Origin of the sequence: Kribbella alba (genome assembly GCF_039529635.1) — a bacterium.
Taxonomy (GTDB): domain Bacteria; phylum Actinomycetota; class Actinomycetes; order Propionibacteriales; family Kribbellaceae; genus Kribbella; species Kribbella alba.
This window is the reverse complement of sequence record NZ_BAAANE010000004.1, coordinates 192,764-302,142: the sequence shown is the minus strand read 5'-3', so window position 1 is coordinate 302,142 and position 109,379 is coordinate 192,764. Positions and strand designations below refer to the sequence as shown.

General features: G+C 67.7%; 121 protein-coding genes and 1 pseudogene (1 of these 122 cut by a window edge). 58 read left to right on the top strand and 64 right to left on the bottom strand.

The window, feature by feature from the left end; translation table 11 throughout:
• The 8 genes from ABD210_RS08200 to ABD210_RS08165 all read right to left on the bottom strand — a co-directional run.
• Positions 1 to 95, bottom strand: the 5' portion of a protein-coding gene (locus tag ABD210_RS08200; RefSeq protein ID WP_344110359.1) for a SigE family RNA polymerase sigma factor. Its footprint begins 433 nt before the window's first position; only the first 95 of its 528 coding nucleotides appear in the window; its start codon is at positions 93 to 95; its stop codon lies beyond the left edge, outside the window.
• A 107-nt stretch (positions 96 to 202) separates the two neighbouring features.
• Positions 203 to 1,318, bottom strand: a complete 1,116-nt coding sequence (locus ABD210_RS08195; protein WP_344110358.1) for an aromatic ring-hydroxylating oxygenase subunit alpha — start codon at positions 1,316 to 1,318, stop codon at positions 203 to 205.
• Between the two features lie 7 nt (positions 1,319 to 1,325).
• The gene (locus tag ABD210_RS08190; RefSeq protein ID WP_344110357.1) at positions 1,326 to 1,775 is read right to left on the bottom strand and encodes an SRPBCC domain-containing protein; all 450 of its coding nucleotides are present in this window, start codon (positions 1,773 to 1,775) and stop codon (positions 1,326 to 1,328) included.
• The gene (locus tag ABD210_RS08185) at positions 1,772 to 2,143 is read right to left on the bottom strand and encodes an ArsR/SmtB family transcription factor (protein ID WP_344110356.1); all 372 of its coding nucleotides are present in this window, start codon (positions 2,141 to 2,143) and stop codon (positions 1,772 to 1,774) included. The genes ABD210_RS08190 and ABD210_RS08185 overlap by 4 nt, the downstream gene beginning before the upstream one ends.
• A 184-nt stretch (positions 2,144 to 2,327) precedes the next feature.
• A complete protein-coding gene (locus ABD210_RS08180; RefSeq protein ID WP_344110355.1) occupies positions 2,328 to 3,518 on the bottom strand; it encodes a glycoside hydrolase family 64 protein in 1,191 nt (396 codons plus the stop codon).
• 321 nt (positions 3,519 to 3,839) lie between these two features.
• Positions 3,840 to 5,078 (bottom strand): DNA recombination protein RmuC, encoded by a 1,239-nt coding sequence (locus ABD210_RS08175; protein ID WP_344110354.1) that lies wholly within the window; start codon positions 5,076 to 5,078, stop codon positions 3,840 to 3,842.
• 100 nt (positions 5,079 to 5,178) lie between these two features.
• On the bottom strand, positions 5,179 to 5,949 hold the full coding sequence (locus ABD210_RS08170; protein ID WP_344110353.1) for a polysaccharide deacetylase family protein: 771 nt from the start codon (positions 5,947 to 5,949) through the stop codon (positions 5,179 to 5,181).
• Between the two features lie 72 nt (positions 5,950 to 6,021).
• Positions 6,022 to 6,888: a DUF817 domain-containing protein gene (locus ABD210_RS08165; protein ID WP_344110352.1), complete on the bottom strand. Its 867-nt coding sequence runs from the start codon at positions 6,886 to 6,888 to the stop codon at positions 6,022 to 6,024.
• Positions 6,889 to 6,991: 103 nt separating this feature from the next.
• On the opposite strand from ABD210_RS08165, the gene ABD210_RS08160 reads away from it, so the two are divergent.
• From ABD210_RS08160 to ABD210_RS08150, 3 genes are all read left to right on the top strand, one after another.
• Positions 6,992 to 7,522, top strand: a complete 531-nt coding sequence (locus ABD210_RS08160; RefSeq protein WP_344110351.1) for a GNAT family N-acetyltransferase — start codon at positions 6,992 to 6,994, stop codon at positions 7,520 to 7,522.
• A gap of 189 nt (positions 7,523 to 7,711) precedes the next feature.
• On the top strand, positions 7,712 to 8,788 hold the full coding sequence (ychF, locus tag ABD210_RS08155; RefSeq protein ID WP_344110350.1) for a redox-regulated ATPase YchF: 1,077 nt from the start codon (positions 7,712 to 7,714) through the stop codon (positions 8,786 to 8,788).
• Positions 8,789 to 8,856: 68 nt separating this feature from the next.
• Positions 8,857 to 9,228: a CPCC family cysteine-rich protein gene (locus ABD210_RS08150; protein ID WP_344110349.1), complete on the top strand. Its 372-nt coding sequence runs from the start codon at positions 8,857 to 8,859 to the stop codon at positions 9,226 to 9,228.
• Between the two features lie 151 nt (positions 9,229 to 9,379).
• On the opposite strand, the gene ABD210_RS08145 is transcribed toward ABD210_RS08150, so the two are convergent.
• The 4 genes from ABD210_RS08145 to ABD210_RS08130 form a co-directional block, all read right to left on the bottom strand.
• Entirely contained in the window at positions 9,380 to 9,529 is a 150-nt protein-coding gene (locus tag ABD210_RS08145; protein ID WP_344110348.1) for a PIN domain-containing protein, read from the bottom strand.
• Positions 9,530 to 9,576: 47 nt separating this feature from the next.
• Positions 9,577 to 9,771 carry a PIN domain-containing protein gene (locus tag ABD210_RS08140; protein WP_344110346.1) on the bottom strand — a complete coding sequence of 65 codons (195 nt, stop codon included), beginning with the start codon at positions 9,769 to 9,771 and terminating at the stop codon, positions 9,577 to 9,579.
• A complete protein-coding gene (locus ABD210_RS08135; RefSeq protein WP_344110344.1) occupies positions 9,771 to 9,941 on the bottom strand; it encodes a hypothetical protein in 171 nt (56 codons plus the stop codon). The genes ABD210_RS08140 and ABD210_RS08135 overlap by 1 nt, the downstream gene beginning before the upstream one ends.
• Before the next feature lie 147 nt (positions 9,942 to 10,088).
• On the bottom strand, positions 10,089 to 10,526 hold the full coding sequence (locus ABD210_RS08130; RefSeq protein WP_344110342.1) for a VOC family protein: 438 nt from the start codon (positions 10,524 to 10,526) through the stop codon (positions 10,089 to 10,091).
• A 687-nt stretch (positions 10,527 to 11,213) separates the two neighbouring features.
• Between ABD210_RS08130 and ABD210_RS08125 the strand changes: the two genes are divergently transcribed.
• Positions 11,214 to 11,909: a class I SAM-dependent methyltransferase gene (locus ABD210_RS08125; RefSeq protein ID WP_344110340.1), complete on the top strand. Its 696-nt coding sequence runs from the start codon at positions 11,214 to 11,216 to the stop codon at positions 11,907 to 11,909.
• 478 nt (positions 11,910 to 12,387) lie between these two features.
• Positions 12,388 to 12,567, top strand: coding sequence for a DUF5302 domain-containing protein (locus ABD210_RS08120; RefSeq protein WP_344110338.1), 180 nt, complete (start codon positions 12,388 to 12,390; stop codon positions 12,565 to 12,567).
• 95 nt (positions 12,568 to 12,662) lie between these two features.
• Here ABD210_RS08120 and ABD210_RS08115 read toward each other — a convergent pair whose 3' ends face one another.
• The 5 genes from ABD210_RS08115 to ABD210_RS08095 form a co-directional block, all read right to left on the bottom strand.
• On the bottom strand, positions 12,663 to 13,094 hold the full coding sequence (locus tag ABD210_RS08115; protein WP_344110336.1) for an SRPBCC family protein: 432 nt from the start codon (positions 13,092 to 13,094) through the stop codon (positions 12,663 to 12,665).
• A complete protein-coding gene (locus ABD210_RS08110; RefSeq protein ID WP_344110334.1) occupies positions 13,084 to 13,401 on the bottom strand; it encodes an ArsR/SmtB family transcription factor in 318 nt (105 codons plus the stop codon). Before ABD210_RS08110 ends, ABD210_RS08115 begins: the two co-directional genes overlap by 11 nt.
• Before the next feature lie 543 nt (positions 13,402 to 13,944).
• The gene (locus tag ABD210_RS08105) at positions 13,945 to 14,145 is read right to left on the bottom strand and encodes a hypothetical protein (RefSeq protein ID WP_344110333.1); all 201 of its coding nucleotides are present in this window, start codon (positions 14,143 to 14,145) and stop codon (positions 13,945 to 13,947) included.
• A gap of 49 nt (positions 14,146 to 14,194) precedes the next feature.
• Positions 14,195 to 15,247 (bottom strand): alpha/beta fold hydrolase, encoded by a 1,053-nt coding sequence (locus tag ABD210_RS08100; protein ID WP_344110332.1) that lies wholly within the window; start codon positions 15,245 to 15,247, stop codon positions 14,195 to 14,197.
• A gap of 28 nt (positions 15,248 to 15,275) precedes the next feature.
• Positions 15,276 to 16,334, bottom strand: a complete 1,059-nt coding sequence (locus ABD210_RS08095; RefSeq protein ID WP_344110331.1) for a class I SAM-dependent methyltransferase — start codon at positions 16,332 to 16,334, stop codon at positions 15,276 to 15,278.
• Positions 16,335 to 16,435: 101 nt separating this feature from the next.
• Here ABD210_RS08095 and ABD210_RS08090 point away from each other — a divergent pair, with 101 nt between their 5' ends.
• Both ABD210_RS08090 and ABD210_RS08085 read left to right on the top strand, forming a co-directional pair.
• A complete protein-coding gene (locus ABD210_RS08090; protein ID WP_344110329.1) occupies positions 16,436 to 19,147 on the top strand; it encodes a helix-turn-helix transcriptional regulator in 2,712 nt (903 codons plus the stop codon).
• A gap of 146 nt (positions 19,148 to 19,293) precedes the next feature.
• On the top strand, positions 19,294 to 19,938 hold the full coding sequence (locus ABD210_RS08085; protein WP_344110327.1) for a DedA family protein: 645 nt from the start codon (positions 19,294 to 19,296) through the stop codon (positions 19,936 to 19,938).
• Positions 19,939 to 19,980: 42 nt separating this feature from the next.
• On the opposite strand, the gene ABD210_RS08080 is transcribed toward ABD210_RS08085, so the two are convergent.
• Both ABD210_RS08080 and ABD210_RS08075 read right to left on the bottom strand, forming a co-directional pair.
• Complete coding sequence (locus tag ABD210_RS08080; protein ID WP_344110325.1) at positions 19,981 to 20,805, bottom strand: acyltransferase domain-containing protein; 825 nt, start codon at positions 20,803 to 20,805, stop codon at positions 19,981 to 19,983.
• Between the two features lie 59 nt (positions 20,806 to 20,864).
• A complete protein-coding gene (locus ABD210_RS08075; RefSeq protein WP_344110323.1) occupies positions 20,865 to 21,938 on the bottom strand; it encodes a WD40/YVTN/BNR-like repeat-containing protein in 1,074 nt (357 codons plus the stop codon).
• A 150-nt stretch (positions 21,939 to 22,088) separates the two neighbouring features.
• On the opposite strand from ABD210_RS08075, the gene ABD210_RS08070 reads away from it, so the two are divergent.
• On the top strand, positions 22,089 to 22,439 hold the full coding sequence (locus tag ABD210_RS08070; protein ID WP_344110322.1) for a VOC family protein: 351 nt from the start codon (positions 22,089 to 22,091) through the stop codon (positions 22,437 to 22,439).
• Positions 22,440 to 22,455: 16 nt separating this feature from the next.
• On the opposite strand, the gene ABD210_RS08065 is transcribed toward ABD210_RS08070, so the two are convergent.
• From ABD210_RS08065 to ABD210_RS08035, 7 genes are all read right to left on the bottom strand, one after another.
• The gene (locus tag ABD210_RS08065) at positions 22,456 to 22,743 is read right to left on the bottom strand and encodes a 4a-hydroxytetrahydrobiopterin dehydratase (RefSeq protein ID WP_344110320.1); all 288 of its coding nucleotides are present in this window, start codon (positions 22,741 to 22,743) and stop codon (positions 22,456 to 22,458) included.
• 16 nt (positions 22,744 to 22,759) lie between these two features.
• Positions 22,760 to 24,157, bottom strand: a complete 1,398-nt coding sequence (locus tag ABD210_RS08060; protein WP_344110319.1) for an MFS transporter — start codon at positions 24,155 to 24,157, stop codon at positions 22,760 to 22,762.
• Between the two features lie 134 nt (positions 24,158 to 24,291).
• Positions 24,292 to 25,041: a succinate dehydrogenase/fumarate reductase iron-sulfur subunit gene (locus ABD210_RS08055; protein ID WP_344110317.1), complete on the bottom strand. Its 750-nt coding sequence runs from the start codon at positions 25,039 to 25,041 to the stop codon at positions 24,292 to 24,294.
• On the bottom strand, positions 25,038 to 26,930 hold the full coding sequence (locus tag ABD210_RS08050; protein ID WP_344110316.1) for a fumarate reductase/succinate dehydrogenase flavoprotein subunit: 1,893 nt from the start codon (positions 26,928 to 26,930) through the stop codon (positions 25,038 to 25,040). The genes ABD210_RS08055 and ABD210_RS08050 overlap by 4 nt, the downstream gene beginning before the upstream one ends.
• Positions 26,931 to 26,960: 30 nt before the next feature.
• Positions 26,961 to 27,761: a hypothetical protein gene (locus ABD210_RS08045; RefSeq protein WP_344110314.1), complete on the bottom strand. Its 801-nt coding sequence runs from the start codon at positions 27,759 to 27,761 to the stop codon at positions 26,961 to 26,963.
• A gap of 79 nt (positions 27,762 to 27,840) precedes the next feature.
• Positions 27,841 to 28,134, bottom strand: a complete 294-nt coding sequence (locus tag ABD210_RS08040; protein ID WP_344110312.1) for a hypothetical protein — start codon at positions 28,132 to 28,134, stop codon at positions 27,841 to 27,843.
• A 107-nt stretch (positions 28,135 to 28,241) separates the two neighbouring features.
• Positions 28,242 to 28,868 carry a hypothetical protein gene (locus tag ABD210_RS08035; protein ID WP_344110311.1) on the bottom strand — a complete coding sequence of 209 codons (627 nt, stop codon included), beginning with the start codon at positions 28,866 to 28,868 and terminating at the stop codon, positions 28,242 to 28,244.
• 67 nt (positions 28,869 to 28,935) lie between these two features.
• Here ABD210_RS08035 and ABD210_RS08030 point away from each other — a divergent pair, with 67 nt between their 5' ends.
• The 5 genes from ABD210_RS08030 to ABD210_RS08010 all read left to right on the top strand — a co-directional run bounded on the left by ABD210_RS08030 (position 28,936) and on the right by ABD210_RS08010 (position 33,149).
• Complete coding sequence (locus tag ABD210_RS08030) at positions 28,936 to 29,322, top strand: (deoxy)nucleoside triphosphate pyrophosphohydrolase (RefSeq protein ID WP_344110310.1); 387 nt, start codon at positions 28,936 to 28,938, stop codon at positions 29,320 to 29,322.
• 165 nt (positions 29,323 to 29,487) lie between these two features.
• Complete coding sequence (locus ABD210_RS08025; protein WP_344110309.1) at positions 29,488 to 29,784, top strand: response regulator transcription factor; 297 nt, start codon at positions 29,488 to 29,490, stop codon at positions 29,782 to 29,784.
• Between the two features lie 47 nt (positions 29,785 to 29,831).
• A complete protein-coding gene (mshB, locus tag ABD210_RS08020; RefSeq protein ID WP_344110308.1) occupies positions 29,832 to 30,746 on the top strand; it encodes an N-acetyl-1-D-myo-inositol-2-amino-2-deoxy-alpha-D-glucopyranoside deacetylase in 915 nt (304 codons plus the stop codon).
• 56 nt (positions 30,747 to 30,802) lie between these two features.
• Positions 30,803 to 31,318, top strand: a complete 516-nt coding sequence (locus ABD210_RS08015; RefSeq protein ID WP_344110307.1) for a flavin reductase family protein — start codon at positions 30,803 to 30,805, stop codon at positions 31,316 to 31,318.
• Between the two features lie 64 nt (positions 31,319 to 31,382).
• Positions 31,383 to 33,149: a VanW family protein gene (locus tag ABD210_RS08010; RefSeq protein ID WP_344110306.1), complete on the top strand. Its 1,767-nt coding sequence runs from the start codon at positions 31,383 to 31,385 to the stop codon at positions 33,147 to 33,149.
• A gap of 2 nt (positions 33,150 to 33,151) precedes the next feature.
• Here ABD210_RS08010 and ABD210_RS08005 read toward each other — a convergent pair whose 3' ends face one another.
• Together ABD210_RS08005 and ABD210_RS08000 are read right to left on the bottom strand one after the other, a co-directional pair.
• The gene (locus ABD210_RS08005) at positions 33,152 to 33,583 is read right to left on the bottom strand and encodes a type II toxin-antitoxin system PemK/MazF family toxin (RefSeq protein ID WP_344110305.1); all 432 of its coding nucleotides are present in this window, start codon (positions 33,581 to 33,583) and stop codon (positions 33,152 to 33,154) included.
• Positions 33,584 to 33,611: 28 nt separating this feature from the next.
• Positions 33,612 to 34,541 (bottom strand): GNAT family N-acetyltransferase, encoded by a 930-nt coding sequence (locus ABD210_RS08000; RefSeq protein ID WP_344110303.1) that lies wholly within the window; start codon positions 34,539 to 34,541, stop codon positions 33,612 to 33,614.
• A 118-nt stretch (positions 34,542 to 34,659) separates the two neighbouring features.
• On the opposite strand from ABD210_RS08000, the gene fdxA reads away from it, so the two are divergent.
• Positions 34,660 to 34,986 (top strand): ferredoxin, encoded by a 327-nt coding sequence (gene fdxA / locus ABD210_RS07995; RefSeq protein ID WP_344110301.1) that lies wholly within the window; start codon positions 34,660 to 34,662, stop codon positions 34,984 to 34,986.
• Positions 34,987 to 35,297: 311 nt separating this feature from the next.
• On the opposite strand, the gene ABD210_RS07990 is transcribed toward fdxA, so the two are convergent.
• The 5 genes from ABD210_RS07990 to ABD210_RS07970 all read right to left on the bottom strand — a co-directional run bounded on the left by ABD210_RS07990 (position 35,298) and on the right by ABD210_RS07970 (position 40,172).
• On the bottom strand, positions 35,298 to 36,275 hold the full coding sequence (locus ABD210_RS07990) for a VldE C-terminal domain-containing protein (protein WP_344110300.1): 978 nt from the start codon (positions 36,273 to 36,275) through the stop codon (positions 35,298 to 35,300).
• Positions 36,276 to 36,375: 100 nt separating this feature from the next.
• Positions 36,376 to 37,314: a 2,3,4,5-tetrahydropyridine-2,6-dicarboxylate N-succinyltransferase gene (gene dapD / locus ABD210_RS07985; protein ID WP_344110299.1), complete on the bottom strand. Its 939-nt coding sequence runs from the start codon at positions 37,312 to 37,314 to the stop codon at positions 36,376 to 36,378.
• Positions 37,315 to 37,404: 90 nt separating this feature from the next.
• Complete coding sequence (locus ABD210_RS07980; RefSeq protein ID WP_344110298.1) at positions 37,405 to 38,406, bottom strand: LacI family DNA-binding transcriptional regulator; 1,002 nt, start codon at positions 38,404 to 38,406, stop codon at positions 37,405 to 37,407.
• 49 nt (positions 38,407 to 38,455) lie between these two features.
• Entirely contained in the window at positions 38,456 to 39,439 is a 984-nt protein-coding gene (locus ABD210_RS07975; protein ID WP_344110297.1) for a ribokinase, read from the bottom strand.
• Between the two features lie 67 nt (positions 39,440 to 39,506).
• Positions 39,507 to 40,172: a KpsF/GutQ family sugar-phosphate isomerase gene (locus tag ABD210_RS07970; protein ID WP_425552643.1), complete on the bottom strand. Its 666-nt coding sequence runs from the start codon at positions 40,170 to 40,172 to the stop codon at positions 39,507 to 39,509.
• Positions 40,173 to 40,473: 301 nt separating this feature from the next.
• Here ABD210_RS07970 and ABD210_RS07965 point away from each other — a divergent pair, with 301 nt between their 5' ends.
• The 10 genes from ABD210_RS07965 to ABD210_RS07920 all read left to right on the top strand — a co-directional run bounded on the left by ABD210_RS07965 (position 40,474) and on the right by ABD210_RS07920 (position 47,235).
• Positions 40,474 to 41,073, top strand: coding sequence for a CGNR zinc finger domain-containing protein (locus ABD210_RS07965; protein WP_344110294.1), 600 nt, complete (start codon positions 40,474 to 40,476; stop codon positions 41,071 to 41,073).
• A gap of 100 nt (positions 41,074 to 41,173) precedes the next feature.
• A complete protein-coding gene (locus tag ABD210_RS07960) occupies positions 41,174 to 41,638 on the top strand; it encodes an SRPBCC family protein (protein WP_344110293.1) in 465 nt (154 codons plus the stop codon).
• Positions 41,635 to 41,973 carry an ArsR/SmtB family transcription factor gene (locus tag ABD210_RS07955; protein WP_344110292.1) on the top strand — a complete coding sequence of 113 codons (339 nt, stop codon included), beginning with the start codon at positions 41,635 to 41,637 and terminating at the stop codon, positions 41,971 to 41,973. The genes ABD210_RS07960 and ABD210_RS07955 overlap by 4 nt, the downstream gene beginning before the upstream one ends.
• 42 nt (positions 41,974 to 42,015) lie before the next feature.
• Entirely contained in the window at positions 42,016 to 42,459 is a 444-nt protein-coding gene (locus ABD210_RS07950) for an SRPBCC family protein (RefSeq protein WP_344110291.1), read from the top strand.
• Between the two features lie 185 nt (positions 42,460 to 42,644).
• Positions 42,645 to 43,346 (top strand): VOC family protein, encoded by a 702-nt coding sequence (locus ABD210_RS07945; RefSeq protein ID WP_344110290.1) that lies wholly within the window; start codon positions 42,645 to 42,647, stop codon positions 43,344 to 43,346.
• Positions 43,333 to 44,397 (top strand): succinyl-diaminopimelate desuccinylase, encoded by a 1,065-nt coding sequence (gene dapE, locus ABD210_RS07940; RefSeq protein WP_344110289.1) that lies wholly within the window; start codon positions 43,333 to 43,335, stop codon positions 44,395 to 44,397. The genes ABD210_RS07945 and dapE overlap by 14 nt, the downstream gene beginning before the upstream one ends.
• Before the next feature lie 50 nt (positions 44,398 to 44,447).
• Positions 44,448 to 45,314: an LOG family protein gene (locus tag ABD210_RS07935; protein ID WP_344110287.1), complete on the top strand. Its 867-nt coding sequence runs from the start codon at positions 44,448 to 44,450 to the stop codon at positions 45,312 to 45,314.
• 54 nt (positions 45,315 to 45,368) lie between these two features.
• Positions 45,369 to 46,238 (top strand): DivIVA domain-containing protein, encoded by an 870-nt coding sequence (locus ABD210_RS07930; protein ID WP_344112018.1) that lies wholly within the window; start codon positions 45,369 to 45,371, stop codon positions 46,236 to 46,238.
• On the top strand, positions 46,238 to 46,678 hold the full coding sequence (locus ABD210_RS07925) for an SRPBCC family protein (RefSeq protein WP_344110286.1): 441 nt from the start codon (positions 46,238 to 46,240) through the stop codon (positions 46,676 to 46,678). The genes ABD210_RS07930 and ABD210_RS07925 overlap by 1 nt, the downstream gene beginning before the upstream one ends.
• The gene (locus ABD210_RS07920; RefSeq protein WP_344110285.1) at positions 46,675 to 47,235 is read left to right on the top strand and encodes a DNA-3-methyladenine glycosylase I; all 561 of its coding nucleotides are present in this window, start codon (positions 46,675 to 46,677) and stop codon (positions 47,233 to 47,235) included. The genes ABD210_RS07925 and ABD210_RS07920 overlap by 4 nt, the downstream gene beginning before the upstream one ends.
• Before the next feature lie 224 nt (positions 47,236 to 47,459).
• Here ABD210_RS07920 and ABD210_RS07915 read toward each other — a convergent pair whose 3' ends face one another.
• The gene (locus ABD210_RS07915) at positions 47,460 to 48,251 is read right to left on the bottom strand and encodes an enoyl-CoA hydratase/isomerase family protein (RefSeq protein WP_344110284.1); all 792 of its coding nucleotides are present in this window, start codon (positions 48,249 to 48,251) and stop codon (positions 47,460 to 47,462) included.
• 32 nt (positions 48,252 to 48,283) lie between these two features.
• Positions 48,284 to 49,081, bottom strand: a complete 798-nt coding sequence (locus ABD210_RS07910; RefSeq protein ID WP_344110283.1) for a PaaX family transcriptional regulator — start codon at positions 49,079 to 49,081, stop codon at positions 48,284 to 48,286.
• A gap of 178 nt (positions 49,082 to 49,259) precedes the next feature.
• Between ABD210_RS07910 and ABD210_RS07905 the strand changes: the two genes are divergently transcribed.
• Both ABD210_RS07905 and ABD210_RS07900 read left to right on the top strand, forming a co-directional pair.
• Positions 49,260 to 49,427, top strand: coding sequence for a DUF3117 domain-containing protein (locus ABD210_RS07905; RefSeq protein WP_012923066.1), 168 nt, complete (start codon positions 49,260 to 49,262; stop codon positions 49,425 to 49,427).
• A 147-nt stretch (positions 49,428 to 49,574) separates the two neighbouring features.
• On the top strand, positions 49,575 to 51,092 hold the full coding sequence (locus ABD210_RS07900) for a leucyl aminopeptidase family protein (protein ID WP_344110282.1): 1,518 nt from the start codon (positions 49,575 to 49,577) through the stop codon (positions 51,090 to 51,092).
• Here ABD210_RS07900 and glgA read toward each other — a convergent pair.
• Complete coding sequence (gene glgA, locus ABD210_RS07895) at positions 51,089 to 52,246, bottom strand: glycogen synthase (RefSeq protein ID WP_344110281.1); 1,158 nt, start codon at positions 52,244 to 52,246, stop codon at positions 51,089 to 51,091. The two genes, ABD210_RS07900 and glgA, sit on opposite strands and share 4 nt — an antisense overlap.
• Positions 52,247 to 52,263: 17 nt before the next feature.
• Complete coding sequence (locus ABD210_RS07890) at positions 52,264 to 52,800, bottom strand: GNAT family N-acetyltransferase (protein ID WP_344110280.1); 537 nt, start codon at positions 52,798 to 52,800, stop codon at positions 52,264 to 52,266.
• Between the two features lie 64 nt (positions 52,801 to 52,864).
• On the opposite strand from ABD210_RS07890, the gene glgC reads away from it, so the two are divergent.
• From glgC to ABD210_RS07870, 4 genes are read left to right on the top strand one after another with little or no spacing between them, the layout of a single operon-like run.
• Entirely contained in the window at positions 52,865 to 54,091 is a 1,227-nt protein-coding gene (gene glgC / locus ABD210_RS07885) for a glucose-1-phosphate adenylyltransferase (RefSeq protein ID WP_344110279.1), read from the top strand.
• The gene (gene kynU / locus ABD210_RS07880; RefSeq protein ID WP_344110278.1) at positions 54,088 to 55,365 is read left to right on the top strand and encodes a kynureninase; all 1,278 of its coding nucleotides are present in this window, start codon (positions 54,088 to 54,090) and stop codon (positions 55,363 to 55,365) included. Before glgC ends, kynU begins: the two co-directional genes overlap by 4 nt.
• Positions 55,366 to 55,375: 10 nt before the next feature.
• Positions 55,376 to 56,686, top strand: a complete 1,311-nt coding sequence (locus ABD210_RS07875) for an FAD-dependent oxidoreductase (RefSeq protein ID WP_344110277.1) — start codon at positions 55,376 to 55,378, stop codon at positions 56,684 to 56,686.
• Positions 56,687 to 56,696: 10 nt separating this feature from the next.
• On the top strand, positions 56,697 to 58,208 hold the full coding sequence (locus ABD210_RS07870) for a 2-hydroxymuconic semialdehyde dehydrogenase (protein WP_344110276.1): 1,512 nt from the start codon (positions 56,697 to 56,699) through the stop codon (positions 58,206 to 58,208).
• A 65-nt stretch (positions 58,209 to 58,273) separates the two neighbouring features.
• Here ABD210_RS07870 and ABD210_RS07865 read toward each other — a convergent pair whose 3' ends face one another.
• A complete protein-coding gene (locus tag ABD210_RS07865) occupies positions 58,274 to 59,008 on the bottom strand; it encodes an NYN domain-containing protein (RefSeq protein ID WP_344110275.1) in 735 nt (244 codons plus the stop codon).
• Positions 59,009 to 59,073: 65 nt separating this feature from the next.
• On the opposite strand from ABD210_RS07865, the gene ABD210_RS07860 reads away from it, so the two are divergent.
• The 7 genes from ABD210_RS07860 to ABD210_RS07830 all read left to right on the top strand — a co-directional run bounded on the left by ABD210_RS07860 (position 59,074) and on the right by ABD210_RS07830 (position 64,943).
• On the top strand, positions 59,074 to 59,520 hold the full coding sequence (locus ABD210_RS07860; protein WP_344110273.1) for a RidA family protein: 447 nt from the start codon (positions 59,074 to 59,076) through the stop codon (positions 59,518 to 59,520).
• 7 nt (positions 59,521 to 59,527) lie between these two features.
• Positions 59,528 to 60,052, top strand: a complete 525-nt coding sequence (locus ABD210_RS07855; RefSeq protein ID WP_344110272.1) for a 3-hydroxyanthranilate 3,4-dioxygenase — start codon at positions 59,528 to 59,530, stop codon at positions 60,050 to 60,052.
• 2 nt (positions 60,053 to 60,054) lie between these two features.
• Positions 60,055 to 61,059, top strand: a complete 1,005-nt coding sequence (locus tag ABD210_RS07850) for an amidohydrolase family protein (protein WP_344110271.1) — start codon at positions 60,055 to 60,057, stop codon at positions 61,057 to 61,059.
• Positions 61,052 to 61,774 carry an alpha/beta hydrolase family protein gene (locus tag ABD210_RS07845; RefSeq protein ID WP_344110270.1) on the top strand — a complete coding sequence of 241 codons (723 nt, stop codon included), beginning with the start codon at positions 61,052 to 61,054 and terminating at the stop codon, positions 61,772 to 61,774. Before ABD210_RS07850 ends, ABD210_RS07845 begins: the two co-directional genes overlap by 8 nt.
• A 73-nt stretch (positions 61,775 to 61,847) precedes the next feature.
• Complete coding sequence (locus tag ABD210_RS07840; protein WP_486326945.1) at positions 61,848 to 62,909, top strand: alpha/beta hydrolase; 1,062 nt, start codon at positions 61,848 to 61,850, stop codon at positions 62,907 to 62,909.
• Positions 62,909 to 63,994 (top strand): Gfo/Idh/MocA family oxidoreductase, encoded by a 1,086-nt coding sequence (locus tag ABD210_RS07835; protein WP_344110269.1) that lies wholly within the window; start codon positions 62,909 to 62,911, stop codon positions 63,992 to 63,994. The genes ABD210_RS07840 and ABD210_RS07835 overlap by 1 nt, the downstream gene beginning before the upstream one ends.
• Positions 63,981 to 64,943 carry a DMT family transporter gene (locus ABD210_RS07830; RefSeq protein ID WP_344110268.1) on the top strand — a complete coding sequence of 321 codons (963 nt, stop codon included), beginning with the start codon at positions 63,981 to 63,983 and terminating at the stop codon, positions 64,941 to 64,943. The genes ABD210_RS07835 and ABD210_RS07830 overlap by 14 nt, the downstream gene beginning before the upstream one ends.
• Positions 64,944 to 64,980: 37 nt before the next feature.
• Here ABD210_RS07830 and ABD210_RS07825 read toward each other — a convergent pair whose 3' ends face one another.
• The 3 genes from ABD210_RS07825 to ABD210_RS07815 form a co-directional block, all read right to left on the bottom strand.
• Positions 64,981 to 66,111 (bottom strand): Fic family protein, encoded by a 1,131-nt coding sequence (locus tag ABD210_RS07825; protein ID WP_344110266.1) that lies wholly within the window; start codon positions 66,109 to 66,111, stop codon positions 64,981 to 64,983.
• A gap of 72 nt (positions 66,112 to 66,183) precedes the next feature.
• Positions 66,184 to 66,828, bottom strand: a complete 645-nt coding sequence (locus tag ABD210_RS07820; protein ID WP_425552665.1) for an O-methyltransferase — start codon at positions 66,826 to 66,828, stop codon at positions 66,184 to 66,186.
• Between the two features lie 182 nt (positions 66,829 to 67,010).
• Entirely contained in the window at positions 67,011 to 67,793 is a 783-nt protein-coding gene (locus tag ABD210_RS07815) for a DeoR/GlpR family DNA-binding transcription regulator (RefSeq protein WP_344110264.1), read from the bottom strand.
• 101 nt (positions 67,794 to 67,894) lie between these two features.
• Here ABD210_RS07815 and ABD210_RS07810 point away from each other — a divergent pair, with 101 nt between their 5' ends.
• The 7 genes from ABD210_RS07810 (at position 67,895) to ABD210_RS07780 (ending at position 73,451) form a co-directional block, all read left to right on the top strand.
• Positions 67,895 to 68,779 carry an SIS domain-containing protein gene (locus tag ABD210_RS07810; protein WP_344110263.1) on the top strand — a complete coding sequence of 295 codons (885 nt, stop codon included), beginning with the start codon at positions 67,895 to 67,897 and terminating at the stop codon, positions 68,777 to 68,779.
• A gap of 35 nt (positions 68,780 to 68,814) precedes the next feature.
• Complete coding sequence (locus ABD210_RS07805) at positions 68,815 to 69,036, top strand: biotin/lipoyl-binding carrier protein (RefSeq protein ID WP_112244158.1); 222 nt, start codon at positions 68,815 to 68,817, stop codon at positions 69,034 to 69,036.
• Between the two features lie 158 nt (positions 69,037 to 69,194).
• Positions 69,195 to 69,866 carry an RNA polymerase sigma factor SigE gene (sigE, locus tag ABD210_RS07800; RefSeq protein WP_344112015.1) on the top strand — a complete coding sequence of 224 codons (672 nt, stop codon included), beginning with the start codon at positions 69,195 to 69,197 and terminating at the stop codon, positions 69,864 to 69,866.
• Entirely contained in the window at positions 69,863 to 70,468 is a 606-nt protein-coding gene (locus ABD210_RS07795) for an anti-sigma factor family protein (RefSeq protein WP_344110261.1), read from the top strand. The genes sigE and ABD210_RS07795 overlap by 4 nt, the downstream gene beginning before the upstream one ends.
• Positions 70,469 to 70,471: 3 nt before the next feature.
• Complete coding sequence (locus ABD210_RS07790; protein WP_344110260.1) at positions 70,472 to 71,548, top strand: sigma-E factor regulatory protein RseB domain-containing protein; 1,077 nt, start codon at positions 70,472 to 70,474, stop codon at positions 71,546 to 71,548.
• 53 nt (positions 71,549 to 71,601) lie between these two features.
• Positions 71,602 to 73,017, top strand: a complete 1,416-nt coding sequence (locus ABD210_RS07785; protein ID WP_344110259.1) for a S1C family serine protease — start codon at positions 71,602 to 71,604, stop codon at positions 73,015 to 73,017.
• A gap of 86 nt (positions 73,018 to 73,103) precedes the next feature.
• Positions 73,104 to 73,451 (top strand): sec-independent translocase, encoded by a 348-nt coding sequence (locus ABD210_RS07780; RefSeq protein ID WP_344110257.1) that lies wholly within the window; start codon positions 73,104 to 73,106, stop codon positions 73,449 to 73,451.
• 32 nt (positions 73,452 to 73,483) lie between these two features.
• Here ABD210_RS07780 and ABD210_RS07775 read toward each other — a convergent pair whose 3' ends face one another.
• From ABD210_RS07775 to ABD210_RS07760, 4 genes are all read right to left on the bottom strand, one after another.
• Positions 73,484 to 74,629, bottom strand: coding sequence for an Mrp/NBP35 family ATP-binding protein (locus ABD210_RS07775; RefSeq protein WP_344110255.1), 1,146 nt, complete (start codon positions 74,627 to 74,629; stop codon positions 73,484 to 73,486).
• Between the two features lie 135 nt (positions 74,630 to 74,764).
• A complete protein-coding gene (locus ABD210_RS07770; RefSeq protein ID WP_344110254.1) occupies positions 74,765 to 75,298 on the bottom strand; it encodes a DUF1003 domain-containing protein in 534 nt (177 codons plus the stop codon).
• The gene (locus ABD210_RS07765) at positions 75,288 to 76,550 is read right to left on the bottom strand and encodes a magnesium transporter MgtE N-terminal domain-containing protein (RefSeq protein ID WP_344110253.1); all 1,263 of its coding nucleotides are present in this window, start codon (positions 76,548 to 76,550) and stop codon (positions 75,288 to 75,290) included. The genes ABD210_RS07770 and ABD210_RS07765 overlap by 11 nt, the downstream gene beginning before the upstream one ends.
• 92 nt (positions 76,551 to 76,642) lie before the next feature.
• Positions 76,643 to 77,170 (bottom strand): hypothetical protein, encoded by a 528-nt coding sequence (locus ABD210_RS07760; protein ID WP_344110252.1) that lies wholly within the window; start codon positions 77,168 to 77,170, stop codon positions 76,643 to 76,645.
• A 149-nt stretch (positions 77,171 to 77,319) separates the two neighbouring features.
• On the opposite strand from ABD210_RS07760, the gene ABD210_RS07755 reads away from it, so the two are divergent.
• Positions 77,320 to 78,288: an HpcH/HpaI aldolase/citrate lyase family protein gene (locus ABD210_RS07755; protein ID WP_344110251.1), complete on the top strand. Its 969-nt coding sequence runs from the start codon at positions 77,320 to 77,322 to the stop codon at positions 78,286 to 78,288.
• On the opposite strand, the gene ABD210_RS07750 is transcribed toward ABD210_RS07755, so the two are convergent.
• Positions 78,289 to 78,939 (bottom strand): VOC family protein, encoded by a 651-nt coding sequence (locus ABD210_RS07750; protein WP_344110250.1) that lies wholly within the window; start codon positions 78,937 to 78,939, stop codon positions 78,289 to 78,291.
• Positions 78,940 to 79,073: 134 nt separating this feature from the next.
• Between ABD210_RS07750 and ABD210_RS07745 the strand changes: the two genes are divergently transcribed.
• The 3 genes from ABD210_RS07745 to ABD210_RS07735 all read left to right on the top strand — a co-directional run bounded on the left by ABD210_RS07745 (position 79,074) and on the right by ABD210_RS07735 (position 83,783).
• Positions 79,074 to 80,807 carry a sialidase family protein gene (locus ABD210_RS07745; RefSeq protein ID WP_344110248.1) on the top strand — a complete coding sequence of 578 codons (1,734 nt, stop codon included), beginning with the start codon at positions 79,074 to 79,076 and terminating at the stop codon, positions 80,805 to 80,807.
• A 257-nt stretch (positions 80,808 to 81,064) separates the two neighbouring features.
• Entirely contained in the window at positions 81,065 to 82,471 is a 1,407-nt protein-coding gene (locus ABD210_RS07740; protein ID WP_344110247.1) for a serine/threonine-protein kinase, read from the top strand.
• A gap of 121 nt (positions 82,472 to 82,592) precedes the next feature.
• Positions 82,593 to 83,783 (top strand): acyl-CoA dehydrogenase family protein, encoded by a 1,191-nt coding sequence (locus ABD210_RS07735; RefSeq protein WP_344110246.1) that lies wholly within the window; start codon positions 82,593 to 82,595, stop codon positions 83,781 to 83,783.
• Between the two features lie 23 nt (positions 83,784 to 83,806).
• On the opposite strand, the gene ABD210_RS07730 is transcribed toward ABD210_RS07735, so the two are convergent.
• Positions 83,807 to 84,814, bottom strand: coding sequence for an ArsR/SmtB family transcription factor (locus tag ABD210_RS07730; protein WP_344110245.1), 1,008 nt, complete (start codon positions 84,812 to 84,814; stop codon positions 83,807 to 83,809).
• A gap of 164 nt (positions 84,815 to 84,978) precedes the next feature.
• Positions 84,979 to 86,085, bottom strand: a complete 1,107-nt coding sequence (gene corA / locus ABD210_RS07725; RefSeq protein ID WP_344110244.1) for a magnesium/cobalt transporter CorA — start codon at positions 86,083 to 86,085, stop codon at positions 84,979 to 84,981.
• 75 nt (positions 86,086 to 86,160) lie between these two features.
• Here corA and ABD210_RS07720 point away from each other — a divergent pair, with 75 nt between their 5' ends.
• Complete coding sequence (locus tag ABD210_RS07720) at positions 86,161 to 86,676, top strand: YflT domain-containing protein (RefSeq protein ID WP_344110243.1); 516 nt, start codon at positions 86,161 to 86,163, stop codon at positions 86,674 to 86,676.
• An 82-nt stretch (positions 86,677 to 86,758) separates the two neighbouring features.
• Positions 86,759 to 87,277, top strand: coding sequence for a MaoC family dehydratase (locus ABD210_RS07715; RefSeq protein WP_344110242.1), 519 nt, complete (start codon positions 86,759 to 86,761; stop codon positions 87,275 to 87,277).
• On the opposite strand, the gene ABD210_RS07710 is transcribed toward ABD210_RS07715, so the two are convergent.
• Genes ABD210_RS07710 through ABD210_RS07695 form a run of 4 tightly spaced genes read right to left on the bottom strand, consistent with a single transcriptional unit; the run spans position 87,274 to position 91,637 of the window.
• Positions 87,274 to 88,572, bottom strand: coding sequence for an alpha-L-fucosidase (locus tag ABD210_RS07710; protein ID WP_344110240.1), 1,299 nt, complete (start codon positions 88,570 to 88,572; stop codon positions 87,274 to 87,276). The genes ABD210_RS07715 and ABD210_RS07710 overlap by 4 nt on opposite strands.
• Positions 88,569 to 89,429 (bottom strand): carbohydrate ABC transporter permease, encoded by an 861-nt coding sequence (locus ABD210_RS07705; protein ID WP_344110238.1) that lies wholly within the window; start codon positions 89,427 to 89,429, stop codon positions 88,569 to 88,571. The genes ABD210_RS07710 and ABD210_RS07705 overlap by 4 nt, the downstream gene beginning before the upstream one ends.
• Positions 89,419 to 90,369 (bottom strand): carbohydrate ABC transporter permease, encoded by a 951-nt coding sequence (locus ABD210_RS07700; protein WP_344110237.1) that lies wholly within the window; start codon positions 90,367 to 90,369, stop codon positions 89,419 to 89,421. Before ABD210_RS07700 ends, ABD210_RS07705 begins: the two co-directional genes overlap by 11 nt.
• Positions 90,369 to 91,637 (bottom strand): ABC transporter substrate-binding protein, encoded by a 1,269-nt coding sequence (locus ABD210_RS07695; RefSeq protein ID WP_344110236.1) that lies wholly within the window; start codon positions 91,635 to 91,637, stop codon positions 90,369 to 90,371. Before ABD210_RS07695 ends, ABD210_RS07700 begins: the two co-directional genes overlap by 1 nt.
• Before the next feature lie 242 nt (positions 91,638 to 91,879).
• Here ABD210_RS07695 and ABD210_RS07690 point away from each other — a divergent pair, with 242 nt between their 5' ends.
• A complete protein-coding gene (locus ABD210_RS07690; protein WP_344110235.1) occupies positions 91,880 to 92,641 on the top strand; it encodes a FadR/GntR family transcriptional regulator in 762 nt (253 codons plus the stop codon).
• Here the strand turns inward: ABD210_RS07690 and ABD210_RS07685 are convergent.
• From ABD210_RS07685 to ABD210_RS07660, 6 genes are read right to left on the bottom strand one after another with little or no spacing between them, the layout of a single operon-like run.
• Positions 92,547 to 94,364: a GH39 family glycosyl hydrolase gene (locus ABD210_RS07685; protein ID WP_344110233.1), complete on the bottom strand. Its 1,818-nt coding sequence runs from the start codon at positions 94,362 to 94,364 to the stop codon at positions 92,547 to 92,549. The genes ABD210_RS07690 and ABD210_RS07685 overlap by 95 nt on opposite strands.
• 44 nt (positions 94,365 to 94,408) lie before the next feature.
• The gene (locus tag ABD210_RS07680; RefSeq protein ID WP_344110232.1) at positions 94,409 to 95,971 is read right to left on the bottom strand and encodes a glucoamylase family protein; all 1,563 of its coding nucleotides are present in this window, start codon (positions 95,969 to 95,971) and stop codon (positions 94,409 to 94,411) included.
• Positions 95,972 to 96,002: 31 nt separating this feature from the next.
• A complete protein-coding gene (locus tag ABD210_RS07675; RefSeq protein WP_344110231.1) occupies positions 96,003 to 96,815 on the bottom strand; it encodes a carbohydrate ABC transporter permease in 813 nt (270 codons plus the stop codon).
• On the bottom strand, positions 96,812 to 97,762 hold the full coding sequence (locus tag ABD210_RS07670) for a carbohydrate ABC transporter permease (protein WP_344110230.1): 951 nt from the start codon (positions 97,760 to 97,762) through the stop codon (positions 96,812 to 96,814). The genes ABD210_RS07675 and ABD210_RS07670 overlap by 4 nt, the downstream gene beginning before the upstream one ends.
• A gap of 6 nt (positions 97,763 to 97,768) precedes the next feature.
• A complete protein-coding gene (locus ABD210_RS07665; protein WP_344110229.1) occupies positions 97,769 to 99,064 on the bottom strand; it encodes a sugar ABC transporter substrate-binding protein in 1,296 nt (431 codons plus the stop codon).
• Positions 99,065 to 99,073: 9 nt separating this feature from the next.
• The gene (locus tag ABD210_RS07660; protein ID WP_344110228.1) at positions 99,074 to 100,108 is read right to left on the bottom strand and encodes a LacI family DNA-binding transcriptional regulator; all 1,035 of its coding nucleotides are present in this window, start codon (positions 100,106 to 100,108) and stop codon (positions 99,074 to 99,076) included.
• A gap of 93 nt (positions 100,109 to 100,201) precedes the next feature.
• Here ABD210_RS07660 and ABD210_RS07655 point away from each other — a divergent pair, with 93 nt between their 5' ends.
• The gene (locus tag ABD210_RS07655) at positions 100,202 to 100,789 is read left to right on the top strand and encodes a histidine phosphatase family protein (protein ID WP_344110227.1); all 588 of its coding nucleotides are present in this window, start codon (positions 100,202 to 100,204) and stop codon (positions 100,787 to 100,789) included.
• Here the strand turns inward: ABD210_RS07655 and ABD210_RS07650 are convergent.
• Positions 100,786 to 101,163: a GNAT family N-acetyltransferase gene (locus tag ABD210_RS07650; protein WP_344110225.1), complete on the bottom strand. Its 378-nt coding sequence runs from the start codon at positions 101,161 to 101,163 to the stop codon at positions 100,786 to 100,788. The genes ABD210_RS07655 and ABD210_RS07650 overlap by 4 nt on opposite strands.
• A gap of 262 nt (positions 101,164 to 101,425) precedes the next feature.
• Positions 101,426 to 101,830 carry an NUDIX hydrolase gene (locus ABD210_RS07645; protein WP_344110224.1) on the bottom strand — a complete coding sequence of 135 codons (405 nt, stop codon included), beginning with the start codon at positions 101,828 to 101,830 and terminating at the stop codon, positions 101,426 to 101,428.
• An 81-nt stretch (positions 101,831 to 101,911) separates the two neighbouring features.
• Between ABD210_RS07645 and ABD210_RS07640 the strand changes: the two genes are divergently transcribed.
• From ABD210_RS07640 to ABD210_RS07630, 3 genes are read left to right on the top strand one after another with little or no spacing between them, the layout of a single operon-like run.
• Positions 101,912 to 102,793 (top strand): PHP domain-containing protein, encoded by an 882-nt coding sequence (locus tag ABD210_RS07640; protein WP_344110222.1) that lies wholly within the window; start codon positions 101,912 to 101,914, stop codon positions 102,791 to 102,793.
• The gene (locus ABD210_RS07635; protein WP_344110221.1) at positions 102,790 to 103,407 is read left to right on the top strand and encodes a MarC family protein; all 618 of its coding nucleotides are present in this window, start codon (positions 102,790 to 102,792) and stop codon (positions 103,405 to 103,407) included. Before ABD210_RS07640 ends, ABD210_RS07635 begins: the two co-directional genes overlap by 4 nt.
• 1 nt (position 103,408) lies before the next feature.
• Positions 103,409 to 104,269: a RecB family exonuclease gene (locus ABD210_RS07630; protein WP_344110220.1), complete on the top strand. Its 861-nt coding sequence runs from the start codon at positions 103,409 to 103,411 to the stop codon at positions 104,267 to 104,269.
• A gap of 180 nt (positions 104,270 to 104,449) precedes the next feature.
• Here ABD210_RS07630 and ABD210_RS07625 read toward each other — a convergent pair whose 3' ends face one another.
• Positions 104,450 to 104,587 (bottom strand): hypothetical protein, encoded by a 138-nt coding sequence (locus ABD210_RS07625; protein WP_344110219.1) that lies wholly within the window; start codon positions 104,585 to 104,587, stop codon positions 104,450 to 104,452.
• Between the two features lie 131 nt (positions 104,588 to 104,718).
• Here ABD210_RS07625 and ABD210_RS07620 point away from each other — a divergent pair, with 131 nt between their 5' ends.
• Genes ABD210_RS07620 through ABD210_RS07610 form a run of 3 tightly spaced genes read left to right on the top strand, consistent with a single transcriptional unit; the run spans position 104,719 to position 107,285 of the window.
• Positions 104,719 to 105,516, top strand: coding sequence for an ABC transporter permease (locus tag ABD210_RS07620; RefSeq protein WP_344110217.1), 798 nt, complete (start codon positions 104,719 to 104,721; stop codon positions 105,514 to 105,516).
• Positions 105,509 to 106,324, top strand: coding sequence for an ABC transporter permease (locus tag ABD210_RS07615; protein ID WP_344110215.1), 816 nt, complete (start codon positions 105,509 to 105,511; stop codon positions 106,322 to 106,324). The genes ABD210_RS07620 and ABD210_RS07615 overlap by 8 nt, the downstream gene beginning before the upstream one ends.
• A gap of 1 nt (position 106,325) precedes the next feature.
• Positions 106,326 to 107,285 carry an ABC transporter ATP-binding protein gene (locus ABD210_RS07610; protein WP_344110213.1) on the top strand — a complete coding sequence of 320 codons (960 nt, stop codon included), beginning with the start codon at positions 106,326 to 106,328 and terminating at the stop codon, positions 107,283 to 107,285.
• Here ABD210_RS07610 and ABD210_RS07605 read toward each other — a convergent pair whose 3' ends face one another.
• From ABD210_RS07605 to ABD210_RS07595, 3 genes and pseudogenes are all read right to left on the bottom strand, one after another.
• A complete protein-coding gene (locus tag ABD210_RS07605; protein ID WP_344110212.1) occupies positions 107,286 to 107,546 on the bottom strand; it encodes a hypothetical protein in 261 nt (86 codons plus the stop codon).
• 50 nt (positions 107,547 to 107,596) lie between these two features.
• On the bottom strand, positions 107,597 to 108,421 hold the full coding sequence (locus ABD210_RS07600) for a hypothetical protein (protein WP_344110210.1): 825 nt from the start codon (positions 108,419 to 108,421) through the stop codon (positions 107,597 to 107,599).
• A 176-nt stretch (positions 108,422 to 108,597) separates the two neighbouring features.
• Positions 108,598 to 109,379: pseudogene (locus ABD210_RS07595) on the bottom strand (hypothetical protein); the annotation flags it as partial.

Genomic DNA, 109,379 nt, shown 5'->3' with positions numbered 1-109,379 from the left:
TGCCACTCACCGGTGAGCAGGTAGCCGAAGCGTTGCAGGGCGGTGAACCGCCCGTCCACGAAATTCGCGAACTCGCTGTCCAATCCTGGATCCATCGTCGTGTCCCCCCAGCTGCATGACCCGGTCAGCTAGTGGGATGACGTGGCCCACCCGAAAGGTTGAGTTGCCCGGAGTCGTAGACCGTACACGACCCGCGGCGGGACTACTGGTTGAAGGGCTTGCCCAGATAGCCGCGGGCGATCATCGTCACCCATTGATGGACGGCATCCTCGGCCGGCGCGAGGGGTCCGGGCCGGAAGTGCGGCGACTCGGCGCCGCGCTGGACCGACTCGCAGGCGGCCCAGTCCTCCCGATTGGTCACGTCCCAGAACTCGACCGCGTACGACGGGTCGGCCACCTCGGGCGGGAAGTACCACGAGCACTCGATCGCGGTCAGCCCCGGCGACAGCGGCTCGAGGCGGTGCGTCATCACGTAGTCCGGGTGCAGCGAGATCAGCAGATTCGGAAACAGGCCGAGGTAGTTCACCGTCCGCGGATCCACACCAGGCAAGGCAGTTCCGAGGGAGCGCCCGTCGAGCGACATCGTCTCGACTCCTGGACGGAGGTCCATCAGGCCGCCCACCCAGGCGCCGGGAAGGTTCCAGTTGTCGCCCGAGTTTGGTGGCGACACCTTGCACAGCTCCGGGTGGATCAGCGGGCAGTGGTAGCACTCGTGGTAGTTCTCCACGATCGTCTTCCAGTTGGACGCCACCTCGTAGCTGTGCCGCGCCTTCAGCGTCAGTGCCTCGGGCCGGTACGGCGCGACGAGGTCGGTCAGACCGCCGAGGTGCTCCGCGAACGGGGGTGCCGTGGCGAGCGCGTTCACGAAGAACCAGCCGTGCCACACCTCGCTGGGCAGTTCGACCAGCCCGTACGGCGCGGGATCGAAGGTGTCGCCCATCCGTGGTGCCGCCTTCACCGCGCCGTCCAATTCGTACGACCAGCCGTGGTACGGGCAGACCACCGAGCGCCTGTCGCTCGAACCGCCCTGCTGGAGGAGTTCGTGACCGCGGTGCCGGCAGGTGTTGGCGAACGCGCGTGGGCGATCCCCGAAGGTCAGGATCACCTGGACGTCACCGACGACCGTCGCGCGATGCGTAGTACCGGCGGCTAGTTCGTCGGTTCGGCCGAGGCAGGTCCAGTGGGCGGCGAAGAAGTTCCGCCGTTCCCAGGCGAGCACGTCCGGATCGGTGTAAGCCTCGCGCGGCAGCATCACGGACTCGCCGTGCGGCCGCAGTGATACCTCTACTGCGCGCGGATCGACCGGTGCGTTCGCCATCCGCCCACTATCGGGCGTGGGTCACGTAGAAGTCGAGCACGTAGTCCCAGCCTGAGTCGTAGCCTGCCCGGGCCGCGGCGCCGTCGGGGCGACGTTCCCAGCCGGTGTGGGTCAGCTCGACCACGGTGCCGCCGTCGACAGGCCTGAAGGTGACCGTGACGTGCCCGGCCTGTTTCGGATCGCTGCCCGGATGCCAGCTGAAGCTCACCGTCTGCGGCGGATCCCAGTCCGACACGGTGCCCCAGAGCTCGAGCGGACCGTCCTCGTCGTACTCGACGATCCGCCCACCGACGGCCCCTTCGAGCCGCACCTCTGTCGCCTTCTCCTCGCCGACCGAGTGAGTCCGCAGCGGCCACCAGGCTGACATCTCACGCGTGAACAGGTCGAACGCACGCTGAGGCGACGTCGGCACCCACACGCCCTTCACCAACGGCGCCAGTTCTTGGTTGATGCTCATGCCCGTCTCTCCTTCATGCCTGTACTGCCTACGCGGGCGGCGGGTGAACCCTCGACCCGGCGCACGTGCTCGGCGAAGGCATCCAGCGCGTCGTCCCAGAACTGGTCGAGCCAGGTCCGCAGGTCGCTCAGCCCGGCGCGATCGACCTGGTAGATGTTCCGCGTGCCCTGCGACTCGTAGCTCACAAGTCCTGCTCCGCCGAGCACCTTCAGATGCTGCGAAATCGCCGGCCGACTCACGGGCACCCGCTCAGCCAGCCCGGCAACCGAACTCGGCCCGCCCCGCCGCAACGTCTCGAGGATCTTGCGGCGCGTCGGATCCCCCAGCGCATCCAGGACCGAGTCCGCCATCGTTCCGTAAGTTCCCACGAACCGTAAGCTGCCACTAACCGAACTCCGCGTCAAGGGCTGGGACCGGCATCGGCCGGATCGACCAGAGCGCGGGACGAGAGCTGACAACCTCGACGCACAGGTGGGGCAGGTCAGTCGGGCAACGCGGGACCCCGGGTCCCGGCCGGGCAGCTGGCGGGGACCCGGGGTGGCCAGGGTGGGGTCAGTTGAAGGGGTCGAGGGTGATGTAGGCCTGCTGCGGGTCGCCGTCGTGGACGAGGGACTCGTAGTTGCCGACGTCGTCGAAGGCGAAGGCGTAGGCCTTGCCGTCGGCCATCTGGGCGTGGATCTTGCGCGCGTAGTGGTTGGTGACCACGTCGGTGTAGAAGTTCGCGGAGCTCGTGTCCGGCTGGTTCGGGTTCACCAGCAGGGTGGACCGGTTGTAGCCGGCGCAGAGGGTGCGCGAGATCGGCCCGCGAACCAGGTCGTTCGGTGCGTCCAGGAACTTGTAGCAGCCGAAGATGCTGGCCGAGTCGGGCTTCTGGAACGAGGTGACCACCGCGCCGGAGCTGTTGGTGAAGTTCATGACGTTGCCCGACACGCGGCCGAAGTACTTGGTGTTCGGCTGGTCGGTGAACGGCGTCACCGTCAGGGTCTGCGAGCTGTACTTCGTCCACACGCGGTTGACGTAGTCGTCCATCACAGAGGCGGGCAGCAACCCGGTCTCGACCCCGTACGTCGGGGCGAGTGCGCGCAGGATGGTTCCGTCGGAGCGCGTCTGGATCAGGTTCGCCCAACCACCCGGCTGACCGCGCAGCGCGTTGTAGAACCCGTTGTAACCGCCGCCCTTGAGATGCCCGGTGTTCTTGGTGGTCCCGTTCGCCAATTGCACGCCGACGGCGTACGGGGCCGAGAACATGTCGACCTGGGTGCTGTTGATCCACAGGCCGGAATCGTTCAGCGTGTACTCGGTCCAGTTGAACAGGATGTTCCTGTTCGGGTCGCTCGGATTCTGGACCGCGGGCTGCACCAGACCGCCGGTGGTCAGCTTGAAGACGAGCTTCTGGCCATAGGAGAAGTAGACCCGGCCTGAGAACTTCGGCATCCGGATGGTGATCGACTGGCCGTTCGCGGGGCCGGCGATCGACGCGTCCGGTGCGGGAGTGGGTGGGTTGCCTCCTGCGGGCCAGGGGTGGAAGTTGCCGGCGGCATCGGCCCAGCCCTGCTGCCCGGTCGAGAGCAAGGTGCCGAGGTTGTAGATGTAGACCGGGTCGGTCCGGCCCGAGCTGTTGGAGATCTTCAGCGGAATGGTGGTCGGTACGGCCTCGGCCGGAGCCGCGACGATGGCGGTGAATCCGGCGGCGATGGTTGCAGCGGCGGCGAGAACCGCCAGCAGTTTGTGTTTGATGCGCACGACTCCTCCTCAGGTTTGTCCCATGCGAGAGAAGGCGGAGCACCGGCAGGCTCGCGGAAGCCGCTGCGCTACCAGGTCGCAGTTGCTCCGGCGCGAACTCGTGACCGCGACGGCAGGTGCGGACCACGGCTCCTGGTCCGGGGGACCAGGAGCTCACCGGTGCTCACGGCTCAGCCGGTGAGGGACGGTGGAATCACCGGGTGAGTGAGAGCGCTCTCATACTTGAGGTGAGCCGCCACCTTGTCAATGCCGGAACCCTGGCGGATTCCCGACGCCTGACATGCCAACCAGCCGACACAGGCAAGCCGGCTGGCTGTGGTGTCAGCCGGTTTGGGTGTCGAAGCCGGGGAGGGCCGGCGGGTCGTCGTCGCGGGTGGTGCGGTCGATCAGGGGGCCGGGGAGCCAGCGGCGGGTGGAGTCCTCAGGCGTGGTTTCCTCGAGGGCCAGGAGTTCCGGGGCGGTGAGGGGACGGACCGAGGCCTCGATCACCTCCATGGCTTCGAGCTCGGCCTCGGTGACATGCAGGTCGCGGAGTTTGCGGGCGGTGGTGAAGACGCGGCTCTCGAACGAGCCGACCGTGCGGTTGTAGGCATCCACGGCCGAGGTCAGCGAGCGCCCGACCCGACCGAGGTGATCGCCCATGGTGCTGAGTCGCTCATACAGTTCGCGGCCGAGCTCGAACACCTGCTGGGCCGATTCGGTCAACGCGGACTGGTTCCAGGCGTAGGCGGCCGCGCGGAGGGTGGCGATCAACGTCGTCGGCGTCGCGAGGATCACCCGGCGCTCGGCGGCATACTCGAGCAGTGAAGGCTCGACATCCAGCGCGGCGGACAGGAACGACTCACCGGGCACGAACAAGATGACGAACTCGGGCGTCGAGGAGAGCCGCGACCAGTAGGCCTTGGCGGACAACTGGTCGACGTGCGTCCTGAGGTGTCTCGCGTGGGCGCGGAGACGCTCCTCGCGGAAGTCGGCGTCGTCGCTCTCGGCTGCTTCGAGGAAGGCGGCGAGCGGGACCTTGGAGTCGACCACCAGATTCTTGCCCTCGGCAAGCCTGACGACCATGTCCGGGCGCAACAGCCCGTCCTCGGTGACGGTGGACGTCTGCTCGGTGAAGTCGCAGTGCGCGACCATGCCGGCCAGCTCCACCGTGCGCCTCAGATGCAGCTCGCCCCATCGTCCTCGCACCTGCGGTTTTCGCAAGGCGGTCGACAGGGAGGCGGTCTCGCGACGAAGCGCCTCGCCGCTCATCCGGACTTCGTTGACCTGTTGGTGGAGCTCGCTCTGCCAGGCGGCGCGGCCCTTCTCCAGTTGGTTGAGCTGGGCGTGCAGCCGATCCAGGGAGTCCTTCACCACGGCCTGACCGGAGATCTGCTGACCGACGGAGTGCCGCTCCTGGGTCAGCTCGACCACCCGGTCCTCGGCGGCATTGCGCTCCGCGGTGATCCGGGCCAGCTCGGCGCCGTCCCGTCCGCGGGACCAGAGCACGCCGAACACCGCGCCGAGCAACAACCCGACCACGAGGAAGAGCAGCACCATCAACAGCGTCGTACCGGTCATGTCACAGACAGTGGCAGACGGCGCCGACAATTTCCGGAATCGGCAGCGGCCGGGCGTGGGAACGCGTGCCCGGCCGGTGGAAATCCGCGGTCGGTCGAGGTCAGCAATCCATGGCGGGGAACGAATAGCCCTGTGCCTTCAGGATCGGGAGCACCCGGTCCAGCGCCGCGACCGTCTGGCTGCGGTCGCCGCCGCCGTCGTGCATCAAGATGATGTTGCGCCGGTGGGCGTGATGCAGGATGTCGTTCGCGATCGCGTTGACGCCGGGCCGGTCCCAGTCCCGCGGGTCCACGTCCCACAGCACCTGGGTCATCCCGGCTGCCGTGATGTCCGCGCGAACCTTCGGGTTCGAGGCGCCGTACGGCGGGCGGAAGCACTTGGACCGCGGGCCGTCGAAGATCTCGTGGTGCCGGCCGGCCGCGGAGATCGCGGTCAACTGCTTGTGCGAGATCGAGTGGCTGCCGATGGTGTTGCCCGCGGCAAGCACTTGCTCACGCAGGCCGGGATGCGCGTTCTGCATGGCGCCGAGCTCGAAGAATGTCGCGTGCGCGCCGTGCCGCTGCAGAACCTCGAGCACCTCCGGCGTCCAGACCGGGTCCGGACCGTCGTCGAAGCTCAAGAAGAGCACCTTCTTGTTGCCTGCGGCAGCGGCCGCGGTCGGGTCCGCTGCAGGACTGCCGGCGCTGTTGCCCGGTTTGTTGCTCGGCGTCGTCCTCGGGACGTCAAGCAGCGTTGGTGTCGAGCTCGGTGCGCTGGATGCGGAAGTCGGCTGCGGCTGGTGCGAACGTCCCAGCGCGACGGCGACCAGCGAACCGACGACCAGGACGGCTGCCACGCCGGTGGCGAAGACGGCAGCAAGCTTTCTGGACATGGCGATGCTCCTCGATCAGGCGGATGTTCCCCAGTCGCTCCCCCTCAGGAGCCTCACAACTGAAGAGACGCCTCAGCTCCTGATCTGGTTCGCATCCTCTTGTTGCGGAGAGATCTCAGTGGCCTTCGGAGTCGCCACTGTTGCGAGGGTGCCGCGGTGATAAAGCCTTCCCTCCAACGACTTCACGCTCGCCACCAGCACGAAGCTCATGGTCACGAGCAGCGCCCACGCGCCGAACTTGGCCGGGTGCACCAACCGCCAGACATCGACCTGGTCGGGGTAGTTCCACGCATCGAGGAACGTGCCCGCGTTCTCCGCGATCCAGAGGAAGAACCCGATCAGCGCGAAGGAGAGAGCCAGCGGCATCCGGTACCGCCGTACGCCCACGGTGTAGAAGACCCACGTGCGCCGCAGTACGACGAGCAGCGCGATCGCGATCGGGGCGCGCAGATCCACCATCCAGTGGTGGGTGAAGAAGTTCGCGTAGATCAGCAGTGCGAGGGCGGTCGTCAGCAGCGGCCGGTATCCGCTCACCCGGAGGTCGAACCGTCGCCAGGCCTGGCAGATGTAGCTACCGACCGCGGCGTACATGAACCCCGCGAACAGCGGCACCCCGGCGACCTTCGTGTACGCGTCACCCGGGTACTGCCAGGAGCCCACCTGCACCTTGAAGAGCTCCAGCGCCAGCCCGACCAGGTGGAACCCGAAGATCACCGCGATCTCCCGCCAAGTCTCCAGCCGGATCAACCAGAAAAGGAAGGTCAAGCCCAGGCAGTAGAGCAGCAGAGCGTCGTAGCGGGGGATGGGCAGCGCGACGTACTTCGAGGCGGCAAGGCCGGCGAACAGCATCAACGGGAACAGGCAGGACACGAGTTGCGTCCAGCCGAACCTGATCAGCTGCGAGCAAGCGAACACGATGCGTGACGATCCCCCTGGCATTACAGGACCTTAGCTCTCCAAGTGGTCACAGCTTGGTCGATTCGCTTGCGGGCGACTGCCACGCTGGGTAGATCTCGTGCCCAGGGCGACGGGAAGGGCCTGCATGGATCCCAAGGTGGTGTTCGAGACCGATCGGCTGGTCGTGCGCGACTGGGCCGACAGCGACGGCGACCGGGTGTTCGACATCTACCGGCGCTGGGAGGTGTCGCGCTGGCTCGGGGCCGACCCCAAGGTGATGACGGATCGCGACAGCGCCTCGCGCGTGATCGAACGCTGGAACGAGCGCAACCAGGACCCGCTGTACGGCGTGTGGGCCGTCGAGGAGAAGTCGTCCGGCACAGTCGCCGGCACGGTCCTCCTCGTGCCGTTGCCCGAGCCGTCGGACTCCACGGAGGGCAAGGGTGAGGTGGAGGTCGGCTGGCACTTCCACCCGGACGCGTGGGGCCGCGGGCTCGCCACCGAGTCCGCGCGAGCGGCGATCGCGCACGGTTTCAAGGCGGGACTCGGCGAGATCTACGCGGTGGTCCGGCCCGACAACACCGCGTCCCTCGCGGTCTGTCAACGCCTCGGCATGCGCTCCCTCGGCCGCACGACCCGCTGGTACGGCGCCGAACTGGAGTCCTTCGTCATCTGATCCTCGTACTACGGGGGCGTCGGGCGCAGGCGGTTCGCAGGACGATCCGGTACGACGGGATCGGCGGGCCGCGGGCGGTGCGCGGTACTGGCGCCGGTGCGACGGATCGGCCGCGTGCGGGGTTCGCAGTACCGGGGTGGGGTCGTCGGATTGGGGTGGGGCGGGGGGAGCCGCGTACTCTTGACGCCCGTGGCACTCACCATCGGAATCGTCGGGCTCCCCAACGCGGGCAAGTCCACCCTCTTCAACGCGCTGACCAAGAACAACGTGCTCGCGGCGAACTATCCGTTCGCCACGATCGAGCCCAATGTCGGCGTGGTCGGCGTCCCGGACGCGCGGCTGGGCAAGCTCGCCGAGGTGTTCGGCTCGGCCAAGATCATCCCGGCGACGGTGCAGTTCGTGGACATCGCCGGCATCGTCCGCGGCGCCTCCGTGGGTGAGGGTCTGGGCAACAAGTTCCTCAGCCACATCCGCGAGTCCGACGCGATCTGCCAGGTCACCCGGGTGTTCCGCGACGACGACGTCACCCACGTCGACGGCAAGGTCTCGCCGGCCGACGACATCTCCACCATCCAGACCGAGCTGATCCTGGCCGACCTGCAGACCGTCGAGAAGGCGATCCCGCGGCTGGAGAAGGAAGCCCGGCTGAAGAAGGAGAACGCGGTCGTTCTCGAGGCCGTCCGCGCGGCGCAGAAGCACCTGGAAGCCGGTACGCCGATCATCGCCACCGACGTGGACCGCGACGCGATCCGCGAGCTGATGCTGATGACCGCCAAGCCGTACCTGTTCGTCTTCAACTGCGACGCGGACGAGCTTGCCGACGAGGCGCTGAAGCAGCAGATGCGGGACCTGGTCGCCCCGGCCGAGGCGATCTTCCTGGACGCCAAGTTCGAGGCCGAACTGGTCGAGCTCGACGACGAGGAAGAGGCCCGCGAGATGCTCGCGGAGATGGGCGTCGAGGAGCCGGGCCTGGACGTGCTTGCGCGGGTCGGTTTCGAGACCCTCGGACTGCAGACGTACCTCACGGCCGGCCCGAAGGAATCCCGCGCCTGGACCATCCGCAAGGGCGCGACCGCCCCGGAGGCGGCCGGCGTCATCCACACGGACTTCCAGCGCGGCTTCATCAAGGCCGAGATCGTCTCCTTCGACGACCTGGTCGAAGCCGGTTCCATGAACGCCGCCAAAGCCGCCGGCAAGGTCCGGATGGAAGGCAAGGACTACATCATGTCCGACGGCGACGTAGTCGAATTCAGATTTAATGTGTAGCCGATTTCTTTAGCTCTCTGTCCGCACAGAGTGGTCGACGGCCGGGCACTTCTGTGAGCATGTCATGCGTGGACGACCTCTACCCCTGTCCGTGCTGTGGATACCTTGTGTTCTCCGAGCCCGCCGGATCCTACGAGATCTGCTCGATCTGCTTCTGGGAAGACGACGCGATCCAGCTTCGCTGGCCAGACTGGACCGGCGGCGCCAATCGCCCGTCTCTGCGAGATTCCCAGCGAAACTTCGCGCGGTTCGGAGCGATGGAAGAGCGCTTCGTCAGCAATGTGCGTGGTCCCGAGGCTGCCGATCGGGTCGACGAAGGTTGGCGTCCCATCGATGGGGAGCGGGATCACTTCGAATCACAAGGTGTTCAGGAACGCCCGTGGCCCGACGACTCCGCGGTCCTCTATTGGTGGCGCCCAACGTTCTGGCGGCGCAAATGACCGCCAAGGTCGAGTCCACCAGAACGCGTGGGTCTGTCCGGCCGTACGCCCAAACGAGGCGTCCACACGTTGCTCCAGCGCGCAACCTAGTGGAGTTCCGCTTCAACGTGTAACGCCTGACCCGGTCAGAATGCCGTGGCGGAGAGGCGTCTCAGGCGGGCATGTCGACGGTCAGTCCGGCTGCCTGGGCGGCATCGGCCAGTCGTTTGTCGTACGTGATGAATGAGGTGAGCCGCGGGCGGATGCGGAGAGCCGTCGCGAGGTGAATGGCGTACAGGCTCCATACCGTCGCTGGTTTCACGGTCTGGGCCAGAATACGAATGCCTGCGTCCAGTTCCACCAACTCGATCAGGTCGAGGACTGGGGGAGTCGGGCGACGGCTTGTGGGGCGTGGCGTGCCAGCGCCCGCGACGACTTGATCTCCGCCAGAACCGAACCCGTCCACCCGGTCTCTGCCCGTTCATCGAGCCAGTCGCGCAACGCCTGTGTCTCGACCTCGGCGGGGACGAGTTTCACGACGGCGGCCGAGTCGAGATAGATCATCAGCGGTCGTCCTCGCGGTTGCGGGCGACCTCAGCGGCGATGTCGATGCCGTCCGGTTCGCCGAGCGGCATTCGCAGAACAGCCCGACGCATCGCCGCGGCCCCGGTCCTTGCGCAGCGCGGCTTCAAGTACGGCTTGGCGGATGGCAGCCGAGCGGGAGCTGCCGTCATGGGGCAGAACATCCAGGGCGTGCTCGGTCTCCGAATCGCTGCAGATCGTGATGGTGCCAGCCATGCCGCGCCAAGGTTCGCCTTTGCGCCTGCGGCGCCGAGCCCGGCTCAAGGCGGGACTGAGTCCTTAAGGCCGGTGCCCGGATCTCAGCTGAGCTCCTGGGCGAGTCCGATGAGAATGCCTTCGGGCCCACGCACGTAGCAGAGGCGGTACACATCTTCATAGCGGACCACTTCGTTGCTGACGAGTTCCGAGCCGTGCTTGCGCAGGCGGCCGAGAGTCTCATCGATATCGTCCACTGCGAACATGACGCGGAGGTAGCCCAAGGCGTTCACCGGGGCGTTGCGATGATCGGCGATGACGGATGGCTCGAGGAAGCGCGAGAGCTCGAGCCGGCCATGGCCGTCCGGCGTGCGCATCATCGCGATCTCGACGCGCTGATACCCCAGGCCGGTGACGCGTCCGGCCCACTCTCCCTCCACTACGGTTTGCCCTTCGAGCTCGAGTCCGAGCTCGCGGAAGAACTCGACCGCCGCAGCGAGATCCTCGACGACGATGCCGACGTTGTCCATTCTCACGGTCATGGCGGCATCCTATAGAGATCGACGCTCATCACGGCGCTGATCTCCGAGCGGGGCGCGGCCGGCGGTTGGGGAACGGATGATGGCCTGCGCGGAGCAGTCGATGGTGAATGCCGGTGAGCGCTGAAATGTTTTCTAATACGACAGCCGTAGTTCGTGATGATGCCTTTCGGCAGTGGGCCGCGAAGGGCTGGGGGGTGCGGCCCTGACCAAGAGTGGGGGCCTGGGACAGGTAGTGGGGACCTTGTACACGTTATTTCGTGTCCGCGGTCCCTGTTTGGTGTTTAAGGTCGCCGCTTCGTGACCGCTGCGCGCCACCGAGTCGGGTGCTGATCAATGGCGGCGTGGTTTCGGCGGGTTCGTGAGCCCCGCAGCGCCAACGCACATCAACCGCAGCTGATTGCCTCCAGCCGAGCGTGCGGCCTGCTCGCGACCAGGACCCCCAGGTTGGCTGTGAGTGCTGGCAATCCGGGCCTGTCCCCGCAAGATGACACTCCGGCTGGAGTACCAACCGTCGGAGGGGGGTCGAATTCCGCTTCAACGTCTGACGCTCGGCGCTGTGGCTTGGAAGTCCTTAATGACGAATAGTTTCGTCGTTGAGTAGTTCAGCAGCGCCGAAACCCTGTTTCGCCGGTGCGCGGACGTCCGTAGTGTCGGGCCGTGGCTGATCCTATTTTTGAAGATCGTCGGTTGGCGGAGATCTATGATCCGCTCGATCCGGATCGCGGCGACCTTGAGGTCTACGCGGCGATCGTCGAGGAGTTCGGGGCCTCGCGGGTGCTGGATGTGGGGTGCGGGACGGGGACGTTCGCCTGTCTGCTGGCTGCGCGTGGAGTGGAGGTAGTCGGCGTCGACCCGGCTGAGGCTTCGCTCGAAGTAGCCCGGAGCAAGGACTTTGCGGAGCGGGTGCGGTGGGTGCTTGGGGATGCCACTGCGCTTCCGCCGTTGCGGGTGGAGTTGGCGACCATGACGGGGAACGTGGCCCAGGTTTTCGTGGCGGATACCGAGTGGGGCGCGACGCTGCACGGCGTACGGGATGCGCTCGTGCCGGGTGGGCGGTTCGTCTTCGAGACGCGGGATCCGGCGCGGAAGGGTTGGCTGGAGTGGAACCGCGCGGAGACTTACCAGGTGGCCGACATCCCCGGGGTGGGTGCTGTCGAGACCTGGTGTGACGTGACATCGGTGAGGGAGCCCTTGGTGTCGTTCCGGCACACGTTCGTCTTCGCATCGGACGGCGCGGTGATCACCTCGGACTCGACGTTGCGTTTCCGGAGCCGGGCGGAGGTCGAGCGCTCGCTGAAGTCCGCGGGCTTCGTGGTGGACGAAGTACGGGATGCTCCTGACCGGCCGGGACGCGAGTTCGTCTTCATCGCGTCCCGAGGCTGAGGGGTGGAGCGGCCAGGGTGCCGGGGCAGGGGAATGTAGCTCACCCGGCACCCTGACCTGTCAGGGGAACCGCAGGTGCGGTCGGGGTCGGCTGGAGCAGGTGGTTTGTGCTCGATGAGGACTTGCTGGGGCCGACTGCCTCGCTCATCTGGGCTAGTCGCGCTGCCTGCTTCGGTCCTGGGGCCGTGAAACCTAATGTACTCGGGAGTACCAAACCGGGCGGCGGACTTCCAGCACTCACATTTCGGGCTCAAACGCTTGAAATACAAGGGTGATCCAGGCTGGGCGCCGGGCCGAGACGCGCCCGACGGGGTGCTTGATGAGTGTCGGCGGTCCGGGGCTGGTGCGCGAGGGAGGCCGGCGCGGTCGGTGGCGATGCAGAAGCCGGAGGCGTACCCCGGCGTTAATGGCTGGCGTCATGGCCGTCACACTTGGTTAGCTAGAGCCCGTACGCCTGACGGTTTGTGAAGGAGACGGTATGAGCGACAAGCCCAGCAAGCCGGCGCAGGACGATCTGCAGAAGAAGTTCCGCGAGGCGCTCGCCAAGAAGAACGCGCACCACGAGTCGCACCCCGGCAGCGGGACGCGGCGCGAGGGCGTCGGCGAGGCGCACAACGACAAGCAGAAGCGCCAGTTCCGGCGCAAGTCCGGCAGCTGATTCCGCCGCCATCCACCCATCCTGAGCCCCGGGTTGCCGCCCGGGGCTCGACTTTTGCCCCGGACAAACTCCATCTGCTGGTGGCGAGCGTGGTCTCAGGCCGCGGGATCGGGCTGGGGGACGGTGAGCAGCGCGACCAGGCGGTCGAGTTCGATCTCCCAGCCCTGCAGGTGACCGGACGCGTCTTCGGCGGTGCTCAGGCCGGTGTGGCTGAGCAGCATCCGCGTACCGCCGTCCACCTCGGACAGCTCGACCCGGACCTGGGAAGGTTCGCCGTCGTCCGAGTCCCATTTCCAGGTGAACGCGAGCAGGTGCGGCGGCTTCACCTCGAGGTAGTTGCCGCGCACCACATGTGGTCCCATGGTCACCACGTAGTTGCCGCCGACGCTCACGTCCGCTTCGACCTTCAGGTCCAGCGCGGGGTTCGGGCAGTACCACCGGGTCAGCAACTCGGGCCGTGACCACGCGTCGTACACCCGCTCGATCGTGGCCGGCAGGTGTCGTTCGATCCGGATGTCAGTGCTCATCGTCGCTCGCCTGCAGAAGGTCTTCCAGTCGGTCGATCGTGCTGTTCCAGTACGCCGTGAGGTCCCCGAGCCAGGCCTGAACCTCGGACAGAGCCTCCGGCCGGAGCGTGCAGACGACCGTCCGGCCCACCTTGCGCCGGGTCACCATCCCGGCGTCCACGAGTACGCCGACATGCTTGGTCATCGCCGGCAAGGTGAGGTCGTGCGGCGCCGCCAACTGACCCATCGTCGACTCTCCCCGGCTGAGCCGCGTCACGATCGCCAGCCGGGTCGGGTCAGCCAGCGCTCCGAACGTCGTCGTCAACACGCCTAACACTTCACCAAAGGGTGAACTATCTGTCAATCCTCGGGGCGTGGATGGGATTGCGTCCGTAACTGCGGGGCAGGCGCGGGTGGTCCCACGCGGGGGTTGTAGGTGCGGGTGGTTGGGCGCTGGCGGTAGGTGCGGGTGGTCGGCGTCCCCGGCTGCGTGATGGTGCTGGTCGTGCCGGTGCGCGTCAAGAGCGCCTTTGGCGTCCCTTCGGGATCGAAACAAGTTTCGGCTCCTGACCCGCACCACCCCGACCAGGGACAAGAACGCAGCTATCCCGGAGCCGCCCAGAGGTGTGGGCACACAGCCCGGGGTGACACGTATGGCTCAACCCCCGGGTGAAGTCGGCGACCTTGTGCACGGCTCAGTCGTTTCCCGGGCCGCGAAACGACTGGGCCGTGCACAAGGTCGCGGCCCCAACCCGGGTCCGGGGCCGGTTCGGGGGTTGGGGTTGGGGTGTACCGACCGACAGGACGTAGTCGCAACCCCCGCCCGGCGTACCGCCTGCAGTACCGGCACGATCACCGGATCGGGCGACCACTACCTGTTCGTCGGTACACCCGAACCCCCGAACCGGGCCCGAGCCAGGCTCGGCCCCGGGCCCGGCTCGCCCACCCGGTCGAGCCTGGCCACCGGGTCGAGCCTGGCCACCGGGTCGAGCCTGGCCACCGGGTCGAGCCTGGCCACCGGGTCGAGCCTGGCCACCGGGTCGAGCCTGGCCACCGGGTCGAGCCTGGCCACCGGGTCGAGCCTGGCCGGCCCGATACCGGGTCTTTTGGCCGGTAGCGGCCTATTTGGCGCCAGCCGACGAAACAACCTGCCAGCCGCGTCGGGGCGAATGGGCCGAGGGGTATTCACAGGTGGGGTCGCCCGGAGTTTGCTTGCCGGCGGAAAGCGGAAGCTGCCGCGGTGTCCGGCGTATTAGAGGAGGGCGGCCAGGTGGGTGGCGGCGATTTGGGCGCCGGTGGTGGGGACGGGGAGGTAGGTGATCTCTTGGGCGAGGGCTTTGGCGATGGAGTCGGCGAGGACGGCGGGGTCCGAGGCTTCGGAGTACGAGAGGTGGCGACCCGACACGCAGTGGATGACGGCCGGCAGCGGCCTGGCCGGCGTTGTGGCGGTCCAGGCGGGCTTGGACGTGGTCGCTCGAACCGTGGATGACCAGCACGGGACACGCCAGGTCGGGAACACCAGGCAACCGGTTCTGCCGGGCTTCCTCGGTGTCGACGAGCCGTGCCGGGTCGATTCCCCGTCCCCAACCGATCGCGTCCTCGATCTGCTTGCTGGAGTGCGGCTCGCTGAAGACTCGCCCGAAGAAGAACTCCAGGAAGTCGTCGTAGTCGCCTTCGAGCCAGTAGTGCCGGTCGTTCCACGCCCAGCGGTCGCGTTTCACCTGGGCCGGAACCAGCCCGGCCGCGGAGGCGATGCAGATGATCCCGAGCACCCGGTCGGGCTGCTCGAGCGCGACCTGCACCGCCCACGGACACCCTCGCGAGAACCCCACGAGCACGGCGGATTCCGTGCCCGTGGCGTCCAGTACCGCGAGGGTGTCCGCGACGACCTCGGCATCGGAGTACGCCGCCGCTCCGATCGGCGCACTCGACCGGCCCGACCCGCGACCGTCGAACGTGACCACCCGGAAGTGCCGGGCCAGGTACGGCACCTGCGCCTTCCAGATCCGCGACGGCACGATCGACCACGTTGGCAGCAGCACGATCGTCGGCCCGCCGGACCCCCTGTCGCCGGCGGGTTCGTCGTACACGCTGTAAGCGATGGTCACCCCGTCGCGCTCGACCGTCCCCTCATGATCGGCCGAGCACGCGGGTCCCTCCGGTTTCGCGGTCATCCGCGGTTCCCCCTACCCGCCTACTGACTCAGGGCCGTACTTCGAAGACCAGGTTGAACGGCGTCTCGGCTGCCGTCCGGAACCGGGTGAATCCCGCGGCTGTGGTGACGTCGCGGATCCGTGCCGGACCAGCCTGGGTCCCGAGGGCCAGACCGACGTCCTGCGACAGCGATCCCGGAGTACAGAGCAGGGTCGAGAAGCCGTAGTACGCGCGCCCGATCGGGTTCAGGTTGTCCTCGACCCGGTCGCCGGCCATCGGTTCGACGACCATCCAGGTGCCGTCCGGTGCCAGCGACTCACGGACGCGGCGCGCGGCGCCGACCGGGTCGCCCATGTCGTGCAGCGCGTCGAACGTCGTCACCAGATCGAAGCCCGATCCGCTGTACTGCGTGGCCGGCGCCACCTCGAACTCGGCCTTCACCCCGGCCTCGGCGGCACGCGCTCGAGCAGTCTCGATCGACTCCGGGTGGTAGTCCGAGCCGATGAAGGTGGAGTTCGGGAAGGCCTCGGCCATCAGGATCGTCGAAGACCCGTGCCCACAGCCGATGTCCGCCACGCGTGCACCACGTTCGAGCTTGCCGACCACGTCGTCCAGGGCAGGCAGCCAGCTCGACAGCAGATTCGCGTTGTAGCTGGGACGGAAGAAGCGTTCGCAGCCGATGTGGACATCGGAGTCCTGCTCGTTCCAGCCGATCCCCGCACCACTGCGAGCGGCCTCGATCGTCTGGGTGGTGTTGTGCACGGTGCCGAGCGCGATCTGGAAGAAGCCCGGCAGGAACGCGGGGCTGTTCGAATCCGTCAGCGCCACGGCCTGCTCAGGTGGCAGCACGTACCTGTCGGTCTCTGGGTCGTACTCGACGTAGCCGCCGGCGGCCTGCGCGTTCAGCCATTCGCGGGTGTAGTGCTCGCTGGTGTTGGTCCGCTCGGCCAGTTCGGCGGGCGAGGTCGGGCCTGCGCCGGCGAGGGCGTGGTAATAGCCCAGCCGGTCACCCATGACGACGAGCGCCGCGTTCAACGTCGCGCCCACCTCGCCCACCGCCTGGAACACCAGCCCCATCAGCTTGTCGTTGTCGATCGCAATGGTCATTTCAATTCCCCTCCTGCTTGCTCTGATACGGCGAACCTAGGAGCGGACGGATCTCGATCGCATCAGGTGACCCACCTAGTAGGAGACCTACACTGCGAGACATGCTGATCGGGCGGGAGGCCGAGCGGCGGGCGATCGAACGGCTGGTCGCGGGGGCGCGGGTGGGAACCAGTGGCGTGCTTCTGATCACCGGGGAACCGGGGATCGGGAAGACGGCTCTCGTGGACGAGGCGGCGACACTCGCCGCGGGCCTTCGCCTGCTCCGGGCCCGGGGGACCGAGGCGGAGCGCGAGATCCCGTTCGGCGGTCTGCTGCAACTGCTCCGCCCCGCGATCGGCGAGCTCGACCGGATCCCAGCCCCCCAACGCGAAGCCCTTGCCGCGGCCCTCGCCCTGAGCTCGGGCGCCGCCGCCGACCGGTTCGCCGTCGGCGCGGCCGCTCTGAGCCTGATCTGCCGGTACGCGGAGTCGGCGCCGGTCGCACTCCTCATCGACGACGCGCACCTGCTCGATAGACCATCGGCGGAGGCGATCCTGTTTGCCGCCCGGCGCCTTGTCGCCGACCCCATCGTGCTGGTGATCGCCGCCCGCGCAGACGAGTCGCATCCGTTGGCCGAGGCGGATCTGCCACAGCTCCGGCTCGGCGGAATCGCCTTGGAGGCAGCGCAACAGATGGTCCGGGGCAGGTCCGTGTCCATCGATCTGGTGGCACAACTCCATCGGCGGGTGGCGGGGAATCCGCTGGCTTTGTTGGAGCTGACCAGCGACAAGGAACAGCTGCACCGCCTTGCGCCCGGAGCACCTGTCCCGGTGCATGCGCTGCTGGCAGAGGCCTTTGCTGTAAGGGCTCAGCGACTCAGCCCGGCTGCTCGAACCGCCCTGCTGATCGCCGCTGTCGATGACGGTGACTTGGGGGTCGTGGCTCGTGCCTGCGCTGAGCTTCACGTCGATATCGCCGCGCTGGCCGAGGCCGAACAGACGTCGCTTGTGCTGATCGCCGACGGCCGGGTCGAGTTCCGGCATCCACTGGTTCGCTCGGCGATCTACGCGAGCGCGGATCCGGCTGAGCGTCGTACGGTGCATCGGGCGGTGGCTGCAGTGCTGGGTCCGGGGGGCGCGGACCGGCGGGCCTGGCACCTGTCGGAGACAGTGATGGGTGCGGACGACGACGTGGCCGATGGCTTGCAGATCGCGGGCGAGCATGCGGCCGATCGGGGAGCCCACGCAGTTGCGGCCACGGCTTTCGAACGAGCTGCGCGGGTGACCGAAGAGGGGCAGCAGCGTGCGCGAAGGTTGGTCGCTGCCGGGCGGGCTGCCTGGTTCGCGGGGTTGCCGGAGCGAGCGGACGGTCTGCTCGGCGAGGCGTTGGCGTTCGAACCGCCACTACCTGTGCGGATCCAGGCGAACGAACTGCGCGGAGACATTGCGGTGAAGTGTGGGTCGCCTGCGCAGGCTCGCGAGATCCTGGTCGCCGCGGTGGCCGAGACCGCCGATGCCGATACGGCGATCGGGCTCCTGGCCGACGTCGTCAACGCGTGCTTCCGGCTGGGCGATGCCGCCGGGGCGCTGCGGGCCGCGGAGGACATCGACAAGCTGCTGGCGAGACTCGAGCGACCTGGAACGCGGATCCTCGGCTTGCTGTCCAGCGGAGTCGCGAAGATTCTGGCCGGCCGGGGTGGGACCGAGCAGATCCGTGAGGCCGTCGCGTTGGCGCCCTCGGCCGGGCTGGATCGGGATCGGCGACGGCAGGTGTGGATGGTGCTCGGACCTCTGTTCCTGCGAGAGGCCGGGACCGGCCGAGCCTTGCTCCAGGAGGCGATGCGCGAACGGCGCGACCAGGTCGCAGTCGGCACCTTGCCCGCTCTCCTGATGCAGCTCGCCCGCGACGAGGCGACTACCGACCGCTGGGCGGACGCGGCGGCGTCATACGACGAGGGCATCAGGTTGTCTCGCGAGACAGGGCAGACCACCGAGCTGGCAATCTGCCTCGCCGGGCATGCGTGGCTGTCAGCTCATCAGGGACATGCGGCGGAATGCCGAGCCCTGGCGACCGAGGCGATCGAGATCTGCACCGAGCGGCAGATCCACCTCGGACTGGCCTGGGCGTTGTTCGCGCTGGGGGATCTCGAGCTCGGCCGGGGGAATCCGGCGGACGCGTTACCGCAGTACGAGCGACTGGCGGACGTACTGCGCTCGCTGCGGGTGCTCGATCCGGACCTGTCACCCGCGCCTGAGCTGGTCGAGGTGTACCTGCGACTCGGGCGGACCGATGAAGCCGCCGCCACGGCGCGGAGCTTCGCAGTACTGGCTTCGGACAAAGGTCAGCCGTGGGCGCTGGCGCGGGCCGCACGGGTGATCGCGTTGATCGATGACGACGAGCGGCAGTTCGAAGTGGCGCTCGGGTGGCATGAGCAGACCCTGGACGTGTTCGAGACCGCGCGGACTCGGCTGGTCTATGGGGCGTGGTTGCGGCGGATCCGGCGCCGGGTCGATGCTCGTGCGCAACTACGGTCGGCAGTGGCCGAATTTGACCGGCTCGGGGCACCGGCGTGGGCGGATCTCGCGGCGGCCGAATTGAAGGCGACCGGCGAGACAGCACGTCGTCGTGAGCCGTCGACGGCCGATCAGCTCACCCCGCAGGAACGCCAGATCGCGTCCCTGCTCGCGGACGGGGAAAGCATTCGGGCCGCTGCGGCGAGGCTGTTCCTCAGCCCGAAGACCGTCGAGTACCACCTGCGCAAGGTCTACGCGAAGCTGGGCATCCACTCGCGCTCCGAACTCGCAGCCCATCTGAGTGGCCCAGACCGAACGTAGCCTGGCAAACGTGACCTCCTGCTGATGAACGCGATCACGGCATTGCCTGTTCGCTTGTGAACAGCGCATGAATTCCTGCTCCGCGCTGCGCTGAATGACAGCGTTGGGATTGGGTTCGCCTTGGCACCAACTGACATGCTTCAGGCGTGACAGAGTTGATGGAGGCCGCACGACACCTGCTGGGCATCGCGATGGCCTCGCATTGGCTGCTGTTGATCCTCTTCCTGGCGGCGGCGATCGACGCCGTCTTCCCGGTGGTGCCGAGCGAGGGCCTGGTGGTGACCGCCGGCATGGCCGCGGCCGCGGGACACCAGAACCTGCTGCTGGTGATCGTGACCGCGATGGTCGGCTCCGTGATCGGCGAGTGTGTCTGCTATCTGCTCGGCCGCGGTTCCGGTCCGGCGCTCCGTCGCTGGCTGATCCGCAAAGACGCACGACAGGCGATGTACGAGAGAGTCTCCAAGGCCCTGCACACGCGGGGCGGCCTGATCCTGATGACGGTCCGCTACATCCCTGGCGCCCGCATGGTCGCCACCCTGACCGCAGGCGCCACGGCGTACTCGTTCCGCAAGTTCCTCATCTTCACCATCGCGGGCGTGACGGTCGCCTACACGTACGTCGCGCTGCTCGGCTATCTGGGCGGCGACGCGTTCGCGCACGACTCGCTGAAGGCGCTGGCGTTCAGCCTTGGGCTCGCCTTCGGAATCGGCGTGGTGATCGAGACAACCCGGCGGATCGCCGGCAGGCGCAGGTCCAGGAGACCTGCACCCAGCCCGACGTACGGTGCGTGAGCAACATCGAGCTGCTCACCTGGCTGCGGAAGTACGGCGTGCCTAGAGAGTGAGGTACCCGAACGCCGTCTGCCAGGTGCCGCCGGCCTCGATCCGCTCGAGGACCAGCCGCTGCAGGCGCGTGTCGCGCGGGTACTTGTCCAGGTTCTCCAGGTCGTGGCTGCGGAACGTGAAGAAGATGGCGCTGTCCTGCGAGTCGCGCGGTTCGCCGTACGGCGTGAAACGGCGGCCGAAGCGGACCATGTTCGAGTCCTGCGGGAGGTTGTCCAGCAGGTACGGGTCGATCAGCCAGGAGCCGAGCGTCGCGGTCTTCACCGGGTGCTCCGGGAAGTGGCGTGGGAAGAACTCCCGGGCTTGCGCGAAGCTGTCGTCCACGGCCTCGGGCGTGAGCGGCCCCGTCTCGGGGATGTGCACGCCGATCACCCACTCGCCCGGCTCGGTCCCCGGCACCGGGTTCTTCTCGGGCACCTGGTGCAGCAGGAACTGCAGTCGGCCGAGCGCGAAGATCATGCCGGTCCAGTGGATCGTCATCCACCAGTGCGTCTCCAGCCCGAAGTCGCCGTTGGTCCGCCGGTGCACGTTCAGCTGCTGACCGAGATCCGCGAGCGTGGCCCAGCTGATCTCGTCGCTGATCCCGCGCTCGGAGTGGTAGCGCCGGATGTCGGGCAGCGTCTGGAGGAACGCCGCGAGGGAGATCTTCGGGTCGTCCGGCGCCCGCAGCTCATCCTCCGCGGGGAAGGTGCCCATCACGCGGCGTAGTTGCGCCGCGAACTCGGCGACCGGCACCGGGTCCAGGTCGAGCTTCTCGGTGTCCTCCCGGTCGGCGTCGGTGAAACCCAGCAGGCGGTACTCGTCAGCAGTCGTCACCCGCCAACCGTAGCTGTCAGATACTTACGACCGGCAGCGGCCGGCCGGTTGTCCCAACCTCAGCGTTCCTCGGCCAGGCCCAGATAGAGCACCGACGGGTCGGCCGGGTTGAAGGCGAGACCCGGGATGCCGTCGTGCTTGTTGTGCTGTTTGCTGAGCTCGCCGGTGGAGGGACGGAAGCGGTAGAGGTCCGAGCTGTAGTTCGCGAACGAGGTGCCGTAGGCGAAGTAGAGCAGGTCCGCGTCGACCGGACTCGGCCACATCTTGTTGCCGTTGTAGAGCGTCGCCTGGGACGAGTCCAGCACCGGCCGGAACTTGAGGCCGCCGTCGTCGGACTGCCAGATGTACCGCGTCGCCTCGTCCTGGTCGTAGCCCTCGAGCCACACGACCGACGGATTCACCGGCGAGATCGCCAGGCTGAACGCATTCACCCGCTCGACCGCCTTCGACCTGGCCCAGGTCCGGCCGCCGTCGAAGGTCGCGTAGCCGCCGTCGGACATCACCCCGATGACGATGTGGCTCGGGTCCGTCGGGTCGATCACCGCGTTGTAGACGAAGAGGTCCCTCGCCGCCGGCTGACCGACGTGTTTCCAGCTCAGGCCGTCGTCGGCGGAGTCGAACACCTGACCATCGCCGGCGACCACCCGGAGGTAGTCGGTGGTCGCTGCGAAGGAGGCGAGGCCGCCACCCTCGACCGGCCCGGCGACCGTGCTGACCTGGTTGCCTTTCACCCGGTAGATCGGCTGGTCGTTCACGCCGTAGAGGTACGCCGCGTCACCCGCGCCCGGCGCCACGGAGTACGCGTAGAGGTCATCGGGAGATTTGTCGATCTGTTGCCATGAGCAACCGGCATCGCTGGATCGCTGGATGGACTGTTTGCCGATCGCGATCAGCGTGTTGGGCTGTTGCAGTGCGGCGACCTTGGCGTAGGTGACGGGCCTCAGCTGGTTCTTGGTGGGAGCCAGCACGGCTCCGTCGGACGTCGTGATCGTGACGGACCCGTCGCCGTACACCGTGTCGCAGTGCGGGACGTTCCAGAACCATCCCGGACCGAAGCCCGCCTGGGCGGGGACCGCGAACGTCAGGCTGAGCGCAGCAACCAGCAGAGCGGCTCCAACTCTTCGTGAGGTCATGAACTACTTGTAAGTGATCGCTCAGGCCGGCCGCCAGCCTCAACCCTGGCTGACGCACGCCATGACGTGAAGCAGCCATATCGTTTGTCCTGTGGCTGCCTACCTGCCGCGCGATGCTGGTGCTCTCAACCCCAAGCGAAAGGAGGCATCGTGGGACGGATCATCCACGTCGAACTGACCGCGACGGACCTCGACCTGGCGGCCACCTTCTACGCCGAGGCCTTCGGCTGGCAGGCCACACCGTCTCCGTTCGTCGACGGCTACCTGGTCGCGGAGACCGGCGCGGGCGCCGGCATCGACGGCGCGATCATGAAACGCGACTACCAGGACCAGCCCGCGATCATCTGGCTCCAGGTCGACAACCTGGATGCCACCCGTGCTGCAGTCTCAGCCGCCAGTGGGACGGCTGACCACGAGCCGCAGGAGATCCCAGGAGTGGGCCGGGTCGCCTACGTGCGCGACCCCGAAGGCGTCCTGTTGGGTCTGCGTCAGCCTGCGTGAGGAACTTGGCGCGAGATCAGCCGGCGGCGGTGTCGATGTGGCGGGCCAGGACGAGGTCGTCGTCGGTGATGCCGCCGGCCTCGTGGCTGCTGACCCTGAAGGTGATAGTGGTGTAGCGGATGTCGATGTCCGGGTGGTGGTTCATCGACTCGGCCAGCTGCGCGACCGTCGCGACCAGCCGGATACCGTCCAGGAAGGTGTCCTTCTTGACGCTGCGGACGAGTGCGTTCTCGTCGACCTTCCACTCGGGCAGGTGGTCGCGGACAGCTTGGTCGATCTGGTCATCGGTCAGCAGCTCAGCCATGCCCGACACTCTAGTGCTACTGGCTGGTTTGGCTGGTGACGGTACGGACTCGGTGTGAGGTCAGCAGGGCGACGAAGGCGAGAGCGGCGCTCGCGGTGATGATCGTGCCGAAGACCCATGGGCCGGGGTCGTCCGATTTGAGCGATAGCAGGGTGCTGCTGACTGCCAGTGCGGTCGCGATGCTCATCGTGCCAGCCATCTGGGCGGCACTCGTGTTCCGCCCCGAGTTGCCGGCGTCGGAGAGATCGAGGGTGAGCACCGAGAGACTCGACGAGCTGAGGCCCATCCCGATCCCGGCGAACATCCAGCCGATCAGCCCGATCCAGCCGGTGGTCCAGGCGAGCAACGAGGTGACGGCGAGCCCTGCGGTCATCAGGGTCAGGCCGATACGTAGTACGGAAGCTCGTTGCAGGCCGTGGTCGCGGCCTTGCAGCCAGGACCCGAAGGCCCAGCTGACGCCGGTGATCGACAACGTGATGCCGGCCTTCGAGGGGCTGAAGTCGTGCCGCAACGTCAACAGGAGTGGGAGATACGCGCCCGTCCCGGCGAACGCGGCGCCGCCAAGACCCCGTACTGCGACCACGGCCGGGAACCCGCGTCGCGCGACGAACGTGCCACGCGGCATCACCCGTACTGCGGCCAGCCCGAGCACCACCAAGCTCACCGGAACCGCCGGGCCGGCAGCCAACGCGTGGTTCTCGAGTTGGTCACCCGCGAGCGTCAAGGCGAACAAGGCGACCGACGCGGCGAAGGCCCAGGGCAACGCGGCCCGCCAGGCTTCGAGCTCGGCGATCTGCTTCTCGGTTCGCTCCGGCGCTTCGGTCTTGGCGGACATTCGCATCGCAGGCTGGAGCAGCAACCAACTCGGCACCAGCAGAGCCACCGCGCCGAGGAACACCCAGCGCCAGCCGAACTGCTCGGTCACCACCCCTGTCACGAACGGTCCGAGCACCGACGGCAGGATCCACATCGCGGCGAACAACGAGAACATCCGCGGCCGCAGTACGGCGGGAAGTGCGCGAGCGACCAGGACCATCAGCGCGACGTCGAGCAACCCTTCGGCCAGGCCGCTCAGCAGCCGGCCCGCGACCACCATCGGCATCGCCTGGGCGGTGCCGACCAGCAATTGGGCGAGCGTGAACGCGATCGCGCCCGCTCGCAGCGCCGGGATCGGGCCACGGCGATCGGCCCAGAGACCCGCGATCGCCAACGACACCAGGTAGCTCGCGTTCGGAGCCGCGTTGGCCAGGCCGAAACTGCCGAGGGCATCGAACTCGCGGACCATCGTCGGCAGCGCAGTACCGACTGCCCGGTTCTCGAACGCGCCCAGCGTGACGAGCGCGATCACGCCGAGTACCAACGGCAGGTGTGGTCCGCTGAACAGCTTGGGCGTGCGCTCTTCGGTCAAGGTCATGCCCGCAATCCTGAGAGTTCAAGCGGGCTTGAAGTCAACTCCGGGAGTCGGGCAATCGGAAGACGAGCACCCCGGGCGGAGCGCAGAAGGCCGCCCGTCGCTTGGAGCTGCGGGCGGCCTTCTGGTGCGTACTATCAGGCGCGGCGGCGGATCTTGTTGCCCAGCCAGACGATCGGGTCGTACTTGCGGTCGGCGACGCGCTCCTTCATCGGGATCAGCGCGTTGTCGGTGATCTTGATGTGTTCGGGGCACACCTCGGTGCAGCACTTGGTGATGTTGCAGAAGCCGAGGCCGTGCTGCTCCTGCGCCTGCACCTGGCGGTCCGCGGCGTCGAGCGGGTGCATGTCCAGCTCGGCGATCCGCATCAGGAAGCGCGGACCGGAGAACGACTCCTTGTTCTCCTCGTGGTCGCGGATCACGTGGCAGGTGTCCTGGCACAGGAAGCACTCGATGCACTTGCGGAACTCCTGCGACCGCTCCACGTCGATCTGCTGCATCCGGTACTCACCCGGCTTCAGGTCCGCCGGCGGCCTGAAAGCGGGGATCTCGCGGGCCTTCTGGTAGTTGAACGACACGTCGGTGACGAGGTCGCGCATCACCGGGAAGGTGCGCATCGGCGTGACCGTGACGACCTCGTCCTCTTCGAACGTGTTCATCCGCGTCATGCACATCAGCTTCGGCATACCGTTCACCTCGGCGCTGCAGGAGCCGCACTTGCCGGCCTTGCAGTTCCACCGGACCGCGAGATCCGGCGTCTGGGTCGCCTGCAGCCGATGGATGACGTCGAGGACGACCTCGCCCTCGTTCACCTCGACCTCGTAGTCCTTCAGGTCGCCACCTTCGGCGTCCCCGCGCCACACGCGGAATTTGCCCTGGTAGCTCATACGGGCAGTTCCTCCTCAGTCAGGTACTTCTTCAGTTCGTCGCGCTCGAACAGCTCCAGCAGGTCTTCCCGCATCGGGACCTGGTCCTTCTTGACCACGTTCACGCTGCCGTCGGCGGCGAGGGAGCAGACCAGCAGCAGCTTGCGCCAGTCGGGATTCATGCCGGGGAAGTCGTCGCGGGTGTGACCGCCGCGGGACTCCTCCCGCAGCAGCGCCGCCTTCGCGACACACTCCGACACGGTCAGCATGTTGCGCAGATCCAGCGCCAGGTGCCAGCCCGGGTTGAACTGCCGGTGCCCCTCGACCGTCATCTTCGCGATCCGGCCGCGGAGCTCGGCCAGCCGCGACAGCGCCTGCTCCATCTCCTCGGCGCGGCGGATGATGCCGACCAGGTCGTTCATCGACTGCTGCAGGTCCTGGTGGATCGAGTACGGGTTCTCGCCGCCCTCGAGCTCGAACGGAGCCAGCGCCTCGGCGGCCGCCGCGTCCACGTCCGCCTCGTTGATCTTCGGCCGCTCGGAGCCCAGCGAATCGACGTACACGGCGGCGCCCATACCCGCCCGCCGCCCGAAGACGAGCAGGTCGGACAGCGAGTTGCCGCCGAGCCGGTTCGACCCGTGCATGCCGCCCGCGACCTCACCGGCCGCGTACAGCCCCGGTACTACGGACTGCGCGGTGTCGGGTTCCACCTCGACGCCACCCATCACGTAGTGACAGGTCGGGCCGACCTCCATCGGTTCCGCGGTGATGTCGACGTCCGCGAGCTCCTTGAACTGGTGGTACATCGACGGCAGCCGGCGCTTGATCTCCTCCGCCGGGAGCCGGGAGGACACGTCCAGGAAGACGCCACCGTGCGGCGTACCGCGACCGGCCTTGACCTCGGAGTTGATCGCCCGGGCGACTTCGTCGCGGGGCAGCAGCTCCGGTGGGCGCCGGTTGTTGTCCGGGTCCTTGTACCAGGCGTCGGCCTCTTCCTCGGTCTCCGCGTACTGCGCGCGGAAGACGTCCGGCACGTACTCGAACATGAACCGCTTGCCCTCGGAGTTCTTCAGCACACCACCGTCACCACGGACCGACTCGGTGACCAGGATGCCCTTCACCGACGGCGGCCAGACCATGCCGGTCGGGTGGAACTGGATGAACTCCATGTTGATCAGGGTCGCGCCGGCCCGCATCGCCAGCGCGTGCCCGTCACCGGTGTACTCCCACGAGTTCGAGGTGACCTTGAACGACTTGCCGACGCCGCCGGTGGCCAGGATGACGGCCGGGGCGTCGAACAGGATGAACCGGCCGGACTCGCGCCAGTAGCCGAAGGCGCCGGAAATGGCTGCGGTGTCACCGGCCGTGTCGTCCAGGAGCAACTCGGTCACCGTGCACTCGGCGAAGACCTTCAGGTTGGCCTCGTAGTCGCCGGTGGCCTCGAAGTCCTCCTGCTGCAGCGAGACGATCTTCTGCTGCAGCGTCCGGATCAGTTCCAGGCCGGTGCGGTCCCCGACGTGCGCGAGCCGCGGGTAGGTGTGACCGCCGAAGTTGCGCTGGCTGATCCGCCCGTCCGGCGTGCGGTCGAACAGCGCGCCGTACGTCTCCAGCTCCCAAACGCGGTCGGGGGCTTCCTGGGCGTGCAGCTCGGCCATCCGCCAGTTGTTCAGGAACTTCCCGCCGCGCATCGTGTCGACGTAGTGCACCTGCCAGTTGTCGTTCGAGTTCGCGTTGCCCATCGCGGCCGCACAGCCGCCCTCGGCCATCACGGTGTGGGCCTTGCCGAACAGGGACTTGCACACGATCGCGGTGCGCTTGCCCTGCTCCCGGGCCTCGATCGCCGCGCGCAGGCCGGCGCCGCCGGCCCCGATCACGACGACGTCGTAGGTGTGTCGTTCCAGCTCAGTCATAGAAGTCAGACGTCCGTATCAGTGTCAGGATCAGTTGAAGAAGCGAAGGTCGGAGAACCAGCCGGCGGAGACCGACATGATGTACGCGTCGGTCAGGATCACGGTGAACAGCGAGGTCATCGCGAAGGTGCCGTGCTTGGGATTCAGCTTCGACACGAAGGTCCAGTACCGGTAGCGCAGCGGGTGCTTGGAGAAGTTCTTCAGCCGGCCGCCGACGATGTGCCGGCACGCGTGGCATGACAGCGTGTAGAACCAGAGCATCACCAGGTTGATCCAGATGATCAGCGTGCCCAGGCCGATGCCGAAGCCGCCGTCCTCGCCGTGGAACGCCTGCACGCCGTCGTAGACGTTGAGCAGACCGAAGACCAGCGCACCGTAGAAGAAGTAGCGGTGCAGGTTCAGTACGACCAGCGGGAACTTCGTCTCACCCGTGTAGTTCTTGTGCGGCTCGGGGACCGCGCAGGCCGCCGGTGCGAAGAACAGCGAGCGGTAGCCGGCCTTGCGGTAGTAGTAGCAAGTGCCACGGAAGCCGGCCAGCACCGCGAAGGTGATGAGGCTCAGCGGCAACCACCGCGGGAAGCTGCCGAACCAGGTGCCCAGGTGGCTCGAACCCGGCACGCACGAGTCGCTGATGCACGGGGAGTAGAGCGGTGTGAGGTAGTGGTGCGCGTCGTCCCAGTACCACTTGTTCATGAAGATCCGGACCGTCGCATACACGACGAAGAAGGCCAGGATCACGCCGATCCGCAGCGGCGCGAGCCACCAGCGGTCGGTTCGCAGAGTCTTCTGCCCGATCTGTGCGCGACCGGGTGCGCTCACTCCGGTCGCCATCAGCAGCGACCTCGCTCAGCTACGGTCGATTCTGCCGGCGCAACGCCCCTGTATCGAATTTGTCCCTCGCTACGCTCACTCATGGTGCGCGCCGGTCAGGTGCGCCGAAGCCTTCGTGCTCCGCGTCAGTCCACATGGACGCGTCGTATTCCACGTCGGGGATCTCCTCGAGTTCCTCCGGAACAGGTCCGGGTCTGTGATGCGGGTCGGGAGGGCCGAGCTCGGCCAGGTCGTCACTCAACCTGCCCACGTCGGACACCAACCGGCGAATGCCGAGGGTGTCACCGTACTCCTGGCTCAGTTTGCCGACAGCGGCGTGCAGGGCTTCGAGCGTGCGCTGCACGGCTGCCACGGAGATGTTGCCGTCACCCATGCCGACTCCAGTAATGGTTTTGTCGCTGTAAGTATGGGCACACTTTGCCTCCGTGCGGCGCACAACGGAAGACCCCTCGACACGGCGTGTTCCTACTTAGGCCTACCTCAGTTGCCGAAGGCCGACGGGTGGAGTAGTGGAGTGAATCCGGCCTTCAGCACAACGAGATTCGCCGGTGGAGTCAGTACTACGACCTGCCGGTGGCCAGGCGGTTCCACGGGAGCGGCGTAGCCCTCCCAAGACCAGCCGCGCACCTTCTGGTCGAGTACGAGCGCGGGCGATCCGTCGTACGAGATCATCGCTCCGTCAGGTAGTTCGGCCAGTTCCGCGATCGTGGTTCGTTGCCGGCGGGTGCGTGGTTCGACACGTTCCAGGTGAAGTTGCGCGTCCAGTTCGGCCGCGCGAGGACGTTCGTCCAGGCCACGCCCGGCGGCCCACGCACCGGCGTACTGGAGGAAGTCTCGGCGGCGGCAGTAGGCACACGGTCTGTGACCGGCGGCCAGCGCGACAGCCTCGTCGAAGAAGAACAGCGCGGTCCATCGGCCCGGCGGCATCGGATCCCGCTGGATGCCCTTCCAGTCCAGCACGCAGCAGATCCACGCCTTCGACCGCCACCGCGTCGTCCCGAGCCGCCGATCCCGACTGTGCAACGACCCGCGATTGCCCATCAGCAGACCGCGCCCCTCCTCGGCCACGATCTCCTGACTCGGCAACACCCGGTTCTGCAGGGGCACGAGAGCATCCTCCACCTCGCCGTCGACAGTCCCGGTTCGGGCCCGGTTTCTGGCACAGTGCGGGGGCATGGGAGACCGGCAGGTGGTGGTGGGGGTTGCGGTGATCAGAGAGGGCAAGGTGCTGGCGGCGTTGCGGGCTGGGGTGGACGGGGGCTGGGAGTTCCCCGGCGGCAAGGTCGAGGCGGGGGAGACGGACGAACAAGCGGCCGCGCGGGAGTTGGCCGAGGAGCTCGGGTTGCGGATCGAGGTCGGGTCGTCGCTCGGTCTCGAAGAGCCGATCGGCGAGCAGTACCTCCTACGGGTGTACGCCGCGCAGCTGGTCGAGGGGACACCGGTTCTGCACGAGCACGCCGACACCCGATGGGTTGGCGCGGCGGAGCTCGACGGCCTCGACTGGCTCGCCCCGGACCGACCGTTCCTTGCAGTACTTCGCGCTCTGCTCCGGCCGAGCTGAGCAAACTCCGCGGCGGGCCGCGAACTGCGAATCCACCCCGCAGGCTCCCTCGCACAGCGCCGAAAACCCACATTTGTATGGGTGAACTGTATGGGTTGTACCTGGTGGACCGGTCTGGACCAGCCGAGAATTACCTCTTGCTGGACTACTGGGGAGGAAATTCAGATGTCGGTTTACCAGGCTGTTCCTGTGGTGCGTCTCGAGGATTTCGCGCCGGAGGTCGTCTGTGAGATCTATGAGCTGGGGTCGCGCCGCCGCACCCCGGCCGCCGCTAAGGAGCTGACCAACCGCCAGGTGCTGATCGGCCGGCTGATGGCCACCGGCGCCAAGGACGCCGCGATCGCGCGCCAGCTGGGTCTGTCGCTGCGCACCGTCCGCGCCGAGATCAGCGCGCTGGTCGCCGGACTCGGCGCCCGGTCAAGGTTCCAGGCGGGCTGCCTGCTGGTGCGCCGCTTCGGCTGAAATCGCGTCCGGCTGAAACTGTCCGGGGCTGGACGTAGGCTCCAGACATGAGCGAGCTTCCCGATCGCCGGCTGCTGCTGGTGCATGCCCACCCGGACGACGAGACCATCAACAACGGCGTCACGATGGCCCGCTACGTGGCTGAGGGGGCGCACGTCACGCTGGTCACCTGCACTCTCGGTGAGGAAGGCGAGGTGCTGGTCCCCGAGCTCACCCACCTGGCCGCCGACCAGACCGACCAGCTCGGCCGGCACCGGATCGGCGAGCTGTCGGCGGCGATGGAAGAGCTCGGGGTGACGGACCACCGCTACCTCGGCGGCCCGGGCAAGTACCGCGACACCGGGATGATCTACGACGACGAGCGCAACGCCGCCGTCCCGCACGAGACCCGGCCGGACAGCTTCTGGCAGGCAGACCTGCTGACCGCGGCGAACGACCTGGTCCCGATCATCCGCGAGATCCGCCCGCAGGTCCTCGTCACCTATGACCAGTTCGGCAACTACGGTCACCCGGACCATGTCAAAGCCCACCGCGTCGCGACGTACGCGGCCGCCCTCGCAGCGGCCCGGTCGTACCGCGAGGACCTCGGCCCGGCCTGGGACGTCCAGAAGATCTACTGGGTCGCGATGGCCGAGTCGGTCATGCGGGAGAGCCTGCGCAACCTGCGTGAGGCGGGCGACACCACCACGTTCGAGGGGATGGATCCGGACGGTCCGTTCGGTCCGTTCATCACGCCTGACCGCTTCGTCGACTGCGTGATCGAGGCAGACGGCTACCTCGACCGCAAGATGAACGCGATGAAGGCGCACGCGACCCAGATCACCGTCGACGGCCCGTTCTTCGCCCTCTCCAACAACAACGGCCACCAGATCTGGGGCAGCGAGGCCTATCGCCTGGTCAAGGGGACCGCCGCCCCGGGCCCGGACGGACTCGAGCACGACCTCTTCGCCGGACTTGAGTGACCGGATCCACACTGCAGGTTGAGGTATCAACCTTCCAGTGGTCTTAGGCTGCTGGGGTGACCTCGGAACCCAGTGGCAGCATCGCGCCCGGGGATTTCCGGACGGCGATGGGGCGGTTCGCATCCGGCATCACGATCATGAGCACGCTGCAGGGCGGTGTCGCGCACGCGATGACGGCGAACGCCTTCACCTCGGTCTCGCTCGATCCGCCGCTGGTGCTGGTCTGCGTCGACAAGGGTGTCCGGATGCACGATGCCGTGCTCGAGTGCGGGTTCTGGGCAGTCTCGGTGCTTGCGGACAGTCACCGGCTGATCGCGGAACGGTTCGCCAAGTCCGGCCGTGACCTGTTCAGCCAGTTCGAGGGCATCACCACCGTGCCCGGCCCGAAGACAGGCTGCCCGTTGATCGAGGGAGCTCTCTCCTGGCTGGAGTGCAGGACCTGGGCCAGCTACGAGGGCGGCGACCACACCATCGTGGTGGGCGAGGTCCTCAGCTTGGGGGCGGAGGAATTGGCTGACCCCGACGCCCTGATCTACTACGCGGGGCAGTACAGGGAACTCCGGGCCAGATAGCACTGCCCGCTCACGTAGTATGTGCCGTTGCTGTCACTAGGTTCGAGCAGGAGGACTCTGTCCGGTGGGGAGAAAACAGCTCGCGGGGATCATCGCCGCGGCGGGTTTCGGGGTGCTCGTAGTCGCCTACGGTGCGGCGTTCGCGCTCACCGGTGACAAGGTCCCAGGTGACACGACCGTACTGGGTATTCCCCTCGGGGGCTTGTCCGAGAGTGCCGCGAAGGACAAGTTACAGGCGGGGATCAAGGACCGCCTGAGCCTGCCGATCAAGCTGAAGGCCGGCGATTCGACGTACCAGGTGAAGCCGGCCGACGCCGGGCTCAGCCTCGACGTGGACGCGACGATCGCCGCGGCGGGCGCCGGGCGCAGCCTCAACCCGGCCCGGATGTGGCAGGTGATGACCGGCGGAGACGCGGTCGCACCGGTGATCACCCGCGACGAGGAGAAGCTGAAGGCCGCCGTCGACCAGCTGGCCAAGCAGGTGAACCGGCCGGCCACCGAGGGCACCATCACCTTCGAGAAGGCCAAAGCGGTCCAGCATGCTCCCGCCGAGGGGCTGCAACTGGACAACGGCAAGGCGGCCGACACCGTCGTTTCCGGCTACCCGTCGGACGGCAACCCGCGTGACCTGGCGGTCGCGGTGACCAAGCCCCAGGCCGGCACCGACGCGATCGACAAGGCCATGACGGAGTACGCCGAGCCGGCGATGTCCGGTCCGGTCCGCCTCACCGTTGGCGACAAAGGCGTCGACCTGCAGCCGGCCGAACTCGCCCCCGCCCTGAAGCTCGTCGCCAAGGACGGCACCTTCACCCCGAGCCTGGACGCGGCCAAGCTGGAGCCGCTGTTCAAGACCCGGTTCAAGACGCTCGAGTCGCTGCCGAAGGACGCCAGGGTCGACATCGTCGCAGGCAAGCCGACGGTGATCCCCGCGGTCGACGGCATGGTCGTCGCCCGCGACAAGGTGGTGCCGGCGATCCTCTCGCTGCTGCCCAAGCCCGCGGACCAGCGCAAGGCGTCGGTCGGCCTGGCGAAGTCCAAGGCCAAGGTGACCACTGAGGCGGCCCAGGCGCTCGGTATCAAGGAAGTGATGGGTCAGTTCACCACCCACTTCCCGCACGCCACCTACCGCAACGTGAACATCGGTACCGCGGCCCGACGGATCAACGGCACCCTGCTGAAGCCCGACGAGACGTTCAGCCTGAACAAGATCGTCGGCGAGCGGACCCGCGAGAACGGCTTCACCGACGGCAACATCATCAGCGGCGGCAAGTTCGTGCTCGACCTCGGCGGCGGTGTCTCGCAGTCGGCGACGACCACCTTCAACGCGGCGTTCTTCGCCGGCCTGAAGGACGTCGAGCACAAGGCGCACAGCGTCTACATCAGCCGCTACCCGGTCGGCCGCGAGGCGACCGTCGCCTGGCCGTCGGTCGACCTGAAGTTCCTGAACGACTCCGGTCACGGGATCCTGGTCCAGACGATCTTCACGGCGTCGACGCCCGGCAAGCAGGGCAGCCTGACGGTGAAGATCTGGGGCACCAAGGTCTGGGACATCACCGCCGGCGCGTCGGCGAAGTCGAACCCCCGCTCGCCCGGCCTGGTGTACAACACCGCGGCCGACTGCCGTCCGCAGGCGCCGACCGGCGGGTTCGACATCACCATCTTCCGGTACTTCGCGAAGAGCGGTCAGCGGGTGAAGACCGAGTCCTTCACCACCAAGTACAACGCGGCCGACGACATCCGCTGTGGTCCCAAGCCGGGCACCACCCCGTCGGCCACCCCGGACACCCCGCCGACCCCGGGCGCCGGCAGCACCACCCGCCCGCCGAGCTGAGCTCAGGCGCGGTGCAGTTCGTGCAGGTGGTCGGCGACCTCGTTGAACAGGATTTCGCCGATCACCGCGCCCTCGCGGCGAACCTGCAGCGGGTCGATCCGTAGTACGCGGTCCAGCCGGACCTCGCTGCGGCGGCCCTCCGCGTCCCACGCGCCGGTGCCGAGGTCGAGCCAGACGCGTCCCCACCGGGCCTCGTCCGCGGCGTCGCGATCGTGGTCCTTGCTGGTCAGGATCAGCGCGAGCAGCCAGGGCCCGTCGGAGCCGACCACCAGCACCGGCCGGTCCTTGCCCCGGTGGTGGTCCTCCTCGAACGGCACCCAGGTCCAGACGACCTCACCCGGGTCCGCCACCCCGTCGTCCGGATGCGGCTTGTACTCGACGCGCACGGTGCCCTCGTAGTCGCCTGCGTACTCCGGCCGCTGCAGTTCTGCCATTCACCGACCTTAGCGGGGCCTTCTCGGCTCAGCGGATGGTCAAGTACCGGTAGCGGTAGGCCTCTGCGTAGCCGAGGTTGCTGTAGGTGGTCAGGGCAGGCACGTTGTCCTCGACAACTTCCAGGTAGCTGCGGCGGCCACCTAGCGGACCGGACCAGCGCGTGAGGCCCTGCAGGATGGCCGTTCCGAGCCCACGACGGGTGTACTCCGGGTCCACGCGGACAGCATCGACAGCGAGCCAGTGGCCCGTCATCGAGCCACGACCGACGGCAACAACCCGCCCGTCGAGCCGGATCGACGCAAAAGCCGCCCGCGGGGCACCCTCCATCACAGCAGGTGCCGGCCCCGGCACACCTCCATCGAAGGCGGCCTCGTACCACTCGGCGTCCGGCCGGTCATCCACAGTCACCTCGTACGCCGGGGCGGCGTTCACCAGGTCCAGCGACGTATGCATCACCAGTACGTCGGCCTGCTCGGGGCGGGCGTCCGTCCAGCCCTGCTGGCGGATCTCCTCCTCCGCCGGGCTGCCAAGGCGTACCAGGGCAAGCGGCGGCAGGTTGCGCTCCTCGTAGAAGGCCTCGGCGTGCTTGAGGGCCTCATTGACCGACATCCCCGGATTCCCTGCCGGCAGGAGTGAATTGGCCCGGCCCGTCCAGCCCGAGGATGCCCGCAGCAACCACTGCCCGAGGTACGAGGTCTCCACGGCCGGGCGGCCCAGGGCGGTGGTGAGGAAGAGTTGCTCAACGTCGACCGGGCGCAGGGGGAGCGGTGGGATCGGTTTGGCGGCGTTCACGTTGGTCAGCCGGACCTGGTGCAGGGTGCTGTCGGCGTGCCGCACCACCAGGGAATCGGCATCCAGCGCCTGCAGAACCCCCAGCACATCGGTCAGCTGGCCGCCCGGCAGCCGGTGGCGGACGACGACACGGTGGCCGATATCACGGGCGCTGAGGCCTGACACGATGCGGACTCCTGGCAGAGTGGGCGAAGTACTACCGTGATACTAGAGACCCTGCACAGAGCACCACCGCACCGCAGCATCCTGACCGCTGCGCTTGCTGGCTATAGGAGGAGTACCAGTGACCTACGTCATCGCGCAGCCGTGTGTTGACCTCAAGGACCTCGCATGTGTCGAGGAATGCCCCGTCGACTGCATCTACGAGGGCAACCGGATGCTTTACATCCACCCCGACGAGTGCGTCGACTGCGGAGCGTGCGAGCCGGTCTGCCCGGTTGAGGCGATCTACTACGAGGACGACACCCCGGACCAGTGGAAGGACTACTACACCGCGAACGTCGACTTCTTCAACGACCTCGGCTCGCCCGGCGGCGCCTCGAAGCTCGGCAAGATCGACAAGGACCACCCCTTCATCGCCGCCCTGCCCCCGCAGGAACACGACGAGTAAGGCTGGTCCCAGCTCCTTCGTCGCGATTTGGTGGCCGATGAGGCCGTCGGTCTGACGAAGTCTCACCTGCCAGCGGTTCGAGAGCCGCGCCAGAGGTAGCCCTCGGCGCGGCTCTTGCTGTGCGCTTCAGTCGCGTTCCGCGCCCATGATCGACGACAGAAGCAGCTGGCGTCTGCTTCTGTCGCAAGGCTTGTCTCTCCTGGACCGTGACGTCGCGCTGCGGGCGATCACGATCAACCCCGCGCGGGACCGCCGGCTTGGACAGGACTGCTGATCTCGCCCCAGGGCGACCTGCGCGATGGCGCTGTCGGTCAGCTCTTGATCACGTCGACGTGGACGTGGTCCAGGTGCCGCAGCGTGTCCTGGTTTCCGGCGCGCTGAGGGGGTTTGTAGGCTCGCCACCCGTTGTCCGAGCGGGAACCCGCGGTCCAGATGTGGTCGCTGAAGATCACCGTGCTGATCTTCAACTGCTCCGCCCGTGCCACCAGATACTGCGCCAGCGCCCAGCCCTTGACCGTGTTCGCCGTCGAGATCGGCTTGACGAAGATGTCCACAGCGCGACCGTCGTAGTGCGCCGAGCCTTCCATGTGGCCGGTGCTGATCCCGCCGGGCGCGTACCCACCGGTGGAGAGCCTGCCGAAGGTCTTCGCCAGGTCCTGGCGAACCGCCTCGGCCCGCGGCGTCAGGCCGTTCTTCCCGATCGCCTCGGCCTGCAGCGACGCGGTGTTGACCGTGCAGCTGAGCGCGCCCTTCGACTGACCTGTCAGAGCTGACGCCAGCACCCGCGCATCGCCCTCGTGGTCGGCGTACGCGTTGGGGAACGCGCTGTGCTGCACCTTGTCGGCCGCAACGGTGACCGCGAGCCGCTCGTAGTTCTTGACCTTGACCAGAGCGTCGTAGAACTTCCACGCCGCGTAATGCGGATCCCGGACCTGCGCGGCAGTGCCCCAACCCTGCGACGGCCGCTGCTGGAACAGTCCGAGCGAGTCGCGGTCGCCGTGGTTGACGTTGCGCAGGTCGGACTCCTGGTACGCCGTCGCCAGTGCGATCGTGACCGCTCGCGCGGGCAGACCCCGGCGTACGGCGACTCCCGCGATGATCGCGGCCGACTGTGCCTGCTCGAGGTCGAGTACGACGGTGTTGCCGTTCACGCTGGCCTGGCACTGCTCGGGGGGCGGGAGCAGCGGACCGACACCCTTGCCGCTGATCCAGGAGATCCCGGCGCCGACGGCAAGGGCCAACGCAGCCACTGCTCCCACGGCCACGACCGCGCCGCGCTTCATCGGCATACCGGTCCCAACGGATGGGACGGGCCCCGGGTTTCCGCTGCGCTCGTGTGATCGGTCACGAATTGGTTGACGTACAGCGGACTGTGTTGGTTGGCCAGCGTCACGCGTTGGCGTGCAGTGCTTCGTTCAGGGTGATGCCCTCACCCTGGCGGGGCCGCGCCTCGACGGCACCCGTGACGGAGTTGCGGAGATAGAGCAGCCCCGGCTGGCCCGACAGCTCGCGCGCCTTGACCACTTTGCCGTCGGGCAGGGTGACCTTGGTGCCGGCGGTCACGTAGAGCCCCGCCTCGACCACGCAGTCGTCGCCGAGGGAGATGCCGATGCCGCCGTTGGCGCCGAGCAGGCAGCGCTTGCCGATCGAGATGACCTGCTTGCCACCGCCGGACAGGGTGCCCATGATCGACGCGCCGGCACCGATGTCGCTCCCGTCGTCGACCACCACACCTGCGACGATCCGGCCTTCCACCATGGACGTGCCGAGCGTGCCGGCGTTGAAGTTCACGAATCCCTCGTGCATGACGGTGGTCCCCGCCGCGAGGTGTGCGCCCAGCCGGACCCGGTCCGCGTCGGCGATCCGGACCCCGCTCGGTACGACGTAGTCCGTCATCCGCGGGAACTTGTCGACGCTCGTCACCGCCAGGTGGTATCCGGCAGCCCGTGCGCGGAGCCGGACCTGCTCGACCTGCTCGACCGGGACCGGCCCGTGCGAGGTCCACGCGTTGTTCGGCAGGGCGGCGAAGATGCCGTCCAGGTTGACCCCGTGCGGACGGACCAGCCGGTGCGACAGCAGGTGCAGCCGCAGGTACGCGTCCGCGGTGCCGGCCGGGGCCTTCTCGAGCGTGATCTCTGACTTCACCACGGCCCGGCGAACCTGGCGGAGATCGTCGCTGCCTTCGGCGGCGATCAGCTCGGCGGGCGCCTTCGCGCCCTCGGGAGCGGCGCCGAGCTCGGGCGCCGGGTACCAGACATCCAGCACGGTGCCCGACTCGGTGACGGTGGCGAGGCCGAAGCCCCAGGCGCGAGTGGCGTTGTCAGTCATGCCGCAAAGCCTGCCAGACGCGTGGGCACCCACCCGAGACCGGCCGTTGGATATGGACACCGCACCGGATTTGCTCGCTACATCGATGCCTCAGGCGCGCCGGGGGGCTGAGGTGGCTCGGATGTGGAGTTCGGTGCGGAGGGTGACGGTGGACGGGGGGCGGCCCGGGGAGGCGATGCGGTCCTTCAGCAGCAGGCCCGCGGTGCGGCCGAGTTCGTACGTGGGCTGGGCCACCGTGGTCAGGGAGGGGACCACCAGGTCGGCCCAGGGGATGTCGTCGAAGCCGACCACGGCGATGTCGTCGGGGGCGCGGATGCCGCGTTTCGCCAGGCATTCCAGTGCGCCGACCGTCATCAGGTTGTTCGTGACGAAGAGGGCCTCGGGTGGTTCGGCCAGGTCGAGCAGGCTCTCCATCGCGGCGTATCCACCGGCCTCGCGGAAGTCGGCATGCCGGACCAGGTCCTTGTCGTAGCGGATCCCGCCGCTGCGCAGGGCCGAGCGATAACCCGCCAGCCGGTCCATCGCAGTACTGACCCGGCGAGGTCCGGTGATGCAGGCGATCCGCTCGTAGCCGCCCTCGACCAGGTGCTTCACGCCCTCGGCCGCGCCGTGTTCGTTGTCGACCAGCACCGTGTCGGCCTCGACGCCTTCGACCCGGCGGTCGATCAGCACCATCGGGATTTTCGCCGCGGCGAGCTGCTCCACCCCTTCGGCCGTGCTCGTGGGGGAGATGACCACGCCGGCCATCTGCTCGGTCAGCACGGCCGACGCGTACGCCGCTTCCTTGGCCGGGTCCTCGTCGGAGTTGCACAGGACGACGTGGTAGCCCTCGGTCTGGGCGACGTCCTCGAGACCACGGACCAGCGAGGTGAAGAACGGGTTCTCGATGTCGGAGATGACCACGGCCCACAGGTTCGTACTGGCCTTGCGGAGGTTCCGCGCGACGCCGTTCGGCCGGTAGCCCAGCTCGGCGACCGCGGCGCGGACCTTCTCGGACAGCTCCGGATCCACGTTGCGGCGGCCGCTCAGCACCCGCGAGACGGTCGCCGGCGACACGCCCGATCTGCGCGCGACGTCGTAGATCGTCGTCATGCTCGCTCCCCGCTGGACACCTGCCTGCCGTCTGGACGGCACTAGAGTCTCACGAGCCGGGTGGACCGACGGGCAACGTCGACCGTTGGGGGAGATGCGGGCCGGCGCCGTCCAGCAGTGCCATCGCTGCCAACCGGTCCGGCGCAGAGTCCGCGGCGCCGTTCACCGTCGTGGACAGCGCCCCCGCTGCGTTGGCCAGCCGTACTGCGTCCGCGAGCCCGGCGCCCGCTGCCAGTGATGCCGCGAGTGATCCGCAGAAGGCGTCACCCGCGCCGACGGTGTCGACGGTCGCCACCCGATGGGCGGGAATCCGGACCCCCTCACCGACAGCGCGATCCAAGACAAAAGCGCCGCGCGAACCCAAGGTGATCACGCAGCCACGCAGGTCCCACTCGTCCGCAAGCCGCCGCGCGATCCCCGGAACCTGCGCCTCGTCGTCGCAGTCGAGACCGGTCAGGGCGGCTGCTTCCACCTCGTTGGGTACCAGGATGTCGACGAACGCGGCGAGCGACGAATCGACCGGCCCCACCGGCGCCGGCGTCAGGATCGTGATCACCCCCGCGGTCGAGGCCAGTTGGAGGGCAGCTCGGCTCGCCTCGACCGGGAGCTCCAGCTGCACACTCAGTACTGCGCTGGAGGTCAGAACCTCGGCGGCTGCCTCCACATCCGCGGAGGTGATCGCCGCGTTCGCCCGGGACACGATGATGATCGAGTTGCTGCCGTCCGGCAGAACCAGCGGGAGCCCCACGCCGGTCCCCAGCTCGGGATGACGAACCACCCAGTCGGTGTGTACCCCGTCGGCCTTCAGCAGTTCGAGGAACTCTTCGCCGTACCGGTCGTCCCCGATGGTGCCGACGATCGCCGTCCGGGCTCCCATCCGGGCCGCGGCGACCGCCTGGTTCACGCCCTTGCCGCCGAGGAACTCCGCGAACCCGGTGCCGTGCAACGTCTCCCCGGGCAACGGTCGCCGGTCCGCGCTCGCGACCAGGTCCTTCATGAACGACCCGAGCACGCACACGTCGTACGTGCTCATTCACGTCCTCGCTTGGCTCCGGGCGCGGAGGAGACACAAGACGCGCCGTACTTGATGGTGAGCTCGTTCACGCGTCCTCCCCGAGTCCGAGCAGTTTGCGCCCGAGGGCGCCGGACGGATGGAACCTGGCGAAGTCGTGATGAGTGAACTCCCGCAGTACTACGAGGGCGCAGGCGAGGGCGTCACCCATGACCAGGGCGGCGGTGGTGGACGCGGTCGGCGCGAGGTTCAGCGGATCCGCCTCGCGCAACACCATCGTGTCGAGGGTGTGGGTGGCGAGCTTCGCCAAGGTGGACTCCTCGGCACCCGTCATCGCGATCACCGGGATGTCGCGCTCGGCCAGCATCCGCGCGAAGGCGCAGACCTCGGCGGTCTCGCCCGACGCCGACAACGCGAGCACGAGATCGCGAGGGGTGACAGCGCCGGAGTCGCCGTGCAGGGCATCACCCGCGTGGATGAAGGTGGCCGGCGTGCCGGTGCTGGCGAGGGTCGCGGCGATCTTGCGACCGACCAGGCCGGACTTGCCGAGACCGGTGACCACCAGATGACCCTCACAGGCCGCGACCGCGATCAGTACGTCGAGGAAGACGCCGTCGAGGCGGTCCGCCAGCGCGGACACCGCGGCCGCCTCGGTTTCGATCGCGCTCCGGGCGGCCTCGAGACCCCGTGTGACCAGGTCCCTCGGCAACTCGGCCGCGCGGTGGGCGTCCGCGCGGTTCGGCACAACTGGCATCCTCGACCCGCTTTCGGTCTAGTTGTCAGAAATCGATTTCCGAACAGTAGGCAGCCGGGTCGCGCAGTGTCAACGGCTGCACCTTGTTCAAAACAAGGTGAAAACCGGAGTCTGATCGAACTTGTCGGCGCCGAAGTCTTGACCCTCCGGGCCGACACTCCTAAATTGCGAGAAATCGATTGCCCGTCCGGACGTTCGCAACCCCTGGAGCACCTCGCTCGCGCGGCTGCGGTTCCCAGCAAGCCGGGATGTTTCCGGCCATCACATGGCAGTAAGCGGGTTTCCCGTTAGACTGCGCCGCATGACGACGTTGGCCTTCGAGCTTGCTGCCACGATCCGTCATGACGGTCAGGGTGGGGTCGCCGACGTCTTGGATTCGGACGCGGGGCTTGCGGACTGGGTCCAGGGCAACAGCGTGTCGGTGGGCGACGTGCTCGGCCGACCCTTTGACCCCACGGCGGTGAGCGTCGACGACGACCTGCGGCAGGCGCTCACCGGAGTGCGGCGTGCTGTCAGGTCTCTCTTCGCGCGAGCAGTCAGCCCGGCGCCGCCGAGTCGTGCGGACGCCGATCGGCTGCTCGATCCCGAGGTTGCGCTCAACCTGCTGAACAAGGCAGCCGACCGCCTCGGCACGCCCCACCTGGCATGGCCGGCCGGCGGTGAGCCACTGACGACGTGGTCGGGACGTTCCAAGGATCCGGTTGCCCTGCTCGTCGGAGCAGTCGGCCGATCCGGCATCGACTTCCTGACCAGCCCCGACCGCGACCGCCTCCGCGCCTGCCCGGCCGCGCGCTGCGTCAAGTACTTCCTCCAGGACGATCCCCGCCAGACCTGGTGCTCCCCATCCTGTGGCAACCGCGAGCGGGTCAACCGCCACTACCACCGCAAACGAACCGCCTGAATTCCGAGGCCGATCACCATCCTGCAACCAATGGTTGCGCGATCAGCGGACGTTGGGCTAGCGTGATGTGCAACCAAACGTTGCAGAAAGCGGGAAGCCCATGGAATACGGAAGCATCGAGCGCGAGATCCACATCGAGGCCTCGCCCGAGGTGGTCTTCGAGGTCATCAGTCGTCCGGAGCACATCCGGGAGTGGTGGTCTGACGACGCGGAATTCGACTCGGCCGTCGGTGGCAATGGTGAGCTTGTGTTCGGCGACCGGGCCACGGCTGAGGCGAATGTCGTCCCGCTCACCGTCGTGAACGCTGAACCGCACCGGCTGTTCTCCTTCCGGTGGGCCTACGGCAGCGGTGAGGTCGCTGCCCCCAGCAACTCGCTGCTGGTGACCTTCGAACTCGTCCCAGCGGGCGCAGGCACCGTGGTTCGGCTCACCGAAACAGGGTTCCGCGAGCAGGGGTGGGAGGCGGCTGTCCTCGAGGCGCAGTACAACGATCACATCGCCGGCTGGGACTTCTTCCTTCCACGTCTCGGTGAATACGTGGCAAAGCTGGTTTCCTCCCGATGACTGTCGCGATCGACGACGACCTCTGGTCGGCGATCGGCGACCCGACCCGACGCCGGATGCTCGATCTGCTCCTGGCGAGTGGCGGCGGAACGGCAACCAGCCTCAGCGAGCGGCTTCCCGTGACGCGTCAAGCCGTGTCGAAGCATCTGGGGGTGCTCGATCGGGTCGGCCTGGTCCACGTCACGCCGGCCGGACGGGAGATGCGTTACCGGGTGGACGACGAGCAACTCGCGCGAGCGGTAGCGCAGCTGTCAGCAGTCGGCGCCACCTGGGACGCCAGGTTGCAGCGCATCAAGCGGATGGCCGAAGCAATCCAGCGCAGCACAGAGCGCTGAATCACAAGTTCTCAAATCCAAGACCAGAAAAGAGAAACAAACATGGTGGACATTCTTCACAGAGTCGGAGTCAAGTCGTCGTCCCTGGACGATGTCTATGGGGCGTTGACCACGGTCGAAGGTCTCTCCGCCTGGTGGACGGACGCCACGCGGGGAGACACCGAAGTCGACGGGGTGCTGCAGTTCCGCTTCAGGCAGGGCGGTTTCGACATGGTGGTTCGCGAGCTCGAACCCGCCAAGCACGTGCTGTGGGAAGTGGTCGACGGCCCCGCCGAGTGGGTCGGCACCACGGTGAGCTTCGACCTCAAACAGGAAGACGACTACACCATCATTCTCTTCAAGCACGAGGGTTGGAGGGAGCCGGTGGAGTTCATGCACCACTGCAGCACCAAGTGGGCCACCTTCCTGCTGAGCCTGAAGTCCCTGGTCGAGACCGGGAAGGGTGCTCCGGCGCCGGACGACCTCGAGATCGACAACTGGAACTAGAGCCGGCGGACCTCCAACACTCGCCAAGCGCCTTTCCCGGCCGGTTGCCGCGCTGGTTCAGCCTGGCCGGCGCGGCGCGGGCGTGGTTGCTGAGTGCTGGAGGTCCGGGCTGGACCGGTGACGGCGTCGCCAGCTCACCCGCGGGGCGTGGGAGACGGTGCGAAGCGCGGCACTAGCCTTGGTCTATGAGCGTGGCGCGGTTCAAGGATCTGTGTGTCGATGTCAGTTGCCCTAGCGCGATGACGTCGTTCTGGGGGCAGGTGCTGGGGTTGACCTCGCCCGCGGACAATCCTGAGGTGCTGGTCGGGGACCGGCCGGAGAAGACGATCTGGATCAACAAGGTGCCTGAGCCGCGCTCGGTGAAGCAGCGGGTTCACCTGGATGTGCACACCTCGGCGATCGAGGAGCTGGAGAAGCTCGGGGCGAAGATGCAGAGTCCGATCACGGATGAGCAGCACTGGGCCGTGATGGAGGACCCCGAGGGTGGCGAGTTCTGCGGATTCGTCCGCGACAGCGTCCCGGCGTACCGGTTGATGGAGCTGGTGGTGGACTCGGCCGAGCCCGAGGCGCAGGCTCGTTGGTGGGCCGGCGTCGTCGGCGGCGAGGTCGCGCAGACGCCGGGCAAGCCGTGGTACTGGCTGGAGAACGTGCCGGGGCTGCCGTTCCCCTACTGGGTGTTCGTGCCGGTGCCCGAGCCGAAGACGGTCAAGAACCGCATCCACTGGGACGTGACGGCGGACGAGCTGCAGCCGGTGCTGGACGCGGGTGCGACACTGCTGCGGCCCAAGGACGACGAGATCGGCTGGCATGTTTGCGCCGATCCCGAGGGCAACGAGTTCTGCGTGTTCCTGCCACCGCCAGCCGAGGAGTCTGATGGCCAAGCTTGACCTGACCCTGTCCGGGCCCGACCTGACCGCCGCGTTGGTCGACCTCCCTTCGGTGAGCGGGACCGAGCAGGAGTTGGCCGATGCGGTCGAGGCGGCTTTGTCGGCGTACGCCCACCTGACCGTCACCAGGCACGGGAACACCGTCGTGGCACGGACCGACCTGGGCCGGGACGAGCGGATCGTGATCGCGGGCCACCTCGACACCGTGCCGCTGAACCACAACCTGCCGTCGCGCCGCGCGGACGGGCTGATCCACGGACTCGGCGCCTGCGACATGAAGGGTGGGGTCGCGGTCGGCCTCCGGCTGGCGGCCACGCTGACCGAGCCGAACCGGGACGTCACCTACGTCTTCTACGACTGCGAGGAGATCGAGTCCGAGCGGAACGGCCTGTTCAAGCTGTCGCAGTCCGCGCCGGAGCTCCTGGAGGGTGTGTTCGCGGTCGTGATGGAGCCGTCGAACGCCGTGGTCGAGGCCGGCTGCCAGGGCACGATGCGGATCGAGATCACCACCCGGGGCGAACGGGCGCACTCGGCCCGCTCCTGGATGGGGAAGAACGCGATCCATGCCGCGGGGGAGGTCCTCGCCCGCCTCGCGGCGTACGAGCCGCGGCGGGTGCCGATCGACGGGCTGGAATACCGCGAGGGGCTGAACGCGGTCGGGATCAGCGGCGGGGTGGCCGGCAACGTCGTACCGGATCTGTGCACGGTAACGATCAACTACCGGTTCGCGCCGAGCCGGTCGGAGGCGGAGGCCGAGGCGCACGTTCGGGAGGTGTTCGAGGGCTTCGAGGTGGCTGTCACGGACTCCGCACCGGGCGGGTTGCCCGGGCTCGAGCGGCCCGCGGCGGCGGCGTTCCTGCAGGTCGTCGGCGGTACTCCGCAGCCGAAGTTCGGGTGGACCGACGTGGCGCGGTTCACGCTTCTCGGCGTACCGGCGGTGAATTACGGGCCGGGCGATCCGCTGCTCGCGCACAAGCAGGAGGAATTCGTCCCCGAGGCGGAGATCGAGCAGTGTGAACAGCGGCTGAGAAGCTGGTTGACAGCCGGTTAGACGCGGCCGTTCCGCGGGTCCGTGTGGAACCGCCGCACTAATCTGGGGGTATGGCAGAACCATCGATCCATCCCGACCGACCGCACTCGCAGCAGCGCGGACCCGTGGTGATGCGGCGTAACCAGGTGCAGGAGTCGACCTCGGAGCAGCGCCTGCTCGACAGTCGCGGCCCGTCGGACTGGGTCCACACCGACCCGTGGCGGGTACTGCGGATCCAATCCGAGTTCGTCGAGGGTTTCGGCATGCTCGCCGAGCTCGGTCCTGCCATCAGCGTGTTCGGCTCGGCCCGGACGAAGCCGGACGATCCCATGTACGCCGCGGCGGAGCGGACCGGCCGCAAGCTGGTCGAAGCCGGGTACTCCGTCATCACCGGCGGTGGTCCCGGTGTGATGGAGGCCGCGAACAAGGGTGCCTCCGAGGCGGGCGGCGGGTCGGTCGGGCTGGGCATCGAACTGCCCTTCGAGAACGGCCTGAACGAGTGGGTGGATATCGGAATGAACTTCCGGTACTTCTTCACCCGCAAGACCATGTTCGTGAAGTACTCGCAGGGCTTCGTGGTGATGCCGGGCGGATTCGGGACACTCGACGAGCTGTTCGAGGCGCTGACGCTGGCCCAGACACGCAAGGTGACCTCATTCCCGGTGGTGCTGTTCGGTACGTCGTACTGGGGTGGCCTGGTCGACTGGCTGCGCGAGACGATGCTTGCCGACGGCAAGATCTCCGCGGCCGACCTGGAGATGTTCACGATCACCGACGACGTGGACGAGGCGATCAGCTACATCGTCAAGGCCGGCGAACTCGCCGACGCGGCGGCCGAGGAGGCCGCCGCAGCGGCAGCGCGGGACGTCGCCGAGGCGGACAGCCCGGTAGCACGCGAGCGGCGTGAGGCGCACCGGCTGGGCTCGGATGGCAGTTGAATCACGGAGCAGTTGTGCGTTGAAGTACCGCGACATGGCACGATCGGTGTCGTGATGTGGTTCTTCGGATTGATTGTCGTGCTCCTGATCGGAGCTGTTGCCGTCGTGGCGTCCGGGCGCTGGGGCGCGATGGGTCCTGCGTACGACGATCGGCCGGACATGTCCGTACCGGCCCGGCAAGCGCTCACCTCGGACGACATCGAGACGGCGCGGTTCGGCGTCGGGCTGCGCGGCTACCGGATGGACGAGGTGGACACGCTGCTCGAGCGGGTCGCCCGAGAGGTCGCCGAGCGGGACCGCCGGATCGCCGACCTCGAACGAGCGGTCACACCGATCGTGCATGGGCCCGAAGGCGCGGGCTTCACCTCGCGGCACACGTACGACTCGGATGAGTTCGACGACACCGGCTACCAGAAGCCCATCATGGTCGGCGGCGACTTCCCCGAACCCACCCCAACCACCCCCGCAGAGCCAGCCCCAGAACCAGCGCAAGCCAGCGAAAGCGCAACGCGGGCCCACGGCGAGTCGGAGCCGGCGGGCCCGACCCAGTCGGACGCACCTGCCCAGGCCGAAGCGCAGGGTCAGGCGGCAGTTGACGAGCCGGTGCATCTGCCGCCGCCGCCTTTGATTCAGTCGTTGCTGGAGGAGGCCCGGCAGCAAGCCGGGGGAGGCGAGGCTGAGGCGGAGCCTTGGTTCCAAGCCAAAGAGCCGCCCCCAGACCACTCCACGTCCTCGGAGTCGCCGCAGGACGCCCAGCACACGCCCAACGGGCAAGCCGCGGAAGCCTCGGAGTACAGGCCGACGGTGGAGGGTTCCGAGAGTGGGAGCAATGGGCAGGGGCCTCAGGACGAGGGCGACGAGGGGCTGGCTCGGGGGCGGCACAGTGCTGCGCCTGATGTGAACGTCGTTCAGCGTCCCAGCTGATGGCGACCTGCCACGCCGAGGCGTCGATCGATCTGCCGCTGGACCCGCAGGTCGCCTGGGACGTGGTGATGGATTGGGAGCGGCAGTCGCGCTGGATGCTGCTCACCCGCGTCTGGGGGACCGAGAATGACGGTCAGGGTGTCGGCGGGGGCGTCGCGGCGCGAACTTCTGTCGGTCCTCTCGGGTTCACTGACGACATGGTCATCACTCACTGGGATCCGCCGCGCGAGTGCACGGTGAAACACCTCGGCACGATCGTCCGCGGTACCGGCACCTTCACCGTCCGGCCGGCACCCGGCGGCAGCACGTTCACCTGGTCCGAAGACGTCATCCCCCCACTCGGGCGGCTCGGCTCGGCGGGTTGGCCGCTGGTCCGGCCCGCCTTCGAGCTGATGATGCGGGTCTCGCTCAAGCGCCTCACCCAGGAGATCGCGCGATGACCGTGGTGGGCCCCGACGGGCAGCCGCGCTGTGGTTGGGCGACCTCGGCCCCGGAGTACATCGCGTACCACGACGACGAGTGGGGCAAGGAGATCCGCGACGACCGCGGGCTGTACGAGCGGATGACGCTGGAGGCGTTCCAGTCCGGCCTGTCCTGGATCACGATCCTGCGCAAGCGGGAGAACTTCCGGAAGGCGTTCCAGAACTTCGACCCGGAACTGGTGGCGGCCTACGGCTCCGAAGATTTCGACCGGCTGATGGCGGATACCGGCATCGTCCGGAACCAGGCGAAGATCAATGCCACCATCACCAACGCCCGCGCCCTGCTCGAACTGGCCGACGGCGAGCTCACCGAACTCCTCTGGTCCTTCCAGCCCCGGAACCGCCCCGCTCCGAAGACCTTCGCCGAGGTGCCCGCGACAACCCCCGAGTCGGTCGCGATGTCGAAAGCCCTGAAGAAGAAGGCCTTCGTCTTCGTAGGCCCGACCACGGCCTACGCCCTGATGCAGGCAACGGGAATCGTCAACGACCACCTAGCCGACTGCATCGCCCGTTAGCCCCCCGCCCGCGCCCCAGATAGGGCGCGGGTCACCCCGAATCCGGGCCAGCTGGCGGGGGTTCGGACACCAGCTCGGGACCTCGGACATGCAATGACCTGTCCTCGGTCCCCAGTTGGTGTCCGAGGTCCCCAGAACCGGCCATTCTCCGGCAGGGGAGACGCCCGGCCCCGACCACGCTGGCGGGTTATTCGCCTCTGCGTCGACAACGTCCGCTGGGCGCGCTACTTGCCGTGGAAGGTCGGCTTTTCCTTGGCGACGAAGGAGGCGACCGCATTGCGGTGGTCCTCGGTGTCGCCCGTCAGGCGCATCTTGTCGGCCTCGAATGCCAGCGACTCCGCCAGCGTGTGCGTCGCGGAGTACGCGAGTGACTGGCGCACCGAGCCGTAGGCGATCGTCGGGCCGGCCGCCAGTTTCGCTGCGAGCTCAGCGGTTGCCGCGACAAGCTGATCGGCCGGTACGACGCTGGTCGCCAGGCCCAGCGTCAACGCCTCGTCAGCCGGGATCGTGCGCGGGAAGTAGAGGAGTTCCGTCGCCTTCGCCTGCCCGATCAGCCGGGGGAGCGTCCACGAGATCCCCGTGTCGCACGAGAGCGCGATCCCGGTGAAGGCGAGGTTGAAGCCGGCCGTGTCGGCGACCACGCGGAAGTCGCAGGCGAAGGCCATCGAGGCGCCCGCCCCGGCGGCGACCCCGTTCACCGACGCGATCACCGGCTTCGGCATCTCGGCCAGAGCCAGCGCGATCGGGGCGTAATGGTCGGGCACGGTGTTCCAGAGGGCGTCGGCGTCGTTCGCCTGGAGCAGGCCGATGTGCTCCTTCAGGTCCTGCCCGACGCAGAAGGCACGGCCCGTGCCGGTCAGTACGACGACCCGGACCGCCTCGTCCTCGGCGGCCGCCCGGACCGTGTCGCGCAGCGCCACCTTCGTCGCCGTGTCGAGCGAGTTCATCGCCTCGGGCCGGTTCAGGGTGATCGTGGCGACGCCCGCGGACACGTCGTACAGGACGGAGTCACTCATCGTGGCAAGCTCCCAACAGTCTGTGACATCAGTTAGTGAATGGTCAGGCAGTTGTCCACGAAACGCCCGGCCGCGTGGCCCAGACGATTCGCGTGGAAATCGAAGAACGCGGCGGCGCGGGTACCGGCCCAGTCGTCGGGCAGCAGTTCGGCGGGCAGGCCCGGATCCAGGAACAGGAACTTGCGCCACTCGTGCACCAGGTTGGACCGGACCGCGAAGGCCTGCTCGTCGGTCGCGTCCGCGGCCGCGCTCTCGGCGAGCGCCTTCGCTTCGTTCAGCCAGGCGTCGTAGGAGGAGCCCAGCTCGTCCAGTTTCCAGACCCGCCGGGCGAACTCGACGGCGTCGTCGTCGATGGGAGCGCGGAAGCGGTCCGCGGCGATCCCCTCTATGCCGAGGATCTGGTCCACCTCGGTGTCGTTGCGCAGCCCGACCCAGGCCGCGTCGGACAGCGGAGCCCAACCCAGGAAGGCCAATTGGCTCGCCAACTGCTCTCGGCGACGCGCGTTCGGCACCTCCCGGAGGATGCTCAGATGCCAGCTCCGGTCCCACTCGCCGCTTTCGTTGCCGCCCTCACCGGTTCGGTAGATCCGGGCCGCCGCGTCGTCCAGGCGACGGCGCGCCCGGGCGGTCAGCGCGTAACCAGGCTGACCTTCGATCCGGACCGGCTCGAGCCAGCCCTGCCGGACCATCCGGGAGACCGCCGTCCGGACCGCGGGTGGATGGACACCCAGGGGCGCGAGCAGCCGGACCAGGGCGGCCACCGGGGCGCGCGCGCCGCGCGCGCGCAGGTGGTCGCCGTACAGGTCGAAGAGGGCTGAACGGGCGTGCACGTGCCCGAGTCTGCCGTATGGTGCACGGCTCTGGCCTGCGATCGGGGATAATGGGTCGGGACACACACTGCGATACGCGCCGACGGCGCATCACCGCACGGCGCCGGCGACGGTTCGCCGCGCGGTGTCGTCGCTCAGGACCGAAGAGGGTTGTTCCAATGAGGGAAGGGGTGCGCGCATGGCGGCGATGAAGCCGCGGACGGGCGATGGTCCGCTCGAGGTCACCAAGGAGGGCCGCGGAATCGTGATGCGGGTTCCGCTCGAGGGCGGCGGCCGGCTCGTCGTCGAGCTGAACGCCGACGAGGCGACCGAGCTCGGGAACGCGCTCAAGGCCGTTGTCGGCTGAAGCGAGCTCCGCGGGGTGCTCCACCACGAGCGCACCTGTGACATCTCCACGACCCCGGTGGGTGCCCCTTTGCGGCACCGGCCGGGGTCGTTACGGTTAGCCGGACATCTTGGCCGAGAGATTTGATCAAACTGTGAGGTCGCACCAGTGGCTCGCCGAAGCGCACCCAACGTCTTTCCCACCCTGCCGGCCCTGGTCTGGCAGCCCGGGCTCCCTGTCCACGGTTCCCACACCTGGGTGATCGTGGTCGGCGAGTCCGGCCTGCCCGCAGCCGCGAAACAGGCCGGTGAGCGTCTCGGGGTCGACCTCGACCGGCTGCTGGAGGTCCAGACCGCAACTGGGTTCAGCCCGTCGGCAGGGACCACCGCGGCGTACCCGCTGCTCACCGGCGAGGTGGACCAGGTCGTGCTGGTCGGAGCCGGCGGCGGCAGTCCCAAGGAGCTGCGACACGCCGGGGCGGCGATCGCCAGATTCGGCCGGGGCAAGGACGAGCTGACCGCGGTTGTTGCTGAGGGCATCGAAGATGTGGCGCTGCAGGCCTTCGCGGAGGGGGTCGCTCTCGGGTCCTTCACGTTCCACCGCAAGACCGTCGACACCGGCAAGCCCATGGTCGAGCGGATCACCCTGACGGACGGCTCCGACAGCGAGCGGGCCGCGGTGATCGAGCGCGGCCTCGTGATCGGGCGGACCGGTTGGCTGGCGCGCGAGTACGCGACCACCCCCTCGAACGAGAAGGACCCGGCCTGGCTCGCCGCCCGCGCGACCGAGCTGGCCGCCCTGACCGGGCTGGAGGTGAAGGTCTGGGACGAGAAACAGCTGGCCGCGGACGGTTTCGGCGGCATCCTCGCCGTCGGCAAGGGCTCCACGCGGCCGCCGCGCTTCATCCGCCTCGACTACACGCCCGAGGGCGCGACCAAGGACACGCCGTACGTCGTGCTGGTGGGCAAGGGCATCACGTATGACACCGGCGGCCTGTCGCTCAAGCCGCGCGAGGGCATGGTCTCGATGAAGCGCGACATGACCGGCGGCGGTTCGGTGATCGCGACCCTGTCGGCGCTGCGCGAGCTCGGCGCGAAGGTCAAGGTCACCGGCCTGATCTGCTCCGCCGAGAACATGCCGTCCGGTACTGCGTACCGTCCCGACGACGTGATCCGGCACTACGGCGGTCGCACCACCGAGGTGAAGAACACCGACGCGGAGGGCCGTCTGGTCCTCGCCGACGGACTCGCGTACGCCGTGTCCGAGCTCAAGCCGGACGTGCTCGTCGACGTCGCGACGCTCACGGGTGCCATCAAGGTGTCGCTCGGGTCGATGCTCTACGGCGGCCTGTTCGCCACGGATGACGCGCTCGCGGACAACCTGGCCGAGGCGGGCGAGGTGTCGGGCGAGCGGCTGTGGCGGATGCCGTTGCCTGAGGAGTACGTGGACCTCATCTCGACCCCGATCGCCGACTCGGTGAACAGCTCGAAGGGGCCAGGCTCGATCACCGCCGCCCTGTTCTTGAAGGCGTTCGCGGGCGACCTGCCCTGGGCTCACCTCGACTTGTCGAGCATCGCGGAGTCCCAGGCCGACGCGCTCGAATACACCACCGGCGCCACCGGAGCGGGCGCCCGCCTCCTCACCACCTGGCTCGCGTCGGAGTCGCCGACCTCGGGGATCGGCTAGCGCAGCAGGGAGTTGTAGAGCTCCACGGTGCGATCGGCGACGGCGTCCCAGCCGAACTCGGAGACGGCGCGTTCGCGGCCGGCCTTGCCCATGGCCTCGGCCTTGGCGGGGTCGGCCACCAGTTCGTTGATGGCCGCGGCCAGGTCCCGCTCGAAGGTAGCGGTGTCGTTCTCGTCGTAGCGGACCAGTGTGCCGGTGACCCCGTCGTCGACCACCTCGGGGATCCCGCCGACCGCGCTGGCCACGACGGCGGTCTCGCACGCCATCGCCTCCAGGTTGACGATCCCGAGCGGTTCGTAGACGGACGGGCAGACGAAGGCCAGCGCGTGGGTGAGGACCTGGCGGACCTCCTCGCGCGGCAGCATCTCGGAGACCACGAACACACCGTCCCGTGCTGCCTTCAGCTCGTCGATCAAAGCGTCGGTCTCGGCCTTCAGTTCGACCGTGTCGGCTGCTCCCGCCAGCAGCACCAGCTGCACCGACGGGTCCAGCTGCAGCCCGGCGCGAAGCAGGTGCGGCACGCCCTTCTGCCGGGTGATCCGGCCGACGAACGTCACGTAAGGCCGGCTCAGGTCCACCCCGAGCCGCTCGAGCACGTTCGTCGAGGGGTCCGGGTAGTAGAAGTCCGCGTCGATGCCGTTCGAGATCACGTGCACCTTGGCCGGGTCGATCGTCGGGTAGCAGTCGAGCACGTCGTCCCGCATCCCCCTGCTCACCGCGACGACCGCATCAGCCGCCTCGTACGCCGTGCGCTCGGCCCAGCTGGACAGGCGATACCCGCCGCCCAGCTGCTCTGCCTTCCACGGCCGCCTGGGCTCCAGCGAGTGCGCCGTCACCACGTGTGGGACGTCGTACAGGAGCTTGGCCCAGTGGCCGGCCATGTTCGCGTACCAGGTGTGCGAGTGGACGAGGTCGGCGTCGCTGACGCCGGCGGTCATGGTCAGGTCGGTGGACAGGATGCGCAGCGCGGCGTTCGCGTTCGGGAGGCGCGGGTCGTCCTCGGAGTGGGCGATCGCGCCCTGCCGTGGTTCGCCCATGCAATGCACTTCCACCTCAAGCAGGCGGCGCAACTCGCGGACCAGGAAGTCCACGTGCACGCCCGCGCCGCCGTACACATCCGGAGGGAACTCCCGCGTCAGGATCGCCACCTTCATCCCCCGACTCTAAAGCATCACACCACGTGGGTGGGGACCCAGAATCGGAGCTTCCCGTGGCGTTCGTCCTCGAGTTCGCCGCCGGCCGACTCGATCACCCGGCGGGACGGATGGTTGTCGTTGTCGCACGTCACCAGGGCGGTGTCGATGCCGAGCCGGGCCGCCCAGGGGAGCGACTGGGTCAGCATCTGGGTCGCATAACCCTTGCGCCGGGCCGACGGCCGGACGACGTAGCCGATGTGGCCGCCGAGCTCCAGCAGGGGCGGGGTCAGGTGATGCCGGATGGCCAACCGGCCGAGCCATTCGTCGCCGTCGACGAACCACAGGATGGTCTGGTGGACCAGATCCGGCGGGGTATCGGTCTCCGGGAGCGCCTCGGCGCGGATCGCCTCGACCATCCGGGCGAACTCCTCGGGGTCCTCCAGGTCCTGCCGCGACCAGTCCCTCCAGAGCCCCCGCGCGCCCATCCACCGCTCCTCCTGCGGCCCCAACTCGTCCCAGGCTTCCAGGAACGAACGGTGAACGGCAACAGTAGGTTCGACGAGAGTTGGCATGCACCCAGTGTGGCGACACTCGCGCAGTCTTATGTGAAGGGGGATCCGAAGCTAAGGTGCGGACATGGCGAAGGCACCCAGAGTTCTCGGAATCGTGCTGGCCGGCGGCGAGGGAAAGCGGCTGATGCCGCTGACGGCGGACCGGGCCAAACCGGCCGTGCCGTTCGGCGGTAGCTATCGCCTGATCGACTTCGTGCTGTCCAACCTGGTCAATGCCGGCTACCGCAACCTGTGCGTGCTCACGCAGTACAAGTCGCACTCGCTGGACCGGCACATCACCATGACATGGCGGATGTCCACACTGCTGGGCAACTTCGTCACCCCCGTTCCCGCCCAGCAGCGGCTCGGGCCGCAGTGGTACCAGGGCAGCGCGGACGCGATCTACCAGTCGATGAACCTGATCAACGACCACCAGCCCGACATCATCGTCGTGTTCGGCGCCGACCACGTTTACCGGATGGACGCCTCCCAGATGGTCGCGGCGCACATCGAGCGTGGCAATGGTGTCACCGTGGCCGGGATCCGGGTGCCCCGGGCCGAAGCGTCGGAGTTCGGCGTGATCAAGACCGGTGCGGACGGCCACAGCATCGACGATTTCCTGGAGAAGCCGGCCGATCCGCCGGGCCTGCCGGACTCGCCGGACGAGACGTTCGCCTCGATGGGCAACTACGTCTTCGACACCGACGTACTGGTCGAGGCGCTGCGCAAGGACGCGGCGAATCCGGCGTCGCGGCACGACATGGGCGGCGACATCGTCCCGATGCTGGTTGCCGAGGGCAAGGCCGGGGTCTACGACTTCAAGGACAACGACGTACCGGGCGCGCTCGAGCGGGACCGCTCGTACTGGCGCGATGTCGGATCGCTGGACTCGTACCACGAGGCGCACATGGACCTGGTCTCGATCCAGCCGGTGTTCAACCTCTACAACTCCGACTGGCCGATCTTCACCTCGCACCCGCAGCTGCCGGGCGCCAAGTTCACCGACAACGCGACCGTCGGCGAGTCGATCGTCTGCGGGGGTTCGATCATCTCCGGCGCCTCCGTGGACCACTCGGTGCTCGGCGCCAACGTGATCGTCAACTCCGGTGCGACGATCGAGCGAGCGGTGATCATGGACAACTGCCGGATCGGCGCGAACGCGGTGCTGAAGAACGTCATCCTGGACAAGAACATCGTGGTGCCGGACGGGGTGGAGATCGGTGTCGACCCCGATCTCGACCGCGAGCGCGGCTTCACCGTGTCCAAGGGTGGTGTCACCGTGCTCGGCAAGGGTCAGGTCATCAAGCCGTGATCGACGCCGGCGAGCAGGAGGCGCGGGACCTGGACAAGGCCGATCCGGGGCATCGGGACCTGTTCGACGTGCCGACGGCCGACGGCGGCGGCTATCGGGAGGTGGCGTACTTCGCCGGGAACTCGCTCGGGCTGCGGCCGAAGGCGACCCGGATCGAACTGCTGGAGGACCTCGATTCCTGGGCCGCGCTCGGGGTCGAGGGACACCTGGACGCTGCCCGGCCCTGGCTGCCGTACCACGAGCTGCTGACCGAGCCGGCCTCTCGGCTGGTCGGCGCGTTGCCCAGCGAGACCGTGGTGATGAACTCCCTGACGGTCAACCTGCACCTGTTGATGGTCTCGTTCTACCGGCCGTCGCCGGACCGGTTCAGGATCGTGATCGAGGACTCGGCGTTCCCGTCGGACAGCTACGCGGTCAGGTCGCAGGCGCGGTTCCACGGGTTCGATCCGGATGACGCGATCGTGCGGCTCACGCCACGCCCGGGAGAGGATTGCCTCCGTACTGCGGACGTGGTGGAGCGGATCGGCGACGACGTGGCGCTGGTCCTGCTCGGCGGCGTGAACTACCTGACCGGCGAGCTGATGGATCTCCCGGCGATCACCGCGGCCGGTCACGCGGCTGGAGCTGTGGTGGGCTGGGATCTCGCACACGCGGCCGGGAACGTGCCGCTGTCGCTGCACGACTGGGACGTGGATTTCGCCGCCTGGTGCTCGTACAAATACCTGAACTCAGGCCCGGGAGCCCTCGCAGGTGCCTTCGTGCACGAGCGGCACCTCGGCTCGGACGTGCCGCGGTTCGAGGGCTGGTGGAGCACGGAGGCGTCGACGCGGTTCGAGATGACGCCGGCCTCCCGCCCACCCGCGACGGCCGATGCCTGGCAGGTCTCGAACCCGCCGATCTTCTCGATGAGCCCGGTGCGGACGTCCCTCGAGCTGTTCGACAAGGTCGGCATCGGGGTTCTGCGTGAGCGCAGCGTCCGCCTCACGGCGTACCTGGAGAGGTTGCTCGCCGAGATCTCGCCGACCCGGCCGCTCCAGCAGATCACCCCGGCTGATCCCAACCGGCGAGGCGCCCAGCTCTCGCTGCGAGTCAGCGGAAACAGTTCTGCGGGGGAGCTGAGCAAGACCCTCCGGTTCAAATCCGGCGTGATCGCCGACGCCCGCGAGCCCGACGTACTGCGGTTCGCCCCCGTGCCGCTCTACTCGACGTACCACGACTGCTGGCGAGCCGTTCAGGCCCTGGCCCAAGCGATTCCGGAGGTTAGTATCCCTTGAGTGATGTTGCATGACAGAGCGCGTCGCCATCGTCGGTGCTGGGCTGGCCGGGAGTCTGCTGGCCTGCTTCCTGGCGCGGCGCGGTCTGACGGTCACCCTCTACGAACGCCGGGCGGATCCGCGAGTGGCCGAGGTCGAACGCGGCCGGTCGATCAACCTGGCGATCTCGGAACGAGGCCTGGACGCGTTGCGGCGGATCGGGCTGGTGGATCAGGTGATGGCCGGCGCGTTGCCGATGAAGGGGCGGATGATCCACCCGGTGGAGGGTCCACTGGACTTCCAGCCGTACTCCGCCGGGCGCGATCGGGCAATCAACTCGATCAGCCGGGGTGCGCTCAACAACGCGCTGTTGGACGCCGCTGCTGAGGCGCCTGGCGTGGAGATCCTGTTCGATCACCGGCTGGTCGAGTTCGATTCGCAGGCGGGTTCACTCATCTTCGCAACCCCGGCGGGAAAGGTTGAGGCCCGCGTCGACGTCGTACTGGGTGCGGACGGGGCGGGTTCCGCAGTACGGGAGCAATTGCTCGCCGACGGGGCGGTGGTCGAGGAGGTCGACTTCCTCGACTACGGCTACAAGGAGCTCAGCATCCCGGCGGTGGCCGGCGAGTTCGGGCTCGATCCGGGCGCGCTGCACATCTGGCCGCGGGGTAACTCGATGATGATCGCGCTGCCGAACCCGGACCGGTCGTTCACGTGCACGGTGTTCTGGCCGACCGGCAGCTTCGACGCGTTGTCCACGCCGGCGGTGATCGAGGAACACTTCCGCGCCAACTACCCCGATTTGTTGCCGCTGGCCCCGAATCTGATCGACGACTACCTGCACAACCCGGTGGGACTGCTCGGAACCGTGCACGCGCAGCCGTGGCAGGCGCACGGCCGGACCGCGCTGCTCGGGGACGCCGCACATGCGATCGTGCCGTTCTACGGCCAGGGTGCGAACTGCGCGTTCGAGGACGTGGTCGAGCTGGACCGTTGCCTCGACGACACCGCCGGCGCCTGGGCGCGGGCGCTGCCGCTCTTCGAGCACCGCCGCCGGGAGAACACCGAGGCGATCGCCGAGATGGCGCTCGCGAACTTCGTCGAGATGCGGGACAAGGTCGCGTCACCTGTCTTCCGGCTCGGCAAACGCATCGAACACGGCCTGGAACGCCTGCTTCCCGGCCGCTACGTCTCGCGCTACGAGTTGGTCTCCTTCTCCACCACCCCGTACGCCGAGGTCAAGCAGCGGGTCCATCGTCAGCACCAGGTGCTCGCGGCCGCGGTACTCGTCGGAGCCGCGCTGACCGGCGCGGTCGCTCGCGCGGCCCGGCGGCACAGATGAGCGGACGGCGATGAGTATGGCGACCTTGTGGCGGCCGGAACTGCTGACAGGTGATCCCAGCGACCCCGGGTTGCTGCGCAATTTCGTCGATGGTGCCTTTGTCGACGGAGGTTCCACCTTCGCCAAGCTGAGCCCGGTCACAGGCGACAAGATCTTCGACGTTGCCGAGGCGGACGCCGCGGTCGTGGACGCGGCGGTTTCGGCGGCTCGTGCGGCGCTCGACGGTCCCTGGGGACGGATGAGCGAACAGGAGCGGGCGGTCGTGCTACGCCGGGTCGCGGACGAGTTGGAGCGACGCTTCGACGACTTGGTCGCCGCCGAGGTCGGCGACACCGGCAAATCGATCAGCCAAGCGCGCACCCTCGACATCCCGCGTGGCGCCGCGAACTTCCGCGCTTTCGCCGACTTCGCGACCACGGCTGCCACCGAGTCGTACACCACTGTGTTGCCCGATGGCCGCCGGGCTCTGAACTACGCCGTGCGCAAGCCGGTCGGCGTGGTCGCGATCATCGTGCCGTGGAACCTGCCGCTGTTGCTGCTGACCTGGAAGGTGGCCCCGGCGCTTGCCTGCGGCAACACTGTGGTGGTGAAGCCTTCCGAGGAGACACCTTCCTCGGCGACGGTTCTCGCCGAGGTGATGGCTGCGGCCGGTGTACCGGCGGGGGTCTTCAACCTCGTGCACGGTTTCGGCCCGTCGTCGGCGGGGGAGTTCCTGACCAGGCATCCCGGCGTCGACGCGATCACCTTCACCGGTGAGTCCGCGACCGGCAGCGCGATCGCCAAGGCCGCGGCGGACGGGGTGAAAGCCGTCTCGTTCGAGCTCGGCGGCAAGAACGCCGGCCTGGTCTTCGCCGACGCGGACCTCGACGCGGCCGTTGAGGGCTCCGTCCGCTCGGTCTTCACCAACGGCGGCCAGGTCTGCCTGTGCACCGAGCGGCTCTACGTGCAGCGACCCGTCTTCGACGAGTTCTGCTCCCGGCTGGCTTCGCGTGCTGAGGAACTGACCTACGGATGGCCCTCGGACGAGGCGACAGTGAACATGCCGCTCATCTCTGAACAGCACCGCGACAAGGTCCTCGGGTACTACGACCTGGCTCGATCCGAGGGTGCCACCTTCCTCGCGGGCGGCGGCGTACCGTCCTTCGGCGACGCTCGCGACGGTGGTTGCTATGTGCAACCGACGGTGATCACCGGACTGCCGGCGGACGCGCGCACCAACACCGAGGAGATCTTCGGGCCGATCTGCCACGTCGCCCCCTTCGACACCGAGGAGGAGGCGTTCGCCCTGGCCAACAACAGCCGCTACGGCCTGGCCGCGACCGTCTGGACCCGCGACGTAGGCCGGGCCCACCGCGCCGGCGCCGCCCTCGATGTCGGCATCGTCTGGATCAACACCTGGTACCTCCGCGACCTCCGCACCCCCTTCGGCGGCATGAAACTCTCCGGCGTCGGCCGCGAAGGCGGCACCCACTCCCTCCACTTCTACTCAGAACTGACCAACGTCTGCGTGGAACTGTCATGAGCGGGCACAAAAAAGACCCGGCCCACGAGGGACCGGGTGCATTATGCGGAAAGTCTACAGCACCTTCACCAGCCAATGGGTCGGGTGTAGCGACCTGCCGGATCGGGGAGTTGGTGGTTGCGGTAGTCGGCCGGAGTGAGCTTGCGCCACCAGTGCCCGCCGGCTCCGTCCGCAGGATTCCCAGTCAGGTCACCGGCGAAGTAACCGCCACGAGGATTCACATGACCCACCGACACTCGTTGCCGGGCCGTATGCACGGGGAGCTTGAGATCGGAGTCGTTGGAGACCACCACAACCGCGTCCACAGCCTGGTTGAAAATGTCGGTCAGGAGGAGAGTAGCAAGGTTGACGTCAGTGCCCTTCTCCTCCTGATGCAGCGTCGACACCATGAAGACCGCACCAGGCAGGGGCGATCCGAGGGTCGACTGAACCATGACGGGCCATTGCGATGTCACGATGGTTGGACTGCTGCCCGGCTTGGGTCCTTTGACTGCGAGCGGCCGGTTCCGGATGCCGGTCACATACTTCCCGTACTCGATGTGGTCGACACTTCCAGTGGTGCTCAAAGCTTTGAAGTAGGCATCTTGCTCGATGAAGCCAGCGGGGTTGAGGCCCTGGTCAATCCGCGCGGAGCAGTACACGATGCGACTCAGGGCCGCCCGCGGCCAGCTGAGTTGCTCCGAGATCAGCGTCTCGGCCAGAGCGCGAATGTCCAGCCAACGCCAGCCGGGAGACTTCCCCAGCTGATGCCGACCCCCGTAGTACAGGTTGTAACCATCGATGTAGACCCCGACCCGCATAGTCGCGAATTCTACGTTTCTGCGACCGCCGATGCCGGTGAAATCTGCCGTTCTGTGGATAACTCATGAGTGACGCGAAGGTGGTGGCGGAGAAGGCGGTGCCGCGGGGGCGGTTTCCGCATCTGAAGGTGGCGGGTGGGTTCGCCTTTGTGTCGGGGACGTCGAGTCGGCGGGCGGACAACACGATCGCCGGTGCCATGGTGGACGAGCTCGGAACGGTGGAGCTTGATATCCGGGTGCAGACGCGGGCGGTGATCGAGAACCTCCGGGACCTCCTGGCCGCGGTCGGGGCTGGGCTGGAGGACCTGGTCAGCGTGACCACCTACCTGGTGTCGATGAACGACTTCGGCGGGTACAACGAGGTGTACGCGGAGTTCTTCGACGAGACCGGGCCGGCCCGCACCACAGTCGCAGTACATCAGCTGCCGCATCCCCAGCTGCTGATCGAGATTCAAGGCGTCGCGGCCCTTCCGGCTGGCCAACAGGGTTCGCGCACTTCAACGGAGAGGTGAGCGCAGCATGTCAGAGGTCAACCTGGAGTCGACGAACTTCCCGGAGTGGATCGAGCAGAACAGGCACCTGCTGAAGCCGCCGGTCGGCAACAAGCAGATGTTCCCGACCGGTGATGACTTCATCACCATGGTGGTCGGCGGACCGAACCAGCGCACGGACTTCCACGTCGACCCGTACGAGGAGTTCTTCTACCAGATCAAGGGCACGATGCACGTCGATGTGATGACCGACGACGGCCCCGCCCGGGTGGACATCGGCGAGGGCGAACTGTGGGTCCTCCCGCGCAGCATGCCGCACTCGCCGCAGCGGGACGCGGACTCGATCGGCCTGGTGATCGAGCGGGTCCGGGAGCCGGGCACGCTGGAGAAATTCCGCTGGTACTGCGCCAACTGCAACGGCATCGTGCACGAGGTCGAGCTGCAGGTGAACGACATCGTGGCCGACCTGCCACCGGTGTTCAAGGCGTTCTACGAGAGCGAGGATGCCCGCACCTGCCCCAACTGCGGCACCCTCCACCCCGGCAAGGGCTAGGCGTGGCGCAGGCCGTCGACGTCCACACCCATCTGGTTCCGAAGGGCTGGCCGGATCTGGCGGCTGCTTGTGGCGGGCAGGACTGGCCGTGGTTGCGGGTCGACTCGGAGCGGGCCGCGATGATCATGGTCGGCGAGACCGAGTTCCGCCCGATCGGGCCGCAGACCTGGGATCCGGCCGTCCGACGGGGGGATATGGATGCCGACGGCATCGACCTGCAGGTGGTCTCGCCGACGCCGGTGTTCTTCGCCTACGACCGGCCGGCCGACCAGGCCGTGAAGGTGGCGCGCATCTTCAACGACCTGACCCTGGAGACGCTTGCCGGGGACAACAGGTTGATCCCCTTCTGCCAGGTGCCGCTGCAGGATCCCGACGCCGCTTGCGCCGAGCTGGATCGTTGCCTGGCTGCCGGACATGCCGGGGTCGAGATCGGCAACCATGTCGGCGACCGCGATCTCGACGACGCCGGGATCGTTGCCTTTCTCAAACATTGCGCCGAGGTGGACGCGCCGGTGCTGGTGCATCCGTGGGACATGCCGGGCGGGCCGCGGCTGGATCGATGGATGGCGCGCTGGTTGACCGGGATGCCCGCCGAGACGCATCTGTCCTTGCTCGCGATGATCCTGGGCGGGGCGTTCGACGAGCTGCCGGAGTCGCTGCGGATCTGCTTCGCCCACGGTGGTGGGAGTTTCGCCTTCTGGCTGGGCCGGGTGGAGAACGCCTGGCAGCGGCGCGGCGACGTAGTACGAGGCAACTCTGCGTATCCGCCGAGTCACTATGTCGACCGGTTCTTCGTCGACACGGTGGTCTTCGAACCATCGGCGCTGCGGCTGCTGGTCGATACTCTGGGGGAAGACCAAGTGGTTGTCGGCAGCGACTATCCCTACCCGTTGGGCGAAAGGCCGGTCGGGGAGGTGGTACGCGAGGCCGACTTCCTCTCTGCGCGCCAGCGACAAAAGTTGCTGTCCGCAAACGCTCTGCGTCTCCTAGGGAGGTCTGATGAGTGAGGACCGCTCTGTTCTGAGCCGCGAGGCACGGGAGCCGGACGAGGAACTCCGGTACGGCGGGCACGCGGACCAGGTGATCGACGTCTGGCATGCCAAGGAATACCGGCCGCTCGTGGTGTTCATCCACGGCGGGTTCTGGCGGCCGGAGTACGACCGGACGCACGTGCGGCCGCTGGCTGCGGCGCTGGCCGATGAGGGATGGCCGGTGGTGTCCATCGAGTACAGGCGCGAGCCGGGTCAGCCTGACATGACCACCGCCGACATCCGTACCGCGCTGGGTCAGCTGCCTGACTACGTGGACGTGCACGCCGGATATGTGCTGATGGGGCATTCCGCCGGCGGCCAGCTCGCGTTGTGGGCCGCCGCGACGCTGAACCCGGTCCGCCTGCGCGGCACCGTGGCGTTGGCTCCGGTCGCTGACCTGCTGATGGCGGATCGCCTCGGCCTGGACGACGGCGCGGTCCAGGACTTCATCGGCAGCGGCGTGCGCAACGACCTCGATCCGGTGCACCTGCCGGCGCCGATCGCGCCGGTGGCGATCGTGCACGGGACGATGGACAAGCGGGTTCCGATCTCGGTGTCGGAGTCGTATCTGTCGGCGCACCCGACGGCCCGACTGACCCGCGTGGACGGCGCCGGGCACTACGAGGTGATCGATCCGCTCACAGACGCCTACCACGGGGTGACCGCTGAGCTGACGAGATTCACCGGCTGACGCCGCTTGCGGGAGCACCCGAACGCCGTGCTGTTCCTGGACGCCGAATCAGCATCACTGTTGGAGAACTGAGATGACCGGCTACGCCGAGAGAAACACCAGCCCCTACGAACTGTTCCTCTCCATGGCGCGCCGGAACTTGCCACGCCATCGTTTCGACGGGGGTGAGGTGACTGCGTGGCAGGCGGCAGCCAAGCCGGACGTGCTGGCCACCTTGGGTGAGCTGCCGCCGTCGGTGGATCCCCGCCCGGAGTTGATCGCCGAGTGGGAAGAGGGCGGACTGCTCAGGCAGCGGTGGCTGATCGATGTGCAGGACGGTCTGTCGGCGGTGGCGTACGTCCATCGACCGGCCGGGCTGGCTCCCGGCGAGCGCAGGCCGGGCATTCTTTGCTGGGCCGGGCACGGCGGGTTCGGCAAGGAGCCGGTGATGGGTAACGGCTCCAGCGCGGAGTTGCGCACCGCGATCGACAAGCAGGGCAGCAACTACGGCGAGCGGATGGCCCAAGCCGGTTTCATCACCTTCGCGATCGACTGGATGGGCGAGGGCGACCTGGATGACCGGAGGAAGCCACACCATCGCGACATCGCGTCCCGCCGGGATCTGTGCGACGTCTTCTACCTGCACGCCACCATGCTCGGGTTGACCTCACTGGGCATGAATGTCAGCCACGGTAGGGCGCTGGTCGACTTCGTCAGCACGTTGCCGTTCGTCGACGCCGATCACCTCGGGGTGATGGGGGAGTCGTACGGCGGAACGTTGGCGCTGTGGACCGCGCTGGTGGACGATCGGCTCCGCGCGGTCGAGATCATCAGCTACAGCGACGTGTTTCCGGACTTCGGCTACCGCGATACGAACTACTGCGGATCACAGGTCACGCCGGGGCTGTTCACCCTGGTCGATGTACCCGACCTGCAAGGACTGTTGCTGCCGAGGCCGCTGCTGGTCGACATCGGCGTGTACGACGACGGCTTCCGGGTGGAGTCGGCGCTGGCCTGCCATCGGCGACTGCAGGAGATCTATGCCGCGGCCGGTGCCGAGAAGCAGCTCGTCCTCGAGCTGGCTCCCAGCGGTCATGGCTGGCACCAAGGACGAAAGTCACTCGAGTTCTTCACAACTCACCTGGGAGCGGTGTGATGAGCGTCGAGACGTTGGATGCGGTCGACCAAACGGCCGGCACCGGACAGCGCCGGCGGTATGCCCTGTGTGGCCTGAGCAATCGGGGTCTCTCGCTGTTCGCCCTGCCGTTGCTGGGCAACTCCGCCGAGAGCGACCTGTCGGCCCACGGGGAGCTGGTCGCCATTCTCGATATCGACGAGGAGCGGGTGGCGAGCTTCAACGAGCGGGTTGCTGCCGCACCGGTTCCCTTCTATCGGCCGGACGACTTCGACCGCATGGTGCGCGAGACGCGACCGGACGTCGTGCTCGTGGCGTCGCCGGACCATACCCACGCCGACTACACCGTGCGGGCGCTGCGGCACGGCATCGACGTGATCACCGAGAAGCCGATGTCGGCCACCTGCGAGCAGGTGCGGGCGATGGTGCGGGCCGAGCAGGAGAGCCCTGCGTCGATCCGGGTCGCGCACAACTTCCGCTACCCGGCCCGGCACTGGCAGCGTGAGTACTCCGGTGGGCTCTCCGTCCACAAGGGCACTCACCACTTCGACCTGATCAACTGGTGGCTCGACGACGTACCGGAGCATGTCTTCGGCTATGGCGCCCGGAACTACTACGGGTCCGAGAGCCCGCACAACCCGTCGAAACGCGACGGGGTCGAGTACTCCGTCGCGGAGCAACGGGAGCGGTGCCAGTACTTCCAGCGCTGGTTGGGCGCCTGCGACATCCCCGAGGATGATCACCTCAGCCCTCGCACCGGCGCCCACGACCTGCCGTACGCCGCGCAGTACCCCGCAGACAAGCCGATGTACCTGTACGACGAGCACGAGCAGCCGCCTGCGGACAGCCAGACGGTGACCTACTACCCGATGTTCGGACCTCGTCAGGTGCACGACGCCGCCAACTCCCCGGGAACCCACGGCGGCGCGGATCCGCTCATCCGCCGTGAGTTGTTCGTCGGGGCGACCGAGGAGACCCAGCGGCTGTCGATGGCGGCCGACTCGCGTCAGGGCGCGTACGCCGTTGCGATCGGCGAGGCGCTGTGGCGTTCGGTCAGAGACAACCGGCCCTACACGATCAGTGAGTTGCTTGGTGACATCGACTGACAAGCTTGCCGCAGCACCCCGACAGCGCCTATCCCTGCCGGCGCCACTGGCGATAGCGGTGTCATTGCTCGGTGGGGCGTGCTCGGCCGCGCAGGCTCTGGTCAACGGGCGACTCGGCGACACGATCGGGTCGCCCGTCACGGCGGCATTGGTCAGCAATGGGTTGGCGACGGTGGTGCTCCTGGCCACGCTGACGCTGCCGGCCGTGCGCATGGGGCTGTGGAGGGTGGCTGCCGCCCGGCTGCCGTGGTGGCAGTATCTCGGCGGTGCGCTGGGAGCGATGACAGTCGCCGGTACGGCGCTCGCCGCGCCCGTCCTCGGCGTCGCGCTCTTCACGGTGGTCCAGGTCAGTGGCGCCTCGGTCTCCGGCGTCGTGACCGATCGGGTTGGACTCGGACCGATGGGCCGGGTACCGGTGACAGCTGTCCGGATGGTCAGCGCCCTGGTCGCTGTAGGTGCGGTCACCGTGGCGCAGTTCGGTAGGCCGATCGGCCACCTCGCCGTGGGAACGCTGTTGTTCGTGCTCGCGCTCGGATTGTGCCGCCCGCTTCAGGTGGCGCTCAACGGCCGGATCACCGCGACGGCGTCCAACGTCGGCTCGGCGTCGCTGGTGAACGCTGTCATCGGCACCGGTGCACTCGTGGTCGCGTTGGTCGCTTTCCAGCTCACCGGCAACCTGCGGTTCGGTGGCTGGCCGTCCGGGTGGTGGCTCTACCTGGGCGGGTTCCTGGCGCTGATCGTGACCGGCGCCAACATGGTCTCCGTGCAGTCGCTCGGCGTGCTGCGTACCGGTCTGACCGCACTCGGCGGACAGATCACCGGCGGTCTTGTCATCGATGCCGTCATCCCTCACGGGCACCGGCCGACGCTGTGGCTGTACCTCGGCGCCTCGCTGACCATTGCCGCCGCGCTGGCAGCGGGTGCGGGCCGCCAGGCGCCGCGCCGATAACCACCGCGATAACCCGCCTCAACCGGCTACTCGGCAGCTAGGGCGTCGGGCTCCTGCGCCAGACTGCTCCTCTGCCTGCTCCTTCCGGACTGACCAACTGCTCTGCCTTGAGTTGTTCCAGCACCAAACGGATCGTCTGATCGCTGACACCCGGTAGCGCTGCCCGTACCTCGGCCAGCCGGAACACGGGCCCAGCGTGTTTGAGAATATGAGTTCTGACCCGCTCCTGCTTGGTGCCGCCTGAGCGGTTAGCTGCGGCCCGCCGAGCGAAGGTCTCGTACGCCGACGCCAGCACGCCCACGAAGTACGACAACCATGGCCAGGGGTCTGCGGCATCGTCGTGCCAATCGTCTGTCGACCGGAGCAGCGCGTCGTAGTAGCCATCCGCGGATTCGGCAATCAACTGCTCCATCGACACCCAACGACAGACCTCATAGCCGGCGTCCACCAGGAGAGCATTGGTCAGGGCCCGGGCCACCCTCCCGTTGCCGTCCGCGAACGGATGGATGACAAGAAGGTCCAAGATCGCGAGAGCGACCACGAGGACCGGGTGATGCCTGCCCTCGCGCTGGGCCTCCAGGTAGCGATCGACTAGGTCTGAGAGATACACCTCAGTCTTCGCCGCGGCGACGGGAGTGAACCTGACCGTGGTGATCCCATCGGGTGAGCGGTCGACGACCAGGTTGTCGTCGGTCTTCAGACGGCCCCCGTCGAGGGCGGTTTCCGACCAGAGAAGACGATGTAAGTGCAGGAGTAGCCCGACATTGAGCGGGTGCCAGTCTTCTTGGAACAAGTAGTCGAGCGCCTTTCGGTAACCCGCTAGTTCCTGCTCGCTGCGGTTGCGCAGCGCCCCGGCACTTCCGTCGATGATGCGCTCAGCCCGTCGCGCATCCGGTACGACAACGCCCTCGATCGCTGAGGAGGCCGTGATGCTCTGGATACGGGCTCGATTGGCGAGTTCGGTCAGTAACGCGGGTAGTTGATTGCGATACAGAGCCTCGCTGCCGCGTCCCGTGTCAATGGCACGCAGGCGCATGACCACCTCGGCCGGAACATGGCCGATCAACCGATCGAGATCGGCGAAGGAGCGCACGTCGAACCTCCCAAGGGAACCAACAATGGTGCTAACGCAGAGCAATATTAGTAGGTTTATTGATTTCCTTAGCATGTTTTCGCGCTACGACATGCAGATTTCGCGACGGAGAGTCACGCAAGGTAACTAGACGTTCCTGGCCGAGGGTCAAGAAGTGGGGCGTTTGACCGCGGCTAGCAGGCCGTCGCCGACCGGGAGGAGGGCGGAGACCAGGTGGTCGTCGTCCCGGATGGCGCGGATGAGGTCCCGGATCGCGTTGGTGTCGGGGTCGCGGTGTGACGGGTCTGCCACGCGGCCCTCCCAGAGGGCGTTGTCGAACGCGACCACGCCGCCGGGGCGGAGGAGGCGGAGGGCCTCGTGCAGGTAGGCCGTGTATTCGCGTTTGTCGGCATCGCAGAAGACCAGGTCGTAGTGGCCGTCCGTGAGCCGGGTGACCACGTCGAGGGCCGAGCCGGCGATCAGGCGGAACCGCTGCGAGGGGACGCCGGCGTCCAGGAAGGTCTTGCGGGCCAGACGCTGGTTCTCGGCGTCGATGTCGACCGTGGTCAGGGTGCCGTCGGACCGCATGCCGCGGAGCAGGGCCAGGCCGGACACGCCTGTGCCGGTGCCGATCTCGACGACCGCCTTCGCACCCGCCGCGGCCGCGAGCATCCTCAGCGCGGAGGCCGCGCCGGGGCCGATCGGCGACACACCGCTCTCGTCGGCGCGTGCCCTCGCACCGGTGACGACCTCGTCCTCACCGGTGTAGTCCTCGGCGTAGGCCCAGGACGTGGGGTCGATGCCCGTGGCGATGATGCCCTCCCTGATCGGTATCGCTGCTGACCGAAGCCTAGCGTCTGCGGGCGCCGATTCGGTGTCGCACGCGCTAAGGCTGCGCACTCCTGCTCGTAACTTCGGCGCCTGAGCAGATATGATCGTGTTGACGGGTCAAAGATCACCCGTACGACGGGCCGAGTGGAGGAGGTGCGGGGGTGTCAGGAACGGATGACGTCGATGCCGGCTTCCTTGAAGACCGCCAGCTGGGACTCGTCGGCCTGGGCGTCGGTGACGAGGGTGTCGATCTCGCTCAGCTCGCAGATCCGGGCGAAGGCGCGCTGGCCGAGCTTGGACGAATCGGCCACCACGACCACCTTGGCGGCGCGGCTGACGATCAGCTGGTTGATGTTCGCCTCGCCCTCGTGGTGGGCGGTGGCGCCGGTCTCGTCGATCCCGTCGACCCCGAGGAAGGCGATGTCCAGGGACAGGTCGACCAGGATCCGGTGCGACAGCGGACCGATCATCTCGTAGGACTGTGGCCGGGCGACGCCCCCGGTGAGCACCATCTTGACGTGCGGGCGGACGATCAGTTCGTTGGCGATGTTCAGGGCGTTGGTGACGAGGGTGAAGGCGGGCTCGCCGTGCTCGGCGGACAGCTCCGGCCGGGTCGCCAGTGTGCGCGCCACCTCGGAGATCGTGGTGCCGCCGTTCATGCCGATCACCATGCCGCGGCGGACCAGGGTGGCCGCGGCCTGCGCAATGCGCTGCTTCTCCGAAGCGAAACGCGCAGTCTTGTAGCGCAGCGGCAGGTCGTACGACACCGCGTTGGCGACCGCTCCGCCGCGGGTCCGGGTGAGGAGCTGCTGCTTGCCCAGGTGGTCGAGATCCCGGCGGATCGTCGCAGCGGACACATGCAACTGCTCGGCGAGCTCGTCGACGTCGATGGCGCCCTTCTCCGCGAGCGCCTCGAGCAACGTGTTCAGCCGTTCATAACGCTTCACCCGGGGCTCCTCCTTTACACAATCGGTCAGCCGGACGGCTGCCGGTCAGCACCATTCGATCACGTTCGAGCAGTTCCGACCATTACAAGTCCGGAGACGACATGACCGCTACGCCTTTCGTGAGCACTGAGATCGCTACTCAGCCGGAACTCTGGCGGCAGGTCTCGGCTCGTTTCGCGCAGTACGGTGGCGCATTGCCCGAAGCTGGTCAACGGGTTGCAGCCGTCGGCTGCGGCACCTCCTGGTTCATCGCGATGGCGTACGCCGCGCTGCGCGAGGACCTCGGCCAGGGTCTGACCGATGCGTTCGCCGGGTCGGAGTTCCCGGCGGGCCGCGAGTACGACGCCATCGTGGTGATCAGCCGCTCGGGCACCACCACCGAGATCCTGGACCTGATCCGGAACACGAAGCTCCCGACCGTCGCGATCACCGGGACCGTGGGGTCTCCGATCACCGAACTGGCCGACCAGACGATCATGCTGGACTTCGCGGACGAGCAGTCCGTAGTACAGACGCGGTTCGCCACCACCACGCTGGCGCTGCTCCGAGCGTCGCTCGGGCAGGACTTGGAGCAGGCCGCAGCCGATGCCGAGACGGCGTTGACGATCGACGTCGACGAACTGGCGAAGCTGGAGCAGGTCACCTACGTGGGCACCCGGTGGACCGTCGGGCTCGCGCACGAGGCCGGGCTGAAGCAGCGGGAGGCGGCGTCGGCCTGGACCGAGGCCTACCCGGCGATGGACTACCGGCACGGACCGATCGCCATCGCGCAGCCCGGTCGTGGCGTGTGGATCTTCGGCGAGCCGCCGGCCGGCCTGATCGACGACGTGCGGGCCACCGGTGCGACGATCGTCCACCACGCGGAGCTCGACCCGATGGCGAGCCTGGTGATCGCCCAGCGGGTCGCGGTCGCGAAGTCTCTCGCCCTCGGCCTCAACCCCGATCAGCCGCGTAGCCTTACCCGCTCTGTGATCCTGCCCGACTAGGATCGAGTCGAGGATCCAGGAGCAGAGGAGCGCATGTGAGTCACACCGTGGTCGCAGAGCTGGTGGCGAACGTCCAGAAGGTCACCGCCAAGGCCGGGGACACGGTGGGCCCGGAGGACACCCTCGTCATCCTGGAGTCGATGAAGATGGAGATCCCGGTGCTCGCCGAAGTGGCGGGCACGATCACGGAGATGAAGGTCTCCGAGGGCGAGGTCGTCCGCGACGGCGACCCGATCGCCGTCATCGAGGAAAAGTAGCGCTGAACCGTTGTGACCTCCGGCACGTCTTCATCTAAGAGAGCGACCACTCAGGCGGGGAACTTCCCGTCAGCGCACCGCGTTGTCTCGTCGTACCGGCATCTCAGGGTTCAACCCGGGTGTCCCCGACGTGTGCAGAGGACGGTGAACACGGCACCATGGTGGTCACGCTCGTTGTCGAGAGGACCCAGGGAGGCGCCGTCGTGAAGCCGGTCGACACCTCCGTGGCGCCTGCCCTCATCAGCCAGGAGATCGAGGCGCTGCCGTCCTGGGACGAGATCGTCCGGACCCATTCCGCTCGCGTCTACCGGCTGGCCTACCGCCTGACCGGCAACAAGCACGATGCCGAGGACCTGACCCAAGAGGTGTTCGTCCGGGTCTTCCGCTCGCTGTCGTCCTACACGCCGGGCACGTTCGAGGGGTGGTTGTACAGGATCACCACCAACCTCTTCCTGGACGGCGCCCGCCGCCGGCAGCGGATCCGCTTCGACGGGCTGCCCGACGACGCGCACGACCGCCTTCCCGCGAAGGGCACGGGCCCGGCCGAGAAGCTCGACCACGACCTGTTCGACCACGACGTGCAAGGAGCGCTGGACGCGCTGCCGGAGGATTTCCGTGCGGCCGTGGTGCTCTGCGACATCGAAGGTATGACGTACGACGAGATCGCCGATGTGCTGGACGTCAAGCTCGGCACAGTGCGTAGCCGGATCCACCGTGGCCGCTCGATGCTCCGCAAGCACCTCGAGCACCGCGCGCCGCGCTCCGGCCAGACCCGCGTAGGTGGCCCGCCTGCCGACGGGCTGTTCCCCGCCGGAGGTGATGACCGGTGACTCTGCAGCATCCGCTTGACAAGCTGAGCGCCGCTGTCGACGGCGAGCTGGACCACGACTCCCGGGACAAGGTGCTGAGTCACCTGGTCGGTTGCGACTCCTGCCGCGGCGAGGTGGAGGCGCAGCGCAAGCTCAGGGCTCGCCTGACGGCCATGGAGGCGCCCGAGCCGTCCCTCGACCTGATGCAGCGCCTGATGGGCGTGCCGTCGTTCTCCACGGAGCCGCGCGAGGACGTGCGGCCGGTGCTGACACCGGCGGTGTCCCTCTTTCCGCAGCGGTCCGCGTTCCCCGCCGGACGGACCGGAGCCACCGGCCCCGGCTCGCGAACCACCCGCGCACGCCGGCGTGCCGGCGTACTGGGCGCGGCAGGGTCTGCGGCAGCCGTCGCTTCACTGCTCGGTACTGCGTTCGTCCTGGGCGACCCGGCGCGGCAGGAGCAGCCGCCGGTGCTGCAGCCGCCCGTAGCCAGCCTCGCGGCGGACCACGCCGGCGTGAACGGGACTCCCTACACGGACCCGGTCGCACTGCTGAACTCCTTCAACGGGACGGGATACGCCGGGCTGAGCCCGACGCTCCAGCCGGTGGCCCTGACAGGACGCTGACCAGTGAGCCTCTCCCGGCTCGCCGTTCTGGTCAGCACAGCTCTGATCGGCTTCGGTCTGCCCCTGCCCGCGATAGCCGTCGTAGCGGCTCCGGACGCCTCGCGTGAGGACTCGCCGTCGGCGGTCAGCTGGCTGGAGCGTGCCGCGGCCGCACCGGACCGCGTGTCGTACCACGGCACCCAGATCATCACCTCTTGGGGACCGCAGGGTGCAAGCTCCGCGATGCTCGACATCGTGCATGCGGCGTCGCAGGGCTCCGAGGTGACCGTGGTCGGCTCGGGTGGGTCACCCGGCGCCAAGGCGTTCGTGCAACGGGCGGACAACACAGTGGGCCTGACGGTCGACGGGGGACCGCTCTCGCTGCTCGAGGCGACGTACCAGCTGGTCTACAAGTGCTGCACGGACACGATCGGGCGGGCCGCGGTACTGATCGAGGCCCTGCGCGATAACCAGACGGTGGCGGCGCGCTTCTGGGTCGACAAGGCGACCGGGCTGCTGTTGCAGCGGCAGTTGTTCAGCGTGGACGGCAAGACGCTGGTCCGCGCGACGATATTCACAGAGCTCCAGATCGAGGACTCCGAGTTCCTCAGTCATCTGCCGCCGATGACTCCGCGCGGGGTGGAGGCGGTCGGCATGAGCAAGGTGGACAGCCTGCGCTCGCAGGGCTGGACCTGCTCGGCGGCGCTGCCCGCGTCACTGCAGCTGTATGACGTCCACCAGGACACCGCCACGAATTCACTGCAGTTCTCGTACTCCGACGGGCTGTTCAACGTCTCGCTGTTCGAGCAGCGTGGCGTGCTCGACCCCGCCGCGGTAGCGGGTTACACCGAGACCACCACAGCGAACGGGGCCCGGGTCTACCAGCGCTACGGCATGCCGTCGTACGCCATGTGGTCGTCCAACGGGATCGTCTACACACTGGTCGGGGATCTGCCCTACGACCAGCTCGGCCAGGTCGTCGCGGCGTTCCCGCACCAGCCCCCGCCCAGGGTCACCGCTGTCCAACGGGTGGGCACCGGGCTGGCCAAAATCGCGATGTGGCTCACGCCGATGGGTGCGCTCTCCCGGAAGCTGGGATAATCGATTCTGGGAGTACCTCCCACCAGAGACAACGACGACGTGAGGCGGCCACCGTGAGCTGGGATGACGCCGAGCCGACCGTACGGATACCGCAGGACGCCGCGGACCAGACCGAGCGGCCGACCGCAGGACCTGTCGTACCGCCCGAGAGCCCGAGCAAGCCCAGTACTGCGGGCGCGGCGCCGATTCCGCCGCCCGGCGCCAACGCGCCGTACAGGCAGTCTCCGCCCCGATCCACAACGCAACGCAGCTTCGGCCGGCCCGAGCCGCAGGACCCGGCGTTCCGTCCGGCGTATCCCGGGCAGGCCTGGCCGACGCGCCAGCCGACGTACACGCCGCCTCCGCCGCTCGACTGGCATCAGCAGCAGGCCCGGGCGTACACCCCGGTCCCGCCGCCCAAGGGCAGCCGTGTGATCGGCATCGCCGCGATCGTCGCGCTGATCGTCGGCCTGCTGGCGGGAGCCGGCGCGGCCGCCACGGTGGTCGCGCTGGACGGCAACAACGGCCCGGTCAGCGACCCGTCGGCTCCGGCGATCGGCGTCGGGGCGGACCCGAAGATCCGCAGCGGCTCGGTTTCGGCCGTGGCGGAGACCCTGTTGCCGAGCGTGGTCCAGCTCAAGGTCCAGGGCGCCGACGACTCGAACGCGACCGGATCCGGCTTCGTGATCGATGACGCGGGCCACATCCTGACCAACAACCACGTCGTCTCGGCAGCCGTCGGTGGTGGGTCGATCCAGGTCCTCACCCAGAAGGGCAAGACCGCCACGGCCCAGTTGGTCGGCCGCTCGCCCGCCTACGACCTGGCTGTCGTCAAGGTGATCGGGCTGGATGCGCCGTCGGTGCAGTTCGGTCGCTCGGACCTGGCCGTGGTGGGCCAGGACGTGGTGGCGATCGGGTCGCCGCTGGGGCTGGCCGGCACGGTGACGTCCGGGATCGTTTCTGCCAAGAACCGCGCGGTGACAGCTGGTGGCGACGGCGAGACCTCCTACATCAACGCACTGCAGACCGACGCGGCGATCAACCCGGGCAACTCGGGCGGTCCGCTGGTCGACATGAACGCCCGGGTGATCGGGATCAACTCCGCGATCGCGACGGTCCGCGGCGTCCAGGAAGGCGCCAGCGGCAACATCGGCCTCGGCTTCGCGATCCCGATCGACCAGGCGCGACGGACCGCCCAGCAGTTGATCGAGTCCGGCAAGGCCTCGTACCCGGTGATCGGCGCCGAGGTCGACATGCAGTTCGAGGGCGGCGCGCGGGTCAGCAAGGTGAGCACCGGGTCGCCGGCGCAGCACGCCGGGCTGCGGGTGGGCGACGTGATCACCCAGATCAACAGCCAGGTCGTGGACACCGCCGAGGCGTTGATCGTGGCGATCCGCACCCACCGTCCGGGCGAGAGCGTCCGGCTGGACTACGAGCGAGGCGGCAAACCGCGGCAGGTCTCGGTCACCCTGGGCCAGCAGACAGGCTGATCCGGCAGCGGTTCCAACCACGCGCGGGCTACCCTGTCTGAGCGCGTCCAACGGGCGCATCCAATGATGGTGAGAAGGGCGGAGACATGTTCGGCATCGGGCCACTCGAGCTCGTGGTGATCGCGATCGTCGCCGTCGTTCTCTTCGGTCCGGACCGCTTGCCGGAGTTCGCCCGGACCGCCGGCAGGCTGCTGCGCCAGGTCCGCCAGATGGTCAACAACGCGCAGAACGATCTGCGCAACGAGCTCGGCCCGGAGTTCGCCGACCTCGACGTCCGCGACCTGAATCCGCGCAGCTTCGTCCGCAAACACCTGCTCGAAGGCTTGGACGACGATGACGACGACAAGCCGGTCTCGTCCTCGATGGACCTGATGGACTCGGTCCCGCGCCTTCCGGCCGGCCAGCGCGCTCCCTTCGACCCCGAGTCCACCTGATCAGTCGGTGGCAAGCCGGGTTTCAGCAGGGATCAGCGGCCAACCGGGGACAGACCGAGCTGGCGGCCGAGGAGTCCGCGCGGTTTGCCACCCAGGCGCTCCGCGATCTGGGCCAGGACCTGCGCCGCCGGCGTCTCCGGGCCCGCCATCGCGAGCGGCTGGCCGTTGTCGCCGCCGCTGCGCAGCCGCTCGTCCAGGGGAACCTCGCCCAGCAGGGGAATGTCGTACCCGAGGCGCTGCGACAGCGTTGCCGCCACCCGGGCGCCACCGCCGGACCCGAAGATCTCGATCCGGTGCTCGGGCCCACAGTGCGGGCACGGCAGGAACGACATGTTCTCGATCACGCCGGCCACCCGCTGATGAACCATCTGGGCCATCGTCCCGGCTCGCTCGGCCACCTCGGCAGCGGCCTCCTGCGGGGTGGTCACGACGATGACCTCGGCGCTGGTCAGCCGCTGGCCGACCGAGATCGCGATGTCACCCGTGCCGGGCGGCAGGTCGAGCAGCAGTACGTCGAGGTCGCCCCAGTACACGTCGGCCAGCATCTGCACCAGCGCGCGGTCCAGGATCGGGCCACGCCAGGCGACGACCTGGTCGCGCTTGGGCTTCAGCATGCCGATCGAGATCACCTTCACGCCGTGCGCGGGCACCGGCATGATCATGTCGTCCACCGCGGTCGGCCGCTCGTCGGCGACGCCGAACATCGCCGGGATCGAGTGTCCGTAGATGTCGGCATCCAGTACGCCGACCGACAGGCCCTTCGCCGCCATCGCCACGGCCAGGTTCACCGTCACCGAGGACTTGCCGACGCCACCCTTGCCGGAGGCGATCGCGAACACCTTGGTCAGCGAGTCCGGCCGGGCGAACGGGATCTCCTTCTCGGCCACCCCGCCGCGCAACTGCGTCTGCAGCGCCGCGCGCTGCTCGGCCGACATCACGCCGAGGTCGATCTCAACGCCGGTGACGCCCTCCAGGGCGCTCACGGCCGCGGTGGTATCGCGACGCAGCGTGTCCTTCATCGGACAGCCGGCCACGGTCAGCAGGATCCGGACGGCGACGACGCCATCGGTCCGCACGACGACAGACTCGACCATTCCGAGCTCGGTGATCGGCTTCTTGATCTCGGGGTCTATGACGCCACCGAGCGCAGCGGTCACCTGATCAGCAGTGGGAGCCATACCCACAGGCTACGTGCTCCCCGCCACCCCGCCGACCGCAGACCACTGTGATGTAGACCCCTTGCGTCCGAAGTGGTGCGGGGCCTGCCCCTCAGCTGTTCGGACGCAAGGATTGGTGGCGCAGCGGGGAGGTGGTCAGACCCGGTCGTCCTCGCGGTCTTTGAGTTCGAGTTCGGCCACCAGGGAGCGGAGTTCGGAGCGGAGGAAGTCGCGGGTGGCGACCTCTCCGACGGACATCCGCAGGGCGGCCATCTCGCGGGCCAGGAACTCCATGTCCGCCCGGGTCCGGGCGTCCACGTCGCGGTCGCGCTCGTACTGGACCCGGTCGCGGGCCTCCTGGCGGTTCTGCGCGAGCAGGATCAGCGGCGCGGCGTACGAGGCCTGGAGGCTGAGCGCGAGCGTCAGGAAGATGAACGGATACTCGTCGAAACGCAGCTGCTGCGGCGCGAAGATGTTCCAGCCGACCCAGAACAGGATCGTCGCGGTCATGTACACCAGGAACTGGCCGGTGCCGAGGAAGCGCGCGATCCGCTCCGACAGCCGCCCGAACGCGTCCGCGTCGTAGGCGCGGCGGCGGACGATCGTACGGCGCAGCTCGCGCGGGATGTCCAGCCGGTCGGCGGTCCGGATCAGCCGGCGGTCGTCGCTGCTGCGGTCGTCACGCGCCATGGCGGTCCACCTCCTGCTGTTCGGATTCGCGCCAGTCATGAGGGAGTAGGTGGTCGAGTACGTCGTCCACCGTGACCGCCCCGAGCAGGCGGCCCTCGTCGTCGAGCACGGGTGCCGCGACCAGGTTGTAGGTGGCGAGGTACTTGCTCACGGTGTGCAGGCTGTCGTCCGCCCGCAGCCCGTCCAGATCGGTGTCCAGTACGCCGGAAACGAGCGCGGAAGGTGGTTCGCGCAGCAGTCGCTGGATGTGGCCGATCCCGATGAACCGGCCGGTCGGGGTCTCCAGCGGTGGCCGGCAGACGTAGATCATCGCGGCCAGCGCCGGGCTCAGTTCCGCGTTCCGCACATGCGCGAGCGCATCCGCCACGGTGGCGTCGGCCGGCAGGATCACCGGCTCCGACGTCATCAGCCCACCGGCGGTCCGTTCCTCGTACGTGAGCAACCGCCGGACGTCCTCGGCCTCGTCGGGCTCCATCAGCGTGAGCAGCCGCTCGGCGGTGTCGGTGGGCAGTTCGGCGATCAGGTCGGCCGCGTCGTCGGGGGACATCTCCTCGAGCACGTCCGCGGCGCGTTCGGTATCCAGCCCGGCCAGGATCTCCACCTGATCGTCTTCTGGCAGTTCCTCGAGCACATCGGCGAGCCGCTCGTCGTCCAGCGCGGCCGCGATCTCCTTGCGCCGCTTCGGCGACAGGTCATGCAGGATGCCGGCCAGGTCGGCCGGCTTCATCGACTCGAACGCGGCCAGGATGTGCGTGGCGCCCTGACCCTCCTCGCTCTGGGCGAACCCGCTGACGTCCGCCCAGTCGAGCACGTGCGACTGACCGCGCCGCCGGAACCGCTTGGCCCCCTCGGTCACCGCCACCTTCGACAACACCCAGTCGCGGGTCCGCCACTGCTCCATCGCCAGGTCGAACACGACCGCCTGCGTCCCCGTCTCGCGAATCGTCACGGTCCGGTCCAGGAGTTCGCCGATCACCAGCACCTCGGTCGGACGCTGCTCGAACCGGCGCATGTTCACCAAGCCGGTGGTGATCACGTGCCCGGCGTCCACCGAGGTCACCCGGGTCATCGGCAGGAAGATCCGGCGCCGGGTGAAGACCTCCACCACCAGTCCGAGCACCCGCGGCGGCTGGCTGCCCTGTCTGAGCATCACGACGACATCGCGAACCTTGCCGACCTGGTCCCCGTTCGGGTCGTACACGGGGAGACCGGCCAGCCGGGCGACGTACACGCGCGACGGTGATCCGCTCATGCTCGAAGGCTAATGCCTGGGACACGGAGTCCCCGGTTGGCAGACCTCCCGGACCGTCGTGTCAGCGGGTCCGGGGCTGGCCTCATGACACCTCAGGTCAGTTTGGGCCTGCGCTTCGTGCGCTTGTGGAAGGTGATCGGGCGGGCGCCGCGGGTTGTGGCGGTGCTTCCGGGTGGCGGTTCCAGGCGGGAGCGGTCGTCGTAGGAGCCGGCTGACTCGGTGATCTCGCCGGTGGGTTCGAGGACGAGGAGGTCGGCTTCTGCCTGCCAGCGGTCGAGCTGGGTGTCCAGGCCGGACGCGTTCAGCCGCTCGGTCCGCAGTACGTGGGCCGCCGTGGTCCATTCCTCGCTGCCGGGCTCCAGGCGCCGTACGGACGCACGCCAGCCGGCCAGGCGGTTCGTGGCGGGTTTAGCCGGTACTACGACCTCGGCCGCGCCCGCATCGGCCAGCCCGGGCAGGGGTTGTTCGGCACTACCCGAGCGGTCGGCGAGTACGACGTACGAGCCGTCGACGGTCGCGAACCAAGCCGGCATGGGGCGCCCGCCATTCCAAGACAGCCACAACAGCCCGGCCTTCTTCATCACCGCCGCGATCTCCGCAGCAGCCTCCTCGGTCGTCACCGCCCCAGCGTCCCACAGGGGCGGTCCGGCCGTAGGTGGTGAGGCTGGCCACAGCCGAGGCGGAGGTGAGGGATGTCACCGGGGCCGGGTGGGTGGTTTCGCCGTACGCTGCCGGTGACCGACCGGTAACCGAGGCAAGGGACACGGCGATGGCTGATCAGACAACCACCTTCCGGAGTAGGCGCTCCTGTCTGGCGACCCCGGGATCGAACCCGCGGTTCCTGGAGAAGGCGAAGGGGCTGGACGCCGACCAGGTGTTCCTCGACCTGGAGGACTCGGTCGCGCCGATCGCCAAGGTGGACGCGCGCAAGAACATCGTCGCCGCCCTGAACGAGGGCGGCTGGGGTTCGAAGACCCGGGTGGTCCGGGTGAACGACTGGACCACCGAATGGACCTACGCCGACGTGATCGAGGTGGTCTCCGGTGCCGGTGCGAACCTCGACTGCATCATGCTGCCGAAGGTGCAGACCGCCGAGCAGGTGGTCGCGCTCGACCTGCTGCTGACCCAGCTGGAGAAGGTGCACGGCCTGGAGCCCGGGCGGCTCGGGATCGAGGCGCAGATCGAGAACGCGCTCGGCCTGACCAACGTGAACGCGATCGCGCAGGCCTCGCCGCGGGTGGAGACGATCATCTTCGGCCCGGCCGACTTCATGGCGTCGATCAACATGAAGTCGCTCGTGGTCGGGGAGCAGCCGCCCGGCTACGACGTGGGCGACGCCTACCACTACATCCTGATGCAGATCCTGATGGCGGCTCGTGCGCACGGCAAGCAGGCGATCGACGGGCCCTACCTGCAGATCAAGGACCTCGAGGGGTTCCGGCGGGTGGCCGGTCGGTCCGCGGCACTCGGCTTCGACGGCAAGTGGGTGCTGCACCCGGACCAGATCGCGGCGGCGAACGAGGTCTACTCGCCGCGGCAGGAGGACTACGACCACTCCGAGAACATCCTGGACGCCTACGACCACTACACCTCGGCCGCCGGGGGCGCGCGCGGCGCGGTGATGCTCGGCGACGAGATGATCGACGAGGCCTCCCGCAAGATGGCCCTGGTCATCTCCGCCAAGGGCCGCGCCGCCGGGATGGCCCGTACCGACGTCTGGCAGCCGCCGGCGGAGTGATCAGGCGGGCGGCACCTGCGCCATGATCGCGAGCAGGTGCCCGTCCGGGTCGGGGAAGAACGCCATCCATTCCTCCAGGCCGGACTCGTGCTTGTGGATCAGATGCGGCGCGTTCTCGAACTCGACGCCTCGCTCGCGCAGATCGTCGTACGCCGCCTGGATGTCGTCGACGCGGAAGTAGAGCACCGACGGCTCTTCGTTCCTGCCTGGTTCTTCCATCGCGGTCAGGAAGAGCCGGGTGCCGCCGCAGTCGAAGAAGGCCAGGTCGCCGTAGGTGTAGAGGTGCGGCAGGCCGAGGACCTTGCCGTACCACTCCACCGCGGTCGTGATGTCGCGGACCGGCCGCGAGATCTGGCCGAGTACGCCGAGTTGCACAGATGTTCGGGTCATCGCAGGGACTCCTTCTCGGTTTTCGCGGGATCGGAGGGCACTGTCGGCCGCCACCCCGCGCCACGTCCGGAGCTCGGCCCGACGATCCAGGCCGAGCTTCAGCAGCGCGTTGGCGACGTGGAACTTCACCGCGTCGACGCTGATGCCGCGGCGGGTGGCGATCTGCCGGTTCGACATGCCGTGCCGAATCGCGTCCACCACCCGCCACTCGGCAGGAGTCAGGACGTCGGGATGCCGCGGCCGACCTCGTTTGCTCCTCACCCCGTCACGCTAACCGCGAGCCGCCCGAATTGCCCTCCCCCTCGTGAGCCGCGGGCTCTTGTCATCGGCGCCGGGGAGGCGTTTGGTTCGGAGTACACAAATCCCTCGGGGGGATCCTGACCTCAGGAGGGGCCATGCGGCGTTCACGCGCCATGGTCCTGGCTGCGGTCGCGTGCCTCTCCCTGACCGGGACCGGTCTCGCCGCCGCACAGCCGGGCGCAGACACAGAAGTCACCGTCGGCAGTCCGTCGACACCCTTCTCCCAGAACAAGCAGAACGAGCCCGGACTGGCGGTCGACGCCCACCAGCCGTCGCTGCTCGCTTCTGGCGCCAACGACAACATCGACCTGGAGGCGTGTAATGCGGGCGATCCCACCACCTGCCCGTTCACGCCCGGTGTCGGCGTATCCGGTATCACCTTCTCGACCGACGGCGGCCACAGTTGGGTGCAGCCGACCTACACCGGCTTCAGTGCCCGCGCTTGCCTCGGCCCAGCCGCCTGCGTGCCGGCCAGTGGTCCGATCGGAACGTTGCCGAACTACTTCGAGCACGGCATGGTCTCCAACGGCGACCCGGAGCTGGCCTTCGGACCACGCCGCGGTACCGATGGCACCTTCTCGTGGGCGAACGGCTCACGGTTGTACTACTCGAACATTGCCACCCCGTTCCCCGGCAGCCCGGGATTCAAGGGCGCCGCAGCGATCGCCGTCTCCCACCTCGACACCAGCGGCCCGGGTAACCGGCTTACCGAGGCGCTGGCGGGGGTGAACGCGGCCTGGTCCGCGCCGGTGATCGTCTCCAAGCAGAGTTCGGCGTTGTTCTCCGACAAGGAGCAGCTCTGGGCCGACAACGCCGCGTCCAGCCCCTTCTTCGGCAACGTCTACGAATGCAACGTCGGGTTCCGCGGCAACGGTCAGGGCGGCGGGGGCGAGCCCGTGCTGTTCGCCCGGTCGCGTGACGGCGGTGCGACCTGGGACACCAAACAGTTGTCCCCGGCCACAAACAACGCCCAGACCGGCGGGCGGCAGGGCTGCGCGATCCGGACCGACAGCGCAGGCGTCGTTCACGTGGTGTGGGTCGGTACCGACATCCAGACCCGCGCGGGCGTCTTCTTCGAGGTCAGGTCGTTCAACGGTGGGTCGACCTTCGACCGGCCGCGTCCGGTGGTCACCGTGACCAACATCGGTCAGCTCGACCCCGTACAGGGACGCTTCACCATCGACGGCGTGGCCGGTTCGCGGACCGATGTGTTCCCGAGCATCGACATCGCCAACGGTGCGCCGACCGGTTCAGGAGCAACCAATGAGATCGTGATCGCCTGGTCCGACGACTCGGCCGGTGTCAACAACGAGCAGGCGTATGTCGTGCACTCCACCAACGGTGGAAACACCTACACCGGTAGAACAGTTGCCAGCCAGGCCGGCGACCGGGCCAATCAGCCGGCCGTCGCGATCTCGCCGGACGGCCGGGACGTCTACCTGACCTACAACGCGTTCCTGCAGCCATGGCAGACCACGACAGGCGCCGCACGCCCGATGCTCGGCGTCGTACGGCATGCGGATTCGTCGACCGGTCCGTTCACCACCTTGCACCGTGGTATGACGGGTGACGCCCGAGGGTCGAGCGCCAACGGACTGACCAGCGAGTTCCTCGGCGACTACAACTACGCGGTGGCGACCGAGGACTCGGGTGTGGCGGTGTGGAACGACACCCGCGATGCCGCGGATTGCCCTGCGATCGACGGCTTCCGCCAGTCCCTTGTCGACGGTACGCCGATCGCGAGGCCGGCGCCGGGGACCGCCTGTCCCGCGACGTTCGGCAACAGCGACATCTTCGGGATCGCGCTAGCCGATCCGACCGCCGACTGACACGTTGCGTCCGAGGAACTGTGGGTCAGGACCCCCGGTTCCTCGGACGCAAGCAGGTCAGCCGCGGGTGAAGCGTCGCGGCGACCACTGTCGTCACGATCAGGGCGGGGATGAATGATCGCTTCATGCGATCAACCTAATACTCAGCGTCGACAAGTTCCGCTGTTTGCCCGAAGACGATCGTCGTCGGCTCGCCTCTGCCGAACGCTGCGCCTAAGGTGAGGCGGTCCGGCCGCGAACTGTTGTGGGGTGTTGGTGTGAACGGCGAGGTACTCGCAGGGCGCTACCGCCTGCTCACTCTGCTGGGCCGAGGTGGCGCGGGCGAGGTGTGGCAGGCCGAGGACCAGGTGCTTGCCCGGCCGGTCGCGGTGAAGCTGCTGCGTCGGCTCGAGGGTGATCCGATGGACGCGGTCGCCCGGTTCCGCGTCGAGGCTCAGGCTGCCGCGCGGCTGCTGCACCCCAACGTGGTTGCGACGTACGACGTCGGTACTGCGGCCGGCCAGGTGTTCCTGGTGATGGAACTGGTGACCGGCCCCGACCTGGCCAAGCTGCTGCGGAGTGGCGGTCTACCTCCGGCCAAGCAGGTTGCCGACATCGCAGTGCAGGGTGCTCGCGCCCTGGACGCCGCGCACGCGGCAGGGATCGTGCACCGGGACGTAAAGCCGGGCAACCTGCTGCTGGCCTCCGACGGCACCCTCAAGATCACCGACTTCGGCATCGCCCAAGCCAGCGGTCTCAGCGGAGCGACCGGCCCCGTGCTGCTCGGCACCGCCGCCTACATCTCACCCGAGCAGGTGCGAGGCGAGCGCGCGACCCCCGCCAGCGACTGGTACGCGCTCGGCTGCGTTCTCTACGAACTGCTCGAAGGCGCACCACCCTTCGTCGCCACGGACGGCGCGGACGCCACCGACGTCCTGCGGCAACACCTGGAGACCACCCCACCCCCAGTACGCCGTACAGACGTGCCCGCGGGGCTCGCGGACCTGGTGATGCGGCTGCTCGCCAAGGACCCCGCGGCTCGGCCTTCCTCCGCCGCCGAGGTCGTCCGGGCGCTGGCCGAGCCGGCCGGCACGCAGGTCCTCCAGTTCCTACCCGTCGAGGAGTCCCCTCAGCCGGAAGAGCGAAGGCAAAAGGCCAAGGCCGGGCTCCCTTTCGCGAAGGCGATCGTCGCGCTCGCGGTAGTCCTAGCCGGTGTGGTGATCGCAGCACTGCTCCGCGAAGGGGTTGCCGCCGACCCGACCGCACAAGCCGGAGGCCCACCCAGCCAGCCAGCCGTCACCAACGCCACAGCTTCCCCCAAGCCGACCCCAACGCCGGCGAAGTCTCCTACCAGTCGCCCGAGCTCGCCGAAGCCGAAGGCCACCCCGTCGGCGACCACGCGAGAGGCGCAACTGCGAACCCTGGCCGAACTGCTGCGGCAGACCGGGCAAGGCCGGGGCTCCAAGTCCGCGAAGGAGGCCGCGAAGGATCTCGACGACGCAGCGGACGCGCTGGCCGACGAGGACCCCGAAGCGGCGGCGAACAAGTTCCAGGACGCGCAGAGCCGCCTCATGGAGGCCCAGCGGCAACACCGCTGGCAGGCGACCCCGCAGATCGTGACGCTCTTCGTCAGCCTGGCGCGCTCGTTCTCCGGCGACGGCCAGCACAACAACTCCAACGGGTAGTGAGCCACCTGACGGCCTACGGGTGGCCGGTGTCACAGCGGGTGTCGGGCTGCTACCGCGATGCTGTAACCCGCGATACTCGCGAGTAGAGGTCGCGCGACACCAGCGAGGAGAGCCGCAGATGAGCAGGTTGCAGCAGACCGAGGGGCTGACCGACATCCAGGAGGAGATCCTGAAGACGGTTCGGGCGTTCGTCGAGTCCGAGATCATCCCGGTCGCCACCGAGCTGGAGCACAAGGACGAGTACCCGACGGAGATCGTCGAGGGCCTCAAGGAGCTCGGCCTGTTCGGCCTGATGATCCCCGAGGAGTACGGCGGGCTGGGCGAGTCGCTGCTCACCTACGCGCTCTGCGTCGAGGAGATCGCGCGCGGCTGGATGAGCGTGTCCGGGATCATCAACACCCACTTCATCGTGGCGTACATGCTGCTGCAGCACGGCACGGACGAGCAGAAGCAGAAGTACCTGCCCCGGATGGCGACCGGCGACGTACGAGGTGCGTTCTCGATGTCCGAGCCCGGCTGCGGTTCCGACGTCGCCGCGATCAAGACCAAGGCCGTCAAGGACGGTGACCTCTACACCATCAACGGCCAGAAGATGTGGCTGACGAACGGTGGTTCGGCCAACCTGGTCGCGGTTTTGGTGAAGACCGACGAGGGTGCCGAGTCGGTCTACAAGAACATGACCACGTTCCTGGTCGAGAAGGAGCCGGGCTTCGGTGAGGTCGACAAGGGCCTGACCGTGCCGGGCAAGATCGAGAAGATGGGCTACAAGGGTGTCGACACCACCGAGCTGATCTTCGACGGCTACCAGATCGGCGCCGAGCAGATCCTCGGCGGCGTACCGGGCAAGGGCTTCTACCAGATGATGGACGGCGTCGAGGTCGGCCGGGTCAACGTGGCAGCTCGCGGCTGCGGGGTGGCCCGGCGCGCGTTCGAGCTGGGCATCTCCTACGCGCAGCAGCGGGAGACCTTCGGCAAGAAGATCGCGGAGCACCAGGCCGTGCTGTTCCGGCTGGCCGACATGGCGGTCAAGGTCGAGGCCGCGCACGAGCTGATGGTGAAGGCGGCGCGGAAGAAGGACTCGGGCTCGCGCAACGACTTCGAGGCCGGGGTGGCGAAGTACCTGGCCAGCGAGTACTGCTCGCAGGTGGTCGAGGACTCCTTCCGGATCCACGGCGGCTACGGCTTCTCCAAGGAATACGAGATCGAGCGGCTCTACCGCGAGGCGCCGATGCTGCTGATCGGGGAGGGCACCGCCGACATCCAGCGGATGATCATCGGCCGCCGCCTGCTCGAGGACTACAAGCTCTGACCAGCTGAACCGCCGTCCAGCGCTCAGCTCGATCTGACCCGGACGCCACCGGATCCGTGCCCTGACAGTAGCCAGATGCCGAGCTGGGTGATCTCGTGCTGCACGGAGGCGCCCGCTCTGCGAGTGGTGATCAGCCCGGCTTCGCGCAGTACGGTCGCTTGATGGCTTGCTGCTGCAGGGGAGATCTTGCAGCGCTTGGCGAGCTCCGTCGTTGTACAGCCCCTCGCTGCTGCCTCCAGGGCGGCCGCGCGGGTGGAGCCGAGCAAGGAGCCCAGGGCGTCACTCGAGGTCGAGTCGCTCGCCCCGGACTGCCGCAGGATGCCCGGCGCGTGCTGGATCGGGTACACCAGGATCGGCTTCAGTCCCGGGTCGCGCAGCTTCGTCGGAACCTTCCAGCAGAACGCGGACGGCTGCAGCTCGATGCCGCGTCCGTCCAAGTAGAGGTCACGATCGTTCATGTCCAGCACCTGCAGCACCGGCGCGACCCATCGCACTCGCGGGTGCAGCGACGACAGCAGCCGGTCGACGCCGTGCCGGGCCAGCGCCTCGCCGCGGTGGGCGTGGTCCGCCGACACGTGTGTGCCGATCGACTTCCAGTACGGCGCGATCGCGGCATCGTGGTACGTCCGGATGGCGCGGCCGAGCTTCTGCAGCGAGTGGCGCTCGCCTTGGGCCAGCTCGCGGGTCCAGGGCGTGACAGGACGGTGCTTGCTGAGCAGATCGAGCTGACTGCGGATCTGCTCGCGCGGCGTCGAAAGGGTGATCTCCAGTGCGGTCTCGAAGTCCGGCGCCGACTCGGCAGGGGTGAGGAAGTCGGGGGAGTAGCCCTTCGGCGGGGTCAGTTCGAGCAGCAGCCGCATCTGATCCGGCGCGACCTTCGTGCGGACGTGACGACGCCAGTCCTCGAAGACCAGTCGGCCGTCGGTCTGCTGGAGCATGTGCAGGCTGAGCAGGATCTCCCACGACGGCGCGGGCCTGGTGGAGATCGTGGTGCGCGCGAGGTCGCGAGGCGTGAAGTGGATGCGAAGCACGGTTCCCCCTCCCGAGCGTCCGATGGTCGCAGGCTGTGGCGGACCGATGACCGAACGCGATGGCCGCATTGAATCAGGTGCTCGAGACGCCGCACAACCGCCAGACGCGGTCATGGCAAAAGGCTGCCAACAGTGCTTCCGAACGGTCAGTACATGTAAGGGCGTCAGAGCCAGTTGTTGCGCTTGAACAGCCGGTAGAGCACCGTGCAGGCACTCGCCATCACAGCGAGGCAGATGAAGTAGCCGTAGTGCCACTTGAGCTCGGGCATGTTGTCGAAGTTCATCCCGTAGATCCCGGCGATCATCGTCGGCACCGCCACGATCGCGACCCAGGCCGAGATGCGGCGCATGTCCTCGTTCTCCGAGACCTGCACCTGGGCCAGCCCGGCTTGCAGGATCGAGCTCAGCAGTTCGTCGAACGACACCACCTGCTCCTTGACCCGCAGCAGGTGGTCGTCGACGTCGCGGAAGTAGTTCCTGGTCTCTTCGTGGATCAGCGGGTGCTCCGTGGTCGACAGCGCACGCATCGGCCCGGTCAGCGGCGCCACTGCCCGCTTCAGCTCGAGCACCTCGCGCTTCAGCTGGTAGACCCGCTCGATGTTGCGCCAGCCACGCGGGCTGAAGATCTCGATCTCGATCTGGTCGATGTCGGCCTGGACCGCATCCGCCACCTCAAGGTAGGTGTCCACCACCTGGTCTGCGATCGCGTGCAGGACACCGCCCGGCCCGGCCGCGAGCCGCTTGGGCTCCCGCTCGAGCCGCTGCCGCAGGCCGGCCAGCTCACCGTGGTCGCCGTGTCGCACGGTGATCACGAACCCCGGGCCGCAGAAGACCATCACCTCACCGGACTCGACCACCTCGCTGGTCGCGGTCAGGGTGCCGTGCGGCACGTAGCGGACGGTCTTCAGTACTGCGAACAGGGTGTCGCCGTACCGCTCCAGCTTCGGCCGTTGGTGGGCCTCGGTGGCATCCTCCAGCGCCAGCGGGTGCAGGCCGAACTCCGCGCCGATCATCGCCAGTTGCTGCTCGGTCGGCTCGAACAGGCCGATCCAGACGAACCCGTCGCCGCGGCGAGCGCGCTTGAGCGCGTCGACGTACGAGCCGACCCGGCCGTCGCGATGGCCGTCGGAGTAGAAGGCCCAGTCGACCAGGGCACCGTCCAACTTGCCGCTGCCGACCAGGTCGAGAGAGCCTGGACCTGTCGCGGAACGGCGGGCGAAGGCGCGTCCGACCCGGCGTGTCGCGCCCATGTCCCACCTCCGACCGGTCATCACCGCGAGGCTATCAATGTGCCGTCACCAGCCGTCGGCAATGATGGAGTTGCACGCAAGCGGAGAGGAACGACCATGACCACGCAGGGCATGCCCTCGATGGACCCCCGACCGACCGGCCTGACGATCGGGACCTACGACACCTACCGGGAGGCGCAGCGAGCGGTCGACTACCTCTCGGACGAGAAGTTCCCGGTCGAGCACACCACCATCGTGGGCAACAACCTGCGGCAGGTGGAGAAGATCACCGGTCGGCTCACCTGGGGCCGCGCGATCACCGCGGGCCTGGCCAGCGGTGCCTGGTTCGGTCTGTTCGTGGGCGTTCTGCTCGGCATCTTCGCCCCCAAGGGCGGTTGGCTGGCCGCGTTGGTGACCGGTGTGGTGCTGGGTGCCATCTTCGGCATGGCCTTCGGCGCGATCGGCTACGGCCAGCTCCGCGGTGCCCGTGACTTCACCTCCAGGACCTCGGTGGTGGCGACGACCTACGACGTGCTGTGCGACTTCAAGTACGCGGAAGAGGCCCGCAACCACCTGGCCAAGCTCGCCCTGAAGGGTGAGGTGGCCCCCCGGCTGCCCGAGCAGTCCAACTGAGAGGAAGGCCACGCTGCCGGGTACTGCCCAGTAGGCGATGAATCGGCCAGAGTGGGGCCAGACATCGCTGGAAGGAGTACGGATGCAGTTCGGGCGCAGCTATGAAGAGTTCGAGGTCGGGGCGATCTACAAGCACTGGCCCGGCAAGACGGTGACCGAGTATGACGACCACCTGTTCTGCCTGCTCACCATGAACCACCACCCGCTGCACCTGGACGCGCACTACGCCGGTGAGACGACCCAGTTCGGCAAGAACGTTGTGGTCGGCAATTACATCTACTCGATCCTGCTCGGCATGTCGGTACCCGACGTGAGCGGCAAGGCGATCGCGAACCTGGAGGTCGAGTCGCTGCGACACATCGCACCGACCTTCCACGGTGACACGATCTACGGCGAGACCATGGTGCTGGACAAGTGGGAGTCGAAGTCCAAGGACGATCGCGGCGTCGTCTATGTGGAGACCAAGGGCTACAAGCAGGACGGGACCGTAGTCTGCCTGTTCAGGCGCAAGGTGATGGTCCCGAAGAACTCCTACCTCGGGGCCCGCGGCGGCGAGCAGCCCGGCCGGCCTGTTCCGGTCGAGCCGCCCGCCAAGGCCTAGTCGAGGAACAGTTCGATCACCGGCACCAGGACGTCAGGGCGCTGGATCGGCAGTTCGAGGGTGAGCGTGCCCGGCGGCAGCCCGCCCATGGTGGTGTTCTGCGCCGTCTGCTCGGGATCACTGACCGTACGCCGGACCTCCGACGCGTCGTGCAGGAACTGCGCATAGCGCACCTTGTCCGCCATTCCGGGGAGGTGCAGGTGATGCATCGGCCAGGAGAACACGTGCAGGTAAAGGCGATTGCCGCGCTGCGTGTAGCGGCAGTCCTGCGGCGGAGCGAGTTCGCTGGGACCGCAGCCGTGCACCGACCTGCTGTGCAGGCGGGTCCAGCGACCGATCTCGGCCAGGGTCTCCACCGCGCGCGGGTCGAACTCGCCCCGCCCGGTCGGACCCACGTTGAGCAGCAGGTTGCCGTCCTTGGAGACCGAGTCGATCAGCATCCGCACCAGCAGCTCCGGTGACTTCCAGTCCAGGTTGTCGCGGTCGTAACCCCAACTGCCGTTGAGCGTCTGGCACGCCTCCCAGAGCACCGGCTTGCCGTCGCGCATCATCGGGCCGCTCGGCTGGTACTGCTCCGGGGTGACGAAATCCCCGGGGATGTCCAGCCGGTCGTTGATCAGGATGCCCGGCTGCAACTCCCGGACCATCGCCATCAGTTCCTCGGACCGCCAGTCGTCCTTCCCCTTGCCGCTCGGCGTCCCGTCGTCGAACGGGCGACCGGGATAGGAGAAGTCGAACCACATGATGTCGATCGTCCCGTAGCGGGTCAGCAGTTCGCGGACCTGCGCGTGCAGATAGTCCGCGTACACCTGGGTGTCCCGCCCGGCGGACTTGGCCCTCGCCTCGAGATCGTCTCGCTGTGGATGGAAGGTGTCGACCGGGAACTCCGGGTGGTGCCAGTCGATCAGCGAGTGGTAGAACCCGACCCCGAGGCCCTCGGCCCGGCAGGCCTCGACGAACGGGCCGACGAGGTCCTTGCCCCAGGGGGTCCGCGCCACCGTGTAGTCGGAGACGTCGGAGTCCCACAAGCAGAAGCCCTCGTGGTGCTTGGTCGTCAGTACGGCGTACCGCATGCCGGCCTCGCGAGCGGCACGGGCCCAGGCGCGCGGGTCGTACAGGTCGGGCTCGAAGTGGTCGAAGTACGGCTGGTAGTCCTCGTCGGTGAGCCGCTCGCGGTTCTTCACCCACTCATGCCGCGCGGGCAGCGAGTACAGACCCCAGTGCACGAAGAGCCCGAACCGCCAGTCCCGGAAGCGCTCTGACATGGCAACACTCCTTGATTTCGTTGGGTTCACCGGCCGCCCAGGCCGGTGACGAGCAGACCGCGAACGAGGTGCTTCTGCAGCAGGATGACCAGCAGCACAGTGGGCAGCATGGCCAGCACCGAGGCAGCCATCATGAGGTTCCACTGGGTGCCTTGCTGGCCGACGAACTGGGCGAGTCCGAGCGGCACCGTGCCCTTGTCCTCGACGCTGTTGATGATGATCAGGGGCCACAGGAAGCTGCCCCAGAAGCTGATGAAGGTGAAGACGGTCAGGACGGCGAGCGCCGGCCTGGCCAGCGGCAGCATGATCCGGAAGAACGAACCGAACGGCCCGCACCCGTCGACCCGGGCGGCCTCCTCCAGCTCGGCCGGAACGGTGAGGAAGAACTGCCGGAGCAGGAAGGTGCCGAAGGCGGTGAAGGCCCACGGGAAGATCAGGGCCCAGTAGCTGTCGACCCAGCCGAGGGACTGCATCAGCCAGTACATCGGCACGATCAGCACTTCCTGCGGCACCATCAGCGTGCCGAGGAAAACGACGAACAGTTGATCGCGGCCGGCGAACCGCAACCGCGCGAACGCATAGGCCGACAGGCTCGATGCGGCGACCACCACGAGCGTTCCGACCACCGCGACGAAGATGCTGTTGAGGAAGTAGCGGCCGAACGGCGCGAACTTGAAGGCGTCCGCGTAGTTCTGCCAGCGGAGCTCGGAGCCGAACAGGTGCGGCGCTGGGGTGAACACCTCGTCGGCAGGTTTCAGCGACGTGGAAACGGCGTACAGCAAAGGCCCGAGGAAGACGATCGCGACGATGATCAGCAGAGTGTGCGAGATCCCGCTGCGCACCTTGCTGGCAACGCTGTTGGTGTCAGACGTCCCTCTAAACGTCATAGTGCACCCACCGCTTCTGGCCGACGAACTGGATCGCGGTGATGCCCATGATGATCACGAACAGCACCCAGCCCGCCGCCGACGCGAGGCCCATGCTCAGGAACTGCCAGCCCTGGTTGTAGACGTACATGACGATGGTCTGGGTGGACACGCCCGGACCACCCTGGGTCAGGATGAACGGCTGTGCGAACACCTGGAACGAGGTGATCAGCGTGAGCGTGGTGGCGAAGAAGATCGACGGTGTGATCATCGGCCAGGTCACGTACCGGAACCGCTGGAAGACGCCGGCTCCGTCGATCGAAGCGGACTCCAGCTGTGACTGTGGCACCTGGTCGAGCGCCGCGGAGAAGACGAGGAAGTTGTATCCGAAACCCTGCCAGATCGACATAGCCACGATCGCCGGCATCGCCCAACTGGACGAGCCGAGGAAATTCGGGGCATGGACGCCGAACAGGCTCTGCGCACCGGTGTCCAACAGGCCACCCGGTTGGAAGAGCAACCGCCAGACCATCACGTTCGCCACCATCGGCGTCATCACCGGGATGAAGAACAGCACCCGGAATGCCTGCCGGCCCTTGATCCGCGGCGACAGCCAGACTGCCAGCCCGAGCGAGATGACCAGGTTCAGCGGCACATAGAGCACCACGAACAGCGTGGTGTTCAGCACCACCCGGCGGAACACCGGGTCGTGCAGCAGGTGCGAGTAGTTGTCGATGCCGAGGAACTTGCGCTCGCCGAACACCGGCCAGTCGAACAGACTGATCCCCAAAGCCATCGCGGTCGGGAAAAGCGTGAACAGGGCCAGGCCGATCACGCTCGGGCCCAGGAAGATCCCGGCGGCCCGGCCGTCCCGGCGCAGCGCGGGCCGCGGGCCCGCCGGGGGACTGCCCGGCGGGACACGCTCCGGCGGAGCCACGGTCGTAGTGTTCGTGGTGCCCATCAGGACCCAGCGCCCGCCTGGTCCTGGATGGTCTTCAGCGCCTGGTCGGGCGGGACCTCGCCGTTCAGCGCCTGGGTCCCGAACCTGGTGAGCAGGTCGGCCACCTTGACCCAGTTCTTCGAGGTGACCAGTGGCACCGAGTGCTCGGAGGCGTAGTCCAGCGTCTCCTTCGCCCCGTCGATCCCGGCGGCGGTGAACCAGGTCGGGTGCGCCGCGGTACGCGCCGGGTACGCCCGGCCGGCCGCGGCCAGCGTGGTCAGCGGCTTCTCGCTGGTCATCGACATGATCGCCTGGAAGGCGGCGTCCGGCGTCTTGCAGGACCGGGAGATGCCGAAACCGGAGCCGGCGGTGTACGTCTTGGAGCCGTCCGGACCGGCCGGGATCGGCGCGATGCCGAGCTTGAACTTGACCTTGCCCTTGGTATCGATCAGCGACCACGGCCCGTTCAGTTCCATCGCGGCCTTGCCGGAGCTGAACTGCGTGGTTTCGAAGTCGGGGTTGCCGGACGGCACCTGCGGCGCGATCTTGTCGGTCCGGACGAAGTCGGTGTACCCGGAGAAGCCCTGCTGGAACTTCGGGTCGGTGAAGGCGAGCTTGCCGTCGGCGATCGGTTCCGCGCCGGTCAGGGTCCGCACCCAGGACGTCACGCCCAGGTCGCCGGGTGCAGTCACCAGGCCGTACCGCCCGCCGGTGGTGAGCTTCTTCGCTGCCGCGTTGAAGTCGTCCATCGTCCAGCCCGGCTTCGGCTCGGCCACCCCGGCCGCGGTGAACGCGTCGCGGTTGTAGAAGATCACCATCGGGCCGGAGTCGTACGGGATCGCGATCTGCTTCCCGTCCACCTTCAGGCCGTCCATGATCGGCTTGTCGAAGTCCTCGGCCTTCAGGCCGTACTTCGTCATCAGGTCGTCGAGCGGAAGCATCGCGCCCGCGTACGACGCGGTCCGCAGGCTCTGCATGCCGATGATGCACGGCGCTTTCCCGCTGGCCAGCAGGGTGCCGATCTTCGCCCAGTAGTTGTCCCAGCTGGTCCCTTGGAGTTTGACGGTGATGCCGGCGTGATCGGCGTGCGCCTGGTCCGAGACCTTCTGCCAGGCGGCCTGGTCCTCGGACCCGGCGACCCAGAACTGGAAGACCAGGTCGGCCTTGTCCGCCGATCCTGACCCCCCGCTACCGCCGTTGCCACCTCCGCACGCGGAGAGGACCCCCATCGCCAGCGCCGCAACGACGGCGACCAGCCGCCGGCCGGTCCGCACTCGTGTTCCGTTCATCCTGACCTCCACGGACAGAGTTGATTCATCCGATCTATAGGCGCTTGTCCCGACATGCGTCAATATCTCGTGACCTATGAAAGTTCCCATCCAAATACCGCCACGGCCGGAATGATCGCTGCGATTTGAGGCAATAGCATCCTGTAGCGGGCCCTCAGGACCTCGGAGTACGGCGTGTTCTCGACGTCTGGACCGCCTGTGCCTACTGTGATAGACATCCGATGTATCTGGGAGGTGAAGCGATGCGCGTCACCGATGAGGCAATCGACCGGATCAAGCAGATGATCGTCGCCGGCGAACTGCGCCCGGGGGATCGACTACCCCGTGAGGCCGACCTCGCGGCACACCTCGGGTTGTCCCGCAGTTCGCTGCGCGAGGCGGTGAAGGCGCTCGCCCTGATCCGGGTCCTCGACGTACGCCAAGGTGACGGGACCTACGTGACGAGCCTGGATCCCACCCTCCTGCTGGAGACGATGGGCTTCGTGCTGGATCTGCACCAGGACGCCTCGGTGCTCGAGTTCTTCGAGGTACGACGGATCCTCGAGCCGGCCGCCGCGGCCCGGGCAGCGGTCCGGATGAGCAACGGCCAGGTGGCAGTGCTCCGGAAGTTGCTGGACGAGCTCGGGCCGGAGCCGCCCGTGGAGGCCCTACTGGCCAACGATGTCGAGTTCCACCGGCTGATCGCGGTCGGCAGCGGCAACCGGGCGCTGGCGTCGATCATCGACAGCCTGCGGCAGCCGACCTACCGGGCCCGGATCTGGCGTGGCCTGACCCAGTCCGACGCCGTCGCGCGAACGGTCGCGGAGCACCGCGCGATCCTGGACGCGATCGCCGGCCGTGAACCGGACGTGGCCAGGTCGTGGGCGACGGTCCACATCGCCGGCGTCGAAAGGTGGATCCAGGAGGCGGTCAGTCTCGACCCGGCTGGATCTCCAGCAGAATCGCGGACGGCATCGGCAGGGTCAGCTCGAGTGCCGAGCCGTTCCACTCCAGCGGACTTCTGACCAGCCGGCTCCGCTCGCCGAGTGCGCGCCATTGCTCCTCCGACTCGGGCCAATCCCCGATCCCCAGGTCGGCTGCGGCCGCCACAATGTCACCCGTACCGGTGGCCAGAGTTGTGGCCGTCACCCGCCACGACGGATCGACACCCGGCACTTCCAGTCGCACAATCCTGGTGAGGTCTGGGGAGCCATTGGCTTTCGTCTGGTCGAGGGTGAGGTTCCAGAGCAGCACCGCGACGCGGTCCCGGTCGCGTGACGCCCATGCCTCGACCAGACTGCCGCCGCCGTCACCATCGAGCGTCACCGGCAGCTCGACCGGTCCGAGTCGGCTCAGCATCGACAGCGCGTGGAATCGCGGTTTGGGGAGCCCCCCGACGGTTTGCAGGCCGAAGCCGCCGTGCAACAACCGGGGCGGCCGCCCCAGCTCCTCGAAGTGGTCCGACGCGACCCAATAGGCCAGCGCATCCACCCGCCCGGCGGCCGATCGCATTCCGCGCAGCACAAACACGCCCGAGAACACCGAGTCGCTGATCGGGTTGAAGTGCGTCGGCGTGACTCCCCACTCCGTCCACAGGATCCGCGCCTCGCTGAACCCATGCCGGTCCAGCGACGCCTGGACGTCGAGGGGCGGGCTGCCGTAGGTATGGGTGGAGACGAAGTCCACCGGCGACCCCACCGACGCGGCGTGCGCGAGCAGATCGTCGACCCACCCGGCCGCGGCCGACGACGGACCACCGACCGCCAGCCGGGGATCGACGGACTTCACCGCCGCCGCGGTCACGTCGTACAGGTGCATCCACTCGGCCTTGGTGCCGGACCAGAAGACCGAGAGGTTGGCCTCGTTCCAGACCTCGAAGTCCCAGGTCAGCACCTCGTCGAGGCCATAGCGATCGACCAGGTGTGACACGAGCGCCCGCACCAACGAGCCCCAGCGGTCCCAGGATTTCGGCGGCGAGATGATCGCGCCGTACTCGAAGACCGTCCTGGTCGGGTCCGAGGCGAGATCCCTGGGCATGAACCCGAGCTCCACGACGGGCCTGAGGCCGATCCCGAGCACCTTGTCGTAGATCGCGTCGACGACGCTGAAGTCGTGGACCGGCGACCCGTCCTGCTCGGTGTAGACGCGGGTGTCGTCGTGGAAGATCGCGTGCGCACGGACCGTCCGGACGCCGATCTCGTCGTGCATCCGGCGCAACGCGTCCTCGAGTTCGATGCCGATCTCCCGGCCGCCGCTGCGGTCCTTGCAGAGCAACTGGCTGAGGCGTTCGCTCCCGATCATCGGCACCCAGGGCTTGTGCAGCTCGGTGCCCTCGGCAACGGCATCCACCGTCACCTGCACAGTCGGAGGATTGCCGTCGGCAACCAGCGCGGCAGCTCTCACCGACGCGCCCGGCCGACCTTGCACGGTCACCTCGGGCACACTCGCCACCGCATAGCTGTACTCCGTACCCGCCGTGCAGGTGGTGTCGACATACGGCGGCGACGGGACCGACAGGACGTCACCACTGTGATGGTCGACCGGTTCCAGCGACTCGTCGTCCAGCCCACGCAGGATCACGTAACCGACTGCGCCCGGCACCGGTGACCAGTCGATCGTGACGTGCCCGACCCCACCGACCGCCGTCACCAGCTTGGGCGGATCCAGGTCCGGGAACTCCAGATCGCGTGACTCGTCGCCCCGGACCGCGATCCGCTCGTCCCACTCGGTCTTCGCGTCACTCTGCATACGGAAACTCCCAAATCGTTTTTCGGCCGCAACGGAACGGGTGATCACTCGAGGCCGGAGGAGAACTGCTCCATGGCGATCAGCGGGCGGACCCGCTTGACGACGTCACCGACGGCGAAGTTACGCCGGATCACGTCGTTCGCGAACACGTTGCCGATGGCACCCATCACCATCGCCTGGTCCAGCGACAGGTAGCGCTTCGCGATCAGGCCGGACTTCACCGCGACGGAGTCGTAGAACCCGCCACCGCCGTACGCGCGCAGGTTCGACTCGATCCGCGACAGGTTCACAAGGGCCTGCCGGGGCGCGTACTGCATCGCGAGGAAGGCGGCGTGCGGCGTCACCACTCCATCGCCGTACGTCGGGTTGGGGTTCGTGCCTGGCCGGCATCCCTCGAAGCCCTTGTCGTAGTTCGTCGCCTCCAGGTCGGAGGGGTAGCCGCCCGGGTCCATCCCGATCGCGTCCACGCCGTACACGGAGTACCCACCCCTCGGGTTGCTCGCCGGCGAGAACCCCCAGTAGCCGTACTTCGCGTCGTCCAGCCCGTGCTCGATGTGCGCCCGGACAGTCAGCGGGTGGTTCAATCCCCAACTGCGCGGCGCCCAGGTCGCCTCCGGCACGAACAGGTCCGGCATCAGCGCCTCGAACATGTCGCCGCCCCACGACGGCACGATCCGCATCCCGCGGTAGGAGAACGTGCCCTCGAAGACGTCGATGCCGAGGTAGGTCCGGTGCACGCCGACCGCCTTCTGCTCCAGCCACGACCAGTCGCACGAGTCGGGGAACACCCGCTGCGTCGCGAAGAAGTGCGCCGGCGGGATCTCCCCCCGGGCGATGCCGATGTACGACGCGATGCGGGGCTCGGTGTTGCAGGTGTCGTAGTGGAACTTCCGGTAGTACACATCCGGACCGGTGCCGGCATGGTTGCCCTTGTCGGTCGCCTCGTCCGGTGGTGGCGTCTCGAAGAACCCGCCGCGCAGGAGTCCGGCGGCAACGCCCGGACGGGCGGCCGGGTTGTAGTAGTAGGCGAAATTCATCTTGTCCAGCAGGGAATCCGCCAACCCGCGAGCACGCGGCTCGGCGTTGCGGACCACCATCAGTGCGGCGGCGAACCACCCGTTGTCCACGCTGGACACGAACGGCGTGATCGCCCTGGTCCCATCAGGATCGACGTGCAGGACCTCACCTGTCGCCTCGTCGTACCAGTTGAAGTACATGCCGCTCGGGTCGTGATGGTCCACCCGCGACATCGTGGTGAGCGTCTGGGTGATCCGGCGCAACGACTCCTGCGGCGAGATGATCCCGAGCTCACGCGCGACGACCGTGCTCCACAGGTAGCCGCCGATGTTCGTGGGGGAGGTGTACTTGCTGCGCACCGGGTTGCTGACGGATTCGCCGATGTTGTCGGCGGGCAGGCCGGTCTTCTCGTCCGTCATGGCGACCAGGCTGCGCCAGGTGTCCCGCGCCCAGCGAGCGGCGAGCGCGCGGTCCTGGCGACTCGGTCGCCAGGGCGTCGCGGCGTACGAGGTGCTGCCGACCGCTGTGCCTGCGACAGCTACAGCGGATCCGGCGGCGAGAAGTGTGCGTCGGCTGATGTTGGCGGTCATCTGAGCCTCCAGTGGGCTATTGCTGCGGTTGTCATTTCAGGCCGGTGACGGCGATGCCCTTGGTGACGTGGCGCTGGAAGGCCAGGAACATCACCAGCACCGGTACGACGACCACGACCGCGCCGGCCATCAGCAGGCCGTAGTGCTGCGCGTTCTGTCCGGTCGAGTACAGCGCCAGGGCGACGGGCAGGGTGTACTTGTCCTCGGTCTGGGCGATCACCAGCGGCCAGAGGAAGTTGTTCCACGAGCCGAGGAAGGTGAGGATCCCGAGCGTGGCCAGCGCTGGGCGCGTCAAGGGCAGCATGATCCGGGCGAAGATGCCCAGTTCACTGGTGCCGTCCACCCGGCCGGCGTCCATCAGGTCGTCCGGCAGCCCGGAGAAGAACTGCCGCATCAGGAAGACGCCGAACGGCGACACCAGGAACGGCAGGATCAAGCCGGGGTAGCTGTTCTGCAGGCCGGCGTTGGTGACGAGGACGAAGAGCGGCACGAAGGTGACCATGCCGGGCACCATCAACGTGCCCATCACCAGCACGAACAGCGGCGTCCTGCCGCGGAACCGCAGCTTCGCCAGCGCGTAGCCGAGCATCGAGCAGAACGTCAGGTTCCCGGCCGTGACCACCAGCGCGACGATGGTCGAGTTGAGGAAGTAGCGCGGGAAGTTGGCCTTGCTGAACAGCTCCTCGTAGTTGGCCGTGGTCGGTGCCTGGGGCAACCAGGTCGGCGGCACCCGGAGCAGCTCGCCGTCGGTCTTGAACGATCCGAGCAGCATCCAGACGAACGGCGCCGCGACCGCGATCAACCCCAGTACTGCGATCAGGTAGATCCACCAGCGGCGCATCATTTCTCCCTCAGCACCTTGAACTGGATGAAGGTCAGCACCGCGATGACGACGAACAGGATGTAGCTCATCGACGCGGCCAGCGAGTAGTTGCCGAAGCCGAACTGCTGGTAGGTGTACATCGACACCGAGATCGTGCTGTTCAGCGGGCCGCCCTGGGTCATCACGAACGGCTCCTCGAAGAACTGCAGGTAGCCGATCCCCGTGGTCACGCTGGTGAAGAGCACGGCCGGCCGGAGCAACGGCAGGATCAGGTACCGGAACCGTTGCCAGGAGCTGGCACCGTCCAGCTGGCCGGCCTCCTCGACGGTCTGCGGGATGCCCTGCAGACCGGCGAGGAAGATGATCATCGCGGAGCCGAAATTGCGCCAGACCGCCATCATGATCAGCGACGGCATCGCCCAGGTCTTCGACGCGAGCCAGTTCGGCCCGTCGATGCCGACCCAGCCGAGCACCGTGTTCAGCAGACCGGAGTCGGGCGCGAGCACGAACCGCCAGATCACCGCGACCGCGACGATCGACGTCACCACCGGCAGGTAGTAGCCCACCCGGAACAGGCTCTGGAACTTCTTCACACCCTTGTCCAGCAGGACCGCTGCGGCCAGGGCCGCGACCAGGGTCAACGGGACGCCGACCACCACGAAGTACGCCGTGTTGAACGCGGCCTTGCGAAACGTCTCGTCGGACAACGCCTTCGCGTAGTTGTCGAGCCCGACTCCGTTCACCGCGAACGGGGTCCGCAGGTCCCGCTGCTTCATGTCGGTGAAGCTCATCCCGAACGAACCCAGCACCGGCCCCGCCGTGAAGGCGAGGAACAGGGCAACGAAGGGAAGCGCGAGGATCCACGCGGCGGCGGTCTGGTGGTTGAGCGAGCCACCGCGGCGCCGCGCCGGTGGCCGGTCGGCCGGGCGGGTCCGCCCGGCCGCTTTCTGGAGCGTGGCGGAGGACATCCTGGATCAGCTACCGGTCCCGATCGAGGTGGCCTTGGCCTGGATCGCCTTCGCGGTGTCGGCCGGCGACTGGCCGGCCTTGGCCATCTTCTCCACCTCGGCATCGAAGGCGGTGGCGACCTGCTCCCAGTTCACGATCGCCGGCGGCGCCTTGGCGTCTTCGAGCTGCTTGCCGAACACCGGCAGCAACGGGTCACTCGCGATGCTCGGGTCCTGCCACGCGGTCTTCATCGCCGGCAGATCCGCGGACAACTTGAACCAGTCGGCCTGCGTCTTGGCGTCCGACAGGAACTTGACCAGCTTCCAGGCGCTGTCCTTGTTCTTGCCGTTCTTGAACACGACGAAGTTGCTGCCGCCGACGAAGGACGTGGCCGTCTTGTTCTTCGGCAGCTGGAAGACGCCGATGTTCGGCTTGATCTTGTCGCCGCCGACCTTGGCCACCGACCCGACCATCCACGGCCCGGAGATGAACATCGGCACCTGACCGCTGACGAACTGCGCCTCGGTCTGGTTGGGCGGCAGGTCCGTGCCGGCCAGCTTCTCGGTGAAGAAGCTCTGGTAGTACTTCAACCCCTCCTGCATCTCCGGAGTGTCCAAGGTGAACTCCTTGTCACCGTCCTTGGTGATGGACGCGCCCGCGGACCAGGCGAACGGCATCACCGTCTGCCAGGACCCGGTGCCGCCCGGCTGCAGATTGATGCCGTACTTCGCGCCGGCCTTCTCCTTCATCGCCTTCGCCATCGCCTTCAGGCCGTCCCAGTCGGTCGGCGGCGTGCTGACTCCCGCCTTGGCCGCGAGGTCCTTGCGGTAGAAGACCAGCCGCGTCTCGACGTACCAGGGGACGCCGTAGCTGGTGCCGCCGACCTTGGTGGTGTCCAGTGCGCCCGGGAAGAAGCCGGCCGTGTCGATACCGCTCGGGGTCGGGTCAAGAGCTCCGAGGTCGGCGAACTCGCCCATCCAGGTGGTGCCGACCATCGCCGCGTCCGGCAGCGACTGGGCGGTGATCGCGGTGGTGAACTTGTTGTGCGCGGCGTCCCAGGGGATCGGGGTGACCGTCACCTTGACGCCTGGATTGGCTTGTTCGAAGGACTTGGTCAGCTTGGGCAGGTTCTCGCCCTCGGTGCCCATCGCCCAGACTGTGAGGTTGCCGGTGGCCGGTCCCTCGGCGACGCTGGTCGTTGCCTGGGGCGCTGAATTGGCGGAGTCCTTGGAGGACCGGCCGCAGCCGGTCAATGCGAGGGCAGTCGCGGTGATTGCCGCACCGCCGATCACCAGTCGGCGGCGGGTGGTCTGGGTGATCATGCTGTCTCCTCAGTCGGTTACTGCTGTCACTGCTTCCCCCGGTCCGGTGCCGCAGCTGCTCCGCAGCACAAGCTGTGTTGCCAGTACGTCGTTCCGCGCCCGGGTGCGTTCCCCGGTGATGCGTTCGTGCAGTCTTTGGGCAGCCAGCCGGCCGAGCTCCGCCATCGGCTGCCGCACGGTAGTCAGCCCCGGCGACACGTAGCGAGCCGCCATCACGTCGTCCCATCCCGTCACGACGATGTCTCCAGGTACTGCGACGCCTGCCGCGCGAAGGGTCTTCAGCGCGGCCAGCGCGAGCTCGTCGTTCGCACAGACCAGGCTGTCCGGCCTTTTAGTTGCGCTGAGCAACTTCTGGGCCACCTCGGTGCCGGCTTCCTCGGTCAGCGGGACGCGCTCGGGCTCCGGTGGTTCGAGGTTGCGGTTGCGCAGGGCGGCGGAGAACCCCGCGTACCGCTCGGACACGTCGTACGAGCTGGCGGGGTCGCCGACGAAGAGCAGGTTCTCCCGTCCGTGGTCGAGCAGACGGGTGGTCAGTTGCTCGGCGCTGCCGGCGCTCTCACTGCGGACGGAGTCGCAGCCGATGACCGGGGGATGGGCGATCAGCACCACGGGCACCCTCGCCTTGCGCATGCCCTGGACCGCTGCAAGATCGAGTGCGTTGCCGTGGACAACTATTCCGTCGACCCGGCTGGCCAGGTCGCGCAGGCTCCGGCTGTGGTCCTCGCCCTTGGTGACAGTGATGATCACGCTCTGGCCGTGCTCGCCGGCCCAGCGCTCGTACCCCATCAGCAGGTCGCCGTAGAACGGGCCGGCCAGGTCGGGCAACACGAGCCCGTGCGCCTCGTGGCGTTGCACCGCGAGGCTGCGGGCGGCTCGCAGCGGAACGTAGTTCAGCTCGTGTGCCGCCTGGTCGACCCTGGTCCGGGCCCGCTCCGACACCGGGCCGGTCCCTTGCAGGACACGCGAAACCGTCGCGATCGACAGCTTCGCCAAAGCGGCGACGTCGTAGATCGTCGCGGGCCGGCTGGTCGGTCCGGAGGGCATCGGGTGGATCCTCCATCGAAAGTGGAAGCGCTTACAGTTTTCGACCCTGCCTTGTCCGGACCCGATCAGTCAAGAGTCTGCGACGATGAACCGGTGACCACACACGGGCAGTCAGGCGAACGGAAGGACCAGCTCTGGCTGGTCCGGCATGGTGAGACCGAGTGGAGCAAGTCGGGTCGGCATACGTCGAGAACCGACCTGCCGCTGACTGCGGAAGGTGAGCGGGTCGCGGCCTCACTGAAGGAGCGGTTGGCCGGGCACGAGTTCGACCTGGTGCTGACCAGTCCCCGGCAGCGCGCCCGGCGCACGGCCGAGCTCGCCGGCTTCCCGGACGCCGTGGTGGACGAGGATCTGGTCGAGTGGGACTACGGCGACTACGAAGGCATCACCACCGCTGAGATCCGCAAGACAGTGCCTGGCTGGACGGTCTGGGACGATCCCGTACCCAACGGCGAAACGCCGGCCCAGGTGGCGGCCCGGCTGGATCGCGTCATCGCCCGGATCGCCGCCGTCGACGGGGACGTGCTGGTCTTCGGTCATTCACACGCACTGCGCGGTCTCACCGCCCGCTGGCTAGAGCTGGATGTCACGGAAGGTCGCCACTTCGTCCTCGACACCGCCACCATCTCCACCCTCGGCTGGGAACGAGGTTCTCCCGCCATCCACCACTGGAACTGCTAGGTCCACTCGTAAAGCTCGATCGTGCAGTACTCGCGGAACCCGAGCCCGGCGTACACGGACCGCCCCGCCGCCGACGACCCCAGTACGCCGTACTGGATCCCCGAGTCCCGTGCTTCCCGGAGGGCGGCGAGCGTGATCGCGGCGCCGATCCCGCGACGCCGCGCCTCCGGGACCGTCATTACGAAGTACACCCCCGCAACCCCACCGCCGAGGTAGATCGTGGCCGTCGCAACCGGTTCACCGTCCAGCAGTCCGAGGTAGTGCCGCCACGGATCGGCATATCCCTCGCGCCGGAAGACCTCTTCGACCCACCGCGCCTTTTTCTCGCCCTCCCCGAACCCGCGAGCCAATGTCCCCGCCCAGGCCGCGAGCACCTCATCGCTGTCAACCCGCGCGATGCGCAGTTCCCGTGGCGAGGTGAGTCCGCGATCACCTCGTCCGCTTCCTCGCCGGAGAGGTCAGCCGCGACAACCGCATTGTGATAGTCGATCGGCGAGCCACCTATGGTCCACCGCACCCTGCCATCCGCCCGCTGCGAGCCGCCTCCCGCCGCACCCATCCTCATCAGCAACTCAGCAGCGTTGCCCTCTATCGCCCGCGCCAGCCCGGTCTCGTCCATGCGTCCAGCGGCCGCGTTCAGCTCGGGAGAGCGTTCCACTGGGCCAGGGTGGAGGCGAGGAGCGTCGTGGTCGGGAGGTTGTCGAACTCCTCGCGGCTGACGAACTTCGCGTCCGAGGCGTCGTCGCCGGCCTCGAGTACGCCGCTGATCGCTTCCGCTTGGTAGTCACGGATGACATAGAGCTGCCCGTTCGGGCCGTCCCGCTCGACCTCGCCGACCAACTCCCCGACCTGAACCTCGAGACCGGTCTCCTCCGCGACTTCCCGGGCCACAGCGGTCGGATCATCCTCGCCCGGCTCGACGCGACCCCCCGGGATCGCCCAGAGTCCACGCCCGGGCTGGTTCGCCCGGCGAACCACCAGCAGGCGGCGCTCATCGTCGTACACGAGAGCACCGACACAGTCGACCCGCAGCTCCTCCATGTGGAGAACCGTAAGGCGCTGAGGGTACTCACGGATAGCATCACTGCTGACAGTTGTCCAGAGAAGGGATCCCGATCGCTCGTGCGCATCGACCTGCACACCCATTCGAACCGCTCGGACGGCACCGATCCGGTCGACGTCCTGATCGCACATGCGAAGCGGGACGGCCTGGACGTGATCGCGCTCACCGATCACGACACGGCCGACGGCTGGGCCGAGGGTCGGCGGGCGGCTGAGGAGCTCAGGATCGGCTTCGTGCCGGGGATCGAGATCTCCTGCAAGCTGAACGGCATCAGCGTGCACCTGCTCGGCTACCTCCCGGATCCGTCGTACGAGCCGCTGGCCCGCGAGCTCGCGACGGTCCGTGACGGCCGGACGGATCGGATCCCGTCCATCGTGGCCCGGCTGAACGGCATGGGGGTCGACCTGACCGTGGACGAGGTGCTCGCCCAGGCGACCGGCACCCCCTCGGTCGGCAGGCCGCACGTGGCCGACGCGCTCGTCGCCAAAGGCACGGTCGCGGACCGGACCGAGGCGTTCAACCGGTTCCTGGCGGACGGACGCCCAGGGCACGTGTCCCACTACGCGATCGAACCTGGCCGGGCGATCGACTACGTCCGCGCGGCCGGCGGCGTACCGGTGATCGCCCACCCCTGGGGCCGGTCCAGCTACAAGGTGATGACCGAGGACACGATCGCGCGGCTGGTGGCCGACCACGGCCTGGCCGGGATCGAGGTGGACCACCAGGACCATTCACCTGAGTCGCGGGTCGCGCTGCGCGCCATCGCCAAGAAGCTCGGCATCATCTACACCGGGTCCAGCGACCATCACGGCGCCGGGAAGATCGACCACGAGCTGGGCGTGAACAGCACCGAGCCTGAGCAGTTCGAGGCGCTGCTCGAGGTCGCCAAGGTCAACGCCGCGGCCAGCGAGGCGACGGTCCCCGAGGCCTACCTGCCGTGAACAGTGTCATCAACCTGTCCCTGCTCAGCTCGGTCTTCGTCACTCTGTTCGTCATCATGGACCCGCCTGGCACGGTGCCGGTCTTCATCTCGTTGACCGCCGGCCAGTCCCGCGCGGTCCGGAAGAAGGCGGCCTGGCAGGCCGTGCTGGTCGCGTTCGGCGTGATCGTGGTGTTCGCAGCCTTCGGTCAGCAGATCCTGTCCCACCTCGGCATCACCCTGCCGGCCCTCCAATGCGCGGGCGGTCTACTGCTCCTGCTGATCGCGCTGCAGTTGCTGACCGACACCGCCGAGGACCCGGTCCAGACCAAGAACGTGAACATCGCCTTCGTTCCGCTCGGTACGCCGTTGCTCGCGGGCCCGGGTGCGATCGTCGCCACCATGGTCTTCGTGCAGCGGGCGGGCGGCTCGCTGCCGGACGTGGTCGCCATCTCGGTCGGGATCGTGCTGATCCACCTGGTGATGTGGCTGACGTTGCGCTTCTCCGGCGTGATCATGCGAGTGCTGGGGGAGAACGGCGTCCTGCTGGTCACCCGGATCGCCGGTCTGTTGCTGAGCGCGATCGCCGTCCAGTTGGTCGCCGACGCGGTCACCGACTTCATCAAGGCCGGCTGACATGAACGAGATGCTGCCGGGCATGCCGACCGAGTTGTTCGTCGCGACGCCGACGAAGCTCCTGAACTTCGCGGATTGCAAGCGGAAATACCGGTACACGTACCTCGAAACCCCACGCCCGCCGAAGGGACCACCGTGGGCGCACAACACCGTCGGCGCCGTGGTGCACGAGGTGCTCGCAGACTTCTACGGCCGCTGGCCCGCGCCGCGCCGTACGCCGGACGAGGTGGTCGGCAAGATGCGGTCAAGCTGGCGGCAAGAGGGTTTCCGGGACGAGCAACAGTCGGCCAGCTGGCGGGAGCGCTCCACCGACATGGTCCTGGGCTACCTCCGCGATTCCGACCCGTACTACGAACCGCTCGCCGTGGAACGCACTGTTGCCTTCACCACGGAGCGAGCCAGCCTCCGCGGCCGCGTGGACCGGATCGACGAGCGTGCTGACCAGCTCGTGATCGTCGACTACAAGACCGGGCGGCGTCCGCTGACCAGCACGGATGCCAGGTCCTCACTCGCGATGGCCCTCTACGTACTCGGCGCGCGCCGGGTGCTCCACCGCGCCTGCACGCGGGTCGAGCTGCACCACCTGCCGACCAACACGATCGCGGCCGCTGACCACGACGACCAGTCGCTGGCCCACCACCAGCGCCGGGCCGAGTCCATCGCCGATGACGCGGCCGCCGCTGAGACACGCTGGCACGAGGGACTGACCCTCGCCGAGGCCGACGAGGTCTTCCCACCTGAGCCGTCACCACTGTGCGGTTGGTGCGACTTCGCCCGAATCTGTCCCCAAGGCCGCCGAGTCGCTCCACCCCGCGATCCTTGGGCCGGCCTGGACGACTCGGACATCGCCGAAGCCGGCTGACACAGGCGTGCCAGCGCCGTGGGCGCGGGATATCAGCGGCGCTGGACAAGGTGGGGTCACCGAATGATGCCGACCAGGGGTGACCGATGACTGCCAAGACCGTGAACAAGCTGGCTGTTCCGGGGGCGACGCTGCACTACGAGGTGGCCGGATCAGGGCCGCCGACTACACCGTGCTCGCCTACGACCAGCGCGGCAACTCGAGGAGCCCGTTCGCGGGGGAGCCGTCGGACGAGCGGCGGCCGGGGTGGATTCGGCCGCGCACCTGCCCGCCCAGCAGGCAGAGCTCAGCGGATAGGAGTTGACGCTCAGCCGACACCCGGCGTACCGTCGCTTTCCTTCCCTTGACAACGGCACGTTCTTCGTGTCGCCACAGTGGTGTCCGAACCCCCCGGGTCCTGACGGATCCGGGGTAGTTCTGCGTGCCCTGAATCGGAGAGGAGGTATCACGTGGGGGTGTACTGGGCGATCGCGGTGCGCTCGTTCCATCGGTTCTCGACATACCGGATCGCGACGTTGTCCGGCGCGTTCACCAATACCGTGTTCGGTTTCATCTTTTGCGGCGTCTACCTGACGCTGTGGGATGCCCGGCCCGGGCTCGGCGGGTACGACGTGTCCGACGCGCTTACGTTCGTCTGGCTGCAGCAGGGTTTGCTGATGCCGATCGGGATCTTCGGCGCGACCACCACGGTCGAGCTCGGGGAGCGGGTCCGGACCGGCGACATCGCGGTGGATCTTTACCGGCCGACCCAGCTGATGATCTGGTGGCTCTCGGTCGACGCCGGGCGGGCGGCGTTCCAGTTGCTGGCGCGTGGCGGATTCCCCCTGCTGGTCGGTGCGCTGGTGTTCGACCTGAACTTCCCGTCGTCGGGCGTGCAGTGGCTGGCTGTCGCGGTGGCGCTCGTCCTCGGCGTCCTGGTGAGCTTCGGGATCCGGTACCTCGTCGCGTTGTCGGGATTCTGGATCACGGACTCCCGGGGGCTTGAGAGTCTCGCGATGGTGTTGTCGCTGTTGTTCTCCGGGACGATCCTGCCGCTCGTCGTGTTTCCCGGCTGGATCGGTTCGGTCGCCAGGGCGACCCCCTGGGCGGCGACGATGCAGGTGCCGATCGACGTGTGGCTGGGGCGGAACCCGGGTGGCGTGACGTCGGCTCTGATGTTCCAGCTGTTCTGGATCGTCGTCCTGCTGCTGGCGGGGCATTTCGCAACCACCCTGGCGACCCGGAAGGTGGTGATCCAGGGTGGTTGACCTGCTGCGGAAGGCGCCCGCGCAGTACCGGATGCTCGTCATGATGTGGATCCGGTCGTCGCTGGCGTACCCGGCCTCGTTCGCGATGATGCTGGTGAGCTTCGTGTTCATCACCGGGACCGACTTCATCGCCGTGCTGCTGATGTTCAGCCACATCCGCTCTTTCGGTGGCTTCAACCTGGGCGAGATGGCGCTGCTTTACGGTACTGCGTCGATGACGCTCGGGCTGGCGGATCTCGCCACCGGTTCGATCGAGCGGATCGGGCAACGGATCCGGTCCGGCGAGCTGGACGTCTGGCTGATCCGGCCGGTGCCTGCGTTCATTCAGGCAGCGGCCGACAACTTCGCCCTGCGACGGCTCGGCCGCCCGTTGCAGGCCTTGGTCGTCCTTGTGATTGCCCTCGGCAACTTGACGATCGACTGGACCGTTGCCAAGGGCAGCTTGCTGGTGGTGTCGCTGCTCACCGGGTCGATCATCTTCGGTGCGATCTTCGTGCTGGGGGCGGCGTTCCAGTTCATCTCGATCGACTCCGCCGAGCTGACGAACTCGTTCACCTACGGCGGGCAGCAGCTCACGCAGTACCCGCTGTCCATCTTCGGCAGGAACATCGTCCGCGCCGTCACCTTCGTCGTCCCGCTGGCCTTCGTGAACTACTACCCAGTGCTGTATGTGCTGGGCAAACCGGCCCCCCTCGGGCTGCCATCCTGGATCGGCCTGCTGAGCCCTGTGGTCGCTGTCGCCATGATCGCGTTGGCGTCGCTGGCCTGGCGTGGCGGTCTTCGTCGTTATCGCAGCACAGGGAGTTGAGATGCCAGTTATCGAGCTGGAGAACGTGTCCCGCGCCTTCACGGTGTCCACGCGGACCGGTTTGCGGCGTACTCGTCGTGAGGTCCGCGCGGTGGATGACCTGTCCTTCACCGTCGAGCCCGGCGAGGTGATGGGTTACATCGGCCCGAATGGCGCGGGCAAGTCCACCACCATCAAGATGCTCACCGGGATCCTCGTGCCCACCGGCGGCTCGATCCGGGTGGCGGGGGTGGACCCGTCGCGCCACCGGATGAAGCTCGCCAGACGGATCGGCGTCGTCTTCGGCCAGCGGACCACCCTGTGGTGGGACCTGCCGTTGAAGGACTCCTTCGCCGTCCTGCAGAAGATGTACGACGTACCGCGCGCGCGTCATGCCGAGAACCTGGCCACCTTCGTGGAACTGCTCGACCTCGGCGACCTCCTCGACGTACCGGTGCGGCAGCTCTCCCTCGGTCAGCGGATGCGCGGTGACATCGCGGCGGCCCTGCTGCACGACCCGGAGATCGTCTACCTGGACGAGCCGACGATCGGGCTCGACATCATCAGCAAGGCCCGGCTCCGGGAATTCCTTGCCCAGGTCAACAAGGACCGCCGAACCACGATCATCCTGACCACCCACGACCTCGACGACATCGAGGCCCTCTGCTCACGGGTGATGGTGATCGACCACGGCCACCAGGTCTTCGACGGCACCCTGGCCGGCCTCCGCGCCAGCCAGTCCGCGCCGCGCACCCTGGTCGTCGACCTGGCGACCTCGCTCCCACCTATCACCATCGAAGGCGCCACCGTGGTGAAGGTAGACGGCCCCCGCCAGCACCTCTCCTTCCCCGCCACCACCTCCGCAGCCCCACTGGTCGCCCAGATCGCGGCCACCTACCCCCTCGTAGATCTCTCCGTGGCCGAACCCACCATCGAATCCATCATCGCCCGCCTCTATGCCACCACCCCAACCACCGCCTGACTAGGAGAGATCGGCAGCAAGGAGGGCGAACACGACATCCGCCCCCAGCGCCTCCCGATCCTCCCGCCACCCTTGCACCGAGTCCCGTGCCTGTTCCTCGTCGACCGTCCCGACACCTGCCCCGATCAGCCGCCGCGCGTCCCCGATCCCGATCTCGGTGTACTCAGCCTCATTGAGCATGAAGTAGTCATCCCGCACGCCTTCATTGCGATGAAACTTCCCGGTGTTCGAGACGTACGTCCACACGTCCTCATCAATCACAGCAGCGACCCACACATCCCGCCCCCCTTCACTAACCAGAAACAGCCGAGTCATCTCGAGATCCCATCCTTAGAAATGCCGTTCGATCGTTGCGGCGGCGTTGGTGTCTGGGCTAGCGCCGCTTCGCCGTTCTTCAATTGCGGCACTGGCTGCCGGCGTCTCATACCGTAACTTCTGGTCGATACGGCAACGCCACCGAGCATGGTGAGTTCGTCGATGTCAGCCGGTCGTCTCATCTGGTCGGACATCGCGATACAGGCCTCGCGGGCGGCGTTGCGGCTGGCTCGGTCCTGACGTGGATCGCGTTCGATCTCGTAGTGCGGCGTGGAGCGTGTCTTGACCGCGATCGACTCGCGAGAGTGGATCTGCAGTTCGATGAGCTCGCCACGGCTTCGGAGGAAGAGATGCAATCCCTTGTACCTGCTGCCGTCTACGTAGGAGTGATGCGCAGAGTCCATCGCCCAGCCCTTCGACTGTAGGTGCTCGCAGGCGTCCACAGCTGTCTTCACGAGATCGTCAGGCTCGGCGGCGACGATCGTATAGCGGAGAACGTCCTCGAGCGGGTGCTGAGCGAACTGAGTGCCCTGCAGTTTGCGGACCTTTCGGGCGAGCGACTGGGGAGACTTCAGCCGGTTCTCCAGTTGATAGGTGACCGTCCCCGGCTGAACCGACGCCAATAGGTCCTCTGTGAGCTCAGGCTCGACGGCAGCCGCCCGCTCGATCATTGCGAGACCGCGCTCTGCTGCCTCGATTCCGAACTCAGCCGCGATCTCCTTCTTGGATGGCATTGGGTCGCCCCAATCGACAGCACGATGGTTGTTGACGCGGGCGTAGAGCACAGCTGGCTCGGGCAATGATTCCAGGTTGGGCGGCATCAGATCCCCTGTCGGTCGGTCATCCTTCGACCGTAGTCAGCGCAATGGGTGTTGTGGGGTGGTCTTCAGAATCTGTGGATATCCGGATGACTGGCGCGCCCCACCGGTCGAACAGCTGAGCCGACGGCCGCGGCTTCGTCACGTCCTGAGCGCGTGCGCGGCCTCCAGCGCAGTTGCTAGTCGTCGTTGGTGATGGGGTGGGTGCCGGTGTGGTCGACGCGGAATTTGTAGCCGTGTTTGGTGGTCCATTCGAGGGCGTGGTCGTTCAGGGTGCGGACTTTCCAGCCGCTGTGGGTTTTGATGCGGTGGCTGAGGCGGCCTTGGGGTCGCAGGTTGCTGGTGCTGGTTTGTCCCGGGGGTCCGGTCGGGTCGAACGGGATGACGTGGTCGAGGTCGGTGCTGGTGGTGGTTTCGAGGGTGCCGTAGGGGAATTGCTCGACGGGGTAGGTGAGTTTGATGCGTTCCCGGATCCGGTGCGGGATTTCGTAGGCGTTGACGCTGACGTGGTCGTTCAGGTCGATGACGGGCTGGACGGTGATCTGGTCGTGGCCGAGCAGTTCGGCGAGTTTGGCGGCGTACACGGGCCCGAAGGCTTCGACGCGCGCGGTTCCTGCACCGGCGAGCAGGGTCTCGTCGGTGATGTGGACATACAGCTTGATCCGCCCGGGTCTACGCCCACCGGACCCACCACCACCACCACCGCCGCTGCCACCACCACCGCTGCTGCTGCTCATGTTGGTGTCGGCAGCGTGTTTGATCGCGGCCAGTTTCGCGGCCAGGTCCTGGCGTGCGGCGGTGTCCAGCCCGTAGACGATCTGTTCGGCGGTCCCGGTCCGGGTGCCGGTGCCGGCGCGGGTGTGGGTGTGGGGTCGGCGTGGGGGTGGGTCGAGTGGGTGGGCGGGGTGGCTGGGGTGGGGGGTGTCGCGGTCGGCTTCGGTGTGGGGGCCGGGTTCGTCGG

What these genes read in the sequence shown, in the direction of transcription:
- ABD210_RS07925 (WP_344110286.1), top strand. Translation starts at nt 46,238, where the DNA reads ATGGCGACCTGCCACGCCGAGGCGTCGATCGATCTGCCGCTGGACCCG.
- ABD210_RS07990 (WP_344110300.1), bottom strand. Translation starts at nt 36,275, where the DNA reads ATGCCGATGAAGCGCGGCGCGGTCGTGGCCGTGGGAGCAGTGGCTGCG.
- ABD210_RS07685 (WP_344110233.1), bottom strand. Translation starts at nt 94,364, where the DNA reads ATGCAGAGTGACGCGAAGACCGAGTGGGACGAGCGGATCGCGGTCCGG.
- ABD210_RS07670 (WP_344110230.1), bottom strand. Translation starts at nt 97,762, where the DNA reads ATGTCCTCCGCCACGCTCCAGAAAGCGGCCGGGCGGACCCGCCCGGCC.
- ABD210_RS08045 (WP_344110314.1), bottom strand. Translation starts at nt 27,761, where the DNA reads ATGGCGACCGGAGTGAGCGCACCCGGTCGCGCACAGATCGGGCAGAAG.
- ABD210_RS08075 (WP_344110323.1), bottom strand. Translation starts at nt 21,938, where the DNA reads ATGACCTCACGAAGAGTTGGAGCCGCTCTGCTGGTTGCTGCGCTCAGC.
- ABD210_RS07690 (WP_344110235.1), top strand. Translation starts at nt 91,880, where the DNA reads ATGCGCGTCACCGATGAGGCAATCGACCGGATCAAGCAGATGATCGTC.
- ABD210_RS07665 (WP_344110229.1), bottom strand. Translation starts at nt 99,064, where the DNA reads ATGATCACCCAGACCACCCGCCGCCGACTGGTGATCGGCGGTGCGGCA.
- ABD210_RS08170 (WP_344110353.1), bottom strand. Translation starts at nt 5,949, where the DNA reads ATGTCCAGAAAGCTTGCTGCCGTCTTCGCCACCGGCGTGGCAGCCGTC.
- ABD210_RS07840 (WP_486326945.1), top strand. Translation starts at nt 61,848, where the DNA reads ATGACCGGCTACGCCGAGAGAAACACCAGCCCCTACGAACTGTTCCTC.
- ABD210_RS07955 (WP_344110292.1), top strand. Translation starts at nt 41,635, where the DNA reads ATGACTGTCGCGATCGACGACGACCTCTGGTCGGCGATCGGCGACCCG.
- ABD210_RS07715 (WP_344110242.1), top strand. Translation starts at nt 86,759, where the DNA reads ATGCAGTTCGGGCGCAGCTATGAAGAGTTCGAGGTCGGGGCGATCTAC.
- ABD210_RS07770 (WP_344110254.1), bottom strand. Translation starts at nt 75,298, where the DNA reads ATGGCGCGTGACGACCGCAGCAGCGACGACCGCCGGCTGATCCGGACC.
- ABD210_RS07780 (WP_344110257.1), top strand. Translation starts at nt 73,104, where the DNA reads ATGTTCGGCATCGGGCCACTCGAGCTCGTGGTGATCGCGATCGTCGCC.
- ABD210_RS07825 (WP_344110266.1), bottom strand. Translation starts at nt 66,111, where the DNA reads ATGCTAAGGAAATCAATAAACCTACTAATATTGCTCTGCGTTAGCACC.
- mshB (WP_344110308.1), top strand. Translation starts at nt 29,832, where the DNA reads ATGAGCGAGCTTCCCGATCGCCGGCTGCTGCTGGTGCATGCCCACCCG.
- ABD210_RS07610 (WP_344110213.1), top strand. Translation starts at nt 106,326, where the DNA reads ATGCCAGTTATCGAGCTGGAGAACGTGTCCCGCGCCTTCACGGTGTCC.
- ABD210_RS07600 (WP_344110210.1), bottom strand. Translation starts at nt 108,421, where the DNA reads ATGCCGCCCAACCTGGAATCATTGCCCGAGCCAGCTGTGCTCTACGCC.
- ABD210_RS07905 (WP_012923066.1), top strand. Translation starts at nt 49,260, where the DNA reads ATGGCGGCGATGAAGCCGCGGACGGGCGATGGTCCGCTCGAGGTCACC.
- ABD210_RS07980 (WP_344110298.1), bottom strand. Translation starts at nt 38,406, where the DNA reads ATGACGACGATCTACGACGTCGCGCGCAGATCGGGCGTGTCGCCGGCG.
- ABD210_RS08095 (WP_344110331.1), bottom strand. Translation starts at nt 16,334, where the DNA reads ATGACCATTGCGATCGACAACGACAAGCTGATGGGGCTGGTGTTCCAG.
- ABD210_RS07660 (WP_344110228.1), bottom strand. Translation starts at nt 100,108, where the DNA reads ATGCCCTCCGGACCGACCAGCCGGCCCGCGACGATCTACGACGTCGCC.
- ABD210_RS07930 (WP_344112018.1), top strand. Translation starts at nt 45,369, where the DNA reads ATGTGGTTCTTCGGATTGATTGTCGTGCTCCTGATCGGAGCTGTTGCC.
- ABD210_RS07950 (WP_344110291.1), top strand. Translation starts at nt 42,016, where the DNA reads ATGGTGGACATTCTTCACAGAGTCGGAGTCAAGTCGTCGTCCCTGGAC.
- ABD210_RS08050 (WP_344110316.1), bottom strand. Translation starts at nt 26,930, where the DNA reads ATGACTGAGCTGGAACGACACACCTACGACGTCGTCGTGATCGGGGCC.
- ABD210_RS07855 (WP_344110272.1), top strand. Translation starts at nt 59,528, where the DNA reads ATGTCAGAGGTCAACCTGGAGTCGACGAACTTCCCGGAGTGGATCGAG.
- ABD210_RS07945 (WP_344110290.1), top strand. Translation starts at nt 42,645, where the DNA reads ATGAGCGTGGCGCGGTTCAAGGATCTGTGTGTCGATGTCAGTTGCCCT.
- ABD210_RS07745 (WP_344110248.1), top strand. Translation starts at nt 79,074, where the DNA reads ATGCGGCGTTCACGCGCCATGGTCCTGGCTGCGGTCGCGTGCCTCTCC.
- ABD210_RS07865 (WP_344110275.1), bottom strand. Translation starts at nt 59,008, where the DNA reads ATGCGGGTCGGGGTCTACATCGATGGTTACAACCTGTACTACGGGGGT.
- ABD210_RS08060 (WP_344110319.1), bottom strand. Translation starts at nt 24,157, where the DNA reads ATGACCTTGACCGAAGAGCGCACGCCCAAGCTGTTCAGCGGACCACAC.
- ABD210_RS07735 (WP_344110246.1), top strand. Translation starts at nt 82,593, where the DNA reads ATGAGCAGGTTGCAGCAGACCGAGGGGCTGACCGACATCCAGGAGGAG.
- ABD210_RS07695 (WP_344110236.1), bottom strand. Translation starts at nt 91,637, where the DNA reads ATGAACGGAACACGAGTGCGGACCGGCCGGCGGCTGGTCGCCGTCGTT.
- ABD210_RS08100 (WP_344110332.1), bottom strand. Translation starts at nt 15,247, where the DNA reads ATGACCGCGAAACCGGAGGGACCCGCGTGCTCGGCCGATCATGAGGGG.
- ABD210_RS07765 (WP_344110253.1), bottom strand. Translation starts at nt 76,550, where the DNA reads ATGAGCGGATCACCGTCGCGCGTGTACGTCGCCCGGCTGGCCGGTCTC.
- ABD210_RS07890 (WP_344110280.1), bottom strand. Translation starts at nt 52,800, where the DNA reads ATGCCAACTCTCGTCGAACCTACTGTTGCCGTTCACCGTTCGTTCCTG.
- ABD210_RS07875 (WP_344110277.1), top strand. Translation starts at nt 55,376, where the DNA reads ATGACAGAGCGCGTCGCCATCGTCGGTGCTGGGCTGGCCGGGAGTCTG.
- ABD210_RS07845 (WP_344110270.1), top strand. Translation starts at nt 61,052, where the DNA reads ATGAGTGAGGACCGCTCTGTTCTGAGCCGCGAGGCACGGGAGCCGGAC.
- dapD (WP_344110299.1), bottom strand. Translation starts at nt 37,314, where the DNA reads ATGACTGACAACGCCACTCGCGCCTGGGGCTTCGGCCTCGCCACCGTC.
- ABD210_RS07810 (WP_344110263.1), top strand. Translation starts at nt 67,895, where the DNA reads ATGACCGCTACGCCTTTCGTGAGCACTGAGATCGCTACTCAGCCGGAA.
- ABD210_RS07645 (WP_344110224.1), bottom strand. Translation starts at nt 101,830, where the DNA reads ATGGAGGAGCTGCGGGTCGACTGTGTCGGTGCTCTCGTGTACGACGAT.
- ABD210_RS08165 (WP_344110352.1), bottom strand. Translation starts at nt 6,888, where the DNA reads ATGCCAGGGGGATCGTCACGCATCGTGTTCGCTTGCTCGCAGCTGATC.
- ABD210_RS07860 (WP_344110273.1), top strand. Translation starts at nt 59,074, where the DNA reads ATGAGTGACGCGAAGGTGGTGGCGGAGAAGGCGGTGCCGCGGGGGCGG.
- ABD210_RS08005 (WP_344110305.1), bottom strand. Translation starts at nt 33,583, where the DNA reads ATGGCAGAACTGCAGCGGCCGGAGTACGCAGGCGACTACGAGGGCACC.
- ABD210_RS08160 (WP_344110351.1), top strand. Translation starts at nt 6,992, where the DNA reads ATGGATCCCAAGGTGGTGTTCGAGACCGATCGGCTGGTCGTGCGCGAC.
- glgC (WP_344110279.1), top strand. Translation starts at nt 52,865, where the DNA reads ATGGCGAAGGCACCCAGAGTTCTCGGAATCGTGCTGGCCGGCGGCGAG.
- ABD210_RS07870 (WP_344110276.1), top strand. Translation starts at nt 56,697, where the DNA reads ATGAGTATGGCGACCTTGTGGCGGCCGGAACTGCTGACAGGTGATCCC.
- ABD210_RS07835 (WP_344110269.1), top strand. Translation starts at nt 62,909, where the DNA reads ATGAGCGTCGAGACGTTGGATGCGGTCGACCAAACGGCCGGCACCGGA.
- ABD210_RS08090 (WP_344110329.1), top strand. Translation starts at nt 16,436, where the DNA reads ATGCTGATCGGGCGGGAGGCCGAGCGGCGGGCGATCGAACGGCTGGTC.
- ABD210_RS07705 (WP_344110238.1), bottom strand. Translation starts at nt 89,429, where the DNA reads ATGACGTTTAGAGGGACGTCTGACACCAACAGCGTTGCCAGCAAGGTG.
- ABD210_RS07935 (WP_344110287.1), top strand. Translation starts at nt 44,448, where the DNA reads ATGGCAGAACCATCGATCCATCCCGACCGACCGCACTCGCAGCAGCGC.
- ABD210_RS08040 (WP_344110312.1), bottom strand. Translation starts at nt 28,134, where the DNA reads ATGGGTGACGGCAACATCTCCGTGGCAGCCGTGCAGCGCACGCTCGAA.
- ABD210_RS08135 (WP_344110344.1), bottom strand. Translation starts at nt 9,941, where the DNA reads ATGACGGCAGCTCCCGCTCGGCTGCCATCCGCCAAGCCGTACTTGAAG.
- ABD210_RS08195 (WP_344110358.1), bottom strand. Translation starts at nt 1,318, where the DNA reads ATGGCGAACGCACCGGTCGATCCGCGCGCAGTAGAGGTATCACTGCGG.
- ABD210_RS07775 (WP_344110255.1), bottom strand. Translation starts at nt 74,629, where the DNA reads ATGGCTCCCACTGCTGATCAGGTGACCGCTGCGCTCGGTGGCGTCATA.
- ABD210_RS07700 (WP_344110237.1), bottom strand. Translation starts at nt 90,369, where the DNA reads ATGGGCACCACGAACACTACGACCGTGGCTCCGCCGGAGCGTGTCCCG.
- sigE (WP_344112015.1), top strand. Translation starts at nt 69,195, where the DNA reads ATGGTGGTCACGCTCGTTGTCGAGAGGACCCAGGGAGGCGCCGTCGTG.
- ABD210_RS07960 (WP_344110293.1), top strand. Translation starts at nt 41,174, where the DNA reads ATGGAATACGGAAGCATCGAGCGCGAGATCCACATCGAGGCCTCGCCC.
- ABD210_RS08025 (WP_344110309.1), top strand. Translation starts at nt 29,488, where the DNA reads ATGTCGGTTTACCAGGCTGTTCCTGTGGTGCGTCTCGAGGATTTCGCG.
- ABD210_RS07720 (WP_344110243.1), top strand. Translation starts at nt 86,161, where the DNA reads ATGACCACGCAGGGCATGCCCTCGATGGACCCCCGACCGACCGGCCTG.
- ABD210_RS07965 (WP_344110294.1), top strand. Translation starts at nt 40,474, where the DNA reads ATGACGACGTTGGCCTTCGAGCTTGCTGCCACGATCCGTCATGACGGT.
- ABD210_RS08055 (WP_344110317.1), bottom strand. Translation starts at nt 25,041, where the DNA reads ATGAGCTACCAGGGCAAATTCCGCGTGTGGCGCGGGGACGCCGAAGGT.
- ABD210_RS08140 (WP_344110346.1), bottom strand. Translation starts at nt 9,771, where the DNA reads ATGATCTATCTCGACTCGGCCGCCGTCGTGAAACTCGTCCCCGCCGAG.
- ABD210_RS07755 (WP_344110251.1), top strand. Translation starts at nt 77,320, where the DNA reads ATGGCTGATCAGACAACCACCTTCCGGAGTAGGCGCTCCTGTCTGGCG.
- ABD210_RS08130 (WP_344110342.1), bottom strand. Translation starts at nt 10,526, where the DNA reads ATGACCGTGAGAATGGACAACGTCGGCATCGTCGTCGAGGATCTCGCT.
- ABD210_RS08065 (WP_344110320.1), bottom strand. Translation starts at nt 22,743, where the DNA reads ATGGCTGAGCTGCTGACCGATGACCAGATCGACCAAGCTGTCCGCGAC.
- ABD210_RS08190 (WP_344110357.1), bottom strand. Translation starts at nt 1,775, where the DNA reads ATGAGCATCAACCAAGAACTGGCGCCGTTGGTGAAGGGCGTGTGGGTG.
- ABD210_RS08115 (WP_344110336.1), bottom strand. Translation starts at nt 13,094, where the DNA reads ATGAGCACTGACATCCGGATCGAACGACACCTGCCGGCCACGATCGAG.
- dapE (WP_344110289.1), top strand. Translation starts at nt 43,333, where the DNA reads ATGGCCAAGCTTGACCTGACCCTGTCCGGGCCCGACCTGACCGCCGCG.
- ABD210_RS07970 (WP_425552643.1), bottom strand. Translation starts at nt 40,172, where the DNA reads ATGCCAGTTGTGCCGAACCGCGCGGACGCCCACCGCGCGGCCGAGTTG.
- ABD210_RS07680 (WP_344110232.1), bottom strand. Translation starts at nt 95,971, where the DNA reads ATGACCGCCAACATCAGCCGACGCACACTTCTCGCCGCCGGATCCGCT.
- ABD210_RS07630 (WP_344110220.1), top strand. Translation starts at nt 103,409, where the DNA reads ATGAACGAGATGCTGCCGGGCATGCCGACCGAGTTGTTCGTCGCGACG.
- ABD210_RS07920 (WP_344110285.1), top strand. Translation starts at nt 46,675, where the DNA reads ATGACCGTGGTGGGCCCCGACGGGCAGCCGCGCTGTGGTTGGGCGACC.
- ABD210_RS07915 (WP_344110284.1), bottom strand. Translation starts at nt 48,251, where the DNA reads ATGAGTGACTCCGTCCTGTACGACGTGTCCGCGGGCGTCGCCACGATC.
- ABD210_RS07675 (WP_344110231.1), bottom strand. Translation starts at nt 96,815, where the DNA reads ATGATGCGCCGCTGGTGGATCTACCTGATCGCAGTACTGGGGTTGATC.
- ABD210_RS08120 (WP_344110338.1), top strand. Translation starts at nt 12,388, where the DNA reads ATGAGCGACAAGCCCAGCAAGCCGGCGCAGGACGATCTGCAGAAGAAG.
- ABD210_RS08175 (WP_344110354.1), bottom strand. Translation starts at nt 5,078, where the DNA reads ATGACCGGTACGACGCTGTTGATGGTGCTGCTCTTCCTCGTGGTCGGG.
- ABD210_RS08030 (WP_344110310.1), top strand. Translation starts at nt 28,936, where the DNA reads ATGGGAGACCGGCAGGTGGTGGTGGGGGTTGCGGTGATCAGAGAGGGC.
- glgA (WP_344110281.1), bottom strand. Translation starts at nt 52,246, where the DNA reads ATGAAGGTGGCGATCCTGACGCGGGAGTTCCCTCCGGATGTGTACGGC.
- corA (WP_344110244.1), bottom strand. Translation starts at nt 86,085, where the DNA reads ATGACCGGTCGGAGGTGGGACATGGGCGCGACACGCCGGGTCGGACGC.
- ABD210_RS07975 (WP_344110297.1), bottom strand. Translation starts at nt 39,439, where the DNA reads ATGAGCACGTACGACGTGTGCGTGCTCGGGTCGTTCATGAAGGACCTG.